At 72.6% G+C, this 114,849-nt stretch carries 95 protein-coding genes and 3 pseudogenes (1 of these 98 running past the window's edge); 66 read left to right on the top strand and 32 right to left on the bottom strand.

The window, feature by feature from the left end; genetic code table 11:
- Positions 1 to 26: 26 nt before the first annotated feature.
- A complete protein-coding gene (locus tag AAC944_RS09465) occupies positions 27 to 1,484 on the top strand; it encodes a hypothetical protein (protein ID WP_368397256.1) in 1,458 nt (485 codons plus the stop codon).
- The gene (locus AAC944_RS09460; protein WP_368397255.1) at positions 1,412 to 2,362 is read left to right on the top strand and encodes a tetratricopeptide repeat protein; all 951 of its coding nucleotides are present in this window, start codon (positions 1,412 to 1,414) and stop codon (positions 2,360 to 2,362) included. Before AAC944_RS09465 ends, AAC944_RS09460 begins: the two co-directional genes overlap by 73 nt.
- A 156-nt stretch (positions 2,363 to 2,518) precedes the next feature.
- Here AAC944_RS09460 and AAC944_RS09455 read toward each other — a convergent pair whose 3' ends face one another.
- The 5 genes from AAC944_RS09455 to AAC944_RS09435 form a co-directional block, all read right to left on the bottom strand.
- Positions 2,519 to 4,351, bottom strand: coding sequence for an IucA/IucC family protein (locus tag AAC944_RS09455; RefSeq protein ID WP_030624438.1), 1,833 nt, complete (start codon positions 4,349 to 4,351; stop codon positions 2,519 to 2,521).
- A complete protein-coding gene (locus tag AAC944_RS09450; protein ID WP_030624441.1) occupies positions 4,348 to 4,944 on the bottom strand; it encodes a GNAT family N-acetyltransferase in 597 nt (198 codons plus the stop codon). Before AAC944_RS09450 ends, AAC944_RS09455 begins: the two co-directional genes overlap by 4 nt.
- Positions 4,941 to 6,248, bottom strand: coding sequence for a lysine N(6)-hydroxylase/L-ornithine N(5)-oxygenase family protein (locus AAC944_RS09445; RefSeq protein WP_030624443.1), 1,308 nt, complete (start codon positions 6,246 to 6,248; stop codon positions 4,941 to 4,943). Before AAC944_RS09445 ends, AAC944_RS09450 begins: the two co-directional genes overlap by 4 nt.
- A 21-nt stretch (positions 6,249 to 6,269) precedes the next feature.
- On the bottom strand, positions 6,270 to 7,820 hold the full coding sequence (locus tag AAC944_RS09440; protein ID WP_030624444.1) for a pyridoxal phosphate-dependent decarboxylase family protein: 1,551 nt from the start codon (positions 7,818 to 7,820) through the stop codon (positions 6,270 to 6,272).
- Positions 7,821 to 7,988: 168 nt separating this feature from the next.
- Entirely contained in the window at positions 7,989 to 9,248 is a 1,260-nt protein-coding gene (locus tag AAC944_RS09435; RefSeq protein WP_030624446.1) for a DUF1015 family protein, read from the bottom strand.
- 109 nt (positions 9,249 to 9,357) lie between these two features.
- Between AAC944_RS09435 and AAC944_RS09430 the strand changes: the two genes are divergently transcribed.
- The gene (locus AAC944_RS09430) at positions 9,358 to 10,383 is read left to right on the top strand and encodes an HAD-IIA family hydrolase (RefSeq protein WP_030624448.1); all 1,026 of its coding nucleotides are present in this window, start codon (positions 9,358 to 9,360) and stop codon (positions 10,381 to 10,383) included.
- Between the two features lie 50 nt (positions 10,384 to 10,433).
- Here the strand turns inward: AAC944_RS09430 and AAC944_RS09425 are convergent, their stop codons facing one another.
- Together AAC944_RS09425 and AAC944_RS09420 are read right to left on the bottom strand one after the other, a co-directional pair.
- A complete protein-coding gene (locus AAC944_RS09425; RefSeq protein ID WP_030624449.1) occupies positions 10,434 to 11,315 on the bottom strand; it encodes a siderophore-interacting protein in 882 nt (293 codons plus the stop codon).
- Between the two features lie 65 nt (positions 11,316 to 11,380).
- Positions 11,381 to 12,409, bottom strand: a complete 1,029-nt coding sequence (locus tag AAC944_RS09420) for an ABC transporter substrate-binding protein (RefSeq protein WP_030624451.1) — start codon at positions 12,407 to 12,409, stop codon at positions 11,381 to 11,383.
- 66 nt (positions 12,410 to 12,475) lie between these two features.
- Between AAC944_RS09420 and AAC944_RS09415 the strand changes: the two genes are divergently transcribed.
- From AAC944_RS09415 to AAC944_RS09405, 3 genes are all read left to right on the top strand, one after another.
- The gene (locus AAC944_RS09415; protein ID WP_196943368.1) at positions 12,476 to 13,519 is read left to right on the top strand and encodes a FecCD family ABC transporter permease; all 1,044 of its coding nucleotides are present in this window, start codon (positions 12,476 to 12,478) and stop codon (positions 13,517 to 13,519) included.
- Positions 13,516 to 14,580 (top strand): FecCD family ABC transporter permease, encoded by a 1,065-nt coding sequence (locus AAC944_RS09410; RefSeq protein WP_030624454.1) that lies wholly within the window; start codon positions 13,516 to 13,518, stop codon positions 14,578 to 14,580. Before AAC944_RS09415 ends, AAC944_RS09410 begins: the two co-directional genes overlap by 4 nt.
- 62 nt (positions 14,581 to 14,642) lie before the next feature.
- Positions 14,643 to 15,446 (top strand): ABC transporter ATP-binding protein, encoded by an 804-nt coding sequence (locus AAC944_RS09405; RefSeq protein WP_030624456.1) that lies wholly within the window; start codon positions 14,643 to 14,645, stop codon positions 15,444 to 15,446.
- Positions 15,447 to 15,464: 18 nt separating this feature from the next.
- Here AAC944_RS09405 and AAC944_RS09400 read toward each other — a convergent pair whose 3' ends face one another.
- On the bottom strand, positions 15,465 to 15,815 hold the full coding sequence (locus AAC944_RS09400) for a sterol-binding protein (RefSeq protein WP_030624458.1): 351 nt from the start codon (positions 15,813 to 15,815) through the stop codon (positions 15,465 to 15,467).
- A 73-nt stretch (positions 15,816 to 15,888) separates the two neighbouring features.
- Between AAC944_RS09400 and AAC944_RS09395 the strand changes: the two genes are divergently transcribed.
- The 6 genes from AAC944_RS09395 to AAC944_RS09370 all read left to right on the top strand — a co-directional run bounded on the left by AAC944_RS09395 (position 15,889) and on the right by AAC944_RS09370 (position 22,103).
- On the top strand, positions 15,889 to 16,284 hold the full coding sequence (locus tag AAC944_RS09395) for a hypothetical protein (RefSeq protein WP_030624460.1): 396 nt from the start codon (positions 15,889 to 15,891) through the stop codon (positions 16,282 to 16,284).
- 7 nt (positions 16,285 to 16,291) lie between these two features.
- Entirely contained in the window at positions 16,292 to 17,107 is an 816-nt protein-coding gene (locus AAC944_RS09390) for a TlyA family RNA methyltransferase (protein WP_030624462.1), read from the top strand.
- A 68-nt stretch (positions 17,108 to 17,175) separates the two neighbouring features.
- Positions 17,176 to 18,099 carry an NAD kinase gene (locus AAC944_RS09385; protein WP_368397066.1) on the top strand — a complete coding sequence of 308 codons (924 nt, stop codon included), beginning with the start codon at positions 17,176 to 17,178 and terminating at the stop codon, positions 18,097 to 18,099.
- A 112-nt stretch (positions 18,100 to 18,211) separates the two neighbouring features.
- Complete coding sequence (gene recN, locus AAC944_RS09380) at positions 18,212 to 19,963, top strand: DNA repair protein RecN (protein WP_030624466.1); 1,752 nt, start codon at positions 18,212 to 18,214, stop codon at positions 19,961 to 19,963.
- The gene (locus AAC944_RS09375) at positions 19,960 to 20,751 is read left to right on the top strand and encodes a hypothetical protein (RefSeq protein ID WP_030624469.1); all 792 of its coding nucleotides are present in this window, start codon (positions 19,960 to 19,962) and stop codon (positions 20,749 to 20,751) included. Before recN ends, AAC944_RS09375 begins: the two co-directional genes overlap by 4 nt.
- Positions 20,752 to 20,975: 224 nt before the next feature.
- Complete coding sequence (locus AAC944_RS09370) at positions 20,976 to 22,103, top strand: glycosyltransferase family 4 protein (protein ID WP_030624472.1); 1,128 nt, start codon at positions 20,976 to 20,978, stop codon at positions 22,101 to 22,103.
- A 37-nt stretch (positions 22,104 to 22,140) separates the two neighbouring features.
- Here the strand turns inward: AAC944_RS09370 and AAC944_RS09365 are convergent, their stop codons facing one another.
- Both AAC944_RS09365 and AAC944_RS09360 read right to left on the bottom strand, forming a co-directional pair.
- Complete coding sequence (locus tag AAC944_RS09365; RefSeq protein WP_030624475.1) at positions 22,141 to 22,593, bottom strand: DUF6234 family protein; 453 nt, start codon at positions 22,591 to 22,593, stop codon at positions 22,141 to 22,143.
- A 98-nt stretch (positions 22,594 to 22,691) separates the two neighbouring features.
- Positions 22,692 to 24,317 carry a PucR family transcriptional regulator gene (locus tag AAC944_RS09360; RefSeq protein WP_030624477.1) on the bottom strand — a complete coding sequence of 542 codons (1,626 nt, stop codon included), beginning with the start codon at positions 24,315 to 24,317 and terminating at the stop codon, positions 22,692 to 22,694.
- A 238-nt stretch (positions 24,318 to 24,555) separates the two neighbouring features.
- Here AAC944_RS09360 and AAC944_RS09355 point away from each other — a divergent pair, with 238 nt between their 5' ends.
- Positions 24,556 to 26,076, top strand: coding sequence for an APC family permease (locus tag AAC944_RS09355; protein WP_030624480.1), 1,521 nt, complete (start codon positions 24,556 to 24,558; stop codon positions 26,074 to 26,076).
- Positions 26,077 to 26,087: 11 nt separating this feature from the next.
- A complete protein-coding gene (locus tag AAC944_RS09350) occupies positions 26,088 to 27,719 on the top strand; it encodes a flavin monoamine oxidase family protein (RefSeq protein WP_030624483.1) in 1,632 nt (543 codons plus the stop codon).
- 7 nt (positions 27,720 to 27,726) lie between these two features.
- On the opposite strand, the gene AAC944_RS09345 is transcribed toward AAC944_RS09350, so the two are convergent.
- The gene (locus AAC944_RS09345; protein WP_030624486.1) at positions 27,727 to 28,770 is read right to left on the bottom strand and encodes a LacI family DNA-binding transcriptional regulator; all 1,044 of its coding nucleotides are present in this window, start codon (positions 28,768 to 28,770) and stop codon (positions 27,727 to 27,729) included.
- Between the two features lie 139 nt (positions 28,771 to 28,909).
- Between AAC944_RS09345 and AAC944_RS36585 the strand changes: the two are divergent.
- Together AAC944_RS36585 and AAC944_RS09335 are read left to right on the top strand one after the other, a co-directional pair.
- Positions 28,910 to 29,425 (top strand): annotated as a pseudogene (locus AAC944_RS36585) (LamG domain-containing protein); the annotation flags it as partial.
- A gap of 456 nt (positions 29,426 to 29,881) precedes the next feature.
- Positions 29,882 to 31,051, top strand: a complete 1,170-nt coding sequence (locus AAC944_RS09335) for a beta-1,3-glucanase family protein (protein ID WP_030624492.1) — start codon at positions 29,882 to 29,884, stop codon at positions 31,049 to 31,051.
- Positions 31,052 to 31,089: 38 nt separating this feature from the next.
- On the opposite strand, the gene AAC944_RS09330 is transcribed toward AAC944_RS09335, so the two are convergent.
- Positions 31,090 to 32,898 (bottom strand): glycoside hydrolase family 15 protein, encoded by a 1,809-nt coding sequence (locus AAC944_RS09330; RefSeq protein ID WP_030624495.1) that lies wholly within the window; start codon positions 32,896 to 32,898, stop codon positions 31,090 to 31,092.
- A gap of 427 nt (positions 32,899 to 33,325) precedes the next feature.
- On the opposite strand from AAC944_RS09330, the gene pyrG reads away from it, so the two are divergent.
- The 11 genes and pseudogenes from pyrG to AAC944_RS09275 all read left to right on the top strand — a co-directional run.
- Entirely contained in the window at positions 33,326 to 34,987 is a 1,662-nt protein-coding gene (pyrG, locus tag AAC944_RS09325) for a CTP synthase (RefSeq protein WP_030624498.1), read from the top strand.
- 80 nt (positions 34,988 to 35,067) lie between these two features.
- Positions 35,068 to 35,694 (top strand): NUDIX domain-containing protein, encoded by a 627-nt coding sequence (locus tag AAC944_RS09320; protein WP_030624501.1) that lies wholly within the window; start codon positions 35,068 to 35,070, stop codon positions 35,692 to 35,694.
- A 194-nt stretch (positions 35,695 to 35,888) separates the two neighbouring features.
- Positions 35,889 to 38,003 carry a tetratricopeptide repeat protein gene (locus AAC944_RS09315; protein WP_030624504.1) on the top strand — a complete coding sequence of 705 codons (2,115 nt, stop codon included), beginning with the start codon at positions 35,889 to 35,891 and terminating at the stop codon, positions 38,001 to 38,003.
- A 167-nt stretch (positions 38,004 to 38,170) separates the two neighbouring features.
- Complete coding sequence (ald, locus tag AAC944_RS09310; RefSeq protein WP_037773577.1) at positions 38,171 to 39,286, top strand: alanine dehydrogenase; 1,116 nt, start codon at positions 38,171 to 38,173, stop codon at positions 39,284 to 39,286.
- Positions 39,287 to 39,787: 501 nt separating this feature from the next.
- Positions 39,788 to 40,804, top strand: a complete 1,017-nt coding sequence (locus tag AAC944_RS09305; RefSeq protein ID WP_030624509.1) for a ParA family protein — start codon at positions 39,788 to 39,790, stop codon at positions 40,802 to 40,804.
- Entirely contained in the window at positions 40,801 to 41,382 is a 582-nt protein-coding gene (locus AAC944_RS09300) for a hypothetical protein (protein WP_030624524.1), read from the top strand. Before AAC944_RS09305 ends, AAC944_RS09300 begins: the two co-directional genes overlap by 4 nt.
- A 160-nt stretch (positions 41,383 to 41,542) precedes the next feature.
- A complete protein-coding gene (locus AAC944_RS09295; RefSeq protein ID WP_368397062.1) occupies positions 41,543 to 42,646 on the top strand; it encodes a segregation and condensation protein A in 1,104 nt (367 codons plus the stop codon).
- Positions 42,643 to 43,338, top strand: a complete 696-nt coding sequence (gene scpB, locus AAC944_RS09290) for an SMC-Scp complex subunit ScpB (protein ID WP_037773568.1) — start codon at positions 42,643 to 42,645, stop codon at positions 43,336 to 43,338. The genes AAC944_RS09295 and scpB overlap by 4 nt, the downstream gene beginning before the upstream one ends.
- Before the next feature lie 11 nt (positions 43,339 to 43,349).
- Complete coding sequence (locus AAC944_RS09285) at positions 43,350 to 44,435, top strand: pseudouridine synthase (RefSeq protein ID WP_030624533.1); 1,086 nt, start codon at positions 43,350 to 43,352, stop codon at positions 44,433 to 44,435.
- Between the two features lie 92 nt (positions 44,436 to 44,527).
- Complete coding sequence (locus tag AAC944_RS09280; protein ID WP_030624536.1) at positions 44,528 to 45,541, top strand: ADP-ribosylglycohydrolase family protein; 1,014 nt, start codon at positions 44,528 to 44,530, stop codon at positions 45,539 to 45,541.
- Positions 45,538 to 45,705, top strand: a pseudogene (locus tag AAC944_RS09275) (DNA polymerase beta superfamily protein); the annotation flags it as partial. The gene AAC944_RS09280 and the pseudogene AAC944_RS09275, both read left to right, overlap by 4 nt.
- Positions 45,706 to 45,761: 56 nt before the next feature.
- Here the strand turns inward: AAC944_RS09275 and AAC944_RS09270 are convergent.
- A pseudogene (locus tag AAC944_RS09270) lies at positions 45,762 to 45,914 on the bottom strand (hypothetical protein); the annotation flags it as partial.
- Positions 45,915 to 46,058: 144 nt separating this feature from the next.
- Between AAC944_RS09270 and aroH the strand changes: the two are divergent.
- From aroH to der, 5 genes are all read left to right on the top strand, one after another.
- Positions 46,059 to 46,421, top strand: a complete 363-nt coding sequence (gene aroH / locus AAC944_RS09265) for a chorismate mutase (protein WP_030624540.1) — start codon at positions 46,059 to 46,061, stop codon at positions 46,419 to 46,421.
- Positions 46,418 to 47,503, top strand: a complete 1,086-nt coding sequence (locus tag AAC944_RS09260; protein ID WP_030624542.1) for a prephenate dehydrogenase — start codon at positions 46,418 to 46,420, stop codon at positions 47,501 to 47,503. The genes aroH and AAC944_RS09260 overlap by 4 nt, the downstream gene beginning before the upstream one ends.
- Positions 47,504 to 47,624: 121 nt before the next feature.
- A complete protein-coding gene (gene cmk / locus AAC944_RS09255) occupies positions 47,625 to 48,386 on the top strand; it encodes a (d)CMP kinase (RefSeq protein WP_030624544.1) in 762 nt (253 codons plus the stop codon).
- Complete coding sequence (locus AAC944_RS09250) at positions 48,383 to 49,039, top strand: lysophospholipid acyltransferase family protein (RefSeq protein ID WP_030624546.1); 657 nt, start codon at positions 48,383 to 48,385, stop codon at positions 49,037 to 49,039. Before cmk ends, AAC944_RS09250 begins: the two co-directional genes overlap by 4 nt.
- 79 nt (positions 49,040 to 49,118) lie before the next feature.
- On the top strand, positions 49,119 to 50,588 hold the full coding sequence (gene der / locus AAC944_RS09245; protein ID WP_030624547.1) for a ribosome biogenesis GTPase Der: 1,470 nt from the start codon (positions 49,119 to 49,121) through the stop codon (positions 50,586 to 50,588).
- A gap of 146 nt (positions 50,589 to 50,734) precedes the next feature.
- Here the strand turns inward: der and AAC944_RS09240 are convergent, their stop codons facing one another.
- Positions 50,735 to 51,019 (bottom strand): hypothetical protein, encoded by a 285-nt coding sequence (locus AAC944_RS09240; protein WP_051872420.1) that lies wholly within the window; start codon positions 51,017 to 51,019, stop codon positions 50,735 to 50,737.
- Between the two features lie 262 nt (positions 51,020 to 51,281).
- Positions 51,282 to 52,085: a DUF8842 C-terminal domain-containing protein gene (locus AAC944_RS09235; RefSeq protein WP_030624560.1), complete on the bottom strand. Its 804-nt coding sequence runs from the start codon at positions 52,083 to 52,085 to the stop codon at positions 51,282 to 51,284.
- A 587-nt stretch (positions 52,086 to 52,672) separates the two neighbouring features.
- Between AAC944_RS09235 and AAC944_RS09230 the strand changes: the two genes are divergently transcribed.
- The 6 genes from AAC944_RS09230 (at position 52,673) to AAC944_RS09205 (ending at position 57,587) form a co-directional block, all read left to right on the top strand.
- Entirely contained in the window at positions 52,673 to 53,266 is a 594-nt protein-coding gene (locus AAC944_RS09230; protein WP_368397061.1) for a LysM peptidoglycan-binding domain-containing protein, read from the top strand.
- Positions 53,267 to 53,668: 402 nt separating this feature from the next.
- Entirely contained in the window at positions 53,669 to 54,031 is a 363-nt protein-coding gene (locus AAC944_RS36495) for a transglycosylase family protein (RefSeq protein ID WP_438272789.1), read from the top strand.
- A 97-nt stretch (positions 54,032 to 54,128) separates the two neighbouring features.
- A complete protein-coding gene (locus AAC944_RS09220) occupies positions 54,129 to 55,388 on the top strand; it encodes a glycosyltransferase family 4 protein (protein WP_030624569.1) in 1,260 nt (419 codons plus the stop codon).
- On the top strand, positions 55,385 to 56,275 hold the full coding sequence (locus tag AAC944_RS09215; protein ID WP_368397060.1) for a hypothetical protein: 891 nt from the start codon (positions 55,385 to 55,387) through the stop codon (positions 56,273 to 56,275). The genes AAC944_RS09220 and AAC944_RS09215 overlap by 4 nt, the downstream gene beginning before the upstream one ends.
- A gap of 90 nt (positions 56,276 to 56,365) precedes the next feature.
- Entirely contained in the window at positions 56,366 to 56,536 is a 171-nt protein-coding gene (locus tag AAC944_RS09210; protein WP_030624574.1) for a hypothetical protein, read from the top strand.
- A gap of 94 nt (positions 56,537 to 56,630) precedes the next feature.
- Complete coding sequence (locus AAC944_RS09205) at positions 56,631 to 57,587, top strand: helix-turn-helix transcriptional regulator (protein WP_030624577.1); 957 nt, start codon at positions 56,631 to 56,633, stop codon at positions 57,585 to 57,587.
- On the opposite strand, the gene ctaD is transcribed toward AAC944_RS09205, so the two are convergent.
- On the bottom strand, positions 57,556 to 59,253 hold the full coding sequence (gene ctaD / locus AAC944_RS09200; protein WP_030624580.1) for an aa3-type cytochrome oxidase subunit I: 1,698 nt from the start codon (positions 59,251 to 59,253) through the stop codon (positions 57,556 to 57,558). The two genes, AAC944_RS09205 and ctaD, sit on opposite strands and share 32 nt — an antisense overlap.
- Positions 59,254 to 59,780: 527 nt before the next feature.
- Here ctaD and AAC944_RS09195 point away from each other — a divergent pair.
- Positions 59,781 to 59,996: an I78 family peptidase inhibitor gene (locus tag AAC944_RS09195; RefSeq protein ID WP_030624582.1), complete on the top strand. Its 216-nt coding sequence runs from the start codon at positions 59,781 to 59,783 to the stop codon at positions 59,994 to 59,996.
- 125 nt (positions 59,997 to 60,121) lie between these two features.
- Here AAC944_RS09195 and AAC944_RS09190 read toward each other — a convergent pair whose 3' ends face one another.
- Positions 60,122 to 61,144, bottom strand: coding sequence for a phosphatase PAP2 family protein (locus tag AAC944_RS09190; RefSeq protein WP_030624585.1), 1,023 nt, complete (start codon positions 61,142 to 61,144; stop codon positions 60,122 to 60,124).
- 296 nt (positions 61,145 to 61,440) lie between these two features.
- Entirely contained in the window at positions 61,441 to 62,625 is a 1,185-nt protein-coding gene (locus AAC944_RS09185) for a mannosyltransferase family protein (RefSeq protein ID WP_030624588.1), read from the bottom strand.
- 318 nt (positions 62,626 to 62,943) lie between these two features.
- Between AAC944_RS09185 and AAC944_RS09180 the strand changes: the two genes are divergently transcribed.
- Positions 62,944 to 64,569 carry an MFS transporter gene (locus AAC944_RS09180; RefSeq protein WP_030624591.1) on the top strand — a complete coding sequence of 542 codons (1,626 nt, stop codon included), beginning with the start codon at positions 62,944 to 62,946 and terminating at the stop codon, positions 64,567 to 64,569.
- Between the two features lie 169 nt (positions 64,570 to 64,738).
- Positions 64,739 to 65,926 carry an acyl-CoA dehydrogenase family protein gene (locus AAC944_RS09175; protein WP_030624592.1) on the top strand — a complete coding sequence of 396 codons (1,188 nt, stop codon included), beginning with the start codon at positions 64,739 to 64,741 and terminating at the stop codon, positions 65,924 to 65,926.
- A 52-nt stretch (positions 65,927 to 65,978) separates the two neighbouring features.
- Here AAC944_RS09175 and AAC944_RS09170 read toward each other — a convergent pair whose 3' ends face one another.
- The 3 genes from AAC944_RS09170 to AAC944_RS09160 form a co-directional block, all read right to left on the bottom strand.
- Positions 65,979 to 66,434 (bottom strand): cell division protein SepF, encoded by a 456-nt coding sequence (locus AAC944_RS09170; protein WP_030624594.1) that lies wholly within the window; start codon positions 66,432 to 66,434, stop codon positions 65,979 to 65,981.
- 298 nt (positions 66,435 to 66,732) lie between these two features.
- A complete protein-coding gene (locus AAC944_RS09165; RefSeq protein ID WP_030624596.1) occupies positions 66,733 to 67,674 on the bottom strand; it encodes an ABC transporter substrate-binding protein in 942 nt (313 codons plus the stop codon).
- A 4-nt stretch (positions 67,675 to 67,678) separates the two neighbouring features.
- Positions 67,679 to 68,194, bottom strand: a complete 516-nt coding sequence (locus AAC944_RS09160; RefSeq protein ID WP_051872421.1) for a GNAT family N-acetyltransferase — start codon at positions 68,192 to 68,194, stop codon at positions 67,679 to 67,681.
- A 477-nt stretch (positions 68,195 to 68,671) separates the two neighbouring features.
- Here AAC944_RS09160 and AAC944_RS09155 point away from each other — a divergent pair, with 477 nt between their 5' ends.
- The 11 genes from AAC944_RS09155 to AAC944_RS09105 all read left to right on the top strand — a co-directional run bounded on the left by AAC944_RS09155 (position 68,672) and on the right by AAC944_RS09105 (position 81,215).
- A complete protein-coding gene (locus tag AAC944_RS09155) occupies positions 68,672 to 69,550 on the top strand; it encodes an amino acid ABC transporter permease (RefSeq protein ID WP_030624602.1) in 879 nt (292 codons plus the stop codon).
- Complete coding sequence (locus tag AAC944_RS09150) at positions 69,547 to 71,397, top strand: FAD/NAD(P)-binding protein (RefSeq protein WP_030624605.1); 1,851 nt, start codon at positions 69,547 to 69,549, stop codon at positions 71,395 to 71,397. The genes AAC944_RS09155 and AAC944_RS09150 overlap by 4 nt, the downstream gene beginning before the upstream one ends.
- Positions 71,381 to 72,274: an amino acid ABC transporter permease gene (locus tag AAC944_RS09145; RefSeq protein ID WP_030624608.1), complete on the top strand. Its 894-nt coding sequence runs from the start codon at positions 71,381 to 71,383 to the stop codon at positions 72,272 to 72,274. Before AAC944_RS09150 ends, AAC944_RS09145 begins: the two co-directional genes overlap by 17 nt.
- Positions 72,271 to 73,032, top strand: coding sequence for an amino acid ABC transporter ATP-binding protein (locus AAC944_RS09140; protein WP_030624611.1), 762 nt, complete (start codon positions 72,271 to 72,273; stop codon positions 73,030 to 73,032). The genes AAC944_RS09145 and AAC944_RS09140 overlap by 4 nt, the downstream gene beginning before the upstream one ends.
- A gap of 28 nt (positions 73,033 to 73,060) precedes the next feature.
- Positions 73,061 to 74,038 carry an ABC transporter substrate-binding protein gene (locus AAC944_RS09135; RefSeq protein WP_030624613.1) on the top strand — a complete coding sequence of 326 codons (978 nt, stop codon included), beginning with the start codon at positions 73,061 to 73,063 and terminating at the stop codon, positions 74,036 to 74,038.
- Positions 74,039 to 74,075: 37 nt separating this feature from the next.
- A complete protein-coding gene (locus tag AAC944_RS09130) occupies positions 74,076 to 75,110 on the top strand; it encodes an LLM class flavin-dependent oxidoreductase (RefSeq protein WP_030624615.1) in 1,035 nt (344 codons plus the stop codon).
- On the top strand, positions 75,110 to 76,444 hold the full coding sequence (locus tag AAC944_RS09125; protein ID WP_030624617.1) for an NtaA/DmoA family FMN-dependent monooxygenase: 1,335 nt from the start codon (positions 75,110 to 75,112) through the stop codon (positions 76,442 to 76,444). Before AAC944_RS09130 ends, AAC944_RS09125 begins: the two co-directional genes overlap by 1 nt.
- Positions 76,441 to 77,244 (top strand): DUF1684 domain-containing protein, encoded by an 804-nt coding sequence (locus AAC944_RS09120; RefSeq protein ID WP_030624618.1) that lies wholly within the window; start codon positions 76,441 to 76,443, stop codon positions 77,242 to 77,244. The genes AAC944_RS09125 and AAC944_RS09120 overlap by 4 nt, the downstream gene beginning before the upstream one ends.
- A 261-nt stretch (positions 77,245 to 77,505) precedes the next feature.
- The gene (locus AAC944_RS09115; protein WP_030624620.1) at positions 77,506 to 78,405 is read left to right on the top strand and encodes a S1 family peptidase; all 900 of its coding nucleotides are present in this window, start codon (positions 77,506 to 77,508) and stop codon (positions 78,403 to 78,405) included.
- 276 nt (positions 78,406 to 78,681) lie between these two features.
- Positions 78,682 to 79,785 (top strand): slipin family protein, encoded by a 1,104-nt coding sequence (locus AAC944_RS09110; protein ID WP_368397057.1) that lies wholly within the window; start codon positions 78,682 to 78,684, stop codon positions 79,783 to 79,785.
- 368 nt (positions 79,786 to 80,153) lie between these two features.
- Positions 80,154 to 81,215 (top strand): S1 family peptidase, encoded by a 1,062-nt coding sequence (locus AAC944_RS09105; protein ID WP_030624624.1) that lies wholly within the window; start codon positions 80,154 to 80,156, stop codon positions 81,213 to 81,215.
- Positions 81,216 to 81,295: 80 nt separating this feature from the next.
- Here the strand turns inward: AAC944_RS09105 and AAC944_RS09100 are convergent, their stop codons facing one another.
- Positions 81,296 to 82,081, bottom strand: coding sequence for a metallophosphoesterase family protein (locus AAC944_RS09100; RefSeq protein WP_030624627.1), 786 nt, complete (start codon positions 82,079 to 82,081; stop codon positions 81,296 to 81,298).
- A gap of 110 nt (positions 82,082 to 82,191) precedes the next feature.
- Positions 82,192 to 82,731 (bottom strand): TetR/AcrR family transcriptional regulator, encoded by a 540-nt coding sequence (locus AAC944_RS09095; protein WP_078888988.1) that lies wholly within the window; start codon positions 82,729 to 82,731, stop codon positions 82,192 to 82,194.
- A gap of 235 nt (positions 82,732 to 82,966) precedes the next feature.
- Between AAC944_RS09095 and AAC944_RS09090 the strand changes: the two genes are divergently transcribed.
- Positions 82,967 to 84,370 (top strand): purine-cytosine permease family protein, encoded by a 1,404-nt coding sequence (locus AAC944_RS09090; protein ID WP_030624633.1) that lies wholly within the window; start codon positions 82,967 to 82,969, stop codon positions 84,368 to 84,370.
- A gap of 46 nt (positions 84,371 to 84,416) precedes the next feature.
- On the top strand, positions 84,417 to 86,069 hold the full coding sequence (locus AAC944_RS09085) for an amidohydrolase (protein ID WP_030624635.1): 1,653 nt from the start codon (positions 84,417 to 84,419) through the stop codon (positions 86,067 to 86,069).
- 20 nt (positions 86,070 to 86,089) lie between these two features.
- Here AAC944_RS09085 and AAC944_RS09080 read toward each other — a convergent pair whose 3' ends face one another.
- Positions 86,090 to 86,776: a TetR family transcriptional regulator gene (locus AAC944_RS09080; protein WP_078888987.1), complete on the bottom strand. Its 687-nt coding sequence runs from the start codon at positions 86,774 to 86,776 to the stop codon at positions 86,090 to 86,092.
- Positions 86,777 to 86,943: 167 nt separating this feature from the next.
- Between AAC944_RS09080 and AAC944_RS09075 the strand changes: the two genes are divergently transcribed.
- Complete coding sequence (locus AAC944_RS09075; protein ID WP_030624641.1) at positions 86,944 to 87,714, top strand: SDR family NAD(P)-dependent oxidoreductase; 771 nt, start codon at positions 86,944 to 86,946, stop codon at positions 87,712 to 87,714.
- Between the two features lie 288 nt (positions 87,715 to 88,002).
- Here the strand turns inward: AAC944_RS09075 and AAC944_RS09070 are convergent, their stop codons facing one another.
- Positions 88,003 to 89,127 carry a YhgE/Pip domain-containing protein gene (locus tag AAC944_RS09070; RefSeq protein WP_368397056.1) on the bottom strand — a complete coding sequence of 375 codons (1,125 nt, stop codon included), beginning with the start codon at positions 89,125 to 89,127 and terminating at the stop codon, positions 88,003 to 88,005.
- A gap of 213 nt (positions 89,128 to 89,340) precedes the next feature.
- Between AAC944_RS09070 and AAC944_RS09065 the strand changes: the two genes are divergently transcribed.
- Entirely contained in the window at positions 89,341 to 93,246 is a 3,906-nt protein-coding gene (locus AAC944_RS09065; protein WP_368397055.1) for a DNA polymerase III subunit alpha, read from the top strand.
- Positions 93,247 to 93,489: 243 nt separating this feature from the next.
- Positions 93,490 to 94,728: a DNA polymerase Y family protein gene (locus AAC944_RS09060; protein ID WP_063760044.1), complete on the top strand. Its 1,239-nt coding sequence runs from the start codon at positions 93,490 to 93,492 to the stop codon at positions 94,726 to 94,728.
- On the opposite strand, the gene AAC944_RS09055 is transcribed toward AAC944_RS09060, so the two are convergent.
- A complete protein-coding gene (locus AAC944_RS09055; protein WP_078889024.1) occupies positions 94,692 to 95,366 on the bottom strand; it encodes a pyridoxamine 5'-phosphate oxidase family protein in 675 nt (224 codons plus the stop codon). The genes AAC944_RS09060 and AAC944_RS09055 overlap by 37 nt on opposite strands.
- Before the next feature lie 274 nt (positions 95,367 to 95,640).
- Here AAC944_RS09055 and AAC944_RS09050 point away from each other — a divergent pair, with 274 nt between their 5' ends.
- Positions 95,641 to 96,528, top strand: coding sequence for an esterase/lipase family protein (locus tag AAC944_RS09050; protein WP_030625441.1), 888 nt, complete (start codon positions 95,641 to 95,643; stop codon positions 96,526 to 96,528).
- 72 nt (positions 96,529 to 96,600) lie between these two features.
- Here AAC944_RS09050 and AAC944_RS09045 read toward each other — a convergent pair whose 3' ends face one another.
- Positions 96,601 to 97,629 (bottom strand): lytic polysaccharide monooxygenase, encoded by a 1,029-nt coding sequence (locus AAC944_RS09045; RefSeq protein ID WP_030625438.1) that lies wholly within the window; start codon positions 97,627 to 97,629, stop codon positions 96,601 to 96,603.
- 160 nt (positions 97,630 to 97,789) lie between these two features.
- Entirely contained in the window at positions 97,790 to 98,464 is a 675-nt protein-coding gene (locus AAC944_RS09040; RefSeq protein ID WP_030625435.1) for a response regulator, read from the bottom strand.
- Between the two features lie 155 nt (positions 98,465 to 98,619).
- Between AAC944_RS09040 and AAC944_RS09035 the strand changes: the two genes are divergently transcribed.
- The 4 genes from AAC944_RS09035 to AAC944_RS09020 all read left to right on the top strand — a co-directional run bounded on the left by AAC944_RS09035 (position 98,620) and on the right by AAC944_RS09020 (position 102,990).
- Positions 98,620 to 99,603: a Bug family tripartite tricarboxylate transporter substrate binding protein gene (locus AAC944_RS09035; protein ID WP_030625431.1), complete on the top strand. Its 984-nt coding sequence runs from the start codon at positions 98,620 to 98,622 to the stop codon at positions 99,601 to 99,603.
- Positions 99,600 to 100,142, top strand: coding sequence for a tripartite tricarboxylate transporter TctB family protein (locus tag AAC944_RS09030; protein ID WP_030625429.1), 543 nt, complete (start codon positions 99,600 to 99,602; stop codon positions 100,140 to 100,142). Before AAC944_RS09035 ends, AAC944_RS09030 begins: the two co-directional genes overlap by 4 nt.
- 3 nt (positions 100,143 to 100,145) lie before the next feature.
- Entirely contained in the window at positions 100,146 to 101,648 is a 1,503-nt protein-coding gene (locus tag AAC944_RS09025; protein ID WP_030625426.1) for a tripartite tricarboxylate transporter permease, read from the top strand.
- Between the two features lie 169 nt (positions 101,649 to 101,817).
- A complete protein-coding gene (locus tag AAC944_RS09020) occupies positions 101,818 to 102,990 on the top strand; it encodes a methyltransferase domain-containing protein (RefSeq protein WP_051872452.1) in 1,173 nt (390 codons plus the stop codon).
- A gap of 11 nt (positions 102,991 to 103,001) precedes the next feature.
- On the opposite strand, the gene AAC944_RS09015 is transcribed toward AAC944_RS09020, so the two are convergent.
- Entirely contained in the window at positions 103,002 to 103,922 is a 921-nt protein-coding gene (locus tag AAC944_RS09015; protein WP_030625420.1) for a GNAT family N-acetyltransferase, read from the bottom strand.
- 589 nt (positions 103,923 to 104,511) lie between these two features.
- On the opposite strand from AAC944_RS09015, the gene AAC944_RS09010 reads away from it, so the two are divergent.
- Positions 104,512 to 104,913 carry a GntR family transcriptional regulator gene (locus AAC944_RS09010; protein ID WP_438272788.1) on the top strand — a complete coding sequence of 134 codons (402 nt, stop codon included), beginning with the start codon at positions 104,512 to 104,514 and terminating at the stop codon, positions 104,911 to 104,913.
- Between the two features lie 221 nt (positions 104,914 to 105,134).
- On the opposite strand, the gene AAC944_RS09005 is transcribed toward AAC944_RS09010, so the two are convergent.
- Positions 105,135 to 106,352 carry a hypothetical protein gene (locus AAC944_RS09005; protein ID WP_030622935.1) on the bottom strand — a complete coding sequence of 406 codons (1,218 nt, stop codon included), beginning with the start codon at positions 106,350 to 106,352 and terminating at the stop codon, positions 105,135 to 105,137.
- Between the two features lie 338 nt (positions 106,353 to 106,690).
- On the opposite strand from AAC944_RS09005, the gene ddaH reads away from it, so the two are divergent.
- Both ddaH and AAC944_RS08995 read left to right on the top strand, forming a co-directional pair.
- Positions 106,691 to 107,473, top strand: a complete 783-nt coding sequence (ddaH, locus tag AAC944_RS09000) for a dimethylargininase (protein ID WP_030622933.1) — start codon at positions 106,691 to 106,693, stop codon at positions 107,471 to 107,473.
- 18 nt (positions 107,474 to 107,491) lie between these two features.
- On the top strand, positions 107,492 to 108,472 hold the full coding sequence (locus tag AAC944_RS08995) for a pirin family protein (protein WP_030622931.1): 981 nt from the start codon (positions 107,492 to 107,494) through the stop codon (positions 108,470 to 108,472).
- 229 nt (positions 108,473 to 108,701) lie between these two features.
- On the opposite strand, the gene AAC944_RS08990 is transcribed toward AAC944_RS08995, so the two are convergent.
- The gene (locus AAC944_RS08990; RefSeq protein WP_030622929.1) at positions 108,702 to 109,814 is read right to left on the bottom strand and encodes a DUF5925 domain-containing protein; all 1,113 of its coding nucleotides are present in this window, start codon (positions 109,812 to 109,814) and stop codon (positions 108,702 to 108,704) included.
- A gap of 180 nt (positions 109,815 to 109,994) precedes the next feature.
- Here AAC944_RS08990 and AAC944_RS08985 point away from each other — a divergent pair, with 180 nt between their 5' ends.
- Positions 109,995 to 111,383: a GH39 family glycosyl hydrolase gene (locus AAC944_RS08985; RefSeq protein WP_438272787.1), complete on the top strand. Its 1,389-nt coding sequence runs from the start codon at positions 109,995 to 109,997 to the stop codon at positions 111,381 to 111,383.
- 82 nt (positions 111,384 to 111,465) lie between these two features.
- Here the strand turns inward: AAC944_RS08985 and AAC944_RS08980 are convergent, their stop codons facing one another.
- Positions 111,466 to 114,849 carry the 3' portion of a lipopolysaccharide biosynthesis protein gene (locus tag AAC944_RS08980; RefSeq protein ID WP_030622925.1) on the bottom strand. 534 nt of this gene lie beyond the right edge of the window, so only the last 3,384 of its 3,918 coding nucleotides appear in the window; its start codon lies off the right edge, out of view; the stop codon is at positions 111,466 to 111,468.

Raw genomic sequence — 114,849 nt, 5'->3', positions numbered from 1 at the left:
CTTTCAGGACCCCTGGTCCCAGCGACATGCTGGGATCAGGGGTCTTTTTGTTTTGCCGAAGCGCGCCGTACTGGTCGGTGCGTGAGAATGACCAGCAGTACCGAAGACAGGAGTCACGCCGATGTCCACCAACTCTCCCGACGACCGATCGGAGCGCCGGCCGCGCTGGCGCGATGGTGGCGAGCGGCGCGACGGTGGCGGCTTCCGCCGCGATGACCGACGCGACGACCGTGGCGGCGAGCGTGGCGGCGAGCGCGGCGGTGACCGCCCGCGCGGCCCGCGTCGCGACGACCGCGGCGGCGACCGCGGCGGCTTCCGCCGCGATGACCGCGGTGGTGAGCGCGGCGGCTTCCGCCGTGACGACCGCGGTGGTGAGCGCGGCGGCTTCCGTCGCGATGACCGCGGTGGTGAGCGCGGTGGCTTCCGTCGCGACGACCGCCGTGATGACCGGGGTGACTTCCGTCGGGATGACCGGCCGCGTGGTCCCCGTCGTGACGACGACCGCGGCAGCGACCGTGGCGGCTTCCGCCGTGACGACCGCGGCGGCGAGCGGGGCGGCTTCCGCCGCGACGACCGCCGTGATGACCGTCCCCGTGGCCCCCGCCGTGACGACGAGCGCGGTGGCTTCCGTCGCGACGACCGGGGTGACTTCCGCAGGGACGACCGGCCGCGTGGTCCCCGCCGCGATGACCGTGATGGTGACCGCGGTGGCTTCCGCCGTGACGACCGGGGCGGTGACCGCGGTGGCTTCCGTCGCGACGACCGCCGCGACGACCGTGGTGACTTCCGTCGGGATGACCGGCCGCGTGGTCCCCGTCGTGACGACGATCGCGGTGGCGACCGTGGCGGCTTCCGCCGCGATGACCGCGGTGGTGAGCGCGGCGGCTTCCGCCGTGACGACCGTGACGGTGGTCGTGGTGGGTTCCGCCGCGATGACCGTGGCGGCGACCGTGGTGGGTTCCGCCGTGACGACCGTGGCGGCTTCCGTCGCGATGACCGCCGTGACGATCGGCGTGATGACCGGGGTGGCGAGCGTCGGGACTTCCGGCGGGATGACCGCAATGACCGCCGTGACGACCGCCGTGATGACCGTGGTGACTTCCGTCGGGATGACCGGCCGCGTGGTCCCCGTCGTGACGACGATCGCGGTGGCGACCGTGGCGGCTTCCGCCGCGATGACCGCGGTGGTGAGCGCGGCGGCTTCCGCCGTGACGACCGCCGTGACGGCGACCGCGGCGGCTTCCGGCGGGACGACCGCCGCGACGACCGGCGGGACGGGGACCGGGGTGGTCGTCGGCCGTACGGGCAGGGGGGCGGCCGGGGCCGTGACGACCGTGGCGGGTTCCGACGGGACGACCGCAGTGGCGACCGTGGCGGCTTCCGTCGCGATGACCGGCGGGACCGGGAGCCGATCAAGCGGCTGCCGATTCCGGAGGACGTCACCGGTGACGAGATCGACAAGGACGTGCGGCAGGAGCTGCTGAGCCTGCCGAAGACGCTCGCCGAGGACGTCGCGAAGAACCTCGTGATGGTGGCGAAGCTGCTGGACGAGGACCCCGAGAAGGCGTACGGCTACTCCCGTGTGGCCCTGCGGCTCGCGTCCCGTGTCGCCGCCGTCCGCGAGGCGGCCGGCTTCGCCGCGTACGCCTTCGGCAAGTACAGCGAGGCGCTGGCGGAGTTCCGGGCCGCGCGCCGGATGACCGGCAGCGTCGAGCTGTGGCCGGTGATGGCCGACTGCGAGCGCGGCATGGGCCGCCCGGAGAAGGCCCTCGCCATGGCCGGCGAGCCCGAGGTGCAGCGGCTGGACAAGGCCGGGCAGGTCGAGATGCGGCTGGTCGCGGCGGGTGCCCGGCGTGACATGGGCCAGGCCGACGCCGCCGTGGTGACGCTGCAGAGCCCGGAGCTGGCGTCCAACGCGGCGCAGCCGTGGACCGCGCGGCTGCGCTACGCGTACGCCGACGCGCTGCTGGAGGTCGGTCGCGAGGACGAGGCACGCGAGTGGTTCGCCAAGGCGCTGGAGGCCGACCAGGGCGGTACGACGGACGCCTCGGACCGGCTCGCCGAGCTGGACGGTGTGGAGTTCACCGACGCGCTGGCGGACGAGGACGAGGACGAGGTCGACGACGAGATCGAGGTCGAGGCCAAGGACGAGGCCAGGGACGTCGCTGACGACCGGCCCATCAGCGACCAGCCTGTCGACGACCAGCCTGTCGACGACCGGCCCATCAGCGATCAGGCCGAAGGCGACCAGCCCGGCGACGCGGCCGAGGCCAAGCCTGCCGCTCCCGGCGTGCCCACGTTCTCCGACACGGCCGACGCGGGCAACAAGGCCGGTGCTGAGGAGGGCGAGGCCGAGAAGTAGGCACTGACGCGCATGCGCGTACCGGAACAGTGAAGAGGGCGGGAACCCACCGGGTTCCCGCCCTCTTCGTCATGTGCGCCGCCCGCCCCGGACCGTCGGGGCGGGCGGCGGATCCGGCCGGGCGCTGTCAGCGGGCGGCCGGCCGGTACCGCGGTGTCACGCCACCGCGGTCGTCTCCGAGGCCTCCGGCGAGGCCGTGCCCGGGGCGAAGCGGGCGATCGGGTTCTTCAGGTCGCCGATGAGCTGGAGGGCGCCGGCCGGGTCCTGGAGGTTGACCATCTCCTTGTTGTTGCGCAGCTGGAGACGGTTGAGGCAGGAGAGCGCGAACTCCTCGGCGAACATGTCGTACTGGGCGAACTTGTCCGCGAGCTCGGGCTTGGACGCCTGGTACTCGGTCACGCACTCGGCGACCGTGCGCCAGAAGGTGTCCTCGTCGAGGATGTCCTCGGCGACGAGGATGCCGTTGAGGAAGCGGAAGAAGCAGTCGAAGACGTCGGTGAAGATCGACAGGAGCTTCTTGTCCTCGGGGACGTCGGCGCGGATGCGCTCGACCGCCGGCGGGAGGACCGCGTCCGGGTCCATCACCGCGATCTCCTCGGCGATGTCCTTGTAGATCGCGCGCTGCACGGTGCCGTTCTCGATGACCAGGATGACGTTCTCGCCGTGCGGCATGAACACCAGGTCGTAGGCGTAGAAGCTGTGCAGGAGGGGCGTGAAGTACGCGGTGAGGTACTTGCGCAGCCACTCGACGGGGTTCAGGCCGGACTCGCGGATGAGCGCGCCCACGAAGGAGGCGCCGTCGCGGTCGGTGTGCAGCAGCGAGGCCATGGTGGCGAGGCGCTGGCCGGGGGCCAGGGACGGCACCGGGCTCTCGCGCCAGAGCGCGGCGAGCATCTTGCGGTACGGGGAGCCCTTGGTGGTGGCCTCTTCGTACTGGCGGTGGTGGTAGCCGACGGCGGCGCGCTCGCGGATGATCGACAGGCCGGTGCCGCTGAGGACCGGGTCGCTCTCGATGAGGCCGGCCAGCCAGTCGTTGATGGCGGGCGTGGCCTCCATGTACGCGGCGGAGAGGCCGCGCATGAAGCCCATGTTGAGGACCGACAGCGCCGTTTTGACGTAGTGCCGCTCGGGGTTGCTGTGGTTGAAGAAGGTCCGGATGGACTGCTGCGCGAGGTACTCGTCGTCGCCCTCGCCGAGGCAGACCAGGCGCTGCTGGGCGACCTCGGCGGCGAAGGTGACGGAGAGCTTGTTCCACCACTGCCAGGGGTGGACCGGCAGGAGGAGGTAGTCGGCGAGGTCCAGGCCCTGGGCCGACATGGTCTCCGCGAAGCGGGCCAGGGTCTCCTCGCCCAGCTCGGCGCGCATGAGGGAGTCGTAGTCCAGGCCGGCGCCGGTGGTGAAGGTGGCGCGGTCGCGGCGGGCCGCGAGCCAGAGGAGGCGGACGGGGGCCGCGGCCTCCGGGGCGTACTGGCGGTACTCGTGGATGCCGAAACCGAGGCGGCCGTTGTTGGCCACGAAGCAGGGGTGGCCCTCGGTCATGCCGGTCTCGATGTCCTGGAAGCCGGACTTGGCGAGCTCGTCGGCGGGGACGTGGTCCTTGGTGAGCTTGTACGCGGTGCCGGCGAGGGTGGAGCTGATCTCCTCCAGGTAGACCGGGAGGATCTCGTCGCTGAGGCCGAGGGCGCCACGCAGTTCGATGAAGAACTCGACGGCGTCGAGGGGGAGGTCGGTGTCCTCGCGGTGCCGGGTGATCGAGTCGGCGTCGACCACCCAGTGGTCCAGGCTGAGGACCTGGGCGGCGAACCGGTACTCCACAGTGCCGTCGTCGCTGCGGACGGAGTAGCGGCCGTCGGTCAGCGGGCGCGGCGTCAGCAGCCGCTCGTGGGTGAACTCCGCGAGGGCCTTGCGGATCAGCAGACGGCCGGCCCGGTCCCAGAGTTCCGGGGTGAGGTGGGCGACGGCGTCGCGGGGGTCGGTGGCGGCGTTCATCGGGCGGTCACTCCTATCGCCGCAAGGTACTGCTCGCGGGTGCAGGTGCTGAGGTAGGCGTCCTTCTCCGGCTTGGCGATCTTCCGGACGATCTCGAAGCCGACGGCTTCGTTGAGGGCGTGGACGGCCTTGTTGTTCACATCGGGCTCGACGACGACGCGGGCGGTCGCCGGGTCGTCGAAGAGCATCGCCATGACGGTGGTGATGACGGCTCGGGTGAAGCCGTGCACGGGGGTGTCGCTGGGCGCGGTCAGGAAGTGCATGCCGACGTCGCCCGGCTGCGGCTCGTAGAGGCCGACCAGTTCGACGTGGGCCGGGTCGTAGCGCTCCATGAGGAAGGCGGGGCGGCCGTTGTGCAGACCGATGTACGCGTCGTGGTGCTCGGCCGCCGCGATGGACATGTACTCCCGCTCCACGTCGGGGAGGGAGGCTTCCTGCATCATCCAGAAGGAGGCTTTGGGGTGGGTGACCCAGCCGTGCAGCAGCTCGGCGTCCTGCTGGGGGTCGAGCGCGCGGACGGCGAACTCGCCGAGCGCGGGGTCGGTACGGGTGAAGAGGATGCCGGCCGTGGTGCCGCTGTTCGTGTCGCTCATCGGACGATGCCTTCCGGTGCTCCGAATTCCTGGAACGCGATGGTCTTCTCGACCGCGTAGGGCTGGCGGCCGAGCATCTCGGAGATGATGTACGCGTTGCGGTAGGGACCCATGCCCAGGTCGGGCGAGGTGATGCTGTGCGTGTGCACGCCGGCGTTCTGCAGGAAGACGCCCTGGCCGCTGTGGTCGATGCTGTAGTTGCGCGCGACGTCGAAGCGGCCGTGGCCGTCCAGGCGGATGCGGTCCTTGACCGGGGCCAGGAAGTCGGGGACGGCGTAGCGGTAACCGGTGGCGAGGATCAGGCCCTGGGTCTCCAGGGAGTAGTCCTTCTCCTGCTCCTCGTGGCGCAGTCCGAGCGTGTACGTGCCGGTGGCCTCGTCGTAGGACGCGTCGTTCAGCGCGGTGTTGGTGAAGAGCCGGGTGGTGACCGGGCCCTTGAGGTTCTTCTGGTAGAGCAGGTCGAAGATCGCGTCGATGAGCTCCGAGTCGATGCCCTTGAAGAGCCCCTTCTGCTGCGATTCCAGGCGGTAGCGGGTGGCCTCGGGGAGCGAGTGGAAGTAGTCCACGTACTCGGGAGAGGTCATCTCCAGCGTGAGCTTGGTGTACTCCAGCGGGAAGAAGCGCGGGGAGCGGGTGACCCAGTTGAGCTTGTAGCCGTGGACGTCGATCTCGGAGAGCAGGTCGTAGTAGATCTCCGCGGCGCTCTGGCCGCTGCCGACCAGGGTGAGGGAGTCCTTGGCCTGGAGCGCTTCCTTGTTCGGCAGGTAGCGCGAGTTGTGGATCAGGTCACCGCCGAGGTCCTGGCAGGCCTCGGGGAGGTACGGCGGGGTGCCGGTGCCCAGCACGAGGCGGCGGGCGCGGTCGGTGCGCTGCTCGCCGGTGGTCAGGTCGGTGCCGTGGACGAGGTACAGCTCGTCGCTCTCGTCGTACTCGACGGAGGTGACCGTGTAGCTGAAGCGGACGCTGCTCAGTTTGGCGGCGGCCCAGCGGCAGTAGTCGTTGTACTCCTCGCGCAGCGGATAGAAGTTCTCGCGTATGTAGAAGGAGTACAGCCGGCCGGACTCCTTCAGGTAGTTGAGGAAGGAGTACTCGCTGGTCGGGTCGGCGAGGGTGACCAGGTCGGCCATGAACGGCGTCTGGAGGTGGGCGCCTTCGAGGAACATCCCCGAGTGCCACTCGAAGTCGGGCTTGGACTCCAGGAAGAGGCCGTCGAGTTCGGCGAGGGGTTCGGTCAGGCAGGCCAGACCGAGGTTGAACGGCCCGAGGCCGATGGCGATGAAGTCGTGCGGGGCATTGGTGGGCACGGGGGTCTCCGGTGGGGACGGTCAGTGAGCGCTGGTGAGTTCCGGCGTGGCCTCGCGGGCGAGGCGGGAACCGGCGTGCTCGGCGATCAGATCGAGAACCGTGGCGATGTCGCCAAGGGTGGTCTCGGGATTGAGCAGGGTGAACTTGAGGTAGTGGCGGCCGTCGACGACGGTGGACGCGATGACGGCCTCGCCGGAGGCGGCGAGCGCCTCGCGGGCGTACAGGTTGATGCGGTCGACCGTCTCGGGGTCGGTGTCGCCCTCGGGGACGTAGCGGAAGACCAGGGTGGAGAGGGTGGGGCGGGTGACGACCTCGTAGCGGTCGTCGGTGTCCAGCAGCCGCCAGCCGTCGTCGGCGCGGTCGACGACGTCGTCGAAGAGCTCGCCGAGCTGTGCGGCGCCCATGATGCGCAGCGTCATCCAGAGCTTCAGCGCGTCGAAGCGGCGGGTGGTCTGGAGCGACTTGTCGACCTGGTTGGGGATGCGCTTCTTCGCCATCCGCTCCGGGTTGAGGTAGTCGGCGTGGTACGTCACGTGCCGCAGGGTGGCGCGGTCGCGGACGATGACGGCGCTGGAGCTGACCGGCTGGAAGAAGGACTTGTGGTAGTCCACGGTGACCGAGTCGGCGTTCTCGATGCCGTCGAGGTAGCCGCGGCGCCGGGATATCAGCAGGCCGCAGCCGTACGCGGCGTCGACGTGCATCCAGACGCCCTCGCGTGCGCAGAGCGCGGCGATCTCGGGGAGCGGGTCGATGGAGCCGAAGTCGGTGGTGCCGGCGGTGGCGACGACGGCCATCGGGATGAGGCCCTCCTCGGCGCACCGGGTGAGCTCCTTCTCCAGGGCGTCGGTGCGCAGCCGCTTCTCGTCGTCGACCGGGATCGCGATGACCGCCTCGGGCGTGAGGCCGAGGAGGGTGGCGGACTTCTCGATGCTGAAGTGGCTGACCTGGGAGGTGAGGATGCGCAGCCGGGTGCGGATCTCGGTGTCGTCCAGGTGCGGGTGCTGTTCGTGGGCGATGCGGCGGGCCTCGTCCCGGGCGAGCAGCATGGCCTGCAGGTTGGACTGGGTGCCGCCGCTGGTGAAGACGCCGTCGGCGGTGTCGCCGAAGCCGATGCGGCCCGCGGTCCACTCGATGAGGCGCTGCTCGATGAGGGTGCCGCCGGCGCTCTGGTCCCAGGTGTCCAGGGAGGAGTTGACGGCGGAGAGCACCGCCTCGCCGACCACGGCGGGAATGACCACCGGGCAGTTGAGGTGGGCGAGGTAGCGCGGGTGGTGGAAGTAGACGGCGTCGCGGAGGTAGATGTCCTCCAGCTCGTCCAGGGCCGCAGCCGCGTCGCCGAGCGGCGCCTCCAGGTCGATGTTGCGCACCGCGGGCGCGAGCCGGTCGGCGGTCATGCCGGTGAAGGGGCGGTCCGTGGCCGCGAGTTTGGCGGCCACGCGGTCGACTCCGTCCCGTACCGCGTCGCGGTAGTACTGAACCGTGGCGTCGTTGAGCAGGTGGCCCTTGCTGCCGGTGAGGGTAGAAGCAGGTGCCTGCGACGGGTCCTCGGCGGTGGGCGCGAGGAAAGTCATGAACGTGTCCTCCCTGGTACGGGCGTCGCCCGCGCTGGACGGGTGGGGAAGCCCCCCGTCCCGTCGACTTGGTGAGGTAAGCCTAACCTAACTAAATGTCGGGGTGGGCGCGGGGTACCTCGGGAGGAGCGCGTGCGGTGCGCCGGGGCGGCCCGGAGCACCGGCGTCTCAGGCGTCGTCGTCGAGTGTGCGCATCACCAGGCCGGTCGCCGGCTTCGGGCCGAACGAGGTCGACTTGCGCGGCATCGTCACGCCCTGCGCGGCGAGCTGACGGACCGTTTCCTCGTCGACGGCGCGCATCAGGACCGCCGTACCGCCGTGCTTCGCCGCCTGCCCGAGCGCCGCTTCCGTGTCGTGGATGTAGCGGATGCCGTCCGGGTGGTCCGGAATCCGCCACACCTCGTCCAGCAGGACGGAGTGCAGAACGGTGGCATCCAGCCGCCGCCACGCCTCCGGCCGGTCCCTGCGCACCGTCCGCTCCAGCAGCTCCGGATCGGGCCGGTCCACCAGCCGGAAGTCGTGCGGCCCCGAGGCGAGCAGAAACGCGCTGCCCTCTGCCGCCTCCAGCGCCGCCAGCGCCGCCGGCAGCGGCCCGGGCACCTCGCGCACCCGGAAGGCGCCCGCCAGCTCCGCCACCGCCCGCTCCAGGGGCAGATGCGGCAGCACACGGTGAATGGCCCGCACCCGCAAGGGGTAGCGGGCGGTGTCGACCAGCAGGACCAGTCCGCTGGACCAGGGCGAGTCCGCCCCGCCCCCGTGCTCCTCGGCGAGCCGCTGGTACGTCGCCCAGCGGTGATGGCCGTCGGCGATCAGCGCCTGCCGGGCCGAGAGGTCCGCGTCCACCGCCGCCAGCTCGTCCGGGTCGGTCACCGCCCACAGCCGGTGCGCGAAGCCGTCCTCGGTCGTGGTGGCCAGCAGCGGCGCCCGCCGCGTGGTGCGCTCGATCACCGCGGTGGCACCGCTCGCCGTGCCCTCGCCGCGGTACGAGAGCAAAAGAGGCTCGAAGTGTGCGGCCGCCGTACGCATCAGCGCGGCCCGGTCCTCGACCACCTCGGGGATCACGCCCTCGTGCGGCAGCACCGGGCCGTCCAGCCCCAGTGCCCCGATGATGCCGCGTTGCAGCACGTCGCCCCTGCGCTGCTCGTACACGTACAGCGCGGGCTCCGGATCGGGCGCCAGGACCCCCTCCGCACGCCAGCGGGCGAGTGTGTCGGCTGCCTTGCGGTGCCGGGTCGCCGGGTCGATGGCGTGCGGCAGGATCAGCCGGACGATGTTGTACGGATCGGCGGTCTCCAGGTGCCGGACGCCGTCCGGCCGGACCACCACGTCGTACGGGGGCGAGGTGACCGCGGTGAGACTGCTCACCCGGTGGGGTGCGTAGCGCAGTCCGCGAAAGGTGTGCAGGCTCAGGCCGTCGTGGCTGGTCATTGGCAAATGCTATGCCGGTCGGGACGGTGAGGGATGATCGGGGGAGAAGCGCAATGCGGCGGGAAATGGCCGTTTGCGCGCGATATGGATGGTTAAGGAGCTGGACGGCATGGACGAGCGGGTTCGCACCCGGCCCGGAAACAGCGCACAGGCGCTGAGCGAGGCGTACGACACGGCGTTGCTGGACCTGGACGGCGTCGTCTACGCGGGCGGGTCGGCCATCCCGCACGCCGTGGAGTCGCTGTCCACCGCGCGGGACGGCGGGATGCACCTGGCGTACGTGACGAACAACGCGGCGCGCACCCCCGACACCGTCGCCGCGCAGCTGTCCGGGTACGGCCTGCCGACCGCGGCGGGCGACGTCGTCACCTCCGCGCAGGCCGTCGCCCGGCTGATCGCCGGCCAGGTGCCCGAGGGAGCGAAGGTACTGGCGATCGGCGGCGAGGGCCTCAAGGTCGCGCTGCGCGAACGGGGCCTGGTGCCCGTGGACTCGGCCGAGGACGACCCGGCCGCCGTGGTGCAGGGGTACGACCCGAAGCAGAACTGGGAGCAGCTGGCGGAGGCGGCGTACGCGGTCGGCCGCGGCGTGCCGTGGTTCGCGTCCAACACCGACCTGACGATCCCGAAGGAGCGCGGCATCGCCCCGGGCAACGGCGCGCTGGTGGAGGTCGTCCGCATCGCCACCGGCGGCAGCCCGCAGGTCGCGGGCAAGCCGCAGCCGCCGATGCACCGCGAGACCGTGCTGCGCACGGGGGCGGAGCGGCCGCTGGTGGTCGGTGACCGGCTGGACACCGACATCGAGGGCGCGTTCAACGGCGGCGTCGACTCGCTGCTGGTGCTCACCGGCGTGACCACGGCCGCCGAGCTGCTCGCCGCGCCGCCGCAGCACCGCCCCACGTACGTGGACGCCGACCTGCGCGGCATCCTCGGACCGCAGCCGGCGGTGACGGACGCCGACGGCGGCTACAAGTGCGGCGGTTGGGTCGCCTCGGTGGCCGAGGACGTACTCGTACTCGATGGCGAGGGCTCCCCTCTGGACGGGCTGCGGGCGCTGTGCGCGGCGGCCTGGACGGCGGCCGGGGACGGGCGGTGCACGGCCGACGCCGGGAAGGCGCTGGCCCGTACCGGCCTGTAGCGGACATGCGAAAGGGCCCGCCTGCCGCGCGGCAGGCGGGCCCTCGGCGGTCATTCCTTCGCTGCGGCGGTGGCGGCGGCGTTGAACTCGGCGAGCAGCTGCTCCTCGCTGGCCCCGCGCCGCCAGTAGCCGGTGAACTTCACGGCCCGGCGGTCGAAGCCGCGCTCCTTGACCAGGTGCCGGCGGAGCGCCTTGACCGTGCCGGACTCACCCGCGATCCAGGCGTACGGGACGCCTTCGGGCAGCTCGGCGTCGCGCACCGCGTCCACCATTCGCTCCGTACGGTCAGCGGCCGACTCCTCGCGCACCAGCCAGGTGATGTCGGCGTCGGCGAAGGAGGGCAGCTCCTGGCGGTCCGCCGCGTGCTCCACCTCGATCCACACCTTGGCCTTGGTGCCCGGCGTCAGCCACTCCAGGATGTTCGCGATGGCCGGCAGGGCGGTCTCGTCGCCGCTGAGCAGGATCCAGTCGGTGCCTTGCGGCGGGCGGAAGTCCACGCCGCCGTTGTCCTCGACCACCGGGCCGAGGATGCTCAGCCGGTCGCCGGGCCGGGCCGCAGCCGCCCACCGGCCGGCCGGTCCCGAGCTGCCTTCCTCGGCGCCGTGCAGCGCGAAGTCCACGTCCAGCTCCGGTTCCGGGAGCCGGCGCTGCGCGCGGACCGTGTACGTGCGCATGATGCTGCGCTCGGCCGGGTCCTGCGCGCGCCAGGCCGCGTACCAGCCGTCGCCCTGGTCGTCGAAGACCGGGACGGTCTGGTGCGGCTGGGGGAAGAAGAGTTTCACCCGCTGGTCGCGGCCGCCCGTCAGCAGCTCCGCAAGGCGCGCGCCGCCGAAGGTGATCCGGACCATCGAGGGGCCGAGCCGGCGGGTGCGCACGACATGGAGGTCGAAGAAGCGGAACGGGACGGTGGTGGGGGCGGCGGTCGTGGTCATGCGGGGGAAACCTCCCTTGGGTGGAGTTGCGGGGGCCCGGCGGAGCGGCGCCGGGCCCCGGCGCGTCAGCTGACCTTCTTGGCGTCCTCGATGGCCTTGGCGAGGCCCTCGACGAGCGGGGCGGCGCCCGCGTAGGAGAAGCGGGGCTCGCTGGACCAGGGGGTGATCTGGTCCGCCTTGACGGCGGGCAGCTTCGCCCAGGCCGGCTTGGCGGCCAGGTCCTTGGGCTGGAGGGTGGCGGTGCGGTTGTCGAGCAGGAGCACGTCCGCCTTGTACTTGTCGGCGTTCTCCCAGCTCAGCGACTCGAAGTAGCCGCCCTTGTCGAGCTTGTCGGGCACGATCATGTCGACGCCGAGGGACTTGAAGTACATCAGGTCGGCGTTGATGCCCGGGTTGGACGCGTAGAAGAGGTCGGGGCTGCCGGAACAGGCGAGCACCTTGACCGGGTTGGACTTGGCGGCGGCGCGCAGCCGGGCCGCGGCCTTCTCGAAGCGGGCCTTGGCGTCGGTGACCTTCTTGGCCTTCAGGTCGGCACCGAGGGACTCGGCCAGCTCGGAGTAGCGCTCGATGATTTTGTCCAGCGGGGTGCGGGACGAGGTGATCGCGACGCTCTTCGCGAGCTTGAGGATCTTGTCCTTGCTCTCCTCCGGCACGAACCACAGCGCGTTCGGCTCGTACATGTTCGTCACGAGCAGGTCGGGGCCGAGCCCGGCGTACTTCTCGACGTTGAACTGGCCGTAGGCGTTGCCGATGATGGTGACCTTGGAGATGTCCAGGTCGCCGGCCTGCGGGTCGGCCTTGCCGTTCTTGAGCTTGGTCGGACCGAAGACACCGACGATCTGGTCATCGATGCCGAAATCGTGCAGAGCCGCGGCGGTACCGGTGAAGGCGACGATGCGCTGTGGCACAGTCTTCAGGGAGACCTTCTTCTTGCGGTCGTCGGTGAAGCTCCAGGGCCCGCCCTCGCTTCCGCCGCCGGCCGGTCCCGAGGCCTTCTCGTTGCCACACGCGGCGAGCAGTGCGCCGACGCCGACGGCTCCGCCGGCGGCCAGCAGGCCGCGTCGGGACAGGGAAGGTCTGGGGGTGATGCTCATAGGGACGCACTTCTCTCTGGGGACGCCTGATGAGGGGGGCAGCGAGGTTAGGCTAACCTAAACGTCGTGTTGGTCGACAGCCCCCCTGAAGCAGCCGCCGCTCCCGTGGTGCCCCGACGACGGCAGGCCACCCGCTCCGCGGGACTCCTCGCCGCCCTCTGCGTCCTCGCGGTCATCGCCGTCCTCGGTATCGCCGTCGGGTCCAAACAGATACCCCTGGCCGACGTCTGGCACGGCATCACGCAGTACTCCGGTACCGATACCGACGTGATCATCCGCGACGTGCGGCTGCCGCGCACCCTCCTCGGGCTGCTCGTCGGCGCGGCACTCGGCCTGGCCGGCGCGGTCATGCAGGCGCTCACCCGCAACCCGCTCGCCGACCCCGGAGTCCTCGGCATCAACGCCGGCGCCTCGGCCGCGGTCGTCACCGGCATCACCTTCTTCGGCGTCACCTCCCTCACCTCGTACGTGTGGTTCGCCTTCGCCGGTGCCGCGCTCGTCTCCGCCGCCGTCTACCTCCTCGGCGGCACCCGCAGCGCCACCCCCGTCCGGCTGGCGCTCGCCGGTACCGCTCTCACCGCCGCCCTCACCGGCTACCTCAACGCGGTCAACCTCATGAACACCGCGTCCCTGGACAAGATGCGCTTCTGGACCGTCGGCTCGCTCGCCTCGGCCACCATGCCCACCGTCCAGCAGGTCGCCCCCTTCCTCCTCGTCGGCGGAGTGCTCGCGCTGCTCGTCGCCCGGCCGCTGAACGCCGTCGCACTCGGCGACGACCAGGCCCGCGCCCTCGGCGCCCGGCTCACCCGCACCCGCGTCGCCGCCATGGCCGCCGTGACCCTGCTGTGCGGCGCCGCGACCGCCGCCTGCGGGCCGATCGTCTACGTCGGCCTGATGGTCCCGCACGCCGTACGCGCCATCACCGGCCCCGACATGCGCTGGATCCTGCCGTACTCAGCGGTCCTCTCGCCGGTGCTGCTGCTCGGCGCCGACATCATCGGCCGGATCGCGGCCCGCCCCGGCGAACTCCAGGTCGGCATCGTCACGGCCGTCATCGGCGGCCCGGTCTTCATCCATCTCGTACGGCGACGGAAGATGGCACAGCTGTGAGTACTCCCCCCAAGACCTCCACGCGCCCGGCCGTGAAGGCGCTGCGCACCCCCGGCGGGCTGTCGGTGCGGCTCCACCTCAGGGCGGTGGTGACGGGCGCGCTGCTGCTCCTCGTGGCGCTCGTCGCCGGCGTCCTGCTCATCGGCACCGGCGACTTCCCGATGTCCTTCGGCGACGTGCTCACCACCCTCAGCGGTGGCGGCAACCCAGGGCAGGAACTGATCGTCAACGACCTGCGGCTGCCCAGGGTCCTGGTCGCGCTGCTGGTCGGCGTGTGCTTCGGACTGGCCGGCGCGGTCTTCCAGACCATCACCCGCAACCCGCTCGGCAGCCCCGACGTGCTCGGCTTCGCGCAGGGCTCGTCCGTCGGCGCCCTGCTCGTCATCGTGTACCTCCAGGGCTCCACCGTCGCCATCGCGATGGGCTCGGTGGCCGGCGGCGTCCTCACCGGCCTCGCGATCTTCCTGCTCGCCTGGAAGCGCGGCGTGCACGGCTACCGCTTCGTCCTCGTCGGCATCGGCGCGGCGGCCATGCTCTACGCCATCGTCCTGTACCTGATGACCAAGGCGAACATCGTCGAGGCGACCCGCGCCACCACCTGGATGACCGGCTCCCTCAGCGGCCGCGACTGGGACCAGGTCTGGCCGCTGGCCGCGGTCTGCGTGATCCTGGTCCCCGTGATCCTGCTCTGCGGCCGGCCGCTGGCCATGCTGGAGATGGGCGACGACTCGGCCGCCGCGCTCGGCGTGCGTGCCGGGCAGGTCCGCATCCTCGCGCTGCTGGCCGCCGTCGTCCTGGTCGCCTCCGCCACCGCCGCCGCCGGACCGATCTCCTTCGTCGCGCTCACCGCGCCCCAGCTCGCCCGCCGCCTCACCCGCACCACCGGCCCCAACCTGCTGCCCTCCGCGCTCATGGGCGCCCTGCTGCTGGTCCTCGCCGACCTCGCCTCGCAGCGGGTTTTCGGCGCCGACCAGATCCCGGTCGGCGTGGTCACCGGCGTGCTCGGCGGCGGTTACCTGCTGTGGCTGCTGGCGAACGAGCGCAAGGCGGGCCGGGTATGACCCCGCGCCCCGACGCCCCCACCCCGCATCCGACCGGCCGTACCACCCCCAGGAGAGCCGAAGTGAGCCGTCTCGCGGCGCAGAACGTCACCCTCGCCTACGACCAGCGGGTCATCGCCGAGAACCTCTCGGTCGACATCCCGGACAATTCCTTCACGGTCATCGTCGGCCCCAACGCCTGCGGCAAGTCCACGCTGCTGCGCGCACTGTCCCGGATGCTCAAGCCGCAGGCCGGCTCGGTCCTGCTGGACGGCTCCGCGATCTCCTCGCAGCCCGCCAAGAAGGTCGCCCGCACCCTCGGCCTGCTGCCGCAGTCCTCCATAGCGCCCGACGGCATCACCGTGGCCGACCTGGTCGCCCGCGGCCGCTACCCGCACCAGGGCCTGCTGCGCCAGTGGTCCGAGGAGGACGAGCGGATCGTCCAGGAGTCCATGGACGCGACCGGCGTCGGCGAGCTGGGGGAGCGGTACGTCGACGAGCTCTCCGGCGGCCAGCGGCAGCGCGTCTGGATCGCCATGGCCCTCGCCCAGCAGACGCCGCTGCTGCTCCTGGACGAGCCCACCACCTACCTCGACATCCAGCACCAGATCGAGGTGCTGGACCTCTGCGCCCAGCTGCACGAGGAGCAGGGCCGTACGCTCGTCGCCGTCCTGCACGACCTCAACCACGCCGCGCGCTACGCCAGCCACATCATCGCCCTGCGCGGCGGCGAGGTCGTCGCCGAGGGCGCGCCGGCCGAGGTGGTCACCGCCGACCTGATCGAGCGGGTCTTCCATCTGAAGTGCCAGATCATCGACGATCCGGAGACCGGCACCCCGCTGATCATCCCGGCTGCGCGCACGCCCCGGAAGGCCGCGGCGGTCTGACCGGCGGGACCGGCGGCGTCACAGCAGCGTCCGCAGCCGCAGCAGGTCGCGCAGGCCGGCCTCCAGCTTCACCCGGCCGCTGCCCCACGCCCGTGCGAAGTGCAGCTCGCCGTCGACCAGCGCGACCAGGTCGTCGCCGGTCATGGCGAGCCGGATCTGCGCCTTCTCCCGTGGCGGGCCCGGTACTGCGGTGACGTCCTTGAGGGTGCCGTCCGCCAGCCGTCCCACGAAGGTGACGTCCAGGTCGGTGATGCGGCAGCTCAGCGAACGGTCCAGGGCGGCGGCGCCGCGTACCGCGCCGTCCGCCGTCGTCGACAGGTTGTGTGCCAGCCGGTCGAGGGCGGCGCGGCACTGTTCGAGGGAAGCCATCGACAGGGACGATACGCCGGACCGGGCCGGATCGTCCGCCGGTGGTCCACCGGTTCGAGGTAGCGTCAGGGGCATGGAAGAGCCGACCCCCGGCGCCGAGCGGCCGGAACCGCACCCTGAAGCCGCCGCGGCCCCCGACGGGCCCGGCGGCCCCGAGCAGCCCGGCAGCCCCGACCGGCCCGAGCAGCCCGACGGTCCCCGGCAGTCCGGTGGTCCCGACGAGCCCGGCGCCGCCGGTCCGGGCCCGGAGCAGCCCGCAGGTCCGCAGCCGCTGGGCGTGGCGGTCACCCCGACCGGGCATGCCGAGGTGGACGACCGGCTGGCCAGGCTGGGCGACGTCGACCACCTCGCCGTCGGCGGCCACCTCCCGGTGTACGAGGATGTGCACCGGGGGCTCCGCGACACGCTGGCCTCCTTGGACCAGCAGCCGGGGCCCCGCCCCGGAGCACGGAACGACATCAGGAGCTGAACCCCAGGTGGCAGGTGTGGCACGACGCCGACTCGACGCGGAGCTGGTGCGCCGCAAGATGGCCCGCTCCCGCGAGCACGCGAGCCAGCTGATCGCCGCGGGCCGGGTGACGGTCGGCGGGCAGCCGGCGAGCAAGCCCGCCACCCAGGTGGAGACCAGCGCCGCGCTGGTCGTCCGCGAGGACGAGAGCGACCCGGACTACGTCTCGCGCGGCGGCCACAAGCTCGCCGGCGCGCTGGCCGCCTTCGTACCGAAGGGCCTGAAGGTCGAGGGCCGCCGGGCGCTGGACGCGGGCGCCTCGACCGGCGGCTTCACGGACGTGCTGCTGCGCGCGGGCGCCGGCCACGTCGTCGCCGTGGACGTCGGGTACGGACAGCTGGCCTGGTCGCTGCAGAGCGACGAGCGGGTCACCGTCAAGGACCGCACCAACGTCCGCGAGCTGACCCTGGAACAGATCGACGACGTGCCCGCCGACATCGTCGTGGGCGACCTCTCCTTCATCCCGCTGGGCCTCGTCCTGCCGGCGCTCGTCCGCTGCTCGGCGCCGGACGCCGACCTCGTCCTGATGGTCAAGCCGCAGTTCGAGGTCGGCAAGGAGCGGCTGGGCAGCGGCGGCGTGGTGCGCAGCGCGGAGCTGCGGGCCGAGGCGGTGCGCACGGTCGGGGCGCGCGCCGCCGAGCTCGGACTCGGCGTGCTGGGCGTCACCGCGAGCCCCCTGCCCGGACCCTCGGGCAACGTCGAGTACTTTCTGTGGCTGCGCGCCGGTGCGCCTGCCCTGGACCCGGCGGATGTCGACCGTGCAGTGGCGGAGGGGCCGAGTTGACCACATCTGGAACGTCCGGAACACCGCAGGATGCGCAGGGGCCGGGGGAGGGGCCGGGGGCCGGGGCGGTGTCCGCGCCCGCGCCCGTGCCGCTCGCCGACCAGGGCCGTACGGTCTTCCTGCTCGCCCACACCGGCCGTGCCGCGGCCGTACGCAGCGCCGAACTGGTCGTCCAGGGGCTGCTGCGCAGCGGCATCGGGGTACGGGTGCTGGCGGCCGAGGCCGCCGACATCCCGCTGCCGGACTCCGTCGAGCAGGTGGCGAGCGAACAGTGCGCGGCCGAGGGCTGCGAACTGCTGGTGGTGCTGGGCGGTGACGGGACGCTGCTGCGCGGCGCCGACTTCGCCCGGACGTCCGGCGTCCCGATGCTCGGCGTCAACCTCGGCCGGGTCGGCTTCCTCGCCGAGGCCGAGCGGGACGACCTGGACAAGGTCGTGGACCGGGTGGTGACCCGCTCCTACGAGGTCGAGGAGCGGATGACCCTCGACGTCCTGGTCCGCAACAACGGCACGGTGGTGCACACCGACTGGGCGCTGAACGAGGCGTCGGTGGAGAAGGCCGCGCGGGAACGGATGCTGGAGGTCGTCACCGAGGTCGACGGCCGCCCGGTCTCCCGCTTCGGCTGCGACGGCGTGGTCTGCGCGACCCCGACCGGCTCGACCGCGTACGCCTTCTCGGCCGGCGGCCCGGTGGTCTGGCCGGAGGTGGAGGCGTTGCTGATGGTGCCGATCAGCGCCCACGCGCTGTTCGCCAAGCCGCTGGTCACCTCCCCGGAGTCGGTACTGGCGGTGGAGGTCCAGCCCAAGACCCCGCACGGCGTCCTGTGGTGCGACGGCAGCCGCTCGGTCGAACTCCCGGCCGGCGCCCGCGTGGAGGTCCGCAGAGGTGCCGTACCGGTCCGCCTGGCCCGCCTCCACCACGCCTCCTTCACGGACCGCCTGGTGGCCAAGTTCGCCCTCCCGGTCGCGGGCTGGCGCGGAGCCCCGCACTAGCGCCCGGACGTCTGTTCCCCAACGCCGGACGGGCTGAATGATCGTGACCGTTTTCCCCAATGCACCCCGGTATGGGGTGGGGAGGGCATCGCGGGGCGGGCCCTGACCTCGTATGGTCGTATCCGTGTTGGAGGAGATGCGGATCCGGTCCCTGGGCGTCATCGACGATGCCGTCATCGAGCTGTCCCCCGGTTTCACGGCCGTGACGGGCGAGACGGGCGCGGGCAAGACGATGGTCGTGACCAGCCTCGGCCTGCTGCTGGGCGGCCGTGCCGACCCCGCGCTGGTACGCATCGGGGCCAAATCGGCGGTGGTGGAGGGCCGGATCACGGTCGGCCCCGACGCGCCGGCGGCGGTCCGGGCCGAGGAGGCCGGCGCCGAGCTGGACGACGGGGCGCTGCTCATCAGCCGTACCGTCTCGGCCGAGGGCCGCTCCCGCGCACACGTCGGGGGGCGTTCCGTACCGGTCGGACTGCTGGGGGAGCTGGCCGACGACCTGGTGGCCGTGCACGGCCAGACCGACCAGCAGGGCCTGCTGCGGCCCGCGCGGCAGCGCCAGGCCCTGGACCGTTACGCCGGGGACTCCGTCTCCGTCCCCCTGGAGAAGTACACCGCCGCCTACCGCAGGCTCCGCGACGTGGCCGCCGAGCTGGACGAGCTGACCACCAAGGCCCGCGAGCGCGCCCAGGAGGCGGACCTGCTCCGCTTCGGCCTGGAGGAGATCGCCGCCGTCGAGCCGCAGGCCGGCGAGGACGTGGAACTGGCCGCCGAGGCCGAGCGGCTCGGCCACGCGGAGGCCCTGGCCTCCGCCGCGTCCGCGGCGCACGGCGCGCTCGCGGGCGACCCGGCCGACCCCGAGGGCGTCGACGCGACGACCCTGGTCGCCGGGGCGCACCGCGCCCTGGAGGCGGTCCGCAGCCACGACCCGGCGCTGGCCGGGCTCACCGACCGGCTCGGCGAGATCGGCATCCTGATGTCGGACGTGGCGGGCGAGCTGGCCAGCTACGCCGACGGGCTGGACGCCGACCCGCTGCGGCTGGCCGCCGTCGAGGAGCGCCGGGCGGCGCTCACCGGCCTCACCCGCAAGTACGGCGAGGACATCGCGGCCGTGCTCGCCTGGGCCGAGGAGAGTGCCGCGCGCCTCGCCGAGCTGGAGGGCGACGACGACCGGATCGGCGAGCTGACCGCCGAGCGCGACGCGCTCCGCGCCGAACTGGGTGAGCTGGCGCAGGCGCTGACCGACGCCCGCGTCGCGTCGGCCGAGCGGTTCGCCGCCGCCGTCACCACCGAGCTGGCCGAACTGGCCATGCCGCACGCCCGGGTGAGCGTGGAGATCCGGCAGACCGAGGTCCCCGAGGACGCGGACGGCGTGGAGGTCGGCGGCCGGAACGTCGCCTACGGGCCGGCCGGTGCCGACGAGGTCGAACTGCTGCTGGCTCCGCACCCCGGCGCCCAGCCCCGCCCGATCGCCAAGGGTGCCTCCGGCGGTGAACTCTCCCGGGTGATGCTCGGCATCGAGGTCGTCTTCGCCGGCTCCGACCCCGTACCGACCTACCTCTTCGACGAGGTGGACGCGGGCGTCGGCGGCAAGGCGGCGGTCGAGGTCGGCCGCCGCCTCGCCCGGCTGGCCCGCTCCGCGCAGGTCGTGGTCGTCACCCACCTCCCGCAGGTCGCCGCGTTCGCCGACCGCCAGCTGCTGGTCGAGAAGACCAGCGACGGCTCGGTCACCCGCAGCGGTGTCACGGTCCTGGAGGGCGAGGACCGCATCCGCGAACTCTCCCGCATGCTCGCGGGCCAGGAGGACTCCGAGACGGCCCGCGCGCACGCCGAGGAACTGCTGGCGACGGCACGGGCGGGCCGGTGAAGGGCGGCGGTACGGCACGCCTCGCCGGACTCCTGGCGGCGGCCGGGGTGGCCCGCGCCACGTACGAAGGACTGCGCCGGCGGCCACCGGGCGGCAGCGGCCCCTGGCAGCGCAAGAACCACGCGGGCCGCGCCGTCGGCCTGTTCGGCGGGCCCGCCGCCACCCTGGGAGCCGCGGCCGCCGTCGCCGCCGCGCCCGGGCTGCCCGGGCGGGCCCGTGCCGCGGGCACACTGGCCGTCCTGGCGGCGGGCGGCTGCGGCGCGTACGACGACGTCGCGGGCGCCGGCGACCCCCGGCGCGGCTTCCGCGCGCACCTGTCCGCGCTCCGGCAGGGCGAGCTCACCAGCGGTGCGGTGAAGCTCCTCGGCATCGGCGCGGCCGGCCTCGCGGCGGGCGCGCTCCTCAAGGACCGCCCGGCCGACAAGGTCCTGGCCGGTGTGGTGATCGCGGGCTCGGCCCACCTGGTGAACCTGGTGGACGTACGCCCCGGCCGCGCGGCCGGCGTGGTCCTCGCGCTCGGTGCGCCGGGGCTGCTGCGCAGCGGGCCCGGCGGCGTACTGGCCGCAGCGCCCGTAGGCGCGGCGGCCGCACTGCTCCCCGACGACCTCGGCGAGCGCACCATGCTCGGCGACACCGGGGCGCACGCCTTGGGCGCCGCCCTCGGCCTCGCGATCGTGGCGGCCGACGGACGGCCGGGCCTGCTCGCCCACGCCGCAGCGCTGACCGCCGCCGCGGCCTCGGGTGACGCGGTCAGCCGCGCCGCGGCGGCGGGCGTCCTCATCGGGTAGCCCGCCCGGTGCCGCGCGCCGCCCCGGCCGCCTCCGCGCCCGTACGGAATGCCCGCCCATCGAGGGGTGTGTCCCCCATGTGAGTGGTCCCGGCGGGCCCCGGGCGCGCAGCCGCCGCACAACGGCTTGTCATCGGTGCCGTACGGACGGCACGGCCTGGCATTCTGGGCGCAGCGCTCCCGCCCGCCCCATCACCGCACGCCGACCCAGGAGCCTCCGCACTCGTGAGCAGCACACCCGCCCAGCCGCCCACGCCGTCGCCGCTGCGCACGGTCCAGGTGCTGGGCCGCGGCAGCGCCGGCAGCGCCGCCCACGTGCACGCGCTGTCGGCGGGACTCGTCGCGCGCGGACTCAGGGTGACGGTGTGCGCCGCGCCCGACGCCGAGGACACGTACGGCTTCACGGGAGTGGGCGCGCGGTTCGAACAGATCCCGCCACGCACGGATCCCGGGAGCATCGCCGCGCTCCGCGCCGCCTGCGCCGACGCCGACGTCGTCCACGCGCACGGTCTGCACGCCGGGCTGCGGGCCTCCCTCGCACTGCGCGGCCGGCGCGTCCCCCTCGTCGTCACCTGGCACACCAAGGTGCACAGCGAAGGCGCGCGGGCCCGGGTGACGCGCCTGCTGGAGCGGCGGGTGGCGCGGGCCTCGGCGGTGGTGCTGGGCTCCTGCGCCGAGCTGGTGAGCCGCGCCAGGGAACGGGGCGCCCGTGACGCGCGCCTGGCACCGCCGGCCGGGCCGCGCCCGCGCAGCGACGAGGAGTACGCGCGGGAGCTGGGACGGCGCGAGAAACGGCGCGCCGAACTGGGCGCGGTCGGGCGCCCGTTGCTGCTCACCGTCGGCCGGCTGGACGCGCACCAGGGGCACGAGGTGCTGCTGGACGCGGCGCACGGCTGGTGCGGCCTGGACCCGCAGCCGCTGGTCGCCGTCGCGGGCGAGGGACCGCTGCGGCCCGCGCTGCAGAGCCGGATCGACGCGGAGGGGCTGCCGGTGCGGCTGCTCGGGCGGCGCGAGGACGTGCCGGGCCTGCTGGCCGCGGCCGACCTGGTACTGGCCACGGCGCGCTGGGAGGCCCGCTCGGTGCTCGCCCAGGAAGCGCTGCGGGGCGGCGTCCCGCTGGTCGCGACGGACGGCGGGGGCACCCGCGAACTGGTCGGCCGGGCCGCCGAACTGGTCCCGTACGGCGACGCCCCGGCGCTCTCCCGCACGGTCGTCGAACTGCTCGACGACCCGGCCCGGCGGGCGGCGCTCGCCGACGCCGGCCGGGCACAGGCCGCCGGCTGGCCCACCGAGGACGACACGGTCGCGCAGGTGCTGAGCGTCTACGACGAACTGGCGCAGCTCCAGGGCTGAGCGGCGGCCCGCGGCGCCGGAAGCGCAGGACAGGCGCTCAGCCGCCGGTGTCGCGGCACTCCTCGCTGTCGCCGCCGCTGCGGCAGCCGACGGGGCCCTGGTGATCGGACGTGGGGACGGTTTCCGGGTACGTCTCGCGGTACTCCAGCGCGGCGCCGGCCAGCGCGCCGAGCGCCAGGCCGGCGGCCGCCAGGGCCTGGCCGGCCGCGGCGATCGGCGCCCGGGTGCGGAACAGCCCGTAGGAGGCCAGGCCGGCGAGGACCGCGAGGACACCGACGGCGATCAGCCCGCCCGTCGTCGCCTGCGCCGTGGCCCGCTCGGCGGCGGCGACGGCCTCCTCCGGGCCGCTCTGCCCCCACGCGTGCATCGCCACCACGAACCAGATGGCGATCACCAGCCCCGCGTCCACCGCGAGCAGGAGGAGGCCGAGGAAGAGGTCGGCGAACCAGTGGAGGCGCCGGGTGCGGGGCGCTGCGGGGGCGGAGGCCATGGCCGCAGTGTCGCGCGAGGAATCCGCACCCGCCTGAGTACGGATACTCAGCTCCGTCCTCGCGGGCCTCCTCAGCCCCGGCCGCCGCCCGCGTACCGCTAGCCGCGTTCCGTGTGCCGCCGCGCGTGCAGTGCCAGCCGCAGGCCCAGTACCGTCTGCGGGTCCTCCAGGTCGGTGCCGAGCAGCTGGGAGATGCGGGCCAGCCGGTCGTACAGGGTCTGGCGGTTGACGTTCAGGTCGCGGGAGGTCTCGGCCTTGCGGCCCGCGCTGGCGAGGTACGCCTCCAGCGTGGGCAGCAGCGGCTGGCGCGCGGTGCGGTCGTGGGCCAGCAGCGGGCCGATCGCGCGCTCGACGAAGTCGGCGAGCATGCCCGCCTCGCCGTGTTCGCGCATCCGCCACAGCAGCAGCTCGATGTCCAGGCGGCGGGCGTCGTACCAGAGCCGGGGCGGCAGGCCCTGGGCCGCCGCGGCCGCCTCGGCGGCGTGCCGCAGCCCCGGCCCGGTCGCGGCCCAGTCGCCGGGCGCGCCGACCACGACGACCGGGCGCTGCGCCGCGGGCCGGTCCAGGCCGGCCCGTACGACGCCGGCCCGCAGCGCCTCCGCGATCCGGTCGGCCACGCCGTCCCGGTCCTGCCCCTCGCGCACCACGGCCACCAGCGGTACCCGGCCCTCCACCGGCCGCACGCCGAGCAGGACGGGCGCGCCGAGCGCGGCCAGCTCCTCGCGCAGCGCCTGGGCGAGCAGCGCCCAGCCGGCCGCCGTGGGCAGCCCGGACGGCAGCCGCATGACCACCGGGAGGAGCGCCGCCGCACCGGGCCGGAAGCCCAGCAGCCGGGCCTGGCCCGGCGCTTCGGCGGCGGAGATGCGGCCCTCGGCGAGGTCGGCGAGGAAGTCGCCGCGGCCGCGCGCCGCCAGCCCCTCCTCCTGCCGGGACTGGAGCATGACGACGGCGAGCAGGTCGGCGGCGCGTTCGGCGGCGATGCGGTGGACGGGCGCGAGGGCCGCGTTGACGGGCAGCAGGACGAGCCGGGCCCGCACGGCGTCGGGGCCGTGGCCGCCGCCGGGCACGTCCACCCGCAGCCCCTTCTCGCGCAGCCCCTCCCACGCCTGGAGCGGATCGGCGTCGGCGGCGGCGCCGTCGTCGGGGCCCGCGGCGTACAGCGGGCTGCCGTCCGGGGCCTCCAGGCAGAGCGGGTTGCCGGTGAACGCGGCGAGGAGGCGCAGTACTTCGGGGGCGCCGCCGCCGCGCAGCAGGACGTCCGTACAGCGGCGCAGCACCTCGTCGGCGCGGCGCATCAGCGTGTAGTGGCTGTTGACGATCTCGGTGTGGATCTCCTCGGTGACCGAGACGTACGGCACCTCGCGGTGCAGCTGGATCAGCGGCAGTCCGGAGGCGCGGGCGCTCTCGACCAGCGCGGTGGGCAGCGTTTCGAAGCGGGCGCCCAGCTCCACGACGAGCGCCGCGATCCCGCGGTCGGCGAGCTTGCGGACGAAGGCGCGCTGCTCGGAAGGGCGGGCGCCGAGGCCGAGGCCGGTGGTCAGCAGCAGCTCGCCGCCCTTGAGCAGCGAGGCGATGTTCGGCACCTCTCCGGCATGCACCCAGCGGACCGCCCGGTCCAGCCCGTCCTCGCCGGTGATCACTTCCGGCAGCCCGCGCCGCAGCGCGGGCAGCTCCAGCGCCCTGCGTACCGTGATCTCGGCCTCGACCATCGCTTCCGACCCCATGGCGCCGAACGCTACCCGCAGGAACGGCGGTCCGCCGCCACGGGAGCCTGGTCAGCGGGCCGGCCGCGCCGCGTCCGCCGCCGGCCGCCACGGAATCCGTCGCAGCGCGCCCCGACACCCCGTCGATCATCCGCGGGAAAAACCGGCCCCGTTGTCAGTTGTGGTGCCGGTCACAGTCCGCCAGGCTGGCGCCTCCACTGACCGCGTGCACGGGGTACCGGCCGGAACAAGGGGTGTCATGTCCAGTACAGAAACATCGGTACCGGCGCAGGACGGCCGGGACCACGGCGTCGACCGGCTCAAGGCCGGCTCCGTCGGCCTGGTCGGCGTCGTCTTCATGGCGGTCGCGACCGCCGCGCCCATCACCGCGATGACCGGCAACCTCCCGATCGCGGTCGGCGCCGGCAACGGCATCGGCGCCCCGGCCGGCTATCTCTTCGCCACCGCCGTGCTGACCGTCTTCTCCGTCGGCTATGTCGCCATGGCCCGCCGCATCACCGCCGCCGGCGCCTTCTACGGCTTCATCTCGCACGGCCTGGGCCGGGTCGCCGGCATGGCCTCCGGGATGCTCGCCGTCCTCGCGTACATCGTCTTCGAGGCATCGATCGTCGGCGTCTTCGCGTACTTCGCCAAGACCACCGTCGCCGACCAGCTCGGCGCCGACCTGCCCTGGCCGCTGTACGCGGCCGCGATGCTCGCGGTCACCGCCGTCCTCGCGCACTTCGACATCCATCTCACGGCCAAGGCGCTGGGCATCATGCTCGTCGCCGAGATCGCCGTGCTCTTCGCCGTCTCGGTCGCCGTACTGCTCGCCGGCGGCGGCCCGGACGGCATCCCCGCGGCGCCCGTCGACCCCGCCAACGCCTTCACCGGCACCTCCGCCGGGCTCGGCCTCTTCTTCGCCTTCTGGTCCTGGGTCGGCTTCGAGTCCACCGCGATGTACGGCGAGGAGTCCCGCGACCCCAAGCGCGTCATCCCGCGCGCCACGCTCGTCTCCGTCATCGGCGTCGGCCTGTTCTACATCTTCGTGTCCTGGATGACGATCTCCGGGAACGGGCTGGCCGAGTCGGTGCGGATCGCGTCCTCCGGCACCCCGCTGGACCTCTTCTTCGCGCCCACCCGCACCTTCCTCGGCGGCTGGGCGGTGGACGCCTTCCAATGGCTGCTGCTCACCGGCTCGTTCGCCTGCGGTATGGCCTTCCACCAGTGCGCCGCGCGCTATCTGTACGCCATCGGGCGCGAGGGATTCCTCCACCGCGGCCTGGGCCGTACGCACCCCCGGCACGGCTCTCCGTACTTCGCCTCGTACGTGCAGACGGCCCTCGCCACCGCGCTCGTCGCCGCCTTCTGGCTGACCGGCCAGGACCCCTACATCCACCTCTACACGCTGCTCGCGATCCTCGGCACGATGGCGATCCTGATCGTCCAGACCCTCTGCTCCTTCGCCGTCATCGGCTACTTCCGGAAGAACCACCCCGAGGACCGGCACTGGTTCCGTACGTTCACGGCACCGCTGCTCGGCGGCGTCGGGATGACCGCCGTGGTCGTCCTGCTGCTGGTCAACATGCGGACCGCGGCCGGTGACGCGGCGGGCTCGCTCTTCTTCCGGCTCATCCCCTGGATCGTCGGCCTGGTCTTCTTCGGAGGGCTCGGCCTGGCGCTCCATCTCAAGGCACGCAAGCCCGCACGGTACGAGATCATCGGCCGGATCGTCCTGGAGGACGCGGCCGAGCGCGACGAGGAGAAACCCACACTCTGAGGAGGCCGGCCATGGCCCGTACGCACGCGATGCACGCCCTGCGCAGACTCGCCGCCGAGCACGCGGCGGCACGAAGACTCCGGATGCCCGCCGCCGACGTACGAGGGCTGGACCGGCGCGAACTCCTGGCGCGCGCGGGCGCGCTGGGACTCGGCGTCGCGCTCGCCACCCCGGCCACGACCGCGGCCGCGGCCGCCGGGCCTGTGCGCCCGCCGCGGTCCGCCGCCACGCCCCGGATCGCCGTCGTCGGCGCGGGCATCGCGGGACTGACCGCGGCGCTCACCCTCCAGGACGCCGGACTGCCCTGCACGCTGTACGAGGCCGACCCCGACCGGGTCGGCGGCCGGATGTTCACCCAGCGCGACCACTGGGCGTACGGCCAGAGCTCCGAGCTCGGCGGCGAGCTGATCGACACCGAGCACAAGAAGATGCAGGAACTCTGCCGCCGCTTCGGCCTCCCCCTGGAGGACTTCCTCGGCGCGGGCCCCAACGGCGCCGAGGAAGTCCTCTGGTTCGACGGCACGTACTACCCGCGCGCGCAGGCGGACGAGGACTTCAAGGGCGTCTACCAGGCGCTGCGTACCGACCTCCAGCAGGCAGGGGAGGTCATGTGGAACCGGACGACTCCCGAGGGCACGGCCCTGGACAACATGTCGATACGGGAATGGATCGACTCCCGGGTGCCCGGCGGCTACGCCTCGCGCCTCGGGCAGTTCATCGACGTGGCCTACAACGTCGAGTACGGCGCCGACACCACCGACCAGTCCGCGCTCGCCCTCGTGCTGCTCATGGGCTACCAGCCCAATCCCGGCCGCTTCAACGTCTGGGGGCTGTCCGACGAGCGGTACCACATCACCGGCGGCAACGATCAGCTCCCGAAGGCGATCGCGGCCGCGCTGCCCGCCGGGACGCTGCGGAGGGGCTGGTCGCTGACGGCCGTCGCGCGGAACTCCGACGGCACCCAGACCCTCACCTTCAGCGACCGCGGCACCACCCGCGCCGTCACCGCCGACCACACCGTCCTGACCGTCCCGCTGCCCGTACTGCAACGCCTGGACCTCAGCCGGGCCGGCTTCGACACCCGCATGACCAACCTGCTCCGCGACGCCCGCATGGGGTACTGCACCAAGCTCAACATGCAGTTCGGCGCCCGGCCCTGGCGCGGCACCGGGCCCTGGCCGGGCGTCAGTGCCGGTGACTGCTTCACCGACCTGGACGCGCAGCAGACCTGGGACACCACCAAGGCCCAGCCCGGCACCGGCGGCATCCTCATCCAGTACGGCGGCGGCAGCCTCGCCCGCGCGCTGACCCCGGCGGGGCCGTTCGCCACGGAGGCCGACCCGTACGTACGGGATCTCGCGCAGCGCCGGCTGACGGACATCGAGCGCTTCTTCCCCGGCACGAAGGCCGCCTGGACCGGCCGGGCACAGCTCTCCGCCTGGCACCGCAACCCGTACGCCCTGGGCGCGTACTCGTACTGGCCGGTGGGCTATCTGCACAGGTACGCGGGGTACGAGGGCGTGCGGCAGGGGAATGTGCACCTCGGCGGCGAGCACACCTCGTACGACTTCCAGGGGTTCATGAACGGCGGGGCCACGGAGGGCGAGCGGGCGGCCCGCGAGGTGATCGCCGACGTGACGTGACGTAGCGCTAGCCGGAGTCGCGGACGATGAGGGTGGCGGGGGTGACGACGGGGGAGAGGCCCTCGTCGCCGGAGGCCAGCCGGCGCAGCAGGAGGCGGGCCATCAGCCGGCCCATCTCCTGCACGTCCTGGCGGACGGTGGTCAGCGGCGGGTCGGCCCAGGCCGCCGGGGCGAGATCGTCGTAGCCGACCACCGCGACGTCCTCCGGGACCCGCCGGCCGCGGGCCCGCAGCGTCCGCAGGGCGCCCGTGGCCATCAGGTCCGAGCAGGCGAAGACGGCGTCGAGGTCCGGCACGGCGTCCAGCAGCGTGGCCATCGCCCGCTCGCCGCCCTCCGCGGTGAAGCCGCCGCCGGCGATCAGCCGTTCGTCGACGGGCGGCGCGTCCGGCCCGGTCAGCGCCTCGCGGTAGCCGTCCAGCCGGTCCTGGGCCGAGGTCTGGTCCAGCGGCCCTGTGATGACGGCGATGCGGCGGCGCCCGCGGGAGAGGAGATGGCGTACGGCCTGCCGGGCGCCGTCGCGGTTGTCGGTGTCGACGTACAGCGGCCGGGTGCCGGAGTGACTGTCGTCCGTCCAGTCGGGGCGGCCGCCGAAGACCGTGGGCAGCCCCGAGGCGGCGGCCATCGCGGGCAGCGGGTCGGCGCGGTGCAGCGAGAACATCAGCGCGCCGTCCACGTGCCCGCCGGAAAGGTAACGGCCGATGCGCTCGTGGTCCTGGCCGTCCTCCACCATCAGCAGCAGCAACTGGGTGTCGGCGGCGGCCAGTTCGCGGCCGATGCCGCGCAGCTGCTGGGCGAAGAACGGGTCCGAGAACACCCGGGTCTCCGGCTCGGCGATGACCACGGCGACGGCCCCGGTCCGCCGGGTGACGAGCGAGCGGGCCGCGCTGTTCGGTACGTACCCCAGCTCGGCGACGGCCTGCCGGACCCGCTCGCGGATCTCGGTGCGGACGCCGGGGCCGCCGTTGACGACGCGGGAGACGGTGGCGCGGGAGACGCCGGCCAGGGAGGCCACCGCCTCCAGGGTCGGCCGGGAGCCGCCGGGCACGGACATCTTCGAACTCCTCTTTTTCTGCGGAGGCTTGACGGTACCGCTCCGAGTCGGCATGGTTCCCTACACGTTATGAGAGCGCTCTCACAACGCATACCCCCCGCACTCCTCACCTCCCCCACCCTGTCTGAGGAGATATGTCATGAGCATGAGATGGCGTACGAGAGCGGTGCTCTGCGCCGCGGCCGCCGCTCTCGCCACGGCCACGGCGCTGACCGTCCCGGCCGTCGCCGACCGGCCCGAGGCCGCGTTCGAAACGGTCTGGAGCACCGAATTCGACGGCGCCGCGGGCTCCGCCCCGTCCGCCGACGACTGGATCACCGATACGGGCACCGGCTATCCCGGCGGCCCGCCCAACTGGGGCACCGGTGAGAAGCAGACCTACACCGACCGCCCCGAGAACCTCCAGCTCGACGGCGCCGGCCATCTGAAGATCACCGCGTTGAAGGACGGCAACGGCACCTGGACGTCCGGCCGGATCGAGACCCGCCGCACCGACTTCGCGGCCCCCGAGGGCGGCAAGCTGCGCATCGAGGCGAGCATCAAGGTGCCCGACGTCTCCGGTGACGCGGCCCTCGGCTACTGGCCCGCCTTCTGGACCCTGGGCGCCGACTTCCGCGGCAATTACCAGAACTGGCCGGGCATCGGCGAGTTCGACATCCTGGAGAACGTCAACGGCGCCAACAAGGTCTGGGCCACGCTGCACTGCGGGGTGAACCCCGGCGGCCCGTGCAACGAGACGCAGGGGCTCGGCAACTCCCGCGAGTGCCCCGGCAGCGCCTGTCAGGCCGGCTTCCACACCTACGCGCTGGAACTGGACCGCACCTCGGCCACCGAGTCGCTGAAGTGGTACGTCGACGGGCAGCAGTTCCACACCGTCTCCTCGTCCGACATGGACGCCACCACGTGGGCGAACGCCACCCACCACGGCCACTTCCTGCTGCTGAACCTCGCCATGGGCGGCGGCTTCCCCCGACGGCGTGGCCGGCCGGGCGACCCCCACCGACGCCACGCAGCCGGGCGGCTCGATGCTCGTCGACAACGTTGCCGTATCGGTCCAGCAGCCGTGACACACGGCCCGTACCACCCTCCCCCCACCCGCAAGGAGCCACGCATGATCACCCGTCGTACCCTGCTCGGCGGCCTCGCCGCGAGTGCCGCCGCCGGTGCCGGTCTCACCCTGGCGAGCCGGGCCGTCGGAGCACCCGCACCGGTCCGCGCCAAGGCCGCGGGCCTCCCCCTGGAGATCGTCAACAACTCCGGGGAATTCCAGAACTCCTCGGTGTACGTCTACATCGTCGGCAACGACGGCACCCAGCAGGTCCGCGTCACGCCCGAAGGCGAACTGAAGCCGGTCGCGGTCTCCGACAACGGCTCGGACGGATTCACCGACTACGCGATACCGCTCGCCGCGAGCGGCACCACCACCCTGACGCTGCCGAAGATGTCCGGGCGGATCTACACCGCGCTCGGCGGCAAGCTGAAGTTCAAGGCCGTCGAGGACGGCAACGGCAAGGCCGCGCTCGCCTACCCGGCCGGCTGGGTGGACTCCGACCCCAACTTCGGCGTGCTGCACGACTGCGCGGAGTTCACGTACAACGACGGCGGGATGTACTGCAACACCACGATGGTCGACATGTTCAGCGTGCCGCTGGCGATCAAGCTGACCGGCGCCAAGGACCAGACGGCGGGCCTGCTGAAGGACGGCGCCCGGGCGAAGATCTTCTCGGACCTCGCCGGCATCGAGGGCTTCGGCGACCTGGTCGTCGACGACAAGCGGGTCATCGCCCCGGGCCACGGCCTGGACAGCGGCCGGTTCGCCAAGGACTACTTCGCCCCGGCCATCGACGAGGCCTGGTCGGCGTACGCGGGCAAGGACCTGAAGGTCACCACCAACGCGGGCACCTTCACCGGCCGGGTCTCCGGGGACAAGCTCTCCTTCACCGGCCCGGCGAGCGTTTCCTTCAGCAAGCCCAGCACCCGTGACGTGCTCTTCTGCGACGGCACCCTGGCCGCGCCCAACGACGGGACGACGGGCCCGGTCGCCGCGATCCTCGGCGCCGCGCTCAACCGGGCCACCCTCACCTCGCACGCCGAGCAGCCCACCACCGACCCCGCCGCCTTCTACCAGCAGAAGCTCGCCAACCACTACGCCAAGGTGATGCACGACGCCGCCCAGGACGGCAAGGCGTACGGCTTCGCCTTCGACGACGTCGCCGGCTTCGCCTCGTACATCGAGGACGGCGCGCCCAGCCGCTTCACGCTGACGCTGACGCCGTTCTAGCCGCGGCGCCGGAGCCCGGCCGGGCGTACGGGGGCTGCTCAGCCCCCGTACGCCCCGCTGGCCGTCAGGCGGAGGGCCGTGTCGATCAGGGGGACGTGGCTGAACGCCTGCGGGAAGTTGCCCACCTGGCGGCCGGACTCGGAGTCCCACTCCTCGGCCAGCAGCCCCAGGTCGTTGCGGAGCGCCAGCAGCTTCTCGAAGAGCTTGCGGGCCTCCTCGACCCGGCCGATCATCGCCAGGTCGTCGGCGAGCCAGAACGAGCAGGCCAGGAACGCGCCCTCGTCGCCCTCCAGGCCGTCCACGTTCGCCTCCTCGGCGTCGGCGGAGGTGGGGTAGCGCATGATGAAGCCGTCCGGCGTGGCCAGCTCGCGCTGGATCGCCTCGATCGTGCCGATGACGCGCTTGTCGTCCGGCGGCAGGAACCCCATCTGCGGGATGAGCAGCAGCGAGGCGTCCAGCTCCTGGGAGCCGTAGGACTGGGTGAAGGTGTTGCGCTCCGGGTCGTAGCCCTTCTCGCACACGTCCCGGTGGATCGTGTCGCGCAGCTCCTTCCAGCGCTCCAGCGGGCCCTCGACGTCGCCGGACTCCATCAGCTTGATGGTGCGGTCCACCGCCACCCAGGTCATGACCTTGGAGTGGACGAAGTGCCGGCGCGGCCCGCGGACCTCCCAGATGCCCTCGTCCGGCTCGTTCCAGTGCTTCTCCACCCAGCCGATCAGCTTCAGCTGGAGCAGCGAGGCGTAGTCGTTACGGGCCAGGCCCGTCATGTGGGCGAGGTGCAGCGCCTCGATGACCTCGCCGTACACGTCCAGCTGGAGCTGGTCGGCGGCGCCGTTGCCGACCCGGACGGGCCGGGAGTTCTCGTACCCCGGCAGCCAGGTCAGCTCGTTCTCGCCCAGCTCCCGCTCGCCCGCGATGCCGTACATGATCTGGAGGTTCTCCGGGTCGCCGGCCACCGCGCGCAGCAGCCACTCGCGCCAGGCGCGGGCCTCGTCGCGGTAGCCGGTGCGCAGCAGAGAGGAGAGCGTGATCGCCGCGTCCCGGAGCCAGGTGAAGCGGTAGTCCCAGTTGCGGGAGCCGCCGATGTCCTCGGGCAGGGAGGTGGTGGGGGCCGCGACGATGCCGCCGGTGGGCGCGTACGTCAGCGCCTTCAGCGTGATCAGCGAGCGGATCACCGCGTCCCGGTACGGGCCGTGGTACGTGCACTGCGCGACCCACTCGCCCCAGAAGTCCTCGGTGGCGGTGAGCGCGTTCTCCGGCTCGGGCAGCGGCGGCTGCTCGTGGTGCGAGGGCTGCCAGCTCATCGTGAACGTGATCCGCTGCCCCGCCGCGACGGTGAAGTCGGAGTACGTCGTCAGGTCCTCGCCGTGGGTCTCGGCCGTGGTGTCGAACCACACGGAGTCAGGGCCCGCGACCGCCGCCGTCCGGCCGTCGACCTGGTGCACCCAGGGCACCACCCAGCCGTAGGAGAACCGCATCCGCAGCGAGGAGCGCATCGACACCTGTCCGCTGACGCCTTCCACGATGCGGATCAGCTGCGGCGCGCCGTCGCGCGGCGGCATGAAGTCGATCACCCGGACGGTGCCGTCGGGGGTGTCCCACTCCGACTCCAGGATCAGCGAGTCACCGCGGTAACGACGGCGGTCGGAGGCGGGGGATTCGCCTTCCGCTTCGCCGGCCGGACCCAGGCGCCAGAAGCCGTGCTCCTCGGTGCCGAGGAGGCCCGCGAAGACCGCGGGCGAGTCGAACCGGGGGAGGCACAGCCAGTCGACCGTGCCGTCCCGGCAGACGAGTGCGGCGGTCTGCATGTCGCCGATGAGTGCGTAGTCCTCGATGCGCCCGGCCACGTACAACTCCCGTTCGAACTGGGGTGACGCCCCCCGTGGGACGTGTCGGTCTTCCGTCCTGCCCATTGAAAACCCCGCCGAGCTGCTGGTCCGGTATCCGGGCGGGGGTGATGCCGTTCCGGACGGCTCGATGCGAGTGTCCGAGCAGGATACGACGCGCGCGGAAGATCCGCGCGACCCTCCGCTTACCGGAACTGGGCCGAACGGGTGGCCTCCGTCACGTCGGGGCCCGGATACGGGGAGCGATCCATTCCGCCCCGCGCGGGCGGGAGCGACCACGCTCCGTCGCTGATAGCCTGGTACCCCGTGGACCGGTGGGCCGGAAGAAAGACCCGGCACCCCCGACCGCAGCGACGGCACCCCGTGGAATCCGGGATCGCGCCGCTCCGCTTTTCACCTCGCGACCCACGGGAGCTTCCTCTTGGCCATGCCGCCCAAATCTTCGACGACCAAGCACATCTTCGTCACCGGGGGCGTCGCGTCCTCGCTCGGCAAGGGGCTCACCGCCTCCAGCCTGGGTGCGCTCCTCAAGGCGCGGGGCCTGCGGGTCACGATGCAGAAGCTCGACCCGTACCTCAACGTCGACCCCGGCACGATGAACCCCTTCCAGCACGGCGAGGTGTTCGTCACCAACGACGGCGCCGAGACCGACCTGGACATCGGCCACTACGAGCGCTTCCTGGACGTCGACCTCGACGGCAGCGCGAACGTCACCACCGGCCAGGTCTACTCCACCGTGATCGCCAAGGAGCGGCGCGGCGAGTACCTCGGCGACACCGTGCAGGTCATCCCGCACATCACCAACGAGATCAAGCACCGCATCCGCCGCATGGCGACCGACGACGTCGACGTCGTCATCACCGAGGTCGGCGGCACGGTCGGCGACATCGAGTCGCTGCCGTTCCTGGAGACCGTCCGCCAGGTCCGTCACGAGGTCGGCCGGGACAACGTCTTCGTCGTCCACATCTCGCTGCTCCCGTACATCGGCCCCTCCGGTGAGCTGAAGACCAAGCCGACCCAGCACTCCGTCGCCGCGCTGCGCAACATCGGCATCCAGCCCGACGCGATCGTGCTGCGCGCCGACCGCGAGGTGCCCGTCTCCATCAAGCGCAAGATCTCGCTGATGTGCGACGTGGACGAGGCCGCGGTCGTGGCCTGCAAGGACGCGCCGTCGATCTACGACATCCCGAAGGTGCTGCACACCGAGGGCCTGGACGCCTACGTCGTCCGCAAGCTGGACCTGCCGTTCCGTGACGTGGACTGGACCCAGTGGGAGGACCTGCTGGACCGCGTCCACAACCCGAACCACGAGGTCAAGATCGCGCTGGTCGGCAAGTACATCGACCTGCCCGACGCCTACCTCTCGGTCTCCGAGGCCATGCGCGCCGGCGGCTTCGCCAACCGCGCCCGCGTGAAGATCAAGTGGGTCACCTCCGACGACTGCCGTACCCCGGCCGGCGCCCAGCAGCAGCTCGGCGACTGCGACGCGATCCTGATCCCCGGCGGCTTCGGCGAGCGCGGCGTGGAGGGCAAGCTGGAGGCCATCACCTACGCCCGCGAGAACAAGGTCCCGCTGCTGGGTATCTGCCTGGGCCTGCAGTGCGTCGTCATCGAGGCGGCGCGCAGCCTGGCCGGCATCAAGGGCGCGAACTCCACCGAGTTCGACCCGGCCGCCGCCGATCCGGTCATCTCCACCATGGCCGAGCAGCTGGACATCGTCGCCGGTGAGGGCGACATGGGCGGCACGATGCGGCTGGGCATGTACCCGGCCAAGCTCGCCGAGGGCTCCATCGTCCGCGAGGTCTACGGCAACGAGCAGTACGTCGAGGAGCGTCACCGCCACCGCTACGAGGTCAACAACTCCTACCGGAGCGAGCTGGAGAAGAAGGCGGGCCTGCTGTTCTCCGGCACCTCCCCGGACAACAAGCTGGTCGAGTACGTCGAGTACCCGCGCGAGGTGCACCCCTACCTGGTCGCCACCCAGGCGCACCCGGAGCTGCGCTCCCGCCCGACCCGGCCGCACCCGCTCTTCGCGGGCCTGGTGAAGGCCGCCGTCGAGCGGAAGACCGGCAAGGCCGCCGGTAAGTAAGGTTCCGGCCGACCGATACGGTTACCGGGGTGCGGGCTTTGCGGCCCGTACCCCGGTTTCTGCTTGTTTGGGAGGATCGCATGGCCATCAAGGACACCCCCGAGGAGTGGCGGATCACCGCGACGGCGACCCCGTTCACCGGTAAGAAGACCAGCGTCCGCACGGACGAGGTCGTCATGCCGGACGGGTCGACGGTGAAGCGGGACTACCAGGTCCACCCGGGCTCGGTGGCCGTACTGGCCCTGGACGACGAGGGCCGGGTCCTGGTGCTGCGCCAGTACCGCCACCCGGTACGGCACAAGCTCTGGGAGATCCCGGCGGGCCTGCTGGACGTGCCCGGCGAGAACCCCCTCCACGCCGCCCAGCGCGAGCTGTACGAGGAGGCGCACGTCAAGGCGGAGGACTGGCGGGTGCTGACCGACGTCTACACCACGCCCGGCGGCTGCGACGAGGCCGTGCGGATCTTCCTGGCCCGTGACCTGTCCGAGGCGGAGGGCGAGCGCTTCGAGGTCGAGGAGGAAGAGGCCGACATGGAGCTGGCGCGGGTGCCGGTCGCCGATCTCGCGCGCGGCGTGCTGGCGGGCGAGCTGCACAACAACTGCCTGGTCGTCGGCGTGCTGTCGCTGCTGGCCGCGCAGTCGGGTGACGGTCTGGACGCGCTGCGCCCGGCCGAGGCCCCCTGGCCGGCCCGCCCGTTCCAGGCGTGATGACCGGCCCGTTCCCCGTGTGACGGAAGGTCCCCGGGAGAACCCCGGGACCTTAGCGGAATCTTGTCTCCCATTTTTGTCGGATTAACGCGGTATGTCCGCCGTGCTCCAGGGCTCCCGTGAACTACGCTCGACGAATCCCGGCCGTACAGGCGGCCGGCTCGTACGCGCGCAAGTGAACGGGAGCGTGGCCCGTGGCGGAGCAGGCGGTGGACACCGGACGGTCGGTGACGGCGTCGGGGGCCGGCCGAAGAGGAGCCGGCCGGGCCGGCGTACCGGCGGCGCCCGCCCCGCCCGCCCCCGCCTTCACCGGCCGACGCCGCGAACTGGCCGCCCTGCGCAGCGACATCGAGCGCGCCGGACTGGACACCCTCTCCGGCCGCAAGGGCGCCCGCAGCCGGGTACTGCTGATCGCCGGGCGGCCCGGCTCCGGCCGCAGCGCCCTCGCGGGAGAGCTGGCCAGGCAGCTGGCCGGCGACTACCCGGACGGCGTGCTGCGGTCCTGGCTGAGCACCATCGACGGCCGGCCCGTGCCCACCGCGTCCGTCGCCCGTGACCTGCTCACCCAGCTGGGCGAGCGGGTACCGGCCGGCGCGGACGAGGACGAGCTGACCGAGGCGCTGCGCGGCGCCCTCGCCGACCGGCGCGCGCTGCTCCTGCTGGACGACGCGACCGGGCCCGAACAGGTCGAGCCGCTGCTGCCGGACGCCCCGGACTGTCTGGTGCTCGCCGTCTCCGAAGGGCCGCTGACCGGCATCACGGACGTACGGCCCTGCACGCTCGGCGGCCTGGACACCGCGGCCGGGGTGGAGATCCTGACCCGGTACGCGGGCAGCGTCCGCATCACCGTCGACCCGCGCACCGCCGAACAGGTCGTCCAGGACTGCGGCGGCCAGCCCGCCGCCCTGCTCCTGGCCGGCGGCTGGCTCGCGGCCCACCCCAAGTCCTCCCTCTCCGACCTGCTGCGGACGCTGTTCCTGCTGCCGCCCGGCGAGGAGGACGCCGCCCCCGTGCCCCGGCCGCTGGCCCGCGCCTTCCGGCTGGTGTACGAGTCGCTGCCGCCGCCCGCTGCCCGCATACTGCGGCTGCTCTCGCTCGCCCCGGCCGGCCTCGTCGACGCGCACACGGCGTCCGCGCTGGCCGGCTGCTCGGTCGAGGCCGCTGAATCGACCCTGCGGGACTTCGCGGCCATGGGAGCGCTCCGACCGGTGGTGCCGGAGGGCGCGGCCCGAGGCGAGGAGGCCGCCGCGGACGGGCCCGACCCGCTGGCCGCGCTCCCGCCGCAGTACCGGGTGCCCGGCTGCCTCGTACCGCTGCTCCGCGGCCAGCTGCAATGCCATGAGCGCCCGGCCGAGATCCAGCTCGCCCGGGCCCGGATGCTGGAGCGGACCGTACGCCAGCTGCTGTCCTGCCGGGCGATGGGGGAGCCCGTCGGGTCCCCGGCCCGCGAGCGGACCGCCGGGCTGCCGCGGTCGCTGCGCTTCGGGTCCGTCCCCGAGGCCGCGGCCTGGCTGCGCACCCGCCGCCCGGCCCTGCTGGACTGCGCCCGGATCGCCGTCGCGGACGGCGAGCTGGACACTCTGGACCGGCGGCTGATGGCCGCGCTGGTGCGGGCGCTGCTCGCCCACGAGACCGCCGAGGCGGCGGCGCCCGACCTGTACGGGCTGCACGGCCTGGTGCTGGAGGTCGCCGAGCGGCGCGGCCTGGCCCGCGAGAAGGCCGCCGCGCTGCTGAACCTCGGCGACCTGGACGCGCAGGCCGGCCGGGCGGAGAAGGCGCTGGGCCGGTACCGCGGCGCGCTGGAGTCGGCCCGTGCGGTGAAGGACGCGGTCGCGACCGGCCGCGCGCTGGAGTCGCTGGGCGCCACCTACGCCGAGCTGCGCGACTGGCAGCGGGCCGCCGACTGGTACGGGCGGGCGCTGGAGCTGCGGCTCTCCCGCGGCCACACGGCCGAGGCCGCCCGGCTGCACGGCCGGCTCGGCACGGTGCACACGCAGGCGGGGCGCTGGGCCGAGGCGCTCCGGGAGTGGCGCGCCGCGTACGGGGCGTACCGCAGGGCCGGTGACCCCGTGGGGCCGGCGCGGGCGATGGGGGAGACGGCGCGGGTGCAGGAGTACGCGGGGCGGCCCGAGCAGGCGCTGCGGAGCTGCTTCGAGGCGCTGGAGCTGGCCAGGAAGGCGTCGGACGGGCGGCTGGAGGCGGCGCTGCAGCTGCGGATTGCGGACACCTTCGAGCGGCTCGGCGACCCTGCGGCGGCAAGGCTGCACCGGGGCCTGGGGGAGCGACTTCTGGCAGATCACCCCGCTTGACCTACGAAATCGGTGGCGGTTCGCGCTGAAGAAATTGCTTTGCAAGGCTAGACAACGAGAGCTCCTTCAATAGACTGGCAGAGCCGCGGCTCTCGCGGTCACATCCGTCATGCGTCTGTATGTGCGGATATTTCTCTGCAAGCTCTCTTTCAAGGACCGTGATCGACGTGAAGGTCGGCATCCCCCGCGAGGTCAAGAACAACGAGTTCCGGGTGGCGATCACGCCCGCCGGTGTCCACGAGCTCGTCCGCAACGGCCACCAGGTCTACGTGGAGAAGGGTGCCGGTCTCGGCTCCTCCATCACCGACGAGGAGTACCTCGGCGCCGGCGCGAACATCCTCGACACCGCCGACGAGGTGTGGGCCACCGCCGACCTGCTGCTGAAGGTCAAGGAGCCGATCGCCGAGGAGTACCACCGCCTCCGCAAGGACCAGACGCTCTTCACCTACCTGCACCTGGCCGCGTCCAAGGAGTGCACGGACGCGCTGCTGGAGTCCGGCACCACCGCGATCGCGTACGAGACCGTCGAGACCGCCAACCGCCAGCTGCCGCTGCTCGCCCCGATGTCCGAGGTCGCGGGCCGCATCGCCCCGCAGGTCGGCGCGTACCACCTGATGCGCCAGGCCGGCGGCCGCGGCGTGCTGCCCGGCGGCGTCCCCGGCGTCCACGCGGGCAAGGCCGTCGTCATCGGCGGCGGCGTCTCCGGCTGGAACGCCGTGCAGATCGCCGTGGGCCTCGGCTTCCACGTCACGCTGCTCGACAAGGACATCAACAAGCTCCGCGAGGCCGACAAGATCTTCGGCACCAAGGTGCAGACCGTCGTCTCCAACGCCTTCGAGCTGGAGAAGGCCGTCGTCGAGGCCGACCTCGTCGTCGGCGCGGTCCTCATCCCGGGCGCCAAGGCCCCGAAGCTGGTCACCAACGAGCTCGTCGCCAAGATGAAGCCCGGAAGTGTCCTTGTCGACATCGCGATCGACCAGGGCGGCTGCTTCGAGGACTCGAAGCCGACCACCCACGCCGAGCCGACCTTCCAGGTCCACGACTCGGTCTTCTACTGCGTCGCCAACATGCCGGGCGCGGTGCCGAACACCTCCACCTACGCGCTGACCAACGCGACGCTGCCCTACATCATCTCGCTGGCCAACAACGGCTGGGTCGAGGCGCTGCGCCGCGACGCCGCGCTGGCCAAGGGCCTCAACACCCACGACGGCAAGGTCGTCCACGCCGAGGTCGCCGAGGCGCACGGCCTGGAGTCCGTCGAGCTCAGCACGCTGCTGGGCTGATTCGTCAACACGGCGCGTCAACACCACGCGACCGGCCGGGCCTTGAGACTTTCGGGCCCGGCCGGTCGCGTTTGCGACAGATTTCCGAAGCCGCCCGTGACGCGCCTCCGGAGAGCGGTCCGCAGCTCGTAACGAACGTCTCTCTTCGCCCCTTTCGCGCACCCCCGAAACTTCACGGATGTGTGCCGCGCGCCCTTGACATCGGGGTGTTCCATTGCCGACACATCGTGCCGGGTCCGGTGGATTGTGTTGCTGCGGACGCCCGACACGCCATAGAGTCGCCAACCGTCGGCATGGTGTCACGCTGACCTATCGATAAGTTTCCTGGTCACATCCAAGGAGGTAAGACGACTTGTGAATGAGTCGACATTTACTCCCGGAGGTGGTCGACCAGGAGCGGTTGCACGGGGCCAGGGTCCCTCGGGGCACGAGGCTGTCGGCTCCGTCGCTGTCCACACCTTCGCAGCCCAGAAGAGCATGACGACGACAGCCCACCAGAGCATGGACGGCCATCAAGTGAACGCCACGGCCGGCGACCAGGGCGGCACACACCCGGCCCGCTTCGCCGACTACGACGACCTGCCCGAGGGGCACTTCTACGATCCGGACGCGGAGTACGAGCCGGACCCCGAGTACGCGGCGACGCTCGCGCCGGACGCCGCGCGCCAGCGCCGCGAGCGCATCGGCCCGACCGGCCGGCCCCTTCCCTACTTCCCGATCCCCGGGCCGCTCTCCGAGCACGGCCCGGCGAAGATCATCGCGATGTGCAACCAGAAGGGCGGGGTCGGCAAGACCACCTCGACCATCAACCTGGGTGCCGCGCTGGCCGAGTACGGCCGCCGGGTGCTGCTGGTCGACTTCGACCCGCAGGGCGCCCTCTCGGTCGGCCTCGGCGTGAACCCCATGGAGCTGGACCTGACGGTCTACAACCTGCTCATGGAGCGGGGCATGTCGGCCGACGAGGTACTGCTGAAGACCGCGGTCCCCAACATGGACCTGCTCCCCAGCAATATCGATTTGTCAGCCGCCGAGGTGCAGCTCGTCAGCGAGGTCGCCCGCGAGTCGACCCTGCAGCGTGCCCTGAAGCCGCTGCTGGCCGACTACGACTACATCGTGATCGACTGTCAGCCCTCGCTCGGCCTGCTCACGGTCAACGCCCTGACGGCGGCTCACAAGGTCATCGTCCCGCTGGAGTGCGAGTTCTTCGCGCTGCGCGGTGTGGCCCTGCTGACCGAGACGATCGAGAAGGTCCAGGAGCGGCTCAACCCCGACCTGGAGCTGGACGGCATCCTCGCCACGATGTACGACTCGCGCACCGTGCACAGCCGCGAGGTCCTCGCGCGCGTGGTGGAGGCCTTCGACGATCACGTGTACCACACCGTGATCGGCCGGACGGTCCGCTTCCCCGAGACCACGGTCGCGGGCGAGCCGATCACCACGTACGCGTCCAACTCCGTAGGTGCCGCCGCCTACCGCCAGCTCGCCAGGGAGGTGCTCGCCCGGTGTCACGCCGAGTGAGTCTGCCCGGCGCCGATGAGCTGTTCCGCACCACCGGGGGGACGGCGCTGCAGTCCTCCTCGCCCCGCAGGCCGGCGAACGGCACCCCCGCGAACGGCGAGACGCCCCGGGTGCCCGCGCCGGGCGGCGAGGCCGACCCGGCCGCGCCGCAGCAGGGGGGCGCCGCACAGCGCCGTCCGGAGGGCGAACCCGCTGCCGCGGCGTCCGGGGCCGCGGTGCCCCCGGAGCAGCACAGCGGACGCGACACGGCCGACGAGGCCGCCAAGGGGCGCCGCCGGCAGGAGCCCGCGGCAGCGGCGGGCGCGGGGACGCCGGCCACCGGGGGCGCCGCCCGGCGGCGCGGCCGGGGCGCGAACCGCCGTCCCAGCGGCCGGGAGCGGCACGACGAGAAGATCACCGTGTACGTCTCCGCCGAGGAGCTGATGGACCTGGAGCACGCGCGCCTGGTCCTGCGCGGCGAGCACGGCCTCGCGGTCGACCGCGGACGGATCGTCCGTGAGGCCGTCGCGGTCGTCCTCGCGGACCTGGAGTCCCGCGGGGACGCCAGCATCCTCGTGCGGCGTCTGAGGGGCCGCTGAGCGGCTCCTGGCAGCCATGCCGGGGAACTCCGGCCGCCCGGGCGGCCGGGTCCCCGCCGGTGGGCGGGTGCCGGGTTAGCCTTCGGACACCGGCGGGCGCCGCCCGCCGGTGACCAGCCCGGCGCCGCGTACGGCACGGGACCGCAGCGTATGGACCACGATGCCGACGACCCACGACGACCCCTCAGCGCCCGCCCCGCGCACCCCGCGCCGCTCCCTGGGCCACGGCCCGGGCACGGCGCCGCCCCCGGAGAACGAGCCGGAGGCCGCCGCACCCCCGGAGCCCGCGCGGACCGAGCCTGAGGAGGCCGGGCCCGCTGAGCCTGAGGAAGCCGGGCCCGCGGCCCCCGAGGAGGCCGGACCCGCAGAGTCCGAAGGGGCCGGGCCCGCCGCCCCTGAAGAGGCCGGGCCCGCCGCGCCCGCGGACGCCACCGTCGCCGGGGACGGGAAGTTCACCCTCCACCTGGAGAACTTCGAGGGCCCCTTCGACCTCCTCCTGCAGCTGATCTCCAAGCACAAGCTGGACGTCACGGAGATCGCGCTCTCGCAGGTCACCGACGAGTTCATGGCGCACATCCGGGCCATGGGCCCGGACTGGGACCTGGATCAGACGACGGAGTTCCTGGTCGTCGCGGCGACCTTGCTGGACCTGAAGGCCGCGCGGCTGCTGCCCGCCGCCGAGGTCGAGGACGAGGCGGACCTCGCCCTCCTGGAGGCGCGCGACCTGCTCTTCGCGAGGCTGCTCCAGTACCGCGCGTACAAAGAGGTCGCCGACATCTTCAGCCGCCGCATGGTGGACGAGGCGCGCCGCTACCCGCGTACGGTGGGTCTGGAGCCGCACCACGCGGAGCTGCTGCCCGAGGTCGTCATCAGCATCGGCGCCGAGGGGTTCGCCAAGCTCGCCGTGAAGGCGATGCAGCCCAAGGCCAAGCCGCAGGTGTACGTCGACCACATCCACGCCCCGCTGGTCAGCGTGCGCGAACAGGCCGAGGTGATGGTGGCGCGGCTCCGGGAGGCGGGCGAGGCGTCCTTCCAGGAGCTGACCGAGGACGCCCCGGACACGCTCACCGTCGTCGCCCGCTTCCTGGCGCTCCTGGAGCTGTACCGGGAGCGCGCGGTGGTCCTGGACCAGCCCGAGGCGCTGGGCGAGCTGACGGTCCGCTGGGCCGGCACGGAGGACGGCGCCGAACCCGTCGTCACGGACGAGTTCGACCGCCCGGCGGAGCAGCGGGCCGGGGCGAGGACCGAGAAGGAGACGGCATGACCGAGACCGGCACCGCCGAAGAGACGTACGACCTCCCTGAGGCGCAGGCCCCTGGCACTCCCGAAGCGCCGCCCGGCGCCCTCGGGGTCGCGGCGCTGGACCTGAAGCCCGCGCTCGAAGCCGTCCTGATGGTCGTCGACGAGCCCGCCACCGAGGAGCACCTCGCCAAGGTGCTGCAGCGCCGCCGCCGCGACGTGGCCATCGCGCTGCGTGAGCTGTCGGACGAGTACACCCGCCAGGGCCGCGGCTTCGACCTGCGGCTGGTCGCGGGCGGCTGGCGGTTCTACACCCGCCCCGAGTACGCGGACGCCGTGGAGAGCTTCGTCCTGGACGGCCAGCAGGCCCGGCTGACCCAGGCCGCATTGGAGACTCTGGCCGTGGTCGCGTACCGTCAACCGGTCAGCCGGTCCCGGGTCTCGGCCGTACGCGGTGTCAACTGCGACGGCGTGATGCGCACCCTCCTCCAGCGCGGTCTGGTCGAGGAGGCGGGCACGGAAGGCGAAACAGGTGCGATCCTGTACAGGACGACGAACTACTTTCTGGAGCGGATGGGCCTGCGGGGCCTGGACGAGCTCCCCGAGCTCGCCCCTTTCCTCCCCGAGGCGGACGCGGTCGAGGGCGACTCCCGGGAAGGTGTGCCGTCGTTCGACGTAGACGACAGCGGCGACTCCCACACGGGTCAGACGAACTAGACGGATCATTGATGCGAAGCAGCGGCAGGAACAGCAGCGGTAGGGGCAACTACCGGGGCGCGGGCAACAAGCGCGACGAGAAGCAGCAGCGTGCGCGCAAGCCCCGTCCCGAGGAGCGCCGCTACGACGTCGGCGGATCCGGCTCGGGCGGCCCCGGTGACGGGCCCCGCAAGGGACGCGGCGCGGCGGCCCGCGGCGGCGCCAAGGGCGGCCCGAAGGGCAGCCCCCGCAGCCAGGAGGGCAAGGGCGCCAAGGGGCACCGCACCCGCGGCTCCGCGCCGGCCCGCCCCCGCGAGTACGACGCGCAGATCGAGGAGCGCAACCGCGCCCGGTACGACAAGCCGCAGATCAAGACGCCGAAGACCTTCGGCGACCAGGAGGGCGAGCGGCTCCAGAAGGTGCTGGCCCGCGCGGGCATGGGCTCGCGGCGCGCCTGTGAGGAGCTGATCGACGAGGCCCGCGTCGAGGTGAACGGGGAGATCGTCACCGAGCAGGGCGTCCGCGTCGACCCGGAGAAGGACGAGATCAAGGTGGACGGCCTGACCGTCGCCACCCAGTCCTACCTCTTCTTCGCGCTGAACAAGCCGGCCGGCGTCGTCTCCACCATGGAGGACCCCGACGGCCGCCAGTGCCTGGGCGACTACGTCACCAACCGCGAGACCCGGCTCTTCCACGTCGGCCGGCTGGACACCGAGACCGAGGGCATCATCCTGCTCACCAACCACGGTGAGCTGGCGCACCGCCTGACCCACCCCCGGTACGGCGTGCAGAAGACCTACCTCGCCGCCATCCAGGGCCCGCTGCCGCGCGAGATCGGCAAGAAGCTCAAGGACGGCATCCTGCTGGAGGACGGCTACGCCCGGGCCGACCACTTCCGGGTCGTGCAGCAGACCGGCAAGAACTACCTCGTCGAGGTCACGCTGCACGAAGGCCGCAAGCACATCGTGCGCCGGATGCTCGCGGAGGCCGGCTTCCCGGTCGACAAGCTCGTCCGGACCTCGTTCGGCCCGATCGCGCTCGGTGACCAGAAGTCCGGCTGGCTGCGCCGGCTGACCAACACCGAGGTCGGCATGCTGATGCGTGAGGTCGACCTCTAGGCCGTGCCCGGCCGCGCACCGGCCGCCGGCAGTTGCGGCAGCGGTGGACCACCCCTTATCGTCACCATGACGACTAAGGGGTGGTTTTTCTCATGTCCGCGAAGGATCCCGCGACCGGCTCGCTCCTCGGGCTCGCCCTCGGCGACGCGCTCGGCTACCCGACCGAGTTCAGGAGCGTGGCGTCGATCGAGGCCACGTACGGCCCCTGGCGGCAGCTGGCGCTGCCCGAGCCGGCCTACGTCACCGACGACACCCAGATGACGCTGGCCCTCGGACGCGGCCTGCGCACGGCGATGGAGCGCGGTCCGCTCGACGCGGCGACGCTGGAGCCCCCGCTGCGCCAGGAGTACCTCGACTGGTGGCGCTCCCCGGACAACAACCGCGCCCCCGGCAACACCTGCCTCACCGCCTGCCGGCTGCTCAGCGAGGCGGGCCGCCCCTGGGCCGCGGCCAGCCAGACCGGCTCCAAGGGCTGCGGTGCCAACATGCGGGTCGCGCCGATCGGCCTGGCCCCCGGTCTGACCGATCAGCAGCGGGCCGGCGCGGCGCAGCTCCAGTCGGCCCTCACCCACGGCCACCCCACCGCCCTTGCGGCCAGCGACCTCACGGCGTGGGCGGTACGGCTCCTCGCCCAGGGCGCGGACCCCGCCGAGCTGCCCCGCCTGCTCCGTACGTACGTGCACGCCGAACGCACCACCTACCACGCCGACTGGCTCGGCGACCTGTGGCAGCACGCCGGTGCCGCGTCGCCCGAGGCGTTCATCGCGTACGGCTGGGACGAGTGCCGTGGCGTCCTGGACCGCCTCGACGCGGCCCTGCGCGCGCCCGACCCGGAGGCCGACCCCTGCCTGTCCGTCGGCGAGGGCTGGATCGCCGAGGAAGCCCTGGCCGCCGGGCTGCTCTGCTTCCTCCTCCTCCCCGACGACCCGGTGGGGGTGCTGCGCCGCGGCGCGGTCAGCGCCGGCGACTCCGACTCCATCGCCTGCCTGGCCGGCGCCTTCGCCGGCGCCCACCTCGGCGCCGACGCCTGGCCGGCGGCCTGGACCGACCGCATCGAGTACCGCGAGGAACTGCTGGCGCTGGGCGCGCTCTGGGACGCCCGGTGACCGTGGACGCGGCTCTCCGTGCCGCCGGCCTGCCCGGCGGCACGGACCTGGGCGCGGTCGTGGCCGAGCAGGACACCCCCGAGACCCCGCTGCTCTTCGCGACCGTCTCGGGCGCCCACCTGTACGGCTTCCCCTCCCGCGACTCCGATGTGGACCTGCGCGGCGGCGGCTTCGCGAAGCGCCGGAAGAGGGCCGTAGGGGCGAGGTGGACGCCCCGCCGGCCGGTGTCGCTGTCCGCCGTCGCCGGCCCGAACGCGCGGGAGCCCGTGACGCAGCCGTAGACGGTGTGGCCGGTGACCAGGGCGTGGTCCGGGTGATCTCGGCAGGCACGCCTCCGGACCGTGGGGCCCGGCGCGTACGGTGTCACGCGCATCCGGCGGGGCCACCGGTGGCGGAGACCCGTCTCGCAGGGCGGGCGTGGTCGGCGGCCGGGCGCGGGGGTCGATACGCTGATTCATGAGTTCATTGGCACGGCAACGAAGATTCGGTACGTGTCGGAAGCAGAGGGAGCAGGGACGTGGCGGTACGTGCGGTCCGAGGGGCCGTTCAGCTGGAGCGGGACGATGCGGAGCACATGCATGAGCAGGTCGCCGCGCTGCTGACCGCCATCCTGGAGCGCAACGGCCTCGTACCGGACGACCTGATCAGCGTGTGGTTCACGGCCACGCCCGATCTGCACAGCGACTTCCCCGCCGTCGCGGCCCGGAAGCTGGGCATCACCGACGTGCCGCTGATCTGCGCGCAGGAGCTGGACATCGCCGGGGCCATGCCGCGCGTGGTGCGGATCCTGGCGCACGTGGAGAGCGAGCTCACCAAGGCGGAGATCGCGCACGTCTATCTCGGCGCCGCGGGCGCGCTGCGGAAGGACATCGCCCAGTGAGGACCGCGATCGTCATCGGGACGGGCCTGATCGGCACGTCGGCCGCGCTGGCGCTGAGCGCCCGCGGCGTCCGGGTGCACCTCGCCGACCACGACGCCGCGCAGGCCCGTACGGCGGCGGCGCTCGGCGCGGGCACCGTGGAGGAGCCCGAGGGCCCGGTCGACCTGGCGATCGTCGCGGTGCCGCCCGCGCACGTCGCGGGGGCGCTGGCGGACGCGATGCGCCGCGGTACGGCCCGCGCGTACCTGGACGTGGCCAGCGTCAAGGGCGGGCCGCGCCGCGAGCTGGCGGAGCTCGGGCTGGACCTCACGCCGTACATCGGTACGCACCCGATGGCCGGCAAGGAGCGGTCCGGGCCGCTGGCCGCCACCGCCGACCTCTTCGAGGGCCGGCCCTGGGTGCTCACACCGACCCGGGACGGCGACACCGAGGTGCTCAACCTCGCGCTGGAGCTGGTGGCGCTGTGCCGGGCGGTCCCCGTCGTCATGGACGCCGACGCGCACGACCGTGCGGTGGCCCTGGTCAGCCACACCCCCCAGCTGGTCTCCAGCCTGGTCGCGGCACGCCTCCAGAGGGCGGACGAGACCGCCGTACGGCTGTGCGGGCAGGGCATCCGCGATGTGACCCGGATCGCCGCCTCCGACCCCGGCATGTGGATCGACATCCTCTCCGCCAACCCCGGGCCGGTCGCGGACGTGCTGGCGGAGATCGCGGCCGACCTGGACGGGACGGTGCAGGCGCTGCGCGCCCTGCAGTCCGCCGACGAGGCCAAGCGCGGTACGGGCGCCGACGGCATCGAGGACGTGCTGCGGCGCGGCAACGCGGGCCGCGAGCGGGTGCCGGGCAAGCACGGCGCGGCCCCGGCCGCTTACGAGACCGTCGCCGTGCACATCGGTGACCAGCCGGGCGAGCTCGCGCGGATCTTCGCCGACGCCGGGCAGGCGGGCGTCAACATCGAGGACGTGCGGATCGAGCACGCGACAGGGCAGCAGGCGGGCTTCATCCAGCTCACCGTCGAACCGACGGCCGTGCCGACGCTGACCGCGGCGCTCCGCGAGCGCGGCTGGTCCATCCGCCAGTAGACGTCCCCGGAAGCCTCACAAACCCCCCACTCCCGTGCGGGGAAAACGCGCCTGCGTGTACCCGGTAACCTTGTCCGAGGCCCATCGGGCCCCAGGATCCCCGCCCCGTGCACAAGGAAAGGTGTTCGTCACCGTGGAAACCGCCGCCCGGACCGCCCCGGCAGCAGTGATCGTCGCCATCGACGGCCCCTCCGGCACGGGCAAGTCCAGCACGTCCAAGGCGGTTGCCGCCAAGCTGGCGCTCAGCTACCTGGACACCGGTGCCCAGTACCGCGCGATCACCTGGTGGATGCTGTCCAACGGCGTCGACATCCAGGACCCGACCGCCATCGCCACGGCCGCCGCCAAGCCTGCGATCGTCTCCGGCACCGACCCGGCCGCGCCGACCATCACGGTCGACGGGCAGGACGCCTCGGGCCCGATCCGCACGAAGGAGGTCACCTCCGCCGTCAGCGCCGTCAGCGCCGTCCCCGAGGTGCGCAGCCTGATCACGGACCTGCAGCGGACCATCGCCGGCTCCGCCGAGCGCGGCATCGTCGTCGAGGGCCGGGACATCGGTACGACCGTGCTGCCCGACGCCGACCTGAAGATCTTCCTCACGGCTTCGCCCGAGGCGCGTGCCGCCCGCCGCAGCGGCGAGCTGAAGGGCAAGGAGGCCACCGACCTGGCCGCCACCCGCGAGGCGCTGATCAAGCGGGACGCCGCGGACTCCTCCCGTAAGGCCTCGCCGCTGGCCAAGGCCGACGACGCGGTCGAGGTGGACACCACCGAGCTGACCCTGGAGCAGGTCATCGAGTGCGTGGTCACCCTCATCGAGGCGAAGATCGCGGAGAAGGCCGGCCCGGCGGCGGAGACCGTGGAGGCGGGGCGGGCCGACCGGTGACCGACTCCGGCCAACTGCCGAGCGCCGACGGCGCCGCGGTCGGGCGGCGGATCGGCATCGGCCTGATGAACGGCCTGTGGCGACCACGGGTGCTGGGCGCCTGGCGGGTGCCGGCGGCGGGCCCGGTGATCTTCGCGGTCAACCACTCCCACAACATCGACGGGCCCATGCTCATGGGTACGGCGCCGCGGCCGGTGCACTTCCTGATCAAGAAGGAAGCCTTCGCCGGTCCGCTGGACCCCTTCCTGCGCGGCATCGGGCAGGTGAAGGTCGACCGGACGAGCACCGACCGGACCGCCGTCACCCACGCGCTGGGCATCCTGGAGCGCGGCGGAGTCCTCGGGATCTTCCCCGAGGGCACCCGCGGCGAGGGTGACTTCGCGTCGCTGCGCGCCGGGCTCGCGTACTTCGCCGTACGCTCGGGAGCGCCGATCGTGCCGGTCGCGGTCCTGGGCAGCGCGGAGCGCAGCAGCCGGGTCATACCGGCGCTGCCGCCGCTGCGCGGCCGCGTCGACGTCGTCTTCGGCGATGCCTTCCAGGCGGGGGACAGCTCGGGGCGGCGGACGCGCAAGGCACTGGACGAGGCGACCGTACGCATCCAGGAGCGGCTGACCGCCCATCTGACCGACGCCAGGCGCCTGACCGGCCGCTGAGCCGCACCGACCGGCCGCACGGCGGCCGCGGAACCGGCCGACACGGCCCACCGACCACGCAGAACGAGGAACGGACTTCATGAACGACCAGATCCCCACCGGCGACGAGCACGTCGAGCACGGCGCGCTGGGCGACGCCGAGTACGCGGAGTTCATGGAGCTCGCCGCGCAGGAGGGCTTCGACCTGGACGAGGTCGAGGGCGACATCGCGGCGGCCGGCCACGGCCCGCTGCCCGTCCTCGCCGTCGTCGGCCGCCCCAACGTCGGCAAGTCGACCCTCGTCAACCGCTTCATCGGCCGCCGTGAGGCCGTCGTCGAGGACAAGCCGGGCGTCACCCGCGACCGCGTCACCTACGAGGCGGACTGGAACGGCCGCCGCTTCAAGGTCGTCGACACCGGCGGCTGGGAACAGGACGTGCTCGGCATCGACGCGTCCGTCGCAGCCCAGGCGGAGTTCGCGATCGAGGCGGCCGACGCGGTGGTCTTCGTCGTGGACGCCAAGGTCGGCGCGACCGACACCGACGAGGCCGTGGTGAAGCTGCTGCGCCGCTCCGGCAAGCCGGTCGTGCTGTGCGCCAACAAGGTCGACGGCCCCTCCGGCGAGGCGGACGCCGCCATGCTGTGGTCGCTCGGCCTCGGCGAGCCGTACCCGGTCTCGGCCCTGCACGGCCGCGGCACCGGCGACCTGCTGGACGCCGCGCTGGACGCGCTGCCCGAGGCGCCGCAGCAGACCTTCGGCGCCACCGTCGGCGGCCCGCGCCGCATCGCCCTCATCGGCCGCCCGAACGTCGGCAAGTCCTCCCTGCTGAACAAGGTCGCCGGCGAGGAGCGGGTGGTCGTCAACGAGCTGGCCGGCACCACCCGCGACCCGGTCGACGAGCTGATCGAGCTGGGCGGCAAGACCTGGAAGTTCGTGGACACCGCGGGTATCCGCAAGCGCGTCCACCTCCAGGAGGGCGCCGACTACTACGCCTCGCTGCGTACGGCGGCCGCCGTGGAGAAGGCCGAGGTCGCGGTCGTGCTGATCGACGCGAGCGAGTCGATCAGCGTGCAGGACCAGCGGATCATCACCATGGCCGTCGAGGCGGGCCGCGCGCTGGTCATCGCGTACAACAAGTGGGACCAGCTGGACGAGGAGCGCCGCTTCTACCTGGAGCGGGAGATCGAGCGGGACCTCGTGCAGATCCCGTGGGCGATGCGGGTCAATGTCTCGGCGCGTACCGGACGGCACATGGAGAAGCTCGTGCCGGCCATCGAGACCGCGCTCGCCGGCTGGGAGACCCGGGTGCCCACCGGGCGTCTGAACGCCTTCCTCGGTGAGATCGTCGCCTCCCACCCGCACCCGGTACGCGGCGGCAAGCAGCCCCGCATCCTCTTCGGTACGCAGGCGGGCACCAAGCCCCCGCGGTTCGTGCTCTTCGCCTCCGGCTTCCTGGAGGCGGGCTACCGCCGGTTCATCGAGCGCCGGCTGCGTGAGGAGTTCGGCTTCGACGGGACCCCGATCCACATCTCGGTGCGGGTCCGCGAGAAGCGCAGCAAGAAGAAGTAGCAGCAAGAAGAAGTAACCGCACGGCGGACGCCGCTTCCGGAGCCCCGCCCAGGACCCCCGCCGGGGTCCTGGGCGGGGCTCCTCGCTGCCGGGCCGTGCCCAGGCGACGTGTCCGGCGGGCGGTGCGGCAGCCGCTCAGCGGCGGCTCAGTGGTGGTACGGGCGGTTGTCGCGGGGCGCCGGAGGCAGCGCGGCCGGGACGTGGTTCCGGGAGTGCTGCGGTGGCAGCGGCACCTCCCGGCGGCCGGCCGCCGGCGGCGTGCTGCGCCGCCAGATCCGCCGCAGTACCTCCGGGCTCAGCTCGTCCTCGCCCGTACGGTCCCCGGGCAGCGCCCGGAAGGAGCGGCGGTACTCGGCGTAGAGCGCGTCGTAGATCGGCGTGGCCGAGCCACGGTCGTGGTGGTGCGCGGCGGGCTCGTACGACGGGCGCATGCCGGGGATGGAGTGGAACGGGGCGCGGGGGGACGGGTCGTATGGGTGCACGTCTGTGCCAACGACCCGGAGGCCCGTGGGATGCGGCTTCGGTGACGAATTGGCTGATCGTGGGGCATACGCGGAACCGCGGAGGGCTCAGGAATGCCGATGGCGCAGGGCTTCCGCCGCCTGCGCGTGGCGCCTCGGACACCCGTACGCGACCGCCCGGACGGCCGCCCCGGTCGGGAGGCGGCCGCCCGGCAGCCGGCGAAGCCGTCGCTCAGGTGCCGGCCAGCGGCATCGCGAGGGCGACCAGCTTCCCCTGCGCCGCCGCCTTCTCCAGCGCCTCGCGCATCAGGTCCTCGCGCGGCTGCTGGCCGATCGAGCCGTGCGGCGCGGCGTACACCAGGACCGTCCGGGTCTTGTTGACCGCGGCGCGCCAGCCGTCGGAGACCGGGAGCGGCTGATGCGCCTTCCACCAGGCGTTCTGGCCGCCGGTCTCGCCGCTGTCCTGGAGCACGGCGTGCAGCTGGCCCATGGCGAGCAGCACGGACCAGCCGGTGCCGCCGGCCGGCAGTACGGCCATGTCGGTGACCGGGTGGAAGCCCTGCTCCATCAGCAGCGGCAGGAAGTGGTCGTCGAGGTCGGCCGAGCCGGGGCGGGCGATCGGGCCGTTGGGCTCCACCACCAGGGCGGGGCGCAGGTCGTCCTCGACCAGGACCAGGCCGCAGGTCACGCCCAGGGTCGCCTGGCGGGGGACCGGGGTGCCGCTCTCGGAACGCGGGGCGGGCGGCGCGTCGGCGGGGGGCTCGCCGGTGATGGAGCGGACGGCGCCCTTCAGCTGCTCCTCGGCCACCGAGACGACCTGCGAGGGGATGCACGTGGCGTGGGCGAACGCCAGCACGGCGGTCTCCTCGCCGATGAACAGGACGGTGCTGGTGCGCTCCTGCTCGCTGTCGCCCGGAGTGCGGCAGGAGGTGCAGTCGTAAGCGCCGGGGGCGTTGTCGCCGGCCAGCAGGCGGTCGGCCTCCTCGTCGCCGATCTCGGCGCGAACGTCGTCACTGACGTCGAGCATGCGGGGCACGGCTGACTCCTCGATCTGTGTGCGGCTGCCGGGCGGTTCCCGGCGTCGTAAAAAGACAACGGGCGATCTGTGGCAGGAGTCACGCGCGAGCGTGAACGGAATCGAACCGATCGGCGCACAGGGTGAACACCACCCCGGAGGCGGTCACTCACCGCCACCGCGTGTGCGTGCCACGATTCCGAATGAGGTGAGGTGGCTCACAGGCCGGGAGATCGACAGGCCGACAAATCCCGATATCACGGAATCTATGGGGTGGCCGGAACTCGTCGGTACCTTTAGTAACGCGCGACTGGCCTGCCCCGACAGCGGATTGGTTGATGCCGTGCCGCGCGGCTCCCTACATTCTCCGGCCGTGTGCACCGAGCACCGCCCGGGGACGCCCGCCGTCCGTAACCGGCAGCACGGCAGTACCGCAGTACGTACCAGCGCAGCGCCGCGCCCCACGAGACGCGCGGAGCGGCGCTGCGCAGGACCCGCGGCGGGCGGGGCGGAGCGGCACAAGGGCGTCCTGAGCGCCCCGTGCCGCGCCGCCCGGGGGAGGCCCCGGGCTCTCCGAAAGGACATCCATGCCTTTTCGAATGGGCTCCATGCGTCGTGAAACCGTCGCCCTCGCCGGGGCGGCGCTGGTGGCGCCGCTCGCACTGCTGGCCACCACCGCCTCCGAGGCGCGGGCCGCTGACGGCGGCGTCTGGGATCGCATCGCGGCCTGCGAAAGCGGCGGGAAGTGGAACATCAACACCGGCAACGGCTACTACGGCGGACTGCAGTTCTCCGCCTCCACCTGGCGGGAGTTCGGCGGGCACGCGTACGCGCCCAGCGCCCACCAGGCGGGCCGCGCCGAGCAGATCGCGGTCGCTGCCAAGGTGCAGCGGGTCCAGGGCTGGGGCGCCTGGCCGGTGTGCTCGGCCCGGGCGAACGCCTCCGGCAGCGCGCCATCGGCCGGCGGCGGCGAGGTCTCGGCCTCCCGGAAGGCCGAGAACCGGGCGGTCCGCGAGAGCCGCGCGGACCGGGGCCGCTCCCGGGGCGGCCAGAACGGCGGCTACACCGTCCGGCAGGGCGACACGCTCGGCTCCATCGCCTCGGCCCGCGGCGTGAGCTGGAAGACGCTCTACGCGGCCAACAGGTCCGTCATCGGCGGCGATCCGCACATGATCGTGCCCGGCCAGCGCCTGACGGTCTGATCCGCCGCCACCGCCCGTGTGTCCCCGTCCCCATGGCGCGGCGGTGGCGGCGTGCCCCGCCCGGTCACCCGACCGGGTGGGGCACACGCCGTTCGGTCGCGTGCCGCGCGGCCGGTCCGCCGGGACGCCGCTAGCCTGCGGCGATGCTCGAACTGTCGGAGTTCTCCCCGTGTCTTCGTGCGACGGCCCGGCCGCTGCCGCCTCGTACGGCCCCGCCGCTGCCGCCTCGTACGGCGCGCCGCGCGCGCCTCGTCGTCCGTGCCGTCCGCCGGCCCGTCCTCACACTGGCGGTCCTGGTGGCCCTGCTCCCGGGCGGAGCGGGGGTGAGCGCCGCTGCCGACGGGGCCCGGGACGTCGCGGCCGGCGGGCCGGCGGGGGGCGCCGGGCGCGGTGACGCGGAGCGTGCCAGGGGGTGCCGACTGCTCTCGCAAGGACTGGCCCTGGGGGTGCCTGGCCGAGTGCGAGAGCGGCGGCAACTGGGACGCCCGTACCGGCAACGGCCTGTACGGCGGCCTCCAGTTCACCCAGGCGACCTGGGAGGCGGCCGGCGGCCTCGCCTTCGCCGCCCGGCCGGACCTGGCCACCCGCAAGGAGCAGATCCAGGTCGCCGAGCGGGTGCAGGACCAACAGGGCTGGGGCGCCTGGCCGGCCTGTGCGCGGCGGTACGGACTGCGGGCGGGGGTACTCGCCCCCCTGGATGCGAACCATCGCTCCGAGGTTCCTGATCCTCGCTACCGATTTGCTCACGTTTCCGGAACAAAATAACGAAAGGAGCCAACCCGAAACCTCCAGCCTCGGTCTAACCGTTTGGTAGGCGGACGCCTGGCTACGTTCGCGCGAAAACCATGGGATACGGGGACGGATGCACATCTCATTCCTGATTCACAACGCATACGGCATCGGCGGCACGATCCGGACGACGTACAACCTCGCCCGCACGCTGTCGGAGCAGCACGACGTCGAGATCGTGTCTGTCTTCCGCCACCGTGATGTGCCGGTCTTCGAGCCCGGAGCGCGGGTCAGGTTGCGGCATCTCGTGGACCTCCGCAAGGACAGCCCCGGATACGACGGGGAGGACCCGGCGTTCCTCCGCGAGGCCCGCGTCTTCCCGTCGGCCGAGGGCCGCTTCCGGCAGTACAGCGAGCTCACCGACCGGCGGATCGCCGCCCACCTGCGGTCCCTGGAGGCCGACGTCGTGGTGGGGACCCGGCCCGGACTGAACGTCCACATCGCCCGGCAGGCCAGGCGGGGCGTGGCACGCGTCGGGCAGGAGCACCTCACCCTCGACACGCACGGCAGGGCGCTCACCCGCCAGTTGCGCGCGGTCTACCCGCGGCTGGACGCGGTGACCACGGTGACCGAGGCGGACGCGCGGTCCTACCGCAAGCGACTGCGGCTGCCCGGCGTACGCATCGAGGCGGTGCCCAACAGCGTGCCCGAGCCCGGCGTCCAGCCCGCCGACGGTACCGGCAAATGGGTCGTCGCGGCCGGTCGGCTGGCCCGGGTCAAGCGGTACGACCTGCTGATCCGCGCCTTCGCCACGGTCGTCGAACAGCGCCCGGACTGGCGGCTGCGGATCTACGGCGGCGGTGCCGAGAAGCAGGCCCTGCGCGCCCTGATCGACGAACTGGGCCTGTACAACCACATCTACCTGATGGGCCCGGCCAACCCGCTGGACCCGGAGTGGGCCAAGGGCTCCATCGCGGCCGTCACTTCCAGCCTGGAGTCCTTCGGGATGACGATTGTGGAGGCGATGCGGTGCGGGCTGCCGGTGGTCTCCACCGACTGCCCGCACGGTCCCGGCGAGATCATCGAGGACGGCGTGGACGGCCGGCTGGTGCCGGTCGGCAAGAAGAACGCCGTCGCGGGTGCGCTGCTGGAGCTGATCAACGACGACGAGCGCCGGCAGCGGATGGGCCGGGCCGCCCTCGCGCGATCGGCCCGCTTCGATCCCGCGCGGATCGCGGGGCGGTACGAAGCGCTCTTCGGCGACCTGACCACCGGCGGCGGCCGGGGCGTGCTGCGCGCCACGGTCCACCGCACCAGAGGAGCTTTGTTGAGCGGCGCCTACGCCACCAAGGACGCGGCGCACGCCGCACTGAGAGGAGTGCGGACGGCATGAGCGCGTCGATGCAACTGCCCGCCACCGGCACCGGGTCCGGTACCCGGCCGGAGCGGACCGCCCTGCGCGCCGACTGCATCGCGGACTCCGCGGGCGGTCTCACCTTCGACATCGCCGTTCCCGTGCCCGCCGGCGAGGAAGCGGGCACGGTCTGGAACGCCGCGCTGGTGCTCCGGCTGCGCGGCGGCGAGACACCGGCCGACGAGATCCGGCTGCCGCTCGGGCCGAACGGCTCGGGCCGGCTGCGGGCCGTGCTGCCCAGCACGGTCGCACTGCCCGAGGGACGGTGGAACGTCTACGCCGACCTCGGGGACGCCGGGGACCCGCAGCGCCTGCTGCCCGGCCTGAACGACCTGCGGTCGCTGGTGGACCGGCGCCCGCTGGCCGCCATCGGCCGGCTCGGCGTCCGGATCCCGTACGCCACCAAGTACGGCAACCTCGCGCTGCGCAGCTGGCTGCGCGGCCCGCACGCGGAGGCCGGCGAGATCCAGGTCGCCCCGGACGGCATCACCGTCGAGGGCCGGCTCTACGGCGCCGTGCTGGCCTCCGGCGCGGCTGCCGAGGCCCGTGCCCGGCACGACGGGCACACGGTCACGATCCCGCTCCAGGGCGACGGGCCGGACTTCGCGTTCGTCCTGCCGCACGGCCCGCTGGCCGGTCACTGGCGGTCCGGCACCGAGCGGTGGGACCTGTGGGTGCGGACCGGCGAAGGAGCCGACCCGGTGCGCATCTCCCGGATCCTGGACGACGTACCGGACAAGAAGCAGATCTTCACGTACCCGGCGATGCCGATCGGCGCTCCGGGCGGGCAGGTCCGCGTCGGCCCGTACTTCACGGTCGACAACGACCTCTCCGTCCGGGTCGCGAGGGCGCAGGACCCGTCCTGACCCACGCCGCGGCGAACGCGCCCCCGGTACCTCACACGCCCCCGATTGACCCGCGACGAAAGGGGCACCCGGAGAGCGGAGGTGCAAATCATGGTTCCTGTCCTGTTGGTCCTGCTGCTCGCGCTGATCCTGTTCGGTGCCGGTTTCGCACTCAAGGCGCTGTGGTGGATCGCGGTGGCGGTACTCGTCGTGTGGCTGCTGGGCTTCCTGTTCCGTTCGACCGGCACGGGAGGCGGCCGGGCGCGCTGGTACCGCTGGTAGCCGGCGCGCACACCGGCGACGACGGAGGGTGCGGAGCAGGCGCGGTCGTGGTCGCGGACAGCGGTTGTCCGCAAGTGCTGCCAGACTCTGGCGCATGTTGGAGACCTCGGCACGCCTGCTCCGCCTGCTCTCGCTGCTGCAGGCCCACCGCGAGTGGTCCGGTCCGGACCTCGCCGACCGGCTGGGCGTGACGCCGCGCACCGTCCGCCGTGACATCGAAAGACTGCGGGAGCTCGGCTACCCCGTGCACTCGGCCCCCGGCACCGCCGGGGGCTATCAACTGGGTGCGGGCGCCGAGCTTCCGCCGCTGCTGCTCGACGACGAGGAGGCGGTGGCGGTCGTGGTCGGGCTCCGCACCGCGGCCGTCGGCGGCATCGCCGGTATCGAGGAGACCTCCGTACGGGCGCTCGCCAAGCTGGAGCAGGTGCTCCCGGCCCGGCTGCGGCACCGCGTCAGCGCCCTGAACGCCTTCACCGTCCCGCTGGTGAGCGGCGCGGGCCCCCGGGTCGACGCCGCCGTGCTCACCGAGCTGGCCGCCGCCTGCCGCGACGGGCAGCAACTGCGCTTCGAGTACGCCACGCACGACGGCACGGTCTCCCGGCGCACCGTCGAGCCGCACCGCCTGGTCAGCGCCCAGCGCCGCTGGTACCTGGTCGCCTGGGACACCGGCCGGGCCGACTGGCGGACCTTCCGCGCCGACCGGATCACCCCCACCCCGCCGCACGGTCCGCGCGTGGCGCCCCGTACGCCGCCCGCCGAGGACCTGGCGGCCTACGTCTCCCAGGGCGTCTCCACGGCCGCGTACGCGGTGTCCGCGACCGTCCTGCTGCACGTACCGCTCGCGGAGGCGGCGCAGCGCGTCTCGCCGATGGCCGGCACGCTGGAGGCGGTGGACGACCGCAGCTGCCTGCTGCGGACCGGAGCGCCGAACCCGGACGCGCTGGTGGTGCACCTGGCGATGACCGGCTTCGACTTCGAGGTCCGCGAGCCGCCCGAACTCGCGGACCGCATACGGGAGGTCAGGGACCGTCTGTCCCGGGCGTCGGCCTGAGCCGCGCGTCCTCCTCCATGAGGGTCCTGCGCACCGTCCCCGGGTGGTGCAGGTCGAAGGCGGGGGACTCGGAGCGGATGCGGGGCAGGGTGAGGAAGTTGTGGCGCGGCGGGGGCGAGGAGGTCGCCCACTCCAGGGAACGGCCGTGGCCCCAGGGGTCGTCCAGGTCGGTCTTCGGCGCGTACTTGCTGGTCTTCCAGACGTTGTAGAGGAACGGCAGCGTGGAGACGCCGAGCAGGAAGGCGCCGATGGAGGAGAGGGTGTTGAGGGCGGTGAAGCCGTCGGCCGCGAGGTAGTCGGCGTACCGGCGCGGCATGCCCTCCACGCCCAGCCAGTGCTGCACCAGGAACGTGGTGTGGAAGCCGGCGAACAGCGTCCAGAAGTGGATCTTCCCGAGCCGTTCGTCGAGCATCTTCCCGGTGAACTTGGGCCACCAGAAGTAGAAGCCGGCGAAGGTCGCGAAGACCACCGTGCCGAAGACGACGTAGTGGAAGTGGGCCACCACGAAGTAGGTGTCGGTGACGTGGAAGTCCAGCGGCGGGGAGGCCAGGATCACCCCGGTCAGCCCGCCGAACAGGAAGCTCACCAGGAAGCCGACCGCCCACAGCATGGGTGTCTCGAAGGACAGCGAGCCCCGCCACATCGTGCCGATCCAGTTGAAGAACTTCACGCCCGTGGGCACCGCGATCAGGAAGGACAGCAACGAGAAGAACGGCAGCAGCACGGCGCCGGTGGCGAACATGTGGTGCGCCCAGACCATCAGCGACAGCGCGGTGATCGCCATGGTCGCGGCGACCAGCATGGTGTACCCGAAGATCGGCTTCCGGGAGAAGACCGGGATGATCTCGGTGATGATGCCGAAGAACGGCAGCGCGATGATGTAGACCTCCGGGTGGCCGAAGAACCAGAAGAGGTGCTGCCACAGCAGCACCCCGCCCCACTCCGCCTCGAAGACCACCGAGCCGAACCGCCGGTCCGCCTCCAGCACCAGCAGCGCCGCCGCGAGCACCGGGAAGGCGACCAGGACGAGGATCGAGGTGAAGAGCACGTTCCAGGTGAAGATCGGCATCCGGAACATCGTCATGCCCGGCGCCCGCATCCCGATGATCGTGGTCAGGAAGTTCACCGCGCCCAGGATCGTCCCGAAGCCGGACAGCGCCAGCCCCATGATCCACATGTCGTGCCCGATGCCGGGGGAGCGGACCATGGAGTTCAGCGGCGCGTACGCGGTCCAGCCGAAGGCCGCGCCGCCGCTCGGGGTGAGCAGCGAACCCACCACGATCAGGCCGCCGAAGAGGAAGAGCCAGTACGAGAGCATGTTCAGGCGTGGGAACGCCACGTCGGGCGCCCCGATCTGGAGCGGCATGATCTCGTTGGCGAAGCCCGCGAAGGCCGGGGTGGCGAACAGCAGCAGCATGATCGTGCCGTGCAGCGTGAACGCCTGGTTGAACTCCTCGTTGGTGAGGATCTGGAGGCCGGGGCGCGCCAGTTCGGCCCGCATCAGGAGAGCCAGCACCCCGCCGGCCAGGAAGAAGCCGAAGGACGTGATCAGGTAGAGGTGGCCGATCTTCTTGTGGTCCGTCGTCGTCAGCCAGTCGACCACGACTCTGCCCGGCCGGCGGGCCGCGACCGTCCCGGTGCCCGCCTCCGGTGCCACTGTTCCCATCCGCGCCACCTCGTTCGTCGTCAGGACGTGCTCGGACTCGCCATCACGGCAGGACGTACTGGGACCCGCTCATCATGCGCGCCGCAACGCCCTTTGCGCGAGGGGGCGTCGGCCGTTCCCGCCACCGTGCTCCGGGCCGTCCCCGCGTACCCGTGCGGCCCCGTGCCATGCGACCGGCAGGACCGGTGCCTGTGCGGGAAATGTGAGCGGAGTGTGAGCCGTCGGAAGATTACGGGACGCTCGACAACGTGCATCGGGTAAAGGGAATCCGGTGCCTCGCGGTCGTTGATTTCCGGGGTGCGACGGGAGTTGTCCCGACGGGTTCACGGAATTCGATCAAGAAGAAATCGGGCCGGTTTTCTCCGTTGCCGAAGTGATACCGGGACGGCTCGTCCGGGTGACGGAAGTGGCGGTGAACCGGCCTCGGCGGGCTGTGACAGAAGTGTGACCGATGCCGGACACCGGGAACACTCAGGTGTGTCAGGACCGCCCTTCCGTACGTCGTCGGAGAGGCATACGGTTGCGCCATGGCGCCTGTACCGAACCTTCCGAAAGAACCGGACGACGACGTGGAGACCTATGTCGGTCTGGACCGTCAGCGGGCCGAGGAACGTGCTCGCGAGCGAGGCTGGAGCACCGTCAGGTCGCTGCCGCCGGGCGCGATCATCACCATGGAGTACCAGGCGGGCCGGCTGAACTTCGAGGTCGAGGAAGGGACCGTGCACCGGTCCTGGAAGGGCTGAGCGACGGGCCGCACGGCCCGCCCCCGCCCCCGGTACGACGACGGCCCCGGCGGCTCCGCGGAGGAGCCGGCCGGGGCCGTGGTGGTGCGGGCACGTGTGCGTACCGGTCCCGCACCGCTGTCGTGTCAGCTGCCCTGCGAGCGGCCGCGGACGGTCGTGGTGACCGGTGCGGTGCGCGGTGCGCGGTCGGCGTGCGGCGGTCTTCGGCTGCCCGAGGGGGTGACCGGGGTGCGCTCCGAGCGCGCGGTGTGCGGCCGTGCGGGGTGGTGCGGCCAGGCCTCCGGCGTACGGCCCTGCCGGCCGGCCACCGCGGGCTCGCGGACCAGGACGCCGTCCTCGGCGACGGCGCGCCGGCCGGCGACGCCGGAAGTGACGCCCGCCGGGCTCGCGGGCACCGTGACCGGCTGCGGGGCGCCGCCCAGCTGGGCCCGGAGCCGCCAGAACACCGCCATCAGCCGGGCCTCGGCCCAGGCCATGCCCGGCTCGCACCAGGGGAGCGCGAGCAGCACCAGGAGGCCGGCGGCCCAGCCCAGCAGCACGTCACTGACCCAGTGGGTACCGAGGTAGACGGTGGTCATGCCCACGCCCAGCGCGCCCAGCGCGGCGATGACCGAAAGGATCCTGCGGCGCAGCGGGGTCGTCGCGAGGTACGCCAGCACACCCCAGGTGACCACGGCGTTCGCGGTGTGTCCTGAAGGAAATATATCGCCGCCGAGCCACATCTCGTTGGTCCCGATGGCGGTCGCGTAGTGCGGCCCGAGCCGCCCCATGCCGATCTTGGCGGCGCCCACGGTGACGTTGAGCATCAGCAGGGCGACGCCGAGCACCAGCAGCGGGTGGAGGTTCCGCTGCCGCCAGCAGCGCCAGCCCAGCCACGCGGCCACCGCGACCGCGGTGGGGCCGCGCTGGCCCAGCACCACGAAGTAGTCGAGGTAGGGGTGGATGTCCGGCCACTGCTTGTACGGCCGGAAGAGCATGATCTGCCAGTCGAGGGTGACCAGCCAGGAAGTCGTCAGCACGCCCAGCACGATCGCCGCATAGACCGCCACGGTGCCGCCGAACAGCCAGTGGCGTGTTCGTGTCATATTCGGCCGGGCGAGCTCGCTCCAGCGCCCTTCCTTCCGGTCGGGCTTCTCATCGGTACGCACTCAATCGACGTTACCGCGTGTGATGTAGGCGCCTGGTCAAACCGTGGGCTTTGTAATGACGATGTGATGTGGAATGCGTCTCAAACAAGCCATTCGCCAGGGCCCTGCCAAGAGAATTCACTAAATCGCTCTTTCACCCGCAGGGCATCCGTGTGACCGTCTGTCCGCAGGTCTAATGAAATTCTCCGGGGCGGTGTTTATCGCGCATTTCCCCGGGCGTCACGGCGTGTTTGCCGAGGGTCGCGGTCACGCGGGGACGTTCCGCGGTCACCGGCGGAGTGCCCGGGGCCGCCGCGTCACGGCGGGCCCGAGCCGTTCAGCCAGAACGCGCCGTACACCGCGGAGCCGGCCGCGAGGGCGCCGACGACGGCCGCGGCGCACCGGGGGCGCCACCGGGCCAGCGCGGCGGCCGGCGGCAGCAGCAGCGGGTACGCCGGCAGCATCAGCCGCGGCTTGGAGCCGAAATACCCCTTGGCGGTCAGCGCCAGCGCGAGCACCAGGCCGCCGTAGACCAGCAGCGGTACCGGCTGCCCCTGCCGTACGCCGAGCACGTACAGCCAGATCACCGCGGCGACCCCGGCCACCAGCGCGAGCCCGGCGGGCAGCGCGGGCCCGGTCAGCAGCCGCCAGGCGAAGGAGGCGAAGGCCAGGCCGCCGTCGAAGCCGTTGTCCCAGCCCGCCTGGACATCGAGGTAGCCGGTGAGGCTGCCCTGCCGGGCCCCCACCCACAGGAAGAAGCCGCACCAGCCGAGCGGGGCGAGCGCCACCCCGGCGAGCAGCCGGCCGTGCCGCCGCCAGGTCACCCGGCCCTCGGCCGACCGTTCGCGCCACAGGACGAGCGCCGCCGCCACCCACAGGGCCGCGACGACCGCGGCGCCCACCGGCCGGGTCAGCCCGGCCAGCGACGTCAGTACCCCGGCCCACACCCAGCGGCCGGTCAGCACGGCGTACAGCGCCCCGGCCGCGAGCGCGGTGAAGAGCGCCTCCGAGTACGCCATGGACTGCACGACGCCTATCGGGACCGCGGCCCACAGCGCTGCCAGCGCCACCCCGGCCCGCGGGCCGTGCAGCCGCTCGCCCGTGGCGTACAGCACCCAGGCGGCGGCCAGCGAGGCGGCCCAGCTCACCAGCAGCCCGGCGCCGGCCGCCGAGAGGGGCAGCAGCGCCGAGAGCACCCGCTCCAGCCACGGCAGCAGCGGGAAGAAGGCGAGGTTGGAGTGGACCTCACCGCCGGGCAGCTGGACGGCGTAGCCGTAGCCGTGCTCGGCGACGCGGGTGTACCAGAGGGAGTCCCAGCGGGCGGCGAGCAGGGTCTGCCAGTCCTTGCCGGCCGCTGCCGACCAGGTGGCGAGGGTCGCGAGGCCCAGCAGGCGGATCGCCGCGTACGCCGCCAGGGCGGGCACGGCGCGGCGCAGCGCGGCCCCGGCACCTCTGCCTGCCGCGGCCGGACCCGCGGTGGCGGAGAAAGCGAGATCGGTCATCAATACGATTATCCAGGTGACCGGTGGGTCGCGTGGGGTCGATGGCCGGATCGTGGCGGGCGTGTGGCGGGTACCGGGCCGGGAGAGGGGGTGCGCGGATCCCCCGAAGGAGCTGGCGGCGAATGGTAGCCAGTGCCCTGCGCAGTGGGTATGACATCCCCCGGTCCTTGCGATGAGCATCTCATCGTGAGGTGAGCCATGTGTCCCGCCCGGCGTCTCGCGTAGGCTTTCGTCACAACTCGCCCGTGCCGCCGGTTCCCCCGGGGTGTTCGTCGTGCCGTCGTGCGCGGTTGCGAGTGCTCTACAGGAGGTGCGTACATGTCCGGGACAACCACGTCCGGCAAACAGCGGACGGCTGGTGTCACCCGGCATCGCGGCGGCGGCGCGAACCGCTGGACCGTGCTGGTCGTTCTCTGCGTCAGCCTGCTGTTCGTCGCCCTGGACACGACGATCCTCTACGTCGCCGTGCCGGCCGTCACCGAGGACCTGCGGCCGGGGCCGGTCGAACTGCTCTGGGTCGTCGACGTCTATCCGCTCATCGCCGCGTCCCTGCTGATCCTGTTCGGGACGCTCGGCGACAGGGTCGGCAGACGCCGGATACTGCTCTTCGGTTACGGACTCTTCGCGATCGCCTCGGCCGGAGCGGCCCTGGCCCCCAATCCGCAGATCCTCATCGTGGCCAGGGCACTGCTCGGCGTCGGCGGCGCGATGATCATGCCGGCGACGCTGTCGATCCTGCGCCAGGTCTTCCCCGACCGGCGGGAGCGGGCCGTGGCCATCGGCGTGTGGAGCGCCGTCGCCGCGGTCGGCGCCGCCGTCGGCCCGGTGCTCGGCGGCTTCCTGGTCGAGAACTTCTGGTGGGGTTCGGTCTTCCTCATCAACATCCCGATGATGGCCGTGATGCTGCTGGTCGGCCGGTGGCTGCTGCCGGAGTCCCGGGGCGAGCGCAACGGCCCCTGGGACGTGCTCGGCGCGGTCGTCGCGGCGCTCGGCGTGCTCGGCCTGGTCCTGGGCGTGAAGCGGATCGGCAGCGGGGCGCACGTGCTGGGCTGGACGACGCTCTGCCCGATCCTCGTCGGGGCGCTGCTGCTGGCCCTCTTCGTCCGCCGCCAGCGCCGCCGTGACCATCCGCTGATCGACATGCGGCTCTTCGCCCGCCCTGCCTTCGGCACGTCCGTCGGCTGCATCGTGCTGGCGATGCTGGCGCTGGTCGGCCTGCAGCTCATAGCCGTGCAGTACCTGCAGCTGGTGCTGGGCATGAGCCCGCTGGAGACCGGTCTGCGGATGCTGCCCCTGGTCTTCGCGGCGATGGCGGCCGGGCTCACCGGCTCCCGGATGCTGCAGGTGCTCGGCCCGCGCGTGATGGTCTCGGCGGGCTTCGTGCTCACCGCCGTCGCGGTGCTCTGCCTGACCACGATGGGCACGCACGACCGGCCCTGGGAGCTGTCCGCCGGCTTCGTCCTGCTCGGCTTCGGCTTCCAGTCCACGCTCTTCGGCGCGTACGAGTCGATGCTCAGCGAGGCGCCCGCCGAGGCGTCCGGGGGAGCGGCGGCCATCGGCGAGACCTCCTACCAGCTCGGCGCGGGCATCGGCGTGGCCGTGCTCGGCAGCGTCATGAACGCCGTCTACGCGCCCGGCCTGCGCCATGTGCCCGGTGTGCCGCACCGTGCGAGCCGTGCCGCGGGGCACTCCCTCGGCGAGGCGTACCAGGTGGCCGGCGGCCTCGGGGCACACGCGCGGCACGCGCTGCGCGAGGCGGCCCGCGCGTCCTTCGTGCACGGTCTGCACGTCACCCTCGTCGCCAGCGCGGTGCTGCTGCTGGTCGGCGCGGGGATAGCGCTCCGGCTGCCGCGGCGGGCCGCTGAGCCCTCGGAGCGCGCCGACGGGGACGCGGCGGGCCCCGGCTGCGGTTCCGAGATCACGCCTGCCGCTTCCGGACGCTGACCGGCCGCCTCCGGGGCCGGCCCGGCCGCCTCCGGGCGCTGCCCCTGTCGCCTCCCGTGCCGGGCCCGTTCGCGGGCCCTCTTGTGGCGCGTCCGCGTGCGTCGTAACGTCTGCCGTGAGAAATAACTACCACTGCTAGTTTTTCGCGCAGCCGCAGGAGGCACCTCGCATGTCCGCATCCACCCTGCCGCCCTTCGACCCGGCCGACCCGCTGGGCATCGACGACCTCCTCTCCGACGAGGACAAGGCCGTACGCGACACCGTCCGGCAGTGGGCCGCCGACCGCGTGCTGCCGCACATCGCCCAGTGGTACGAGGACGGCGAGCTGCCCGGCATCCGCGAGCTGGCCCGCGAACTCGGCTCGATCGGCGCGCTCGGCATGTCGCTCACCGGCTACGGCTGCGCCGGTGCCTCCGCCGTCCAGTACGGCCTGGCCTGCCTGGAGCTGGAGGCCGCCGACTCCGGCATCCGCTCGCTGGTCTCCGTGCAGGGCTCGCTCGCCATGTACGCGATCCGGCGCTTCGGCTCCGAGGAGCAGAAGCAGCAGTGGCTGCCGAGGATGGCCGCCGGTGAGGTCATCGGCTGCTTCGGCCTCACCGAGCCCGACCACGGCTCCGACCCCGCGAACATGCGCACCCACGCCAAGCGCGACGGCTCCGACTGGATCCTCAACGGCCGCAAGATGTGGATCACCAACGGCTCGGTGGCCGGTGTCGCGGTGGTCTGGGCCCGCACCGACGACGGCGTACGCGGCTTCGTCGTGCCCACCGACGCGCCCGGCTTCTCGGCACCCGAGATCAAGCACAAGTGGTCGCTGCGCGCCTCGGTCACCAGCGAGCTGGTCCTGGACGACGTACGGCTGCCGGCCGACGCGGTGCTCCCCGAGGTCACCGGGCTGCGCGGCCCGCTCAGCTGCCTCAGCCACGCCCGGTACGGCATCGTCTGGGGCGCCATGGGCGCGGCCCGCGCCAGCTTCGAGTCGGCACTGGAGTACTCCAGGACCCGTGAGCAGTTCGGCAAGCCCATCGGCGGCTTCCAGCTCACCCAGGGCAAGCTCGCCGACATGGCGGTGGAGCTGCACAAGGGCGTCCTGCTCGCGCACCACCTCGGGCGCCGGATGGACGCGGGACGACTCCGCCCGGAGCAGGTCAGCTTCGGAAAGCTCAACAACGTGCGGGAGGCGATCGAGATCTGCCGTACGTCGCGCACCATTCTGGGCGCGAACGGAATCTCGCTGGAATACCCCGTCATGCGGCACGCGACGAACCTGGAATCGGTGCTCACCTACGAGGGCACCGTGGAAATGCACCAGCTCGTGCTGGGCAAGGCGCTCACCGGGCTGGACGCCTTCCGGTGACCGGGCCGGCGTGCTCTTGCGGACCGGCCACCGCCGATCCGCAGGAGCACGCTCAGCTCTGGTTGAAGAAGCCCCCCTGGCGGCCGCGGCCCGTGACCTCGCCGCCGCTCACGATCCGGTAGTCGGGCGGCGTGAGGAGGAAGACCCGGGTCGCCACGCGCTCGATGGAGCCGCGCAGGCCGAAGGTCAGTCCCGCGGCGAAGTCCACGACACGCTTGGCGTCGGCGGACTCCATCGCCGTGAGGTTGACGATGACCGGCACACCGGACCGGAAGAGCTCGCCGATCCCGCGGGCGTCCCGGAAACCGTCCGGCGTGACCGTGGCGATCCGGGTGCCCTGCTGCTGCGCTGCCTGGTCGGCCACCCGCACCCGAGGGTCGGTCACCCAGGAGCTGCCGCCCGTCTGTTCGGGCTCGGACCCCTCGGCGTAGTCGTCGTCGTAGTAACGCTCGTCATCGTTGTCGTCGACGAGGCCAAGCCACGCACTCGCCTTGCGCACCGATCCCATGGACGCCTCCTCTCTCCCGCGGTGTGCTGTCCGCCCCTCTATGGTCGGCCATGACGCGGATGATGTGCCAAGTGGATAGCCGCCGCATGGGGGGTTCGTGACACATCTGGTGCAATGAGGATGGCACAGCGTCAGCTTCAAGGCGATGACCGCGAACTGACTGTGCGAAGGGTGTCACACGGTGTGCGCGCTCTCATGGACCTGTCCGGCAGGACAGATCGAAACATACCGGAAAGAATGCACTGGAAGCAGGGGACCAGGGCATATGTCATCCCGGTCGGCGCCGTGCCGCCCGTCCTCAGTCCCTGGCCGGCGGATTGACGCGGGAGGACTCGATCGCCGAGCCGCCGGTGCCCCACTTCTTCAGGATGCGCGCGTACGTGCCGTCCTTCCGGAGCCGGTTCACCGCCGCCTGGAAGGCGGGCGTCAGCGCGCTGCCCTTCTTGAAGGCGAACCCCACGTCGAGACGCGCGAACTCGTTGAGGAAACGCAGGCCCTCCTGCTGCCGCACCGCATAGCGCAGTCCGTTGACGGTGCTCATCACGATGTCGCTGCGCCCCTGCTGGAGGGAGATCCACAGCGCGCCCTGCTCGGCGTAGGTCTTGACCTCGTACGGCTTCTTGCCCGCGGCCGCGCAGCGGGGCCGGGCGCGCTCCAGCGTCGCCTCGAAGGTGGTGCCCGCCGTGGTCGCCACCGTCCGGCCGCACAGCTGCGTCAGATCGGTGACCTTCTTCAGCGGACTGTCCGCGCGGACCGCGAAGCCCTGGCCGTCGTTGATGTACGTGACGAAGTCGATCGTCCTCTTGCGTTCCTCGGTGACGCCGAAGTTGCCGGTCCCCAGGTCGTACTTGCCGCTCCCGAGCGCGGGCAGGATCGCTTCGAAGCTCGCCACCTCGCGCTTGAGACGCAGCCCGAGCACCTTCGCCACGGCGTCGGCGAAGTCGATGTCCTGGCCCGCCACGGTCTTCCCGTCCGGCAGGTAGGCCGCGCCGGGCGGGGAGCCGCCGACGCTGGTCGCGATCGTGAGCGTGCCGCGCTCGCGCACCTCGGCCGGCAGCAGTTCCGCGGCGGCCGGGTCCTTCCGCACGTCCGAGAGGACATCGGTGGTGGGGATCTTCGCGTCGGCACCGCCCGCGCCCGCCGCCGCTCTCGTGCCGCCTCCGTCGGGCGCTGCGCAGGCGGCGGTCAGGGTGAGGGCGGCGGCGAACAGGGCGGCGGCGCGGGCTCTGCGGGTAAACATGAGGTCAGGTCTCCAGGTGGTGGCCGGCCGGCAGGTCCTTCTCGAACGGCAGCGGGCCGATCGTCTCCGGGTCGGCGGCGAGGTCGAAGAGCGGGCGGTAACCGGCGGCCAGGTACAGGCCCTTGGCCTCCGGCTGGCGCGGGCCGGTGGTCAGGTACAGGCGGGTGTAGCCGCGGCGCGCGGCGTCGTCCTCCAGCTCCCGCAGCACGCGCCGGGCCAGCCCGCGGCGGCGGTGCGCCGAGTCGGTCCAGATCCTCTTGAGTTCGGCGGTGGCGGCGTCGTACTGCCGGTACGCGCCGCCGGCCACCGGCCGGCCGTCCCGCAGGAGCAGCAGGAAGGTGCCGCCGGGCGGGCCGAACTCCGCGGGCGGGTACTCCCGGTCCAGGTCCACCGGTTTCTCGTAACGGGTGCTGTACTCGTACGTCAGCTCCGCGAGCAGCGGGCGGGCCAGCGGGTCGGCGGGCGTGGTGTGACGCACCGTCAGGCCGACGGGGTGCGGGGTGTGGTCGATCGATGGCATGACGCCGAAGCGCATGGTGGGGCGCCCTTCTTCGAGCAGGCCGAAGGAACGGGGAAGAGCGAGGGGAGGGTGCGCCGAGGGAGGCGCGGAAAGGCGTGTGAAGGCGCGGAAGGCGTGTGAAGGCGCGGCGGGATCAGGGAGAAAGGATCAGAACCGCGGAACGGCCCGGCCGGTGAGGGCGGCGGGCGAGGCGCAGGGGGTCAGCTCAACAGGACGACGACCACACTCGACCGAAGTCGATGTGGTCGCGGGTGACCAGCCGCTGCCATGAGTACATGCGGCTAAGTGGAACAGGCATCCGTTTCCGCGTCAACCGCTACCGAGATCCGATTCTCACGATGCGGACAGGCTTGACAGTGCGCCACACCGGCGCCATAGCCTCGAGGACCGGCCGTGCTGAGGGGCGCGACCGGTTCCGAAGCCTGTGTGAAGGCGCTCAACTCCCGTGTTCGATCTCTGCATCCACGGAGCCTTCGCATGCCTTCCGTACAGCCGGCCTCCGGCACCCTCGGTACCCCTGCCCCGGCGCCGCCGCCCGTGAAGCCCGGCGCCGCCGAGGCGCCCCGCATCGTCCCGCGCCGCCGCACCGGCCAACGGGCCGCCGCCGCCCTCGTCCTGGTCCTCCTCGCGCTCGCCGCCACCTCCGTCGTCCGCAACGACGCCTTCCAGTGGGACGTGGTCGCCGGGTACTTCTTCACCACCGCCGTCCTGCGCGGCCTCTGGCTCACGCTCTGGCTCACCGCGCTGGTCATGGTGCTCGGCTTCGCACTGGGCACCCTGCTCGCCGCCATGCGGCTCTCCGCCAACCCCGTGCTCAGAGGCGTCGGCTGGGGCTACGTCTGGCTGTTCCGCTCGATGCCGGTCCTGGTCCAGCTGCTTTTCTGGTTCAACATCGGCGCGCTGTACCCGCACATCCTCGGCGTGCAGACGGTGCACCTCTTCGGCCCGCTCACCGTCGCCGTCGTCGGCCTCACCCTGCACGAGGCCGCGTACGCCGCCGAGGTCGTACGCGGCGGCATCCTCTCCGTCGACCGCGGCCAGCTGGCGGCCGCGCGGTCCCTCGGCCTGAGCCGGTGGCGGCGCGGCCGGCGGATCGTGCTGCCGCAGGCGATGCGCTCGATCGTGCCGCCCGCCGGGAACATGCTGATCGGCACCCTCAAGGGCACCTCGATCGTCTCCGTCATCGCGGTCCAGGACCTGCTGTACTCCGTGCAGCTGGTCTACCACCGCACCTACCAGGTCATCCCGCTGCTGCTGGTCGCCACCCTCTGGTACGTGGTCGTGACCTCACTGCTCAGCGTGGGCCAGTACTACGTCGAACGGCACTACGCGCGCGGTGCGGAGCGCACCCGATGAGGCCGTCACTGGTGATCGTGGGAGCCGGGCCGCGGGGGACCGGGCTGCTGGAGCGGATCGCCGCCAACGCCGCCGAGCTGTACGCCGGCCGGCCCCTGGACATCCACCTCGTCGACCCGCACCCGCCCGGCGGCGGCCGGGTCTGGCGGCACGACCAGTCCCCGCTGCTGTGGATGAACTCCACCGCCGAGGACGTCACCCTGTTCACCGACGACTCGGTGGAGATGGCCGGGCCGGTCCGCACGGGCCCCACCCTCGCCGCCTGGGCGCGGCAGGTGCGGGACGGCACCCTCACCGTGGCACCGGAACCGGCCGCGGCGGCCGGCGCGCTCGGACCGCGCGACTTCGCCGGCCGCCGCCTCCAGGGCGGCTACCTCGGCTGGGTGTACGAGCGTACGGTCCAGGCCCTGCCGCCCGGCGTCACCGTGCACGAGCACCGGCACCGCGCCGTCCGCGTCGCCGGACCGCGCGACGGCCGCCAGCAGGTCTGGCTGGAGCGCCGCCCCACCCCGCTCGTCGCCGACCTCGTCGTGCTCACCCTCGGCCACCTCGGCTCCGAACCGCCGCCGGAACAGCGGGCACTGGCCTCCTTCGCCGCCACGCACGGACTGACGTACCTGCCGCCGGACTTCACCGCCGACAGCGACCTGTCCGGGCTGCGGGCCGGTGAGCCGGTGCTGGTCCGGGGCATGGGCCTGGCCTTCGTCGACCTGATGGTCCTGCTCACCGAGGGCCGCGGCGGCCGCTACCGCACCCGGCCCGACGGACAGCTCACGTACCAGCCGTCCGGCGAGGAGCCGGTGCTGCACGTCGGATCGCGGCGCGGCGTCCCGTACCACTCCAAGATCGGCTACGGCTGGACGGGCGAACGGCCGCCGCTGCCACGGTTCTTCGGCCCCGCCGAGACGGACGCGCTGCTCGCCCTGCCCGGCGGCCCCGACTTCACCCGGGACATCCGCCCGCTGATCACCAAGGAGCTGGGCTTCGCCCACTACCACCGGCTGTTCACCGCACACCCGGAGCGCACCGCCGTCCACTGGACCGACTTCGAGGAGAAGTACGCCGCCGCCGACCCCGGCAGCGCCGCCCTCCAGGCCCTGGTCACCGCCTCCGTACCCGACCCCGCCGACCGGCTCGACCTCGAAGCGCTCGACCGCCCGCTGGCCGGGGTGCGCTTCGGGAGCGAGGCGGCGCTCCAGGACGGCCTGCGCGCGTACATCCAGGCCGACCTGGACCGCCGGCACGACCCCGCGTACAGCCCCGACCAGGCCGTGTTCCTCGCGTTGCTGTCCGTCTACGGGCAGCTGACCCGGGTCGGCGACGTGGGCCCGTGGTGGCACGGCTTCTTCAGCTACCTCGCCTCCGGGCCGCCGGGCCCCCGGCTGCGGCAGCTCCTCGCGCTGTCCCGCGCCGGGATCGTGCGGTTCCTCGGCGCCGACGTCACCGTCACCGCCGACGGGACGACCGGGCTCTTCCGCGCGTGCAGCGCGAGCCTGCCGGGCACCGAGGTCACCGCCCGCGCCCTGGTGGAGGCCCGGCTCCCCGGGCCTTCCGTCGCGCACAGCCGGGACGCGCTGCTACGCGGCCTGTACGCCGACGGGGCCGCCGCCACGCCCGGCGGGCTGCTGCGCGTCGACGCCGCTGACGGCCGGGTCCTGGACCGCGCGGGCCGGGCCCACCCACGCCGCTTCGCGCTCGGCCCGCACACCGACGCCCGCTCCTCCGGCGCCTTCACCCGGCCCGGCACCAACGCCCCCTCCTTCCGCCAGAACGACGCCACGGCCCGCACCCTGCTCGCCTTCCTCGCCGCCCGCACCCCCAAGGAACACCATGCCGCTGACCAGTGACCCACCCGCCGCCGACGCCCCGGAACGCGCCGGGCCGCAGCACGCCGGCACCCACGCCCTGAAGGTGGTCCCGGTACGCCACCCGGCGCGCTGGGCGGCCGTCGCCCTCACCGCCGTCGTACTCGCCCAGTTCGCGCACGGCCTGATCACCAACCCCGGCTGGGAGTGGGGCGTCTTCGCGCAGTTCTTCACCACGGGGACGATCCTGCGCGCGGTGGGCACCACCCTGCAGCTGACCCTCTACGGCACCGCGCTGGGTTTCCTGCTCGGCCTGGTCCTGGCCTTCATGCGGCTGTCGGACAGCCCGTTCCTGAAGGCGGTGGCGGCCGGCTACATCTGGGTGTTCCGCGCGGTCCCGCTCATCGTCCAGCTGCTGTTCTGGTTCAACCTCGCCTACCTCTACGAGCGGATCGACATCGGCATACCGTTCGGCCCCGGCTTCGTCTCCTTCGAGACGGTCAACCTCGTCGGCGCCATGAGCGCGGCGGTCCTCGGGCTCGCCCTGCACCAGGCCGCCTACGCGGCGGAGATCGTGCGCGGCGGCGTCCTCGCCGTGGACGGCGGCCAGCTCACGGCCGCCGCGGCCCTCGGCATCCCCAAGCTGCGCCAACTGCGGCGCATCGTCCTGCCGCAGGCCATGCGCGGCATCCTGCCGAACGCCGCCAACGAGGTCATCTCCCTCTTCAAGGGCACCTCGATCGTCTCCGTCATGGCGATCGGCGAACTCTTCTACCAGGTCCAGGTGATCTACGGCCGCAACGGCCGGGTCGTCCCGCTGCTGATGGTCGCCACCGTCTGGTACGTCCTGCTCACCGGCGCGCTCTCCGTACTCCAGCACTACGTCGAACGACACTTCGCGAAGGGGGCCACGCGATGAGCGCGATGGTCGAGATCACATCCGTGACCAAGAGCTTCGGGTCCGTGGAGGTGCTGCGCGGCATCGACCTCACGGTCCGGACCGGCGAGGTCACCGTCGTCCTCGGCCCGTCCGGGTCCGGCAAGTCCACCCTGCTGCGCACCGTCAACCACCTGGAGAAGGTGGACAGCGGCCAGGTCAGCGTCGACGGGCGGTTGGTCGGGTACCGGAGGTCCGGCGACAAGCTGTACGAGCTGCGCGAACGCGAAATCCTCAAGCAGCGCACGCACATCGGCTTCGTCTTCCAGAACTTCCACCTCTTCCCGCACCTCACCGTGCTGGAGAACATCACCGAGGCGCCCGTCTCCGCACTGAAGCGCCCGCGGAAGGACGCCGAGGCCACGGCCCGCCGGCTGCTCGCACGCGTCGGCCTCGCCGACAAGGCCGGCGCCTACCCCGGGCAGCTCTCCGGCGGCCAGCAGCAGCGCGTCGCCATCGCCCGCGCGCTCGCCCTGGAACCGAAGCTGCTCCTCTTCGACGAGCCGACCTCCGCGCTCGACCCCGAACTGGTCGGTGAGGTCCTCGACGTCATCAAGGACCTCGCGCACCAGGGCACCACCATGATCGTCGTGACCCACGAGATCGGCTTCGCCCGCGAGGTCGCCGACACCGTCGTCTTCATGGACGACGGCCGGATCGTCGAACAGGGCCCGCCCTCCCAGGTGCTCGACGCGCCGCGCCACGAGCGCACCAAAGCCTTCCTCTCCAAGGTCCTGTGACATGCCACGCTTCAGAAGGAGCCCGTCCGTGAACCGCCGCCGCACCCTGACCGCCGCCCTCGCGCTCACCGCCGGAACGCTGCTGCTGAGCGCCTGCGGAAAGGGGGAGGCCGCCCCGCTGGACGCCGCTCCGGGGAGCGACGGCGGCAAGACGAAGATCAACACCAGCCCGGACCAGCACCGCATCCACGTGGCGAAGGTCCCGGAGATCGCCGCACAGGTGCCCGCCCGGGTCCGCGACCGCGGCACCCTCCAGTTCGGCCTGTCCACCGGCAGCAACCCGCCGCTGGGCTTCTACGCCACGGACGACCGCACCCTGATCGGCGTCGAGCGGGACCTCGCCACCCTCATCGCCGACACCCTGGGCCTCACGCCGTCCTTCCACGCGCTGTCCTGGGAGAACCTCTTCGTCGGCCTGGACAGCGGCAAGCTCGACGGCGTCCTCTCCAACGTCACCGTCACCGAGGAACGCAAGGAGAAGTACGACTTCGCCACCTACCGGCTGGACGAGCTGGCCATGGAGGCCCGCAAGGGCAGCCGCTGGAAGGTGCGCGGCGCGAAGGACGTGGCGGGCAGGAAGATCGCCGTCAGCTCCGGTACCAACCAGGAGAAGATCCTCGTGGAGTGGAGCGAGGAGAACGAGAAGGCGGGCCGCGAGCCGGTCGACATCACGTACTACCAGAACACCTCCGACTACTACCTCGCCCTCCGGTCCGGCCGCATCGACGCCTACTTCGGGCCGAACCCGACCGCCGCGTACCACGTCGCCACCGCGGGACAGACCGAGATCGTCGGCACCTTCTCCGGCGGCGGCGACCAGGTGCAGGGCAAGATCGCCGCCACCACGAAGAAGGGCAACGGGCTGGTGAAGCCCTACGCCGCGGCCCTCCAGCACGTCATCGACAACGGCGCCTACAAGAAGGTGCTCGCCCGCTGGGGCCTCGCGAGCGAGGCCGTGCGGAAGTCGGAGATCAACCCGCGCGGGCTGCCCAGGACCGCGCGATGACCCGTACGCCACCCTTCGCACCGGAAGGCACCCACCGATGACCGCACACAGCAGGCCGCCGCACCTCGCCGTCGCGCTCGACACCCCCGGCGCACCGGGGCCCTTCGACGCGGCGCCCTACGTACGCCTCGCCCGGCTCGCCGAGCGCGGCACCCTCGACTTCGTCACGCTCGGCGACACGTTCACCCGGCCGGGCCCGGACGCCCTCGCCGTCCTGGCCCGCGTCGCACCGCACACCGCACGCGTCGGGCTGGTCCCGACGGTGACCACCACCCACACCGAGCCGTTCCACGTCGCCACCGCCGTGCAGACCCTGGACTGGGTGAGCCGCGGCCGGGCAGGCTGGCAGGCCGACGTGTCCCGCACCCCGGCCGAGGCGGCCCTCTTCGGCCGCCGCCCGGCGGCCCCCGCCGGAGCACTGTGGCGGGAGGCCGCCGACGTGGCCGACGTGGCAGGCCGGCTCTGGGACAGCTGGGAGGACGACGCGGAGATCCGGGACGCCGCCACCGGCCGGTTCATCGACCGCGACAAGCTCCACCACGTCGACTTCCGCGGTACCTCCTCCACCGGCGAGCCCTTCTCCGTACGCGGCCCCTCCATCGTCCCCAGGCCCCCGCAGGGCCGGCCCGTCATCGTCGTCGACGCCACCGAGGACGCCGCCCGGGAGACCGCGGCCGCCCGCGCCGACGTCGCGCTGGTCCGCGCCGAGGACCCGGACACCGCGCACGCGGCCCGTACGGAACTCCGCGCCCGCGCCCAGGAACTGGGCCGGGACCCGGACCACCTGAGGGTGCTCGTCTCGCTGCCCGTCGAACTGCCCGCAGCCGGGGACGCGGCCGGCCTCGCCGACCTGCTCACCGACTGGCACGCCGCCGAAGCGGCCGACGGCTTCCACCTCCGGCCCGCCGATCCCGAGCGCGACCTCGGTCGCCTCGTCGACGGCACGGTCCCCGCGCTCCGCCGCCGCGGCCTGCTGCGCCGCGCCTACCCGGGCACCACCCTCCGCGACCACCTCGGGCTGGCGCGCCCGGCCGGCCGCTACGCCGCCGTCCGCACCGGAGAGGCCTCCTGATGACCACGTCCCGTACGCCCGCACGCAAGCGGCTGCACCTGGCCGCACACTTCCCGGGCGTGAACAACACCACCGTCTGGACGGACTCCGAGTCCCGGTCCCAGATCGAGTTCGACTCCTTCGAGCACCTCGCCCGCACCGCCGAGCGCGGCCGCTTCGACTTCTTCTTCCTCGCCGAGGGGCTGCGGCTGCGCGAGCACAAGGGCCGCATCCACGACCTCGACGTGGTGGGCAGGCCCGAGTCGCTGACCGTGCTGAACGCGCTGGCCGCGGTCACCGACCGGCTGGGCCTGGCGGCCACCGTCAACGCCACCTTCAACGAGCCCTACGAACTCGCCCGGCGACTGGCCACCCTGGACCACCTCAGTGCGGGACGCGCCGCGTGGAACGTCGTCACCTCCTCCGACGCGTTCACGGGTGAGAACTTCCGGCGCGGCGGCTACCTCGACCACGCGGACCGCTACACCCGCGCCGCCGAGTTCGTCGCCACCGCCCGCGAACTGTGGGACTCCTGGTCCGAGGACGGGACGCCCCGGCCCTTCGCACACAGGGGGCAGCACTTCGACATCCGGGGCGAGTTCACCGTCCCGCGCAGCCCGCAGGGCCACCCCGTGGTCATCCAGGCCGGGGACTCCCCGGCGGGCCGGGACTTCGCCGCCTCCGCCGCCGACGTGATCTTCACCCGGCACGGCACCCTGGAGGCGGGCCGCGCCTTCTCCGCCGACGTCAAGGGCCGGCTGGCCGCACACGGCCGCAGCCACAACTCGCTCAAGATCATGCCGGGTGTCACCTTCGTGCTCGGCGACACCGCGGCCGAGGCCCAGGAGAAGGCCCACCACATCCGCCGCCGCCAGGTCTCCCCGCAGAACGCGCTGCTCGCCGCCGAACAGATCTGGGGCACCGACCTCTCCCACCTCGACCCCGACGGGCCGCTCCCCGCCTTCGATCCCGACCCCGGCGCACGCCTCACCCAGGGCCGGACCCGCCTCGGCGACCCCCAGGAGATCGCCGACCGCTGGCGGGCGCTGTCCCGCGCCAAGGGGCTCTCCCTCCGGGAGACCGTCATCGAGGCCACCGGCCGCCAGTCCTTCATCGGCACCCCGGAGACGGTCGCCGCCGAGATGGACGCCTTCGTGACCCAGGACGCGGCCGACGGCTTCATCCTCGTACCGCATCTCACGCCCGGCGGCCTGGACGACTTCGTGGACACGGTCGTACCGCTGCTGCAGGAGCGGGGCGCGTTCCGTACCGAGTACGAGGGGAACACGCTCCGCTCGCACCTGGGGCTCCCGGAGCCCGCCCGTGGCCGCGGTGTGGAAGGGTCGACGTCATGAGCACAGAAGCGGAGAAGGACTGGCGGGCCTGGCGTGAGCTGCGCGAACGGACCGTCTCCGGGCCGTACGGACCACTGGCGCTGACCGGCACGTACTGGCTCGCCGACCACCCCGACGGCCGCATCGAGGACGTTCCCGGCCACTGGGCCGAGGACGGCGAGGCAGTACGGCTGACCGCCGGCGCGGGGGACGGACTCACGCTGGACGGCGCGCCGCTGGACGGCGCGCCGCTGGACGGCGAGGCACGGCTCGGCCCCGACACCGCGCCGCAGGAGGCCCGGGCCGCGCACGGCGGCCGGCGGCTGGTCGTCCTGCGGCGGGAGGGCCGGTGGGCCGTGCGCGTCTTCGACCCGGACGCGGCCGCGCTGCGCGCCTTCACCGGCATCGACGCGTTCCCGTACGCCGGGCGGTGGCGGCTGACCGGCCGGTTCCGCCCGTACGACGAGGGGCGCACGGTCCAGGTGCCGAACGCCGACGGCCGGGAGCGTGGCCTGGGCCTCGGCGGCGAACTGGCCTTCACGGTCGACGGCGAGGAGCACACCCTCCAGGCCGCGGTGGAGGCCGACGGCTCGCTGTGGGCGGTGCTCGCGGACGCCACCAGCGGTACCGAGAGCTACCGCTTCCGGTTCCTGCGGCCGCCCGCGCCCGCCGCCGACGGCACCGTGACCGTCGACCTGAACCGCACCCTGCTGCCGCCCTGCGCCTTCGCCGACCACTTCATCTGCCCCTTCCCGCCACCGGGCAACACCCTCCCGTTCGCGCTGCGCGCGGGAGAACGGCAGCTCAGCGCGGGGGAGTAGGCCGCACGGAACCGCGGCGGACCGCCGCACGTCGAAGATCCGACCGAGGGGACCGGACCCACCGCCCCGGCAGCAGAAACCCCCGCTGCCGGGGCCATGTGGCATGCCCCGGGCCGGAAACAACCTCTTGCGCACCGGGCCCGGACACTCCAGACTCCCGTCCAGCGCTTGTCAGGGGCACGCGGAAAACGGAACCCGTGCTGCCTGGCTGCGCCTCACGGGCCGCCCACAGGCGACCCCCGATTCCCCTCGGAGGAAGAAGTGAGGAACGAGCGCACCACCCCCCGCAGCGGCGTCGTCAGACGCACCCGGCTGATCGCCGTGGCGTCCGGCCTTCTCGTCGCAGGCGCCGTGGCCGTACCCAGTGCCAGCGCCGACGTGCAGCCGGCCACCACGTTCAGTGCCACGCAGCTGTCCGCGGCCGACGACTCGGTCCGCGCGGCGGATGTCGCGGGTACCGCATGGCGGGTCGACAAGGCGACGAACAAGGTCGTCGTCACGGTCGACAAGACCGTCTCCCAGGCCGAGATAGCGAAGATCAAGAAGGCGGCGGGCGTCAACGCCGGCGCCCTCAGCTTCGAGCGCACGGCCGGCAAGTTCCAGAAGTACATCTCGGGCGGCGACGCGATCTACACATCCGGTTCGCGCTGCTCGCTCGGCTTCAACGTGCGCAACAGCAGCGGCACCTACTACGCCCTCACCGCCGGCCACTGCACCGAGGGCGGCTCGTCATGGACCACCGGCAGCGGCGCGCTGATCGGCCCGACCGCCGGCTCCAGCTTCCCCGGCAACGACTACGGCATCATCAAGTACACCGGCTCCGTCTCGCACGAGGGCACCGTCGGCGGCCAGGACATCACCAGCGCCGGTACCCCGTCCGTGGGCCAGACCGTCACCCGCCGCGGCTCCACCACCGGCACCCACAGCGGCCGCGTCACCGCCCTGAACGCGACCGTCAACTACGGCGGCGGCGACGTCGTCTACGGCATGATCCAGACCACGGTCTGCGCCGAGCCCGGCGACAGCGGCGGCCCGCTGTACTCCGGCACCAAGGCGCTCGGCCTGACCTCCGGCGGCAGCGGCAACTGCTCCTCCGGCGGCACCACGTTCTTCCAGCCCGTCACGGAGGCGCTGAGCGCCTACGGCGTGAGCGTGTACTGAGCCTGACGGCGCCCGGGTACGTCCGGCACTTCCCTTCGGCCGGATGAGTGTTCTCGGCCCCGGGCACGTACTGCGGAACACTGCGCCCTGGACTGCAGCCAGCAGCAGTAAGGCCCCCGCTCGCCGCGGCGAGCGGGGGCCGTTGCGTTGCCGGAACCCGTCGCCTCCGCTTCGGAGGGAGGGGCGTCCTCCGGGCACTCGACCGTTCCGGCAACCGGGCATACGGTGTAACTACGTGCGACTCGGACGGCGGGCAGCCTGTGCGAGGGGGTCGTGATGGTCGAGGAACTGGTGGCGACCGGCGTGGCGCTGGCCTCGGCGGGCGCCGTGTACGCGGCGGCCGCCGCCCGCGTCATCAAGCAGTACGAACGCGGTGTCGTCCTGCGGCTCGGACGGCTCACCTCCCCGGTCCGGGGGCCCGGCTTCACGATGATCATTCCGTTCGTGGACCGGATGCGCCGGGTCAACATGCAGATCGTCACGATGCCCGTGCCGGCCCAGGAGGGCATCACCCACGACAACGTCACGGTCCGGGTGGACGCGGTGGTCTACTTCAAGGTCGTGGACGCCGCCGACGCGGTCGTCCAGGTCGAGGACTACCGCTTCGCCGTCTCCCAGGTCGCCCAGACCTCGCTGCGCTCCATCATCGGCAAGAGCGACCTGGACGATCTGCTCTCCAACCGGGAGAAGCTCAACCAGGGCCTGGAAGTCATGATCGACAGTCCGGCGCTGGGCTGGGGCGTGCAGATCGACCGGGTGGAGATCAAGGACGTCTCGCTGCCGGAGACGATGAAGCGGTCGATGGCCCGGCAGGCGGAGGCGGCCCGCGACCGGCGGGCCCGGGTGATCAACGCCGATGCCGAGCTGCAGGCCTCCAAGAAGCTGGCCGAGGCCGCCCAGCAGATGTCCGACCAGCCCGCGGCCCTGCAACTGCGGCTGCTGCAGACCGTGGTGGCGGTCGCCGCGGAGAAGAACTCCACCCTCGTCCTGCCCTTCCCCGTCGAGCTGCTGCGCTTCCTGGAGCGCTCGGGCCTCCAGGCCCAGGCGCAGACGGAGGCGTACGAGCGGGTGCGGGAGGCGGGCGGCGGGGGCGCCCGGGACGAAGCGGGCGGCGCGGACGCACCCCGGGCGGAGCTGCGCCGTGAAGAGGTGGAGCTGGACGCGGCGGACGAGCTGCCCGGTGTCGAACTGCCCGGTGTCGAACTGCCGGGGACGGAGGTCCCCCGGGAGGGAGGCCCTGGGAGTGGAGGCGCCCGGGAGCGAGGGAGTACCCCGGGAGGGCACCGCGAAGTGACGCGCGGGGAAGCGGCGCGTGAGGCGGTGGCCGAGTGGAAGCGGACCGTCTGTTTCCGGACAGGTGTAGACCTCACCGTGCGCTGACCGCCGACTGCTCACCGTGGCCGCCGGGCACCGGAAAGGGGAGGGACATGCGCGGATATCGGTGTGCAGGACTCGTGGACGATCGGTGAATCGTCGTGCCCAAGACCGGAACTCGGTCTTGTGCGTGCCCTCGGACGGTGGGAATACTCGGCGACGCGTATTGGCATGGACGCGACTGTCGGTCCGGACGCGGCTTCCGACGGTGGGCAGCACAGGTGGGCTGCGCGCACGTACGGCACCCGGCCGCACGGCGGGCGCGATGACCGTCCGCGACGGATGGCCCGTTCACGTCCGTGTCTCGATCTCCACCCCTCAGGGCCCGCGCTTCCCCCACTCGGCGGGCCCTTCCCCCCACGGGAGGTTTTGAGTTGAAGCACCGACGCATACCCAAGCGCCGTGCCGCCCTGGCCGGTGCCGGCGTCCTCGCCCTGGCCGCCAGCGCCACCTTCGCGCTCAGCGCCAACGCCAGCCCGGCCCCGGAGCCGCTGTCGCTGACGCCGGCCGCGGCCGGCAAGCTCGCCGCGCAGCTCACCGACGGCACGGCCGGCTCGTACTACGACGCCAAGGCCAAGAAGCTGGTCGTCAACGTCGTGGACGAGGCCGCGGCCGACACCGTACGGGCCAAGGGAGCCGAGCCCAGAGTCGTCCAGCACACGCTCGCCCAGCTGAACGACGCCCGGCAGACCCTGAAGAGCAAGGCCACCATCCCCGGCACCTCCTGGGGCATCGACCCCAGGAGCAACAAGGTCGTCGTCACCGCTGACCGCACGGTGAAGGGCGCGAAGCTGGCGAAGCTCACCAAGGTCGTCGACGGCCTCGGCAGCAAGGTACAGCTCCACCGCAGCAAGGGGGAGTTCAAGCCCTTCATCGCCGGCGGCGACGCGATCTGGGGGAGCGGCTCGCGCTGCTCGCTCGGCTTCAACGTCGTCAAGGACGGCCAGCCGTACTTCCTCACCGCAGGCCACTGCGGCAACCCCGTCAAGAGCTGGTCGGACTCCCAGGGCGGCGGCGAGATCGGCGCCACCGAGGAGTCCAGCTTCCCCGGCAACGACTACGCGCTGGTGAAGTACACCGCCGACACCGACCACCCCAGCGCCGTCGACCTCTACAACGGCAGCACCCAGGAGATCAGCGGCGCGGCCGAGGCCACCGTCGGTGAGAAGGTCCAGCGCAGCGGCTCCACCACCCAGGTACACGACGGCACCGTCAAGGCCCTGAACGCCAGCGTCAACTACCAGGAAGGCACGGTCGACGGTCTGATCCAGACCGACGTCTGCGCCGAGCCCGGCGACAGCGGCGGCGCGCTGTTCGCCGGCGACAAGGCCCTCGGCCTGACCTCGGGCGGCAGCGGCGACTGCTCCTCGGGCGGCGAGACCTTCTTCCAGCCGGTCACCGAGGCCCTGGAGGCCTACGGAGCACAGATCGGCTGATCACCCCGCACCCCGCACCCCGGCTCCACGGCCCGGCCCCCGTACGCACACCGCGTACGGGGGCCGGGCCTCTTGCCGGTTCAGGGGGCGGTCCCAGGCTCCTGCCGCCCGTCCAGCGGTCCGAAGGCGGCCAGCGCTTCCTCCGCGGTGTAGGTGTGCCGTACGTACTCGTCCGCCCACCCGGCCGCTCCCGGAAAGCCGGACTCCGCCGCGATCCGGGCGCAGGCCGCCTCGCGGTCGTACGGCGTGCGGCGCAGCGCGACCGCGCCGTCGCCCGGCTCGAGCAGCGCCCAGTGCGCGCCGTCCTGCCCGTACGGCATTCCGACGCTTCCGGGGTTGACCACCAGCCGCCCGTGCGTGAGCCGGACGAACGGCATGTGGGTGTGGCCGCACACCACCGTCCGTACCTCCTCCGGCACCTCCGCCAGGACCTCGGCGAAGCGTTCCGGCCGGGAGTCGGCGAGCACCACCTCCGTGTCGTCGCGTGGGGTGGCGTGGCAGAAGAGGACCGGGCCGAGGCCCGGCACGTCCAGCGTCACGGCCGCCGGGAGCGCGGCGAGCTCGGCGATGTCGGCGGGGGTGAGCTGCCGGGCCGCCCAGGGCGTGATCTCGTCCGGCGCCGGGGCGTCGTGGTCGTGGTGGCTCGCCACCAGCTCCCGTTCGCCGTTGCCGGCCAGCCGTACGGCGCGGTCGCCGAGGCCGCGCAGCAGGTCGAGGGTCTCGCGGGGCAGCGGCCCGGACAGCAGGTCGCCGGTGAGGACGACGGTGCGCGCCGCGCGCACGTCGGGCTCGGCGAGTACGGCTTCCAGGGCGGGGGCGACTCCGTGGATGTCGGACAGAACGGCTACCGCGGCGGTATCGGTCATGGGGGAAGCGTGGCAAGGGACGGGGCGGGCGGGGAGCGGTTCGGCTGTGAGCTGAGCGGCGCGGTGCGGAGGCGCCCGCTTCCGGACGGCTGCGCCGGCTTCCGGACGGCTCAGACGCGCTCCACCAGCCGGGCCGCGGCCGACTTCGCCGTGGCCAGGGCCGCCGCCCGGTCCGAGCCGCGCTGGCCGAGGACCACCCGCGTGCTGAGGCCGTCCAGCAGGGCGAGCAGTTCGGAGGCGCGGCCCGCGCAGTCCCCGGGGGCGAAGCGGCCCTGCGCGACGCCCTTCGCCAGCAGCGCGGCCAGGTCCTCGCGCCACGCCCGGTCGAGCTCCTCCTGCGCCTCCCGCAGCGGCTCGTTGACGGCCGTACGGGCCCACAGCTCGATCCACAGCATCCACCGCGGGTCCCGCGCCCCGCGCGGCAGGTAGAGGTCGACGAAGGCGTCCAGCATCCGTACCGCGCCGAGCCGGCGGGCGAGCAGCGCCCGCCGCTCCCCGGCCAGCTTCGCCTCGCTGAACCGCAGCGCCTCCAGCAGTAGCAGGTCCTTGCTGCCGAAGTAGTACAGGATGTGCCCGCCGCTCGTACCGAGCCGCTTGGCCAGGGCCGACATGGTGAGCGCCGCGAGGCCGCCCTCGGCGATGGCCACCATCGCCTCTTCCAGGATCCGGTCGGCCGCGACCTGTCCGTCCCGACGTCGTGCCACCGCCCGGCCGCCCTTCGTTCCGTACGCCGCTTCGTTCGCCCGACCTTATCCCGGCGGATCCGCCGCGGACCCTTGACGGGTGGGGGACGGGCAGGCATTTTGAATGGCGTTCAAGAACTTTGAACACCATTCAAAGTCGGGCCAGTGGTCGGGGCCTTCCGAGCCGGAGCGAGGGGATCGCATGACGTCCACCGGAGTCGCCGACGACGAGGTCTTCAGAGTCGAGACCCACGGCATCGACCCCATCCCCGACGAGGACCGGCACGGCGGCGCCAAGGACCTGTTCTGGCTCTGGTTCGGCTCCAACCTCACCTTCACCTACGTCATCAACGGCACCCTCGCCGTCGCCTTCGGCCTCTCCTTCTGGTCCGCCACCGCCGTCGTCGTCCTCGGCGGCCTCGCCTTCCTCGCCGTCAGCGCCGCCGGTCTCAGCGGCGTCCGCACCGGCACCGCCACCCTCGTCATCTCCCGCGCCGCCTTCGGCCACCGCGGCAACTGGCCCGCCGGCCTGCTCAACTGGGTCGTCAGCATCGGCTACACCATCGTCAACACGGTCGTCGGCGCCCTCGCCCTCGAAGCCCTGCTCGCCGGCGCCCACCTGCTCGACGGCGCCCCGGCCCGCGCCGCCGCCCTGCTCCTCACCCTCGCCCTCACCTTCGCCGTCGCGATGTGGGGCCACGCCACCGTGCAGGCCGCCGAACGCTGGATGGCGTACGTCCTCGGCGCCGGCTTCGCCGCCCTGCTCGTCCTCCTGCTGCCCGGCCTCGACCCGCACGCCCCCGCCGCACAGGGCGCGGCCGGCGGCTTCAGCGCCTGGACCCTCGCCCTCGTCGTCATGCTCTCCGGGCCGGTCTCCTACCTCCCGATGCCCGCCGACTACACCCGCTACCTGCCGAAGGACACCTCACTGCGCGCGCTCACCTGGAGCGGCGCCCTCGGCGGCTTCCTCTCCTCCGTCGGCCTCGGCGTCGCGGGCGTCGCCGCCGCCACCCGCGCCGACATGACCGACCCCGTCGCGGGCGTCGAAGGACTGCTGCCCGGCTGGTTCGGACCGCTGTTCCTGCTGCTCGTACTGGGCGGCTCGGTCACCAACTCGATCCTCACCCTCTACTCCTCCAGCCTCAACCTCCAGGTCCTCGGCATCCCCTGGACCCGCGCCAGGACCATCGTCGTCAGCGCCGCCGTCACCGTCGCCGGCTCCCTCTACGCCCTCTTCCTCGCCGACTTCACCGAGTCGCTGCTCTCCTTCCTCTCCCTGATGGTCATCGTCTTCGCCCCCTGGGGCGGCGTCTTCCTCGCCGACATGCTGCTGCGCCGCTGCCGGTACGACGCCGACGCACTGCACGCCGGCCCGGGCGGCCGCTACTGGTACCGCGCCGGCTGGCACGCCGAAGGCCTGGCCGCACTCCTCGCAGGCCTCCTCTTCGCCGCGCTGACCTGCGACTCCGAACTGTGGACCGGACCGCTCGTCGCCCCGCTCGGCGGCGGCGACCTCACGCTGCTCGGGTCGGTGGTCTCCGGGCTGGCGTACGCGGCGCTGGTACGGGGACGGCACACCGCACCCGCCCCGGTCTCCCTGCCCTGACCACTTCCCCGTCCGCTCCGCCGCCCTCACAGGAACAGGACCGCACATGCCCCGCCCCCACCCCGCCGCCGACCTCGTCCTCCGCAATGCCCGCATCCACACCGTGGACCCCGCGCTGCCCGAAGCCGAGGCGCTGGCCGTGCGTGACGGCCGCATCGTCTGGATCGGCCCCGACGACGCGGCCGAAGAGCGGGTCTCCGGCCGCACCGAAGTCCTCGACGGCCGGGGCCGGCTGGTGCTGCCCGGCTTCATCGACGCGCACAACCACGTACGCCTCGGCTCCGACGACGCCTGCGTCCAGCTCGCCGGCGCCCGCACCCTGGACGAGGTCCACGACCGCATCCGCACCTGGCGGGCCGCACACCCCGACGCCGAGTGGATCGAGGCCGAGGCGCTGGACTACTCGGCGCTCCCCGGCGGCCGCATGCCCCGCGCCACCGACCTCGACCCGGTCACCGGCGGCACCCCCGCCTTCGTCCTGAGCTACGACGTGCACACCGCCTGGCTCAACACCGCGGCCCTGCGCCGCCTCGGCATCACCAAGGACCGCACCGACCTGCCGTACGGACGCGCCGAGACCGACCCCGCCACCGGCGAACCCACCGGATTCCTCCGGGACTTCGCCGTCCGCGGCCTCTCCCGCGACGGCCACCGCGCACTGCGCGGCCTCGGCGTGCCGTGGGCGTCACCCGACCGCCAGTACCGCCGGCTGGCCGGCAGCCTGGACGACGCCGTCCGCTTCGGCATCACGACGGTGGTCGAACCCCAGAACTCCCTCGACGACCTGGCCCTCTTCGAGCGCGCCCGCACGGAGGGCCGACTGCGCTCCCGCGTCGTCGCCGCCCTCTTCCACCCCCGCGGCACGACCGGCGCCGACCTCGTCGACTTCGCCGCCGCAGCCGAGAAGTTCGACGACGACCGGTTCTCCGTCGGCCCCCTGAAGCTCTACATCGACGACGTGGTCGAACCGCGCACCGCCGCACTCCTCGCCCCGTACGCGGGCTGCCGCCACCACCGCGGCGAGACCTTCTACCCGCCGGAGGAGTTCGCCGAGCTGCTGACCGAACTGGACTTCCTCGGCTTCCAGTGCTTCGTGCACGCGACGGGCGACCGCGGCATCCGCACCGTCCTGGACGCGGTGGCACACGCCCGCACGGTCAACGGCCCGCGCGACGCCCGCCACCAGATCGTCCACGTCGAATGCCTGGACCCGGCCGACACCCCGCGCTTCGCCGAACTGGGCGTGGTCGCCTGCATGCAGCCCCGGCACGCCGCACCCGAGATCGCCGGGCCCGGCCAGGACTGGGCCGAGAACGTCGGCGCCGACCGCTGGCACAAGGCCTGGCCGCTGCGCAGCCTCCAGGAGGCGGGCGCGGTCCTCGCCTTCTCCAGCGACTGGAACGTCGCCGAGATGGACCCGATGATCGGCATCTACACCGCCGTCACCCGACGCCCGCTCGGCGGCGGCGAGCCCTGGGGACCGCAGGAGACCATCGACGTCGAGACCGCCGTACACGGCTACACGATGGGCTCCGCGTACGCCAACTTCCTGGAGGACGAACGGGGTTCCCTCACCGTCGGCAAGCACGCCGACTTCGTCCTCCTCTCCCGCGACATCCTGCGCACCGCCCCGGAAGACATCCCGGGCACGGTGGCCGAGGTGGTCGTGGTCGGGGGAGAGGTAGTACATACCACCTGAGCTGTGAGCGCCGCCCGGCTTCACGCGCCCTCGGCGCCCCGCCGCTCCATCAGCCACGGGAAGCCCGACGCGACCAGGCGGATGCCCCGGGCCGCCAGTTCGGCCGGTGCTTCGTCGCTCTCGCCTGCTGCCCAGACTTCCACCGCCGCCCGCAACGCGCCGTCCGCCGCGGCCGCGGTCAGCCGTACCTCCAGTGGGCCCGCCGTGGTCGTCCGGGCCAGTACCTCGGTCAGCGCCAGCTCGGATTCATGGTGCGCGCGGTGCCAGACCGCGCGCAGCGCCGGATTGTCCTGCATCGCGTGCAGCAGGCCCCGGGTCCACTCCAGCGCCTCCTCGGCCCGCGCGTCGGCGGGCGTCAGCGCCTCGCGGGCCGCCCGCTCCAGCACCTCGCCCAGCGGCAGCTCCGGCTCCTGCCGGGCGAGCTCGGCCAGCCCCTCGGCCCAGTCCCGTACGCCACCGGTCAGCATCGGCGCGACCGCGTCCTCCTTGGTGCGGAAGTAACGGTAGAAGGTGCGCGGCGCGACGCCCGCCGCTCGGGCGATGTCCTCCGCGGTCACGGCGGCACCGCGCTCGGCGAAGAGCGCGGCGGCGGTACGGGCGATCTCCAGCTCGGTCGCGGCCTTGCGCCGCTCCGTGAGGGAGGACGCACGCACGGACGAGCGAGACGAGGAGTGAGAGGACGGGCGGGCGGACTGTGCGACGGACATGGCCGGAGTGTACGCCGCCGTACGCCGGAGTGGCACAGGCCGCAGAGATGGCACACTGTGCCACGCAGGCATAGCGTGTCGCACAGTCGTACGGTGTCACACAGGCATACGGTGTCACCGCCGGAGCTCGACGGAGAGCCCCGCACCGACGAGAACGGAGCAACGTCATGAACCGCTACGAGGGCCGCCGCGTACTGATCACCGGCGGCGGGTCGGGCATCGGCCAGGCCGCCGTCCACCGGGTCCTCTCGGAAGGCGGCCGGGTCGTGGCCGTGGACGTCGACGAGACGGGCCTGAAGGCCACCGCCGACCGCGCCGCGGCGGCCGGCGCCGGCGGCCGGCTCACCACCGCGGTCCTGGACATATCCGACGAGGCCGCGGTCACCGCGGGCGTGGCGTCCGCCGTGGAGGCGCTCGGCGGCCTGGACGTACTGGTCAACGCGGCCGGCATCCTCCGCTCCGAGCACACCCACAAGACCACCCTGGACTTCTGGAACAAGGTCGTCACGACCAACCTGACCGGCACGTTCCTGATGATCCGCGAGGCGCTGCCCGCCCTGCTGGCGGGCGAGAAGCCGGTGATCGTCAACTTCAGCTCCACCTCGGCCTCGTTCGCGCACCCGTACATGGCGGCGTACGCGGCGAGCAAGGGCGGCATCCAGTCGATGACCCACGCCATCGCGAGCGAGTACAGCAAGCAGGGGCTGCGCGCGGTGTGCGTGGCACCGGGGTCGATCGCCAGCGGCATGACGACGGGCCGCGGCCCCGGGCTGCCCGAGGACGCCGACATGAGCCTGTTCACGAAGCTGATGCCGGCCGTCGGCGAGGGGTTCGCCGGGCCGGAGACGGTCGCGGGCGTCATCGCGATGCTCGCCTCCGACGACGGCGCCTTCATCACGGGCACGGAACTCCGGATCGACGGCGGCACGCACATGTGAGCCGTACGGACGGATACGGCAGGCGGCCGGACGGACAGCCCGTGTGCGTACGGCCGCCTGCTGCTGCCGTACCGCGCTGCGGTCGGCTGCTTGCTGTTGCTGCGCCTCGCTGTGGTTGGCCGCCTGCTGCTGCCGTACTGCGCTGTGGTTGGCCGCCTGCTGTTGCTGTGCCTCGCTGTGGTTGGCTGCTTGTTGTTGCTGTGCCTCGCTGTGGTTGGCTGCTTGTTGTTGCTGTGCCTCGCTGTGGTTGGCCGCCTGTTGCTGTGCCTCGCTCTGGTCGGCCGCCTGTTACTGCCGTACCTCGCTCCGCTCGACCGCGCCCCGCCCGACCGAGAGCACCGCGAAGACCAGCGTCAGCGCCGCCGCGACCACAGCCCAGGCGGCGAGTACCAGCAGCGGTCCGGTCAGCGCCCGCCCGTCGAAGTACGCGATCGAACGCGCCGCCCAGGTGCCCGCGCCCGGCGGCAGCGCGGGCCCGATGGCGTGCCAGAAGGGCGGCAGCAGCGGATACGGATACGCGCCGCCCGCGCTCGGATTGCCGCCGATCACGACCACGAGAATCGTCAGCCCGATGCCGATGATCCCGGCGACGCCCTGGAACGCGAAGGTCGTGGCGCCCACCGCGAACACGATGAGCGCGCCCAGCCCCCACAGCGCCGCCACACTGCCCGGCAGCGCCCCGAGCGCGGGGCCGATGACGAGCGCTCCGGCCAGCCCCGCCAGTACCGAGTACACCAGCAGCGCCCCGAGCCGGATGACGGCCCGCCTGCCGTTGGTGGGACGCGCGCCGTAGCTGATCGCGAGGATCGCGGCACACAGGTAGCCGCCCACGCACCACCCCACCACCAGGTAGAACGACGACAGGCCGCGGGCGTCCTGCGGGTCCGCCGGGGCCGCGTCGGTCGTCCGGACCGTCCGTCCTTCCGCCTGCTCCGCCTTGGTGAGGACCTTCTGCAGCGCATCCGAGAGCGCGCTGCCGCTGCCGCCGGCGACCACCAGCTCGTCCTGCTTGCCCCGCGGGTCGACCACCAGTGCGCCGTCGATCTCCCGGTCCTTCAGCTGCCGGACGGCCTCGGCCCGCGAACCGGCCGGCCGCGCGTCGAGCGGCGAGCCCTGCAGCCCGTCCAGCTTCGCGACCAGCCGGCCGCGCTCCTGCGGGGGCGCGACGACCGCGAAGGCCACGTCCCGGGGCTTGGGGGAGTGGAACGCGCCCGCGTACGAGGCGATGAACGCGGCCGTCAGTACCAGTACCCCGATGATCAGCAGTGCGGCCCGCACCGACACCGCGTCCTTCAGCTCCCCGGCGAAGGTGGTGCGGGCGCCGGCCTCGCCACCTCTGGCGCCGTCGCCGCCACCTCTGGCGCCGGCCCCGCCATCGGCCCCGGTGCCGGTACCGCCGTCCGCTGTGGCCATGTGCCGCTCCTCGTGTCCGTAATGTCCGTAGCGATTCGTCCCATATCTTCTGTTTCGGGCGGAAGATATGCAGTCGGGTGGACGTGTCCCGGCGCGTCGCGTGAATGCGCTCGCACATGTGTTTCGTACGCGCGTTCGAAGAAGGCGTTATGGTGTGAGTGAGACGGGGGATACGAAGTCAGTCAGGGGGTGCTCACGCGGTAGGAGGTGCGAATGTCCCGGTTCACGCACCTGCACACCGCATCGGGATTCTCCGTGCGGTACGGCGCCTCGCACCCGGAACGGCTCGCCGAGCAGGCCGCCGAACGCGGCATGGACGCCCTCGCCCTCACCGACCGGGACTCCCTCTCCGGCGCCGTACGCTTCGCCAAGGCCGCCGCCGAAGCCGGCATCCGCCCACTGTTCGGCACCGAGCTGGCGATCGCCGAACCCCAGCCGGACCCCACCCCCACCGCACGCCGCCGCACCCCCGTACGCGGCGGAGCCTTCATCGACGAATCCGCCGCCCGCGCCGTCTTCCTCGCCCGCGACGGCGCCCGCGGCTGGGCCACCCTCTGCCGGCTGGTCTCCGCCGCACACGCCACCGACCGCGAACGCCCCCTCCTCCCCTGGGAAGCCCTGACCGGCGGCAACGGCACCCCCGCCGGCACCGGCGACGACGTACGCGAAGCAGCGGCCCGCCTCGGCGACCCCACGGACGGCGTCTTCGTCCTCCTCGGACCCGAATCCGAAGTCGGCCGCGCGCTGGCCGCGGGCCGCCCCGACCGCGCCGCCCGCCTCCTCGCCCCCTGGCGCGAGCTCTACGGCGACGCACTGCGCCTCGAAATCGTCCACCACGGCCGCACCGGCACCGGCCCCGGCTCCCTCCGGCTCGCAGCCCGCACCCTCGGCTTCGCCGTCGACCACGGCGTACGCGCCGTCCTCAGCAACGCCGTCCGCTACGCCGACCCCGGCCAGGGCCCCGTCGCCGACGTCCTCGACTCCGCCCGCCGCCTGGTGCCCATCGACCGCCACCGCCCCGAAGCCCGCGACAGCGGCGAACGCTGGCTCAAGGACGCCGACACCATGGCCCGCACCGCCGAACGCATCGCCGAAGCCGCAGGTCACCGCCGCGACACCGCCCACCGGCTGCTCGCCATGACCGAGGAGACGGCGGGGGAATGCCTGGTCGACCCCCAGGACGACATCGGCCTCGGCACCGTCCACTTCCCCGAACCCCGGCTCGTCGGCGCTGAGCACCGCACGGCCTCCCGCGTACTCAGCTCACGCTGCGCCGCCGGAATGGTCCGCCGCGGCTACGACCGCGGCCCGGCGGCCCGTACGTACTGGGAACGCCTCCACCGTGAGCTGGACATCATCGACCACCACGGCTTCGCGTCGTACTTCCTCACCGTCGCCCAGGTCGTCGAGGACACCCGGCGCCTCGGCATCCGCGTCACCGCACGCGGCTCCGGCGCCGGCTCCCTCGTCAACCACCTGCTCGGCATCGCCCACGCCGACCCCGTCGAGCACGGCCTGCTGATGGAACGCTTCCTCTCCAAGCGCCGCGCCGTCCTCCCCGACATCGACATCGACGTGGAGTCAGCGCGCCGCCTGGAGGTCTACCACGCGATCTTCGACCGCTTCGGCGCCGAACGCGTCGCCGCCGTCGCCATGCCCGAGACCTACCGCGTACGGCACGCCGTACGCGACGTCGGCGCGGCCCTCGGCATGGACCCGGCCGAGGTGGACCGGATCGCCAAGGCCTTCCCGCACATCCGGGCGCGGGACGCGCGGGCGGCACTGGAAGAACTGCCCGAGCTGCGCGACCTGCGGGACAACCCGCCGCCCGCGCCGTTCTGGGACCTGGTGGAAGGGCTGGACGCACTGCCCCGCGGTACCGCCATGCACCCCTGCGGCGTACTCCTCTCCGACGCCACGCTCACCGGGCGCACCCCCGTGGTGCCCACCGGCGGTGAGGGCTTCCCCATGTCCCAGTTCGACAAGGAGGACGTGGAGGACCTCGGCCTGCTCAAACTCGACGTGCTCGGCGTACGGATGCAGTCCGCGATGGCGCACGCCACCGCCGAGGTCGGCCGCGTCACCGGACAGCCGGCGCCCGACCTCGACGACCCGGCGCAGGTACCACCCGGCGACCCCGCCACGTACGGCCTGATCCGCTCCACCGAGACCCTCGGCTGCTTCCAGATCGAGTCCCCGGGCCAGCGCGACCTGATCGGCCGGCTCCAGCCCGCCACCTTCCACGACCTGGTCGTGGACATCTCCCTCTTCCGCCCGGGGCCGGTCGCCGCCGACATGGTCCGGCCCTTCATCGAATCCCGGCACGGCCGCCGACCCGTCCGCTACCCCCACCCCGACCTGGCGGAAGCCCTGCGCGAGACGTACGGAGTCGTGGTCTTCCACGAACAGGTCATGCGCATCATCGACCGCATGACCGGCTGCGGCCTGGACGAGGCGGACCGGGTACGCCGCGGCCTGTCCGACCCCGAGTCGCAGGGCCGCATCCGCGTCTGGTTCGCGGAACAGGCCGCACGGCACGGCTACTCCGGCGAGGACATCGCCCGCACCTGGGAGATCGTCGAATCGTTCGGCTCGTACGGCTTCTGCAAGGCGCACGCGGTGGCCTTCGCCGTACCGACCTACCAGTCCGCCTGGCTCAAGGCCCACCACCCGGCCGCCTTCTACGCCGGGCTGCTCACCCACGATCCCGGCATGTACCCCAAGCGCCTCCTCCTCGCCGACGCCCGCCGCCGCGGCGTCCCGATCCTCCCCTTGGACGTGAACCGGTCCGATGTCGCCTATCGAATCGAACTGGTGTCTGGGGGTAATGGTGCGAAAGCGGGGTCTAAGGACGCTGTGGGGCCTAGGGACACCGTGGGGTTCAAGGACGCTGCGGGGCGTAAGGACGCTGTGGGGTCCAAGGTGGCACCTACGGGGCCCGAGGGCACTGCGGGATCCAAGGCCTCTGCGGGGGCCAAGGCTTCTGCGGGGTACAAGGCTTCTGCGGGGTCCAAGGCCTCTATGGGGTCCAAGGCTTCTGCGGGGGCCAAGGCCTCTGCGGGGTCCAAGGCCTCTATGGGATCCAAGGCTTCTGCGGGGTCCTCTTCCGCCGTGTGGGGGCTGCGGCTCGCGCTCTCCGAAGTGCACGGCATCAGCGAAGCGGAGGCCGAACGCATAGCCGCCGGCCGCCCCTACTCCTCGCTCCAGGACCTCTGGCGCCGCGCCCACCCCGGCCGCCCGGTACTCGAACGCCTCGCCAGGGTCGGCGCGCTGGACTCCTTCGGCGCCAACCGCCGCGACCTGCTGCTGCACATCGCCGAACTCCACCGCCAGCAGCGGGGCGCACCGGCCGACACCCAACTCCCGCTGTCCGCCGCGGCATCGGCCCCGGCCGGGTTGCCGGACCTGAGCGACGCCGAGCGGCTCAGCGCCGAACTGGGCGTACTCGGCATGGACACCTCCCGGCACCTGATGGGGGACCACGGGCAGTTCCTGAACGAACTGGGCGTACTCCCCGCCAAGCGGCTGCGCGAGGCCCGGCACGGCGACACGGTCCTGGTCGCCGGGGCCAAGGCGGCCACCCAGACGCCGCCGATCCGTTCCGGGCGGCGGGTCATCTTCACCACCCTCGACGACAGCACGGGCCTGGTCGACTGCGCCTTCTTCGACGACAGCCACGAGGCGTGCGCCCACACCGTCTTCCACTCCTGGCTGCTCCTGGTACGCGGCACGGTCCAGCGTCGCGGCCCGCGCAGCCTCAGCGTGGTCGGTACGGCGGTCTGGAACCTCGCGGAACTGGCGGAACTCCGGGAGCGGGGCGGGCTTCGGGCGGTCACGGCTCACCTTGCCTCCCACCCTTCCCTCCCCCCGGGCCCCGCCCCCACCCCCCACCCCCACCCCCACCCCCACCCCCTCCACCCCCACCTCCGCCTCCACCTCCGCCTCCCCGTCCACCCCCACCCCGGCGGCTGCCGCGAGCTCCGCCGCTGCGGGGAATCCGGGTGCGCGCGTCACCGGTCACCCCCACAGCCGCAGCGGCTCCGCCGACCGCGAGCTGTACGCCGCCGCGGAGCCGGGCGCCGGCCTCGCCCTGGGCGCCACCCCGGGCTCCGGCCCTAGCGCAAGTGCCGCACCCGCCACGCCTCCCTCCGACTCGGCAACTCCTGACGTCTCGTCACCACTGGGCGGCTCGTCGTCACCGGACGGTTCGTCGTCACCGGACGACTCGGCAACTCCCGGCGACGAGCGAGTCATTCAGCTGCCCACCGGCTACACCCTGCACCCGTGGGCCGACCTCCGGCCCGCGGGCGAACGTGCCGCCACCGGCCGCAAGCTCTGGCACGCCAGCCCAGGGAGCGCAGGATGACCACCTACCGACACCTCCCTCCCTCGCCCCCTTCCGCGGCGGCCGGCGCCGCGCTGTACGTACGCTTCCGCCCAGCAGTCCCAGCAGTCCCAGCAGCCCCGGCCTCACCGGTTGCTCCGGCGTCTCCGGCAGCTCCGGCCCCCTCGGACGCCTCGGCCGAACCGGACACCTCCTCCCACAGCGGGTCCCGCAGCGTCCCCCGCGGCGGAAAGGCGCCCGTCTCCCCACTCGGAGAGGAGACGTACGAGCGACTGATCGCGTTGTTGGGAGAGTTCACCCCCGTGGTCGAGGCGCTGCCGCCGGATGCCGCGCTCGCCGACGTCCGGGGTGCGCAGCGGTACTTCGGCCGGGACGCCGCCGGCATCGCCGAACTGCTCCGGCTGCGCGCCCTGGCCTGGTACGACGTCGAATGCACCATCGGCATCGCCGGTAACCCCCTGCTCGCCCGGATGGCTGCCCAGGACGCGGCGCCCGGGGAGGTCCGCGTCGTCCCCGGTGACCCCGAGGGCGTCGCGGACTTCCTCGACCGCAGGCCCGCCGCCGCCCTGCACGGCATCGGCCCCGCAGCGGCCCGTGCCCTGTGCTCGTACGGGCTCGACAGCGTCGGGCGGATCGCCGCGGCGCCGCCCGCCACCCTGCAGCGCATCCTCGGCGCGAAGGCCGGCCGCCGGGTGTACGAGCGGGCCCGTGGCATCGATCCGACTCCGGTCACCCCGAACGCCCCGGCCCGCTCGATGGCCGCCGAGCACCGCTTCGCCCACGACGAGCTGGACGAGGCGCGGCGCCGCAGGGCGCTGCTCTCGCTCGCGGACGAACTCGGTTCCCGGATGCGCAGTAGTGGTCAGGTGGCAGGCGCGCTCACGCTCACCGTCCGCTACGCCGACCGCACCACCACGACCCGCACCCGGCGGCTGGCCGAACCGACCGCGCACGGGCCCGCGCTGACCGAGGTCGCGTACGCGCTGCACGCCGCGCTCGGTCTGCAACGCGCGCGCGTACGAGCAGTGGCGCTGCGGGCCGAGGACCTCTGCCGGGCCGAACGCGCCTCCCGTCAGCTGACGTTCGACCCGGCGGACGACAAGGCCCGCCGCATCGAAGCCGCCGTCGACCGCGCCCGCATGCGCTTCGGTCCGCATGCCGCCCGTCCCGCCGCGGCGTCGGCCGCTCCCGCCCGGGCCGGTGGCCGTGAGTCCTACGGTCAGCCGTACAGACGGTCGGCGTACCGCGGGCCGTAGTGGGCCTCCAGGGCTTCGAGCGGGAGGTCCGGGGCCTCCAGGGTCTTGGATATGCGGGCCCGGGACGGAAGGGCTTCGGGTTGCCAGGTCTCCGGTTGCCACATGCCGGATCGCAGGAAGGCCTTGGCGCAGTGGTGGAAGACCTCTTCGATCTCCACGAGCAGTGCGAGCGCCGGGCGGTGGCCCTTGACGGCCAGGTCGTCGAAGAAGGGGGCGTCGCGCAGCAGCCGGGCGCGTCCGTTGATGCGGAGGGTGTCGCCGCGGCCGGGGACGATGTACTCCAGTCCCACGTGGGGGTTGGCCAGGACGTTGAGGAAGCCGTCCACGCGCTTGTTGCCGGGGCGGTCGGGGATGACGATCGTGGTGTCGTCCAGTACGAGCGTGAAGCCCGCGGGGTCGCCCTTGGGTGAGACGTCGCACCGGCCCTCCGCGTCGGCCGTGGCGAGCAGGCAGAACGGGGAGTTGGCCAGCCACTGCCGGTCCAGTGCGTGCAGCGCGGGACGGACCTTGCGGGCGGCGCGGTCGTTCGGTTTGCCGACCAGGTCCCGCAGCTCGGCCGCGGAGGTGACCTCTGCCAGGCCCGCCCACGGCAGGTCTCGGTCCGCCGGTTCCGTCTTCTCCGCTGATGCTGTGCTCATTGCTGTATCCCCCTGTCATGGCGGGCCCGCGCGGCTCGCGAGCGCCATGGCAACGACCTTACGCCGGGTCGCCGACAGCGGCTGGAGCCTGTGGATAACCCGTACGTCCGGTGAGAATCGTGTGCCACTTCTTTCACCGTCGCACGACTGGACCCTCGAGCTTACTCAGCCGTAACTTGACGGTCGATCACAGCGTTGAGCCATGCGATCCGGATCGCAGGTGATGACTCGGCGAGCACTTCGGAGTCCCCTCACCTCCCGCAAGGAGCATCGCATGAACACGACCACGCACCGAGCGCTGCCCTGGAGACGTGCGGCCACCGCCCTCTCCGCCCTCGCTCTCGCCTTCGGTGCCGCCACGGCGGCCACCCCCACGGCGGCAGCCGCCACCGCGTCGGACGCCACCGTCTCCGCCGGCTGGAACGACTACTCCTGCAAACCGTCCGCCGCCCATCCCCGGCCCGTCGTCCTCGTCCACGGCACCCTCGGCAACTCCGTGGACAACTGGCTCGCCCTGGCGCCGTACCTGGTCGCCCGCGGCTACTGCGTCTTCTCCCTCGACTACGGGCAACTGTCCGGCGTCCCCCTCTTCCACGGCCTGGGCCCGGTCGACAAGTCGGCCGAGCAGCTCTCCGCGTACGTCGACCGGGTGCTGGCCGCGACGGGAGCGGCGGAGACGGACCTCGTGGGCCACTCACAGGGCGGCATGATGCCGCGCTACTACCTCAAGTTCCTCGGCGGCGCCGCGAAGGTGAACGCCCTGGTCGGCATCGCGCCCGACAACCACGGCACCGACGTGAACGGGCTGACCCGCCTCATCGACCAGGTCCCCGGCGCCAAGAAGTACCTCGAGTCGCTCGCGCCGGGCCTCAACGACCAGATCGTGGGGTCGGACTTCCTCAACCGCCTCAACGAGGGCGGCGACACCGTGCCCGGCGTGCGCCACACGGTCATCGCGACCAAGTACGACGAGGTCGTCACGCCGTACAAGAGCCAGTTCCTGAGCGGACCGAACGTGCGGAACGTCCTGGTCCAGGACCTCTGCCCGACCGACGTCTCCGGGCACCTCGGCATCGGCCTGGCCGACCGGGTGGCTTTCCACGAGGCGGCCAACGCCCTGGACCCGGCCCACGCCACGCCCACCACCTGCACGTCGCGCTGACCGGCACACCCGCGCGGTGCGCTGCTGCCCGAGGGAGCAGCGCACCGTCGGACCGCCGGTGCCGGGCGGTCCTCAGCCGCCGTTCCGTGCGGCCTTGCGGCGGGCGACGGCGAAGAGCACCGAGGCGCCCAGCGCCAGCACGGCGGCGCCGCCGATCGCGAGCGGTCCGGTCGAGCTGTCACCACCGGTCTCCGCGAGCTCCGTGCGCACCTCCTTGCCCGAAGCCCCGTCGGGGCGCACGCCGTCCGCACTCGCGCCCGCCTCCGCGTCCGTGTCCTCGTGCGCGTGCGTGTCCTTCTCCGCGTGCGTGTCCGCGTTCGTCACCCCGTGGTCCATGTGGTCCATCGACGACTTGTCCGCGCCGGCCGCGAGCTGCTGCTCGGTCGGGGCGGTGGCGGCAGGCGCCGGCGCGGCGGAGGAACGCGGCTCCGCACCGTTCCCCGTTGCGGTGCCCGTGCTGCCGCCGTCCTTGCCGAAGACCACGTCCGAGCAGGTGTAGAAGGCTTCCGGGCTGTCCGAACGCTGCCAGATGCTGTAGATCAGGTGGCGGCCGGAGCGGGCCGGCACCTTGCCCTCGAAGACGTAGTCGCCGTTGGTCAGCGTGGGGTCGGTGACCTTCGCGAACGGCTTCTCCTCCAGATCCGACCACTTCAGCGGCTTGCCGGGGGCGTAGCCGTCCTTCGTGATGTACAGCTCGAACGTGCCCTTGTGCGGCGCGGTGGCCTTGTACCGGAAGGTGTGCGCGCCCGCCGCCATCGAGCTGGCCGGCCAGTCGGCCCGGGCCAGGTCCAGGCCCTTGTACTCCTCGCTGTTCGCGCTGCACAGCTTGCCGTCCGGTATCCGCGTCCGGGACCGACCACCCGCCGCGCCGTCCCGTACGCCGTTCCAGTCGTACAGGGCCTGTACGCCGCCGGCCGCGACCATCGCCTTGCAGGCCGCCGAGTCCGGGGACTCCGGGCCCTCGGCGTAGCAGGCGGAGATCCGGCTCACCGGGTCCGTCATCGAGCCGTGCGCGGCCGCCGGGCCCGCGGCGAACAAGGTGAGGGCAAGCGGGGCGAGGGTGGTGCTGGCGAACGCTGCGGCCTTACGACGAGCGGTCATCGTGGGGGTCTCCTTCAGGGCGTGCGGAAGTCATGCGGCGGGCAGCACGCTAGCCCCGCCGACCAGCGAATTCGCCGCCCGGAGCAGGCCCTTGACGATCTTTATGGACGGCTTAAGGAAGCGCTCAGCGGTGGTTAAGCCCCCAAGGACGGGGCGGTCGTCAGGCGATCCACCGGTAGCGGCGTTCGGGGCGGCCCGTGCCTCCGTAACGCAGCGAGACCTCGGCCTGACCGGTGTCCGTGAAGTACTCCAGATAGCGGCGTGCGCTCACCCGTGACAACGCGCCCGCCGCCGCGCACTCCGAAGCCGAGAGCCCGTCCTCGTGCTGCCGCAAGGTGCGTTCGACCAGCTCCGCCGTGTGGGCGGCGAGGCCCTTGGGCAGACCCCTGGAAGCGCGCGGGCGGGCACCGAAGAGCTGGTCCACGTCCTCCTGGCTGGCCTCACCCAGCCGCTCCAGGCGTGCGCGCACCACGGCCACGTGCCGCAGCTGCTCCTGGAGGGAGGCACGGTCGAACGGCTTGATGAGGTAGTGCAGCGCACCGGCCCGCAGGGCGTCCCGTATGACGTGCGCGTCGCGAGCCGCGGTGATGAACAGCGCGTCGGCGTGCGTGCCGCCCTCCAGGGCGCGCAGCCTGCGCAGCACACTGATGCCGTCCATGTCCGGCAGGTAGACGTCCAGCAGGAGGAGGTCGGGACGGAGCCGCTCAGCGGCGCGCAGCGCCTCGGCACCCGTATGTGCCACGCCGGCCACCGTGAAGCCCTCGGTGGCGTTCACGTAGTGGCTGTGCAGCTTGGCCACCATGAAGTCGTCATCGACGACCAGCACCTTGGTCATCGAACGATCCCTCCCGTGACCACAACGTTCACAACGACCCTTAATACCGGAAGCGAGACGCGGAGTTAACCCCCGGGCAACATGTGGCCCTCACCACGATCTCCCCCCCCCCACAGAGCCACGAAGCCACACGCAAGAGAAGGGTGGTGTCATCTGTGCGTGCGCGCACACCCCTCGCCCTCCTGGGGGCGGTGCTGATCGTCCTCCTCGGGCCGCCCCTGCTCACCCCGGGCAGCGGTACCGACACCGGAACCAGCATTCCGGGCCTGCAGTTCATGGTGCCCAACACGCCGGGCGGCGGTTACGACATCACCGCCCGTACGGCGGCGAAGAGCGTCGAGGACGCCGGGCTCAACCACAACGTCGAGGTCTTCAACCTCCCCGGAGCCGGCGGCACGGTCGGCCTCACCCGCATGGTCAACGAGCACGGCAACGGCAAGCTCGCGATGTCCATGGGCCTCGGCGTCGTCGGCGCCGTCCACACCAACCACTCGCCCTCCGGGCTCGGCGACACCACGCCCATCGCACGGCTCACAGAGGAGCCGAACATCGTGGTCGTCGCCAAGGACTCCAAGTACAAGACCTTCGAACAACTCCTCGCCGACTGGAAGAAGAACCCCCGCAAGATGCCGGTCGGCGGCGGCTCCTCGGCCGGCGGACCCGACCACCTCGCACCGATGCTGATGGCCAAGGCCGCCGGCATCACCCCCAAGTCAGTCAACTACGTGCCCTTCGACGGCGGCGGCGAACTGCTCGCCTCCGTACTGGGCGGCAAGGTCGCCTTCGGGGTCTCCGGCGTCGGCGAGTACCTCGACCAGATCAAGTCCGGCGAGCTGCGCCTCCTGGCCGTCACCGGACCGAAGCGCGTCAAGGGCCTGGACGCGCCCACCCTCAAGGAAGCCGGCGTCGACACCGAGTTCACCAACTGGCGCGGCATCGTGGCGCCCCCAGGGCTCACCGACGTCGAACGCGAGAAGCTCACCCGCCTCTTCACCGAGCTGCACCGCTCCAAGGAGTGGAAAGCCGCGCTCAAGCGCAACGGGTGGAGCGACGCCTTCCTGACCGGCGACAGGTTCGGCACCTTCCTCGCCGCCCAGGACCGGCGCGTCGACACCGTACTGAAGGAGCTGGGGCTGTGAGCACCACCGGTACCGAACCCAGCGCGCCCCCGAAGGACAGCGGGCTGCGCGCACGTCTGCGCGGCCGCTCCGAACTGGGCGTCTGCCTCATCCTCCTGGTCCTCGGCGTCCTCGTGCTCACCGACGCGGTCACGATGGACACCGACATCACCCAGCGCGGCCCCATCGGGCCCACCACCGTCCCGATCGTCGTCGGCGGGCTCCTCCTGGTCGTCGCCGTACTCCTCGCGGTCGACGTCCTGCGGGGCGGCCGCGGCGAGGCCGAGGGCGGCGAGGATGTCGACCTCACCGAACCCGGAGACTGGCGCACCGTCGCCCTCCTGGCCGGCGTCTTCCTCGCCAACGCCGTCCTCATCGGACCGCTCGGCTTCCCGATCTCCGGAGCGCTGCTCTTCTGGGGCTCCGCGTACGCGCTGGGCAGCCGCAACCTCACCCGGGACCCGCTCATCGCGGCGGTCCTGTCCCTGGTGACCTACGTCGTGTTCAACAACCTGCTGGGCGTGCCGCTGCCCGGCGGACCGCTCATGGGGGTGCTGTAGACGATGGACTCCCTGTCCTCACTCATCGACGGCTTCGGTACGGCACTGACCCCGCTCAACCTGCTCTGGGCCGCCATCGGAGTGCTGCTCGGCACCGCCATCGGGGTGCTGCCGGGCATCGGCCCCGCCATGGCCGTCGCCCTCCTGCTGCCCGTCACCTACGGGCTGGACCCGACCGGCGCCTTCATCATGTTCGCCGGGATCTACTACGGGGGCATGTTCGGCGGCTCCACCACCTCCATCCTGCTCAACACCCCCGGTGAGAGCGCGGCGGTCGTCGCGGCCATCGAGGGCAACCCCATGGCACGCGCCGGACGCGGCGCCCAGGCCCTGGCGGCCGCCGCCTGCGGGCACTTCGCGGGCGGCATGATCGGCACGATCCTGCTGGTCGCCCTCGCCCCCACGGTCGCCGCACTCGCCGTGGACATCGGAGCACCCGACTACTTCGCCATCATGGTGCTCGCCTTCATCGCCGTCACCTCCGTACTCGGCAGCTCCCGGATACGCGGCTTCGCCTCCCTGCTCATCGGCCTCACCCTGGGCCTCGTCGGCCTGGACCAGATGACCGGGCAGCAGCGGCTGACCTTCGGCACGCTGGAACTCGCCGACGGCATCGACGTCGTCATCGTGGCCGTCGGACTGTTCGCCATCGGCGAGGCCCTGTGGGTCGCGGCCCACCTGCGACGTACGGCGGGCGAGTCCATCCCCGTCGGCCGCCCGTGGCTGGGCAGGGACGAACTGCGGCGGACGTGGAAGCCGTGGCTGCGCGGGCCGCTCATCGGCTTCCCCTTCGGTGCCATCCCGGCCGGCGGCGCCGAGATCCCCACCTTCCTCTCGTACGTCACCGAGAAGCGGCTCTCCAAGCACCGCGACGAATTCGGCCGTGGTGCCATCGAAGGCGTCGCGGGGCCCGAGTCGGCGTCCTCCGCCTCGGCGGCCGGCACGCTCGTGTCGATGCTGACCCTCGGCCTGCCGACGACCGCCGTCGCCGCGGTCATGCTGGCGGCCTTCCAGCAGTACGGCATCCAGCCCGGACCGCTCCTCTTCGAACGCGAACCGGAACTCGTCTGGGGCCTGATCGCCTCGCTGTTCGTCGGCATGGTGCTGCTGCTCGTCCTCAACCTGCCGCTGGCACCCGTCTGGGCGAAACTGCTGCGCATCCCGCGCCCGTACCTGTACGCCGGAATCCTCTTCTTCGCGGCGGTCGGCGCTTACGCGGTCGGCGGTGAGCCGCTGGACCTGGTCATCCTGCTGATCATCGGGCTGATCGGGCTGGGCATGCGCCGGTACGGCCTGCCGGTGCTGCCGGCCGTCATCGGTGTCATCCTCGGCCCGGCCGCCGAACAGCAACTGCGGCGCGCGCTGCAGATCAGCGACGGCAGCGTCACCGGCCTGGTCGACACGCCGTTCTCGATCACGGTCTACGCCGTGATCCTGGTACTGCTGACGTGGCCGTGGATCAAGCGGGCGTTCTCGCGCGCGCGTTCCGCGCGCGCGGAGGACTGAGAACGGAGGACTGAGAACGCAGGACGGGAAGCCGGCGGGGGCCGGGCGGCGGTCGCGGGCGGGGCGGCGATCGGCGGCCCGGCCCTCCGCCCGACCGGCCTCGCGCATGACGGACCGGACTTATCCACAGGCCAGAGCGATTGTCAGCGGGGCCTGTCACTATCCGTACATGGCTACCCACACACCGGTCACCGACGCCGGTTACTGGGAATCCGCCGCCGAGCGGTTCGACGACGAGCCGGATCACGGACTGCGCGATCCGGCAGTACGGGCCGCCTGGGCGGCCCGGCTGCGGGCCTGGCTGCCCGACCGGCCGTCCGACGTCCTCGACCTCGGCTGCGGCACCGGCAGCCTGGCCCTGCTCGCCGCCGAGCAAGGCCACCGCGTCACCGGTGTCGACCGCTCCCCGCGCATGGTCGAAGCGGCCCGCGCCAAGCTCGCCGCGTGGGACACCCGGCTGCTGATCGGGGACGCCGCCGAACCACCCGTGCCGGAGCGGCAGTTCGACGTGATTGTCGTCCGGCACGTGCTCTGGGCGCTGCCCGCCCCGGAGGCGGCGCTGCGGAGCTGGGTGCGGCTGTTGCGGCCCGGGGGCCGGCTGGTGCTGATCGAGGGCCGGTGGGGCGAAGCGACGCCGGTCGGCATCACGGCCGGCGAACTGGAACGGCTGACCGCGCCGCTGGCCCGCCGTACCCAACTGGAGCGGCTCACGGGAGACGCCGCGCTGTGGGGCAGGGAGGTGCGGGACGAGCGGTACACACTCGTGGTCCACCCCGCACCTCCGGCCCGCCATACGGAGGTGGTCGATGTCCATCTGATCCTGCGCCGCGGGGACGAGGTCCTGCTCGCCCGGCGCGCGAACACCGGATACGCCGACGGTCTGCTGCACGCGCCCAGCGGACACGCCGAGGACGGCGAGGACGTCCAGGAGGCGATGATCCGGGAAGCGGCCGAGGAGACCGGGCTGCGGCTCAGCGCGTCGGACCTCCGGGTCGCGCTGGTCATGCAGCACCGCGCGCCGGACGGGCGGCCGCGGATCGGCTGGTTCTTCGAGGCGGCGTACGGCGCGGGCGGCGAGCCGGTCAACCGCGAGCCGGAGAAGTGCTCCGAACTGGCCTGGTTCCCGCTCGATTCACTGCCCGACGACATGGTCGCGTACTGCCGGGCGGGCCTCGACGCGTACCGCGCGGGGCAGCGCTTCCTCCTGCACTGGCACCGCCCCGGCGACACCATCGGCTACGACCCCACCGGCCCGGACCGCGCCGTGGCGCTGCCACCGGCCCTGGGCGGCGCCGGCACCGCGGACGGAACAGCCGGGCGGCAGGAAGGAGGCGCACGATGACGCTCAGGTCCTCAGAGATCTCGGAGGCAGCTCCACTGGGTGGCGAACGGCTCATAGCCGAAGGCCTCGTTGATGGCGAGCATCGGGGCGTTGGTGGCGTCGTTGCCCGTGAAGGCCTCGGTGCAGCCGGCAGCGCGGGCCTCGTGCAGGGCACGCAGCTTGGCGAGCTTCGCCAGGCCGCGGCCGCGGAAGGCACGCTTGGCTCCGGTCATGGCGGACAAGCAGCGGCCGAGGCCGTCGGCCGCGACCGCGCTGAACGCGGCCGGTTCGCCGTCCACCACCGCGACCGTGGTGAGGCCGAGGTCGAGGTCCGGGCGCTCCCAGGTATCGGCCAGCCAGTCCTCGTACGACATGGCGTCGCTGGGCACGTCACCCGGCTCGTCACTCGTGGCCTCGGCGTCCAGTTCGTACAGCGGATACGGGTCGGCGCCGAATTCGGCGGCGGTACGCAGCTCCACACAGGGAGGGAGGTGAGCGGGGAGCGGCGGCAAGGGCGTACGGGCCAGATCGAGACGGAGGAAGCTGGACGTACGGCTGCGGCGGTAGCCGTTGCGGTCGGCGAACTCCGTTGACCGGCCGTCCTCGTGGGCGGAGGCCTGGATCCGGGTGGCGCCGAGTGCGGCCAGGCGTTCCTCGGCGGCGGCGAGCAGGGCCCGGCCGGCACCGTGGCCGCGGTGCGCGGGGTGGACCATCGGGTTGGCGACGGCCTGGCCGGGGACGGTGCTGTCGTGGATCAGACCGGTCTTGGCGGCACCGACGAGGCGGCCGTCCAGCTCGGCGACGAGGAGGTGGAAGTGCTGGGCGGCCGGGGCGTTGGCGGCTTCCCAAGCCACGGACTGCGGGGTGCAGACGAGAAAGGGGGCGACGGCCCGCCGTACGTCGGCGACGGCCTTGGCGTCAGAGGGACGGAACGCGCGAACGGTGAGCGACATGCTGCCGGACGCTACGCCGCCCCCGCCCCGAGCGCCTCTCAATATCGGATGGCGGGGCGGGGCGGGCGGGGCAGGCAGGGCTGGGCTGGACAGGGCCGGGCAGGGCCGGACAGGGCTGGGCTGGACAGGAGCGGACAGGGCGGGGGTCGGACAGGGCTGGGTAGGGCTGGGTAGGGCCGGGCGAGGAGGGAGGAAGGGGCGAAGGGGAGGGGGCGGAGGGGCGGCGGGGGGAGGGGGGAGGGCCCCGGGGGGGGGAAGAAAGAGGGGCCCCGGGGGAGAAGGGGGAGGGCCCCGAGGGGGAAGGGACCTGAGGGGAAAGCGGGCCGGAAGGGGGAAGGGCCCCGAGGGGGAAGGGGACCGGAAGGGAGAAGGGACCCGAGGGGGAAGGGCTCCGAGGGGGAAGGGGGCCGGAAAGGGGAAGGGACCCGGAAACGTTCAGTCGGGCACACCGGGTGTGGTGAGTCGGGAACGGGGCGGGGGCGGAGCACAATGGGTGGGACAAAGTTCCGTAGCAAGGTTCTGTTGCTGAGTGCTCTTGCTGGGTTCTGTCGCAAGGTTTTGTAGCTTCGGCTTGATCGGGAGTGTCACTGTGGTCCTGCACCCTCTGCAGCTGGTCGTCGATGCGGATGCGGCGGACGCGCCGTACGAGCAGGTCCGCACCCAGATCGCCGAGCAGGCCCGCAGTGGGCGGCTGCCGGCCGGGTTCCGGCTGCCGACGGTGCGGGGGCTGGCGGGAGAGCTGGGGCTGGCGGCGAACACCGTGGCCAAGGCGTACCGGGCCCTGGAGAGTGACGGGGTGATCGAGACGCGCGGCCGTAACGGCACGTTCGTCGCGGCTGCCGGGGACGCGGGTGCGCAGCAGGCCGCCGAGGCCGCACTGGCTTTCGCCCAGCGGGCCCAGCGCCTCGGCCTCGACCATCAGGCTGCGCTGTCCGCAGCGGTGACGGCCCTCCGCGCCACGTACGGCGAAGAGGAGGAGGGGAAGGGGTAAGACCCGCTTGCCCCGCGCCCCTGGGTGGGTGGGCCTGCGCCCCTGAGTGGGCCTGCGCCCCTGGGAGGGCCCGCCCCTGAGTGGGCCTGCGCCCCTGGGTGGGTGGGCCTGCGCCCCTGGGTGGGTGGGCCTGCGCCCCTGGTTAGGCCTGCGCCCCTGGGAGGGTCAGCCCCCCTGAGTGGGCCCGCCCCCTGATGGGCCCGCGCCCCTGGGTGGGCCGTTCAGCGGGGCGCCGGGGGCTGTTCCGCGCCGGTTTCGAATTCGTAGAGGTCGTGGGCGACCATGGCCAGTCGGCCGGGGCGGCCACGGTAGCCGAGGGCCGCTCCCAAGGGGCTGGTGACCTGTTTGTAGCCGAGGACCTTCAGAGAGGACGCGTCGGTGGTGCCCATCCACAGTGCGCCTTCCTCCGTCGAGGAGAACCAGCAGGGGCCGTGCGCATAAGCGCCCGTGACGATGCTGAAGTTGAAGGCCTGCGGGCGCCGGGGGTCGACGATGAGGTTGACGCGGTCGCGCAGGGCGGGGTGCCAGGACTTCTCGTCGAAGGTGAAGTACCAGAGGTTGTGGTCCTCGGGGCCGACCGAGCAGTTCGCGACGAGCAGTGCTCCGCCCTGTACGGACAGGGCGTTGATGCCCCGCTCCGCGGTGGGGTTGAAGACCGTCTGCGAGACGATGTCGCCCGAGGGGACGTGTACGACGCAGACGTAGCCGTCCTCGGAGCCGGTCACGACGAGGGCCGTCCCGTGTGCGTCGGTGAATACCTCAGGGAGTACCTCGGTGAGTACTTCGGTCGCGTTGATGTCGTGCAGGTTCCACGGGTTGACGGGGTCGGGGTTGCGGAGGTCCACGCTCCTGGAGAACGTCAGGTCACGGGCGGCCGGGTCGTAGTGCCAGAGGGAGAGGTGGCCCGTGGTGTGGCCCACGGCCAGGGTGTGGGGTGAGCCGGCGCGTACTCCCCGGCCGCTCGTGGCCGGGCCCAGCCGCGGGTCGTACGGGACGGTCCGCAGCGGGAGCAGGTCCGTCCACGTGGTGCCGGGCGAGTGCCACAGCGTGAGGGAGCGGTCGTCGTTCGAGGTCACGAGCACGGCGCCCGGCAGCGGAGCCAGCATGCGTACGCCCTGGAAGGCCGGGGTGTTCACGGCCTTGCTGATCAGCGGGCCCGCCGTCGGGGAGTCGGTGAACCGGAAGACGCTCATGGAGCCGTCCCAGCGCCCCACGGCGAAGTGGTCGTCGTCCAGCCAGGCGAGCTTCTGCGCCATCTGGTACGTCGCGCCACTGGCGACGAGGGGGAGCGCCGTCTCGGGTGTCGCGGGCGGCGGGAAAGGGATGCCGCGGTCCATGAGCTCCTGGCGGGAGCGGACCACCGGCGGCACCGATCGTGCGTCCGTCGATGCCGTCATCTCCACCATCTCCTCACGCTCGTCGCACGGTGAGGCGGGCACGGTACGTCCTGCGCAGCGAAGTACGTGGCCGTTGTACCGAAGTACGTGGCCGTTGTACCGAAGTACGTGGCCGTTGTACCGAAGTACGCGGCGGTTGTAGCGAAGTATGCGGCCGTTGTAGCGAAGGACGTGGCCGTGCGGCAAGCGCGGGAGCGAGCCGGGCGGTTTCCGAGAGCGCCACCCGGTCCCGTCGTGGCCGTCACGGCCACCACGGCTCCCCCCCGAAGGGGCGCGCCCGAAGGGGCACCTCCGTCCCCCTTCCCGCCCCGCGGACCCCCCGCGTAAGGTACCCCTGCTAACTCGTCGTTCAGTATCGTCCGACCCGCAGAAAGGGCGTCATGACCAGCAAGCAGGCTCTCGTGCGTCGGCCGAGCCCGCGGCTCGCGGAAGGGCTGGTCACGCACATCGACCGGCAGCCGGTCGATGCCGGGCTCGCGGTGCGGCAGTGGGAGACGTACGTCGGGACGCTGCAGGCGCACGGCTGGGAGACCATCGAGGTGCCGCCCGCCGACGACTGCCCGGACGGCGTCTTCGTCGAGGACACCATGGTGGTGTACCGCAACGCCGCGCTGATCTCGCGGCCCGGTGCGGACGAGCGGAAGCCGGAGACGGCGGCGGCCGCCGCGACCGTGGAGGCGCTCGGCTGCTTCGTGGGCCGGGTGCGTGAGCCCGGGACGCTGGACGGCGGGGACGTGCTGAAGATCGGCGACACGGTGTACGTGGGCCGCGGCGGGCGTACCAACGCTGACGGAGTGCGCCAAATCCGAGCTGCTTTCGAGCCATTGGGGGCGCGGGTCGTCGCCGTACCGGTCAGCAAGGTCCTGCACCTGAAGTCGGCCGTCACCGCGCTTCCCGACGGCACCGTCATCGGCTACCCGCCGCTCGTCGACGACGAGGCGCGGGCGCTGTTTCCGCGGTTCCTGGCCGTACCGGAGGAGAGCGGCTCCCACGTCGTCCTGCTCGGCGGAGGAAAACTGCTGATGGCGGCCAGTGCGCCGCGGAGCGCGGAGCTGTTCGCCGATCTCGGGTACATGCCGGTGCCCGTCGACATCGGGGAGTTCGAGAAGCTGGAGGGGTGTGTGACGTGTCTGTCCGTACGCCTGCGGGGGCTGCCGGCATGACCGCCATATCGTGACGTCATGAGCAACCTCGATCTCAAGCCCGCGGCCAGTCTCTGCGGGGGCGGAGGCCGGACCGGACCGGTGCGGGACCTCCAGCCAGGCAAGCAGGTTCCGCTGGGCGAGTCCACGCTGGTCCGCAGACTGCTGCCCAACCTCGGCCGCAGGATGGTCGGTGCCTGGTGCTTCGTGGACCACTACGGTCCCGACGACATCGCCGAGGAGCCCGGGATGCAGGTGCCGCCGCATCCCCACATGGGCCTGCAGACGGTCAGCTGGCTGCGTGAGGGCGAGGTGCTGCACCGCGACAGCCTGGGGTCGCTGCAGACCGTACGGCCGCGGGAGCTGGGCCTGATGACGTCGGGCCGGGCGATCGCGCACTCGGAGGAGTCGCCGCGCGACCACGGCCGGGTGCTGCACGGCGCGCAGTTGTGGGTGGCGCTGCCGAACGAGCACCGGGGGAAGGCGCCGTCGTTCGAGCACCATGCCGACCTGCCGGTGATCACCGGGGGCGGCGGGCTGAGCGCGACCGTGATCCTGGGGGAGCTGGCGGGCGCGCGCTCGCCCGGTACGACCTACTCGCCGCTGGTCGGCGCGGACATCACGCTCGGTGCCGGGACGCACGTGCGGCTGCCGCTGGAGAGCGACTTCGAGTACGCCGTGCTGACGATCGAGGGCGAGACCGAGGTGGACGGCGTACGGCTCGGGCCCGGCTCGCTGCTGTACCTGGGCTGCGGGCGCGGTGAACTGCCGGTCCGCTCCGACGTCGACAGCAGTCTGATGCTGCTGGGCGGGCTGCCGTTCGAGGAGAAGATCGTCATGTGGTGGAACTTCGTCGCGCGGAGCGGTGACGAAGTGGCGGCGGCGCGGGACGCCTGGATGGCGGGGGAGCGGTTCGGGACGGTGCACGGTTACGACGGGCCGCCGCTGCCCGCGCCGGCCCTGCCGCCGGTGCCGCTCAAGCCGCGGGGGCGGGCGCGGTCCGGCGGTTCCCGGCGGTGAACCGGGCGGCGGCCCTCCGCTGCCGCCCCCGGCGGTTCCTGCCCGCCGCTCCTCCGAAGCGTGCGGGCGGGGGGTGCCGCTCGGGCGCGGGGTGCGCGCGTCACCGGAACCGGTCCGTCCGGCCGGTCACCGGTGCAGGACCCGGCCGGCCGGCGGCGGGACATGCCCGGCCGGGGACCAGCGCCATCACCCGCGGGGCCGTGCCGTCAGTCCTTCGTTCCGGCGCGGGTCACAGGTACAGCCCCGCGTCCGCACCGGTGTCCTGGGCGGGGACCGCGGCGGGGCGGGTGCCCCGGCGGAGCGCGTACAGCTCCGCGAGGCTCGCGCCCTCGCGGCCGATGCCCTCGTCCGTCCCCAGCCAGCCGGCCGCTTCGGTGCGGGTGAGCGGGCCGACCTCGATCCGGGCCAGGCAGCGGCCTGGGCGGACCACCGCCGGGTGCATCCGCTCCAGGTCCTCGTTGGTCGTGACGCCGACGAGAACGTTGCGGCCCTGGCCCAGCAGGCCGTCCGTCAGGTTCAGCAGCCGGGAGAGCGCCTGCCCCGCGGTGTGCCGGGCCTCGCCGCGGATCAGCTCGTCGCAGTCCTCCAGGAGCAGCAGCCGCCAGCGGCCCCGGCCCGACGCGTCGTCCTCGCCGATGGCGATGTCCATCAGGTAGCCGACGTCGTTGAAGAGCCGCTCCGGGTCCAGGACGCAGTCCACCTGGCACCAGTCGCGCCAGGAGCGGGCCAGGGTGCGCAGCGCTGAGGTCTTGCCCGTGCCGGGCGGGCCGTGCAGGAGCAGCAGCCGGCCGGCGATCTCCTCCGGGGTGACCTTCATCAGGCCGTCCAGGGCCTCGGCGACCGGCGTGGTGTAGTTGGGCCGGATCTCGTCCCAGGTGCCCGCGGAGATCTGCCGGGTGGTCCGGTACGGGCCGCGGCGCGGGGAGTAGTACCAGAACCCCATCGGGACGTTGGCGGGCTGCGGCTCCGGCTCGTCCTCGGCGCCGTCGGCGGACTGGCCCAGCACCTTCTGCGCCAGTTCGTCGCTGACCGCCGTGACCGTGATGTCGGCGCCGCGGCTCCAGCGCGAGATGAGCAGCGTCCAGCCGTCGCCCTCGGCGAGGGTGGCGCTGCGGTCGTCGTCACGGGCGGAGCGCAACACCTCGGCGCCGGGCGGCAGCAGCGTCAGGCCCGGCTTGACCCGCTCCAGGGAGCGGCTGCGGGCGTACGGCTGCCGTCCGTTGGCGAACCGCCCGAGGAAGAGGGCGTCCACCACGTCGGACGGGGAGTCGCTGTCGTCCATCGTCAGACGGATCGGCAGCGACTCCTCGGCGGCGCCCGGCGGCAGGTGATCGGCACACATGGGGGCCATGATCCGGCATGACCCGCGCGCCGTACACGGAATTACGGGATTGCCCGGCGGCGACGGGCCGGACCGGGCTTGACGGGCACTTGACAGGTGGCCGACCGGTCCGGGTCCCTCGCCCGCCCGAAAGGCGGAATCACGGCTCAACAGAAGGACATGTGACTAGGCTTGCCCGTTGTGGGACGTCATGGGGGGTTACGGGTGCGAATACCGGGGCGCACGCGGTGGGTGATCACCGCGCTTCTCGGCACGGGGGCGACAGTTCTTGCGTTACTCCTGGCCCTGGGCGGGTTACCGCCGGGCGGGCAGCAGGGCAGGGGATCGGGCAACGGGGTGCTCGGCGGTTCCGAGGCGATGGAGCAGCTGGGCTGGGGGTTCACCCACACCGAGTTCAGCGCCGACCGCGGCGAGCCCGCCGCCGAGGTGGCGGCCGACCGGCTGCTCACCGGCGATCCGATGCCGCAGAACCAGCACATCATGGGCTGGGGCGCGCGCAATCCCGAACCGACCCCGGGGAAATACGACTTCCACGACCTGGACCGGCGGCTCGCCCTGATCCGCAGTACCGGCGGCACGCCCGTGCTCACCCTGTGCTGCTCGCCGGACTGGATGAAGGGCGGAAAGGCCGGGAAGACGGACTGGGGGGAGCTGGAGAAGGCGCCGAGTCCGGAACACTACGAGGACTTCGCGAAACTGGCGGGAAAGATAGCGAAACGCTATCCGGAGGTCCGGCACTTCATCGTCTGGAACGAACTCAAGGGATTCTTCGACGAGGACCGGAACCGCTGGGACCAGGAGGGCTACACGGAGCTGTACAACCTGGTCTACGAGGAACTGAAGAAGGTCGATCCGGCGATCCAGGTCGGGGGTCCGTACGTCGTCATGGACAGCTACCGGCCCGGTGACGACTCCTACTCCTCCGACCTGGCGGGGCCCTGGGGCTCGGTCGACCAGCGGGTCCTGGACGCCGTCTCCTACTGGAACGAGCACAAGGCCGGGGCCGACTTCCTCGCCGTCGACGGCTCCAGCTACACCCGGGACAACTCCTACGAGCCGGACGAATTCGAGGCGACGAGGAAATTCGGCGATGTCACCCGGTGGCTCCGTGAGGAGACCGGACTGCCGGTGTGGTGGACGGAATGGTACGTCGAGGTCGGCGACGAGAACGACGACCGGGCCGGCTGGAGCGAGCCGCACCGCACCGCGGTACAGGCCACCGCCATGATGGAAATGGCGCGGGCCGGCGTCGCCACCGCGCTGTACTGGAATCCGCAGAACGAGGACGAGGACTGCCCCGGCTGTCTGTGGCGCAGTACCGAACTGGACGGCGGCGGCCGCGAATTGCCGATGATGAAACTGCTCGCCCGGTTCGGCAGGGAATTCCCGCCGGGCACCGCTTTCCGGCCCGTCCGCGTCGCGCCGGACGACCGGCCCAACGTGCGGGTGCTCGCCGACGACGACGCCGTACTGGTCGTGAACACCCTCGGCCGGACCATCCAGGCCAAGATCGACGGGAAGACCTTCGACATGCCGGGCTACGGGCTCCGCTGGCTGAAGCGCGGCTGACCCACGGCCGGCCGGTGCGGGGTCGGCCGGCCGGTGCGGGGCCGGCACCGCGGCCCCGCCTCCGGTGCCGGTCCCGCACCGCCTACGACATCGTCACGAACCGCTGGACCAGGGCCGCCAGGAAGACCACGAGCAGCGGCACGGCGAACCAGAACGTGCCCTGCACCCAGCGCTGTTTGCCGACGCTCGGCGGCAGCGCCACCCGGACGATCTCCCGGGTGCCCAGCAGCAGGATCAGCGCCACCGCCGCCACGCCGCCCGCCACCGACCACGGCGTCCAGGTGACCTTCGGGCCGGCCGGCCCGGGGGCCGGCTGCGGCACCGGGCCCGCGGGCGGGTCCGTCAGCTCGTACAGCACCGCGTCGTCGTTGACGAGCACCCGGTGCAGCTCGGGGTGGCGGTCCAGGGAGGCCCGCAGCCGCCGTTCCCAGCCGTCGGCGTAGCCGCCGTCCAGCCGCAGCGCCTCGGACTGCCCGCGGTTGACGATCAGGTACGACTGGGGGCCCGCGTCCTTCAGGGCCCGGACGAGCGGGCCGACGCGCACCGGGTCGCGCGGCGCGAGGGTCGGCTCGTACTGGACGCGCTCCATGTCCCGGGCGCCCCACGGCATGTCCGGGGTGACGTTCTCGACCGGGTCGTCGGTCAGCCACAGCAGCCGTACGGTCGGCACGTCGTGCGCGTACACGTACTCCATCGCCGCGACCTCACCGGGCCGGGTCCGCTCGAACGGCTCGTTGCCCCAGCGGGCCACGAGGAACCCGAAGACCAGCACCAGGCCGGCCAGCAGGGCCGCGAGGGGTCCGAGGCCGCGCCGCCCGGCGGCGGGGCGCGGGAAGAGCGCGAGCGCACCGAGCACGCAGACGCCCGGCAGCGCGAACATGAAGACGCGCAGCGCCATCTCGCCACCGTAGGACTGCATCCCGAACGCCAGGAACGGCACGAAGGCGAGGACGAGCAGCGAACGTTCGGCGAAGCCCGCCAGCCGTCGCCGCAGCACGCCCCAGCAGGCCAGCGCGAGTACCGAACCGGCCAGCAGCACCCGGGTGTAGAGGACGAGCTGGTGCGTGCTGCTGCCGCCTTCGATGCGGCCCGACACGGAGGAGGCCACGTTGGAGCCGAGGCCGCCGATGCCGCCGAACAGCTCGTCGAAGTGGCCCGACCAGTACGGCTCGGCGAGGAAGCCGATCCAGAAGACGACCATGACCCCGAGCAGCAGCGGCAGGCCGCGCAGCGTCGAACGGCGGACCAGCACCAGGAACGTGAGCACGCCGAGCATCACGAACGGCGTCAGCTGATGACCGGCGACGGACACCGCGAACAGCGCGATCAGCACGCCGAGCAGGACCGCGCGCTGCCTGCGGGGAGCCGGGCGCACTTCGGTCTCGCCGGGGCGCAGCTTGCCGGGCAGCACCCGCGGGTCGCGGAACCACACCAGCAGGACCGCCACGAAGGCCAGGTAGAGCAGGTACGTGAAGCCCTGCGGGGAGAAGTAGTCCTGGCCGACCCAGCCGCACAGCGCGAACAGCCACGCCGCGCTCCACTTCGCGCGCCAGTCCGCCCGTACGGAGCGCAGCAGCAGGAACACCGGTGCGAGGTAGAGGAGCTGGATGGTCAGCGGCCACCAGCGGAGCAGTGCCTCGAAGTCGGTGACGCCGCAGGCCTCGGCGAGGAACTGCGCACCGGCGAAGAAGCCCGGCCAGCTCCAGCGCGCGTCCAGGTCCGGTACGGCGGTGCCGGTGCGGCCGATGTAGTCCAGGAAGCCCAGGTGCTGCCAGGCGGTGGCGAAGCGCGGCTCGGTCTCCAGCACGGCGGGCAGCGCGTGCAGCGTCACGACCGTCAGCGTCAGCGTCACCGCCAGCAGGGCCCGGCGCGGCCGGGAGAGCCGGAGGGCCGCGGCGAAGACCACGGCGAGCAGGGCGGCGCCGGCGAGCGTCGTGACGGGCAGGACGGAGATCAGGCCGAGCCCGCCCATCCGGTCCAGGTCGGCGTCGCCCATTCCGCGCAGCGGCAGCCAGTAGAGCGCGAGCGCGACGCCGAGCAGGGCCCAGACGCCGAGGTCGGGGCGGGCGGCGAGGAAGGCGGTGACTCCGCCGCGGCCTGCGGCGGCACCGGCCGTACCGCTGCCGGGTGCGGCAGCTGAGGGGGTGACGACCGGCAGCCGCACCGTGTTCGCCTCCGACGCGCCCGATGACGCGCCCGATGAGGCGCCCGATGAGGCGCCCGATGACGCCTCCGCCGGTGTGACGGCCGGCAGCGGCAGCGTGAGCGCCTCCGCCGGATCGGCACCGCTCGCTCCGGCGGAGGCCGCCGGCCGTTCCTTCGCCCAGGACGGCTTGCCGGCCGCGGGCGGTGCCGCGTCCGTACCGGCGGCCCCGCCGCCCGTCGTCTCCGGCTCCCGGTACCCGTCCGCCACCTGTTCCTCCGTCAGTGGCGGCCGCACATCGGGCCGCCGTTCCATATGGTCGAAGTCCACGTGCACGCCCAGCGGCATCGTGTCCACGTCGAGGCGGGCCCGCTGCGCCCATGTGGGACGGCGCGCCCCGTCCGCCTCCGGCGCCGCCCGGTCGTCCAGGGGGACGCGCACGGCGTCGCCCAGGTCGCCGTGGACGGCCAGGTCCGCCAGGTCGCCGTCCGGGGCGACCCCGTCGGCCGGCGCCTTGGCCAGCGGCGCCGCCGGACGGCCCCGGACCACGCCGTACAGCTTCACGGTGGCGATCGAGGCGATCACCGCCAGGCTGCAGATCTCCGCGACGCCCGCGCCGGTCAGCCCCATCCGCGGCAGCAGGAGCAGCGTCAGGCCGAGCACGAGCACGCACAGCAGGCCCTGGAGGTACGCCAGGCCCGAGGTCCGGCTCTGCGCCCGCAGCACCGCGAAGTAGGTCTCCATCACCACGCGCAGCGCGGCGCCGACCGCGAGCCAGCGCAGCAGCGGCGTCGCCGCGTCCGCGTACCCGTCGCCGAACACGCCGAGGATGTACGGCGCGCACACGAACAGGAAGAGGCAGACCGGGAGCATGATGCGGGCCATCCGGCGCAGCGCTGCGCGGGTGTTCTCCGCCAGCCGCGCCGGGTCGTGCGAGCCCTCCACGGTCAGCGAGGCGCCCATGTTGATCGCGAGCAGGTTGACCGTGCCGCCGATCGTGGAGGTGATGTAGAAGTACGCGTTGTCGGCCGAGCTGACCTGCGAGGCGACGATGACCGGTACGAGGTAGACCACCGCGAGCGAGAAGAGGGAGCCGGTGTAGTCGCCGGCCAGGAAGCGGCCCATCTCGCGCAGCGAGGGCGGCCGCACGGTGCGCGCGGTGGCAGCGACGTGCCGGGGGACCAGCCGCCGGAACACCAGCCAGCCCAGCGGGACCACGGACACCGCGATGGCCGCCACCCAGGACACGAAGACCCCCGCGGTGGGGACGGCCGCCGCGATCGCGATCAGCAGGGCCAGTTTCACCGCGGAGAAGACGAGGTT

The organism is Streptomyces sclerotialus (assembly GCF_040907265.1).
Lineage (GTDB): Bacteria > Actinomycetota > Actinomycetes > Streptomycetales > Streptomycetaceae > Streptomyces > Streptomyces sclerotialus.
The sequence above is the reverse complement of the archived record's forward strand: the minus strand, read 5'-3'. Positions and strand labels throughout refer to the sequence as shown.

Bases quoted from the DNA above. Each gene is read 5' to 3' on its own strand.
- AAC944_RS09465 (WP_368397256.1), top strand. From the start codon at position 27: ATGCTGGGATCAGGGGTCTTTTTGTTTTGCCGAAGCGCGCCGTACTGG.
- AAC944_RS09455 (WP_030624438.1), bottom strand. From the start codon at position 4,351: ATGAACGCCGCCACCGACCCCCGCGACGCCGTCGCCCACCTCACCCCG.
- AAC944_RS09450 (WP_030624441.1), bottom strand. From the start codon at position 4,944: ATGAGCGACACGAACAGCGGCACCACGGCCGGCATCCTCTTCACCCGT.
- AAC944_RS09440 (WP_030624444.1), bottom strand. From the start codon at position 7,820: ATGACTTTCCTCGCGCCCACCGCCGAGGACCCGTCGCAGGCACCTGCT.
- AAC944_RS09435 (WP_030624446.1), bottom strand. From the start codon at position 9,248: ATGACCAGCCACGACGGCCTGAGCCTGCACACCTTTCGCGGACTGCGC.
- AAC944_RS09430 (WP_030624448.1), top strand. From the start codon at position 9,358: ATGGACGAGCGGGTTCGCACCCGGCCCGGAAACAGCGCACAGGCGCTG.
- AAC944_RS09425 (WP_030624449.1), bottom strand. From the start codon at position 11,315: ATGACCACGACCGCCGCCCCCACCACCGTCCCGTTCCGCTTCTTCGAC.
- AAC944_RS09420 (WP_030624451.1), bottom strand. From the start codon at position 12,409: ATGAGCATCACCCCCAGACCTTCCCTGTCCCGACGCGGCCTGCTGGCC.
- AAC944_RS09400 (WP_030624458.1), bottom strand. From the start codon at position 15,815: ATGGCTTCCCTCGAACAGTGCCGCGCCGCCCTCGACCGGCTGGCACAC.
- AAC944_RS09395 (WP_030624460.1), top strand. From the start codon at position 15,889: ATGGAAGAGCCGACCCCCGGCGCCGAGCGGCCGGAACCGCACCCTGAA.
- recN (WP_030624466.1), top strand. From the start codon at position 18,212: ATGGTCGTATCCGTGTTGGAGGAGATGCGGATCCGGTCCCTGGGCGTC.
- AAC944_RS09365 (WP_030624475.1), bottom strand. From the start codon at position 22,593: ATGGCCTCCGCCCCCGCAGCGCCCCGCACCCGGCGCCTCCACTGGTTC.
- AAC944_RS09360 (WP_030624477.1), bottom strand. From the start codon at position 24,317: ATGGGGTCGGAAGCGATGGTCGAGGCCGAGATCACGGTACGCAGGGCG.
- AAC944_RS09355 (WP_030624480.1), top strand. From the start codon at position 24,556: ATGTCCAGTACAGAAACATCGGTACCGGCGCAGGACGGCCGGGACCAC.
- AAC944_RS09350 (WP_030624483.1), top strand. From the start codon at position 26,088: ATGGCCCGTACGCACGCGATGCACGCCCTGCGCAGACTCGCCGCCGAG.
- AAC944_RS09345 (WP_030624486.1), bottom strand. From the start codon at position 28,770: ATGTCCGTGCCCGGCGGCTCCCGGCCGACCCTGGAGGCGGTGGCCTCC.
- AAC944_RS09335 (WP_030624492.1), top strand. From the start codon at position 29,882: ATGATCACCCGTCGTACCCTGCTCGGCGGCCTCGCCGCGAGTGCCGCC.
- pyrG (WP_030624498.1), top strand. From the start codon at position 33,326: ATGCCGCCCAAATCTTCGACGACCAAGCACATCTTCGTCACCGGGGGC.
- AAC944_RS09320 (WP_030624501.1), top strand. From the start codon at position 35,068: ATGGCCATCAAGGACACCCCCGAGGAGTGGCGGATCACCGCGACGGCG.
- AAC944_RS09305 (WP_030624509.1), top strand. From the start codon at position 39,788: ATGGACGGCCATCAAGTGAACGCCACGGCCGGCGACCAGGGCGGCACA.
- AAC944_RS09295 (WP_368397062.1), top strand. From the start codon at position 41,543: ATGCCGACGACCCACGACGACCCCTCAGCGCCCGCCCCGCGCACCCCG.
- scpB (WP_037773568.1), top strand. From the start codon at position 42,643: ATGACCGAGACCGGCACCGCCGAAGAGACGTACGACCTCCCTGAGGCG.
- AAC944_RS09285 (WP_030624533.1), top strand. From the start codon at position 43,350: ATGCGAAGCAGCGGCAGGAACAGCAGCGGTAGGGGCAACTACCGGGGC.
- AAC944_RS09280 (WP_030624536.1), top strand. From the start codon at position 44,528: ATGTCCGCGAAGGATCCCGCGACCGGCTCGCTCCTCGGGCTCGCCCTC.
- der (WP_030624547.1), top strand. From the start codon at position 49,119: ATGAACGACCAGATCCCCACCGGCGACGAGCACGTCGAGCACGGCGCG.
- AAC944_RS09240 (WP_051872420.1), bottom strand. From the start codon at position 51,019: ATGCGCCCGTCGTACGAGCCCGCCGCGCACCACCACGACCGTGGCTCG.
- AAC944_RS09230 (WP_368397061.1), top strand. From the start codon at position 52,673: ATGCGTCGTGAAACCGTCGCCCTCGCCGGGGCGGCGCTGGTGGCGCCG.
- AAC944_RS09220 (WP_030624569.1), top strand. From the start codon at position 54,129: ATGCACATCTCATTCCTGATTCACAACGCATACGGCATCGGCGGCACG.
- AAC944_RS09215 (WP_368397060.1), top strand. From the start codon at position 55,385: ATGAGCGCGTCGATGCAACTGCCCGCCACCGGCACCGGGTCCGGTACC.
- AAC944_RS09210 (WP_030624574.1), top strand. From the start codon at position 56,366: ATGGTTCCTGTCCTGTTGGTCCTGCTGCTCGCGCTGATCCTGTTCGGT.
- AAC944_RS09205 (WP_030624577.1), top strand. From the start codon at position 56,631: ATGTTGGAGACCTCGGCACGCCTGCTCCGCCTGCTCTCGCTGCTGCAG.
- ctaD (WP_030624580.1), bottom strand. From the start codon at position 59,253: ATGGGAACAGTGGCACCGGAGGCGGGCACCGGGACGGTCGCGGCCCGC.
- AAC944_RS09195 (WP_030624582.1), top strand. From the start codon at position 59,781: ATGGCGCCTGTACCGAACCTTCCGAAAGAACCGGACGACGACGTGGAG.
- AAC944_RS09185 (WP_030624588.1), bottom strand. From the start codon at position 62,625: ATGACCGATCTCGCTTTCTCCGCCACCGCGGGTCCGGCCGCGGCAGGC.
- AAC944_RS09180 (WP_030624591.1), top strand. From the start codon at position 62,944: ATGTCCGGGACAACCACGTCCGGCAAACAGCGGACGGCTGGTGTCACC.
- AAC944_RS09175 (WP_030624592.1), top strand. From the start codon at position 64,739: ATGTCCGCATCCACCCTGCCGCCCTTCGACCCGGCCGACCCGCTGGGC.
- AAC944_RS09170 (WP_030624594.1), bottom strand. From the start codon at position 66,434: ATGGGATCGGTGCGCAAGGCGAGTGCGTGGCTTGGCCTCGTCGACGAC.
- AAC944_RS09165 (WP_030624596.1), bottom strand. From the start codon at position 67,674: ATGTTTACCCGCAGAGCCCGCGCCGCCGCCCTGTTCGCCGCCGCCCTC.
- AAC944_RS09160 (WP_051872421.1), bottom strand. From the start codon at position 68,194: ATGCCATCGATCGACCACACCCCGCACCCCGTCGGCCTGACGGTGCGT.
- AAC944_RS09155 (WP_030624602.1), top strand. From the start codon at position 68,672: ATGCCTTCCGTACAGCCGGCCTCCGGCACCCTCGGTACCCCTGCCCCG.
- AAC944_RS09150 (WP_030624605.1), top strand. From the start codon at position 69,547: ATGAGGCCGTCACTGGTGATCGTGGGAGCCGGGCCGCGGGGGACCGGG.
- AAC944_RS09145 (WP_030624608.1), top strand. From the start codon at position 71,381: ATGCCGCTGACCAGTGACCCACCCGCCGCCGACGCCCCGGAACGCGCC.
- AAC944_RS09140 (WP_030624611.1), top strand. From the start codon at position 72,271: ATGAGCGCGATGGTCGAGATCACATCCGTGACCAAGAGCTTCGGGTCC.
- AAC944_RS09130 (WP_030624615.1), top strand. From the start codon at position 74,076: ATGACCGCACACAGCAGGCCGCCGCACCTCGCCGTCGCGCTCGACACC.
- AAC944_RS09125 (WP_030624617.1), top strand. From the start codon at position 75,110: ATGACCACGTCCCGTACGCCCGCACGCAAGCGGCTGCACCTGGCCGCA.
- AAC944_RS09120 (WP_030624618.1), top strand. From the start codon at position 76,441: ATGAGCACAGAAGCGGAGAAGGACTGGCGGGCCTGGCGTGAGCTGCGC.
- AAC944_RS09110 (WP_368397057.1), top strand. From the start codon at position 78,682: ATGGTCGAGGAACTGGTGGCGACCGGCGTGGCGCTGGCCTCGGCGGGC.
- AAC944_RS09100 (WP_030624627.1), bottom strand. From the start codon at position 82,081: ATGACCGATACCGCCGCGGTAGCCGTTCTGTCCGACATCCACGGAGTC.
- AAC944_RS09095 (WP_078888988.1), bottom strand. From the start codon at position 82,731: ATGGTGGCCATCGCCGAGGGCGGCCTCGCGGCGCTCACCATGTCGGCC.
- AAC944_RS09090 (WP_030624633.1), top strand. From the start codon at position 82,967: ATGACGTCCACCGGAGTCGCCGACGACGAGGTCTTCAGAGTCGAGACC.
- AAC944_RS09085 (WP_030624635.1), top strand. From the start codon at position 84,417: ATGCCCCGCCCCCACCCCGCCGCCGACCTCGTCCTCCGCAATGCCCGC.
- AAC944_RS09080 (WP_078888987.1), bottom strand. From the start codon at position 86,776: ATGTCCGTCGCACAGTCCGCCCGCCCGTCCTCTCACTCCTCGTCTCGC.
- AAC944_RS09075 (WP_030624641.1), top strand. From the start codon at position 86,944: ATGAACCGCTACGAGGGCCGCCGCGTACTGATCACCGGCGGCGGGTCG.
- AAC944_RS09070 (WP_368397056.1), bottom strand. From the start codon at position 89,127: ATGGCCACAGCGGACGGCGGTACCGGCACCGGGGCCGATGGCGGGGCC.
- AAC944_RS09065 (WP_368397055.1), top strand. From the start codon at position 89,341: ATGTCCCGGTTCACGCACCTGCACACCGCATCGGGATTCTCCGTGCGG.
- AAC944_RS09060 (WP_063760044.1), top strand. From the start codon at position 93,490: ATGACCACCTACCGACACCTCCCTCCCTCGCCCCCTTCCGCGGCGGCC.
- AAC944_RS09055 (WP_078889024.1), bottom strand. From the start codon at position 95,366: ATGAGCACAGCATCAGCGGAGAAGACGGAACCGGCGGACCGAGACCTG.
- AAC944_RS09050 (WP_030625441.1), top strand. From the start codon at position 95,641: ATGAACACGACCACGCACCGAGCGCTGCCCTGGAGACGTGCGGCCACC.
- AAC944_RS09045 (WP_030625438.1), bottom strand. From the start codon at position 97,629: ATGACCGCTCGTCGTAAGGCCGCAGCGTTCGCCAGCACCACCCTCGCC.
- AAC944_RS09040 (WP_030625435.1), bottom strand. From the start codon at position 98,464: ATGACCAAGGTGCTGGTCGTCGATGACGACTTCATGGTGGCCAAGCTG.
- AAC944_RS09025 (WP_030625426.1), top strand. From the start codon at position 100,146: ATGGACTCCCTGTCCTCACTCATCGACGGCTTCGGTACGGCACTGACC.
- AAC944_RS09020 (WP_051872452.1), top strand. From the start codon at position 101,818: ATGGCTACCCACACACCGGTCACCGACGCCGGTTACTGGGAATCCGCC.
- AAC944_RS09015 (WP_030625420.1), bottom strand. From the start codon at position 103,922: ATGTCGCTCACCGTTCGCGCGTTCCGTCCCTCTGACGCCAAGGCCGTC.
- ddaH (WP_030622933.1), top strand. From the start codon at position 106,691: ATGACCAGCAAGCAGGCTCTCGTGCGTCGGCCGAGCCCGCGGCTCGCG.
- AAC944_RS08995 (WP_030622931.1), top strand. From the start codon at position 107,492: ATGAGCAACCTCGATCTCAAGCCCGCGGCCAGTCTCTGCGGGGGCGGA.
- AAC944_RS08990 (WP_030622929.1), bottom strand. From the start codon at position 109,814: ATGTGTGCCGATCACCTGCCGCCGGGCGCCGCCGAGGAGTCGCTGCCG.